Here is a 115343-nt window from a genome sequence, read left to right on the forward strand (position 1 = left end):
TACGCGCGCCAGCAGTGGTTTCATATACTAGTACAAAGGTGGAAAACTTAGGGAGAGAATAAGGATCATACGATATTCTATACCTGCAAAGTTCCTTTGAAACGAACATAGCGCTGAAAAGATTTGATTCTGACAGCGTTTACTGTGGTTTTGCTCACAAAAAATTTTGTTATAAAGGCTTATTCCTGACCGCTAGCATGGGTCTACTTACCTTTGCACGACTTTTTTCACTCTATCAATTTTCTTGTATTTATAATGAAAGACCTGCTGGCCCAATTTGAAAATAAGCGTCCCGAAATAGTTTTTGAATGGAAGGATGCCGAAACGGAGGCCGAAGGTTGGGTCGTCATTAACTCTCTGCGAGGCGGGGCAGCCGGTGGCGGCACCCGCATGCGCCAAGGCTTAGACAAGCGCGAGGTAGAGAGTTTGGCCAAGACCATGGAAGTAAAGTTCACGGTGTCGGGGCCAGCCATCGGGGGGGCAAAATCGGGCATCAACTTCAACCCGCATGACCCGCGCAAGCGCGGCGTGCTGGAACGCTGGTATAAAGCCGTTATCCCGCTACTCAAAAGTTATTACGGTACCGGCGGCGACCTGAACGTAGACGAAATTCACGATGTGATTCCTATTACCGAGGACTATGGCCTGTGGCACCCGCAGGAGGGCATTGTAAACGGTCATTACCGCGCCACTGAGCCGCAGAAGATTCAGAAGCTGGGGCAGTTGCGCCAAGGGGTAGTTAAGGTGATTGAAGATGCGACATTCACGCCCAGCCTGAGCCGCAAGTACACCGTGGCCGACCTTATCACTGGCTACGGCGTGGCGGAGGCCGTGCGCCACTACTATGAGCTTTGGGGTGGAGAACTAGTGGGTAAGCGCGCCCTCATTCAGGGCTGGGGTAATGTAGGCGCCGCCGCCGCCTACTACTTGGCAAGCCAGGGCGTGCGCATTACGGGCATCATCGACCGGGCCGGCGGCATGCTCAATGAAAATGGGTTTTCGCTGGAAGAAATTCGGCAGTTATTTCTTGACAGAAAAACTAACACGCTTATTGCCAGCGGCTTACTCTCGTTTGAGGAAATAAGCCAGCGCATTTGGTCCTCAGGGGCCGAAATATTTATTCCTGCCGCCTCGTCGCGCCTGGTTACGCGGGATCAGGTAGAGCAAATGCTGGCGGGTGGCCTGGAAGTGATTTCCTGCGGAGCCAATGTACCGTTTCAGGATCCGGAGATCTTCTTTGGACCAACCGGCGAGTATGCCGACCAACACACCTCCATCATTCCCGATTTTATTGCCAACTGCGGGATGGCTCGGGTATTCGCGTACTTGATGGAAACCAACGCCGAAATTACCGACCAAGCCATTTTCGGCGATACGTCACGCGTTATTCGTCGGGCTTTGGAGCGCACTCGCCTGCAGGGCGACGACCGTACGGGGCTGGCTCAGAAGTCGTTTGAGATGGCTCTGCGGGAGCTGGTATAGTTTGTTGATTGTTCTTTAAACAAGGCAATCATATTTTATAACACAATGACTGTCAACGAATTTCTTCAGTACCGCTTCTTTGGCAACAACGTCGGCACTTACCTCGTGTGCGGGGCTATTCTGCTGGTGGGGTATGCTTTCAAAACCTTACTATCGCGCTTTTTGTCGCACTTGCTATTTCGCATTCTGCGCAAGCAAACGGAGGGCGTTAGCGAGAAGCAATTTCAGGCTTTGCTCATCAAGCCTATTGCAGTGGTCGTATTTCTACTCACCGTTTTTCTGGCCTTCAAAGTGCTTGATTATCCGGTTCGCAACTCCGATCTGGATAAAAGTGAGCACTGGTTAGAGCTGATTGTTTTTCGGATATACCAGATTGGCTTCATCACAGCCATTTGCTGGGTCGTTCTGCGGCTCATCGACTTTTTCGTGCTGGTGTTCAGCCGCCGAGCCGAGCTTTTGCCTTCCCGGCTGAATAACCAGCTGATTCCTTTTGCCAAAGATCTGCTGAAGGTGTTTGTGATGATTATTGCCTTTCTGATTATCCTCGGCAAAGGCTTTGGCGTGAACGTGACGGCCCTAATCGGTGGTCTGGGCATTGGTGGCCTGGCAGTGGCTTTTGCGGCCAAGGAAAGCCTCGAAAACCTCATAGCATCTTTCACCATCTTCCTTGACCGGCCCTTCAACGTTGGCGACCTGGTGACGGTAGGTGGCGTAACCGGCACCGTCGAGAAGGTGGGTTTCCGCAGCACGCGGCTGCGCACGGTAGAGAAAAGCTACGTCACAGTTCCTAATAAGTCGATGATTGACAAGCCGTTGGATAACCTGTCTCTGCGCACCGCTCGGCGCGTCAATTTCACGCTCACCATCAGCCACGAAACGACTAGCGACCAGCTTCGCCGCATTATCGCCGATGCCACTGCCACCATCCGGGCGCACCCGCTCACGACCACCGAGGTGCAGTTGCAGTTTACGGCCCTCACTCCTACTGCTAAGGAAGCCGCCGTGCAGTACTTCGTCGAAACGAATAACTACGATGAGTTTCTGGCGGTGAAAGAGGAGTTGAACTACGCTATTGTGGAGGCCGTGGAGCGTCACGGTGGCAAGTTTGCTAATATGCTGGCCACCGCTCAATCGCCCATCGACCGGCTGCATGGCCTCGAATCAGTGGAGCAGCCCATTCTGGGCAAATAACCGTTTTTATTTTAAGACCACAAAAAAGCCCCCCAGAATTAGTCTAGGGGGCTTTTTGTGAAAATATATAACGTTGGCTCTAGCGACCACCGAGCAGGCCGCCGAGTAGGCCACCCATGCTGCCACCACCGCCGAGGAGGCTGCCAAGCCCGCCACCACCGGCGGAGCGCGGTGCTGAGTTAGGACGTCCGCCCAACCCGCCCAGGATAGACGTGAGTGAGCCTAAGCCGCCGCTGCCCACGTGTGAGCCCCGCTGAGGCAGCTGCTGACCGCCACCGCCCATCACGCTACCCAGTAAGCCGCCGCCGAGCAGACCGCCCAACAGGCCGCCCATGCCGCTTCCACCCATGCCGCCCATCAGGCCACCCATGGTGCTACCGCCCATCAGGCCGCCCATACCACCGCTACCCATCATGCCACCACGGTTGCCGCCACCCATTACGCGCGACAGTACCATCGGGGCCACTACGCCCAGCAGGCCACCCATCAGGGCGCCTTTGGGGATGCCGGCGCTTTCGAGCTTATCAGTAATGCCGCCGAAGAAGCTTTGCTTAGCGGGGTCATTAGCATCGTGGGGCACTTTTTCGGCTTGGTCAACTACTTGCTCCAGCGTGTGCTGCTGCTGCTGATTGATGCCGAGGTACGTGGAAATTTTGTTAACCATGGCCTCTTCGTCGTTGGAATAAGCTCCATCGGCGCGGGCAAAGCTGATCAGGTCGGTTACCAGAGAAAAGCGGAGCTCACTGCCTTTTAGTGCGTCCAGGTTCTGTTGCACGGTGCTATTATTAGCATCCTGAGCGGCGCTCACTACCTGCTGAGTGGCAGCGCCAGAAAGACCGGCAGCCTGAGAGAGCTGCTGCAAAAACTCGATTTCGGCGTCTGAAGCTTGGCGGTCAGCTGAGGCTAGGCTGGCGATTACGCTGAGGTAAGCGGTTTTTTCCTGTTCGGAATAGTTCTGTAATACTTGCGTGCTGTTGTCCATAGCGGTTGAGGTTGGGAGGAAAGGAAATACCGTTCTCCTTAACGCACACCACCCGGAAATGTTGATGCTCAACTGTTGCATAAGGCAAGACACTGTATTACAAGCGCTTTTACGGCCTTATGAAAAAGGCTCGAAACCTTAGAAATCGAAATACTCGTCTGGTTGCGGCTGCGCGGGCTTCTTGGGGGGCTTTTTTAGCTCGAATGGCTTGCGCGCCTCAGCAGGCAGCGCGGCCGGGTCGGGAGCAGCGGCCGGATTATTCAGTAAATCACCCAGAGTAGGCCGCGGACCACTGCTGGGGGGCGTTGCGGCGGCCCGGTTGGCCTGCGCCCGCGCCCGATCGTAGCTCACCTTGAAATCGTTCTCGTCTCCCTGAATAGCCAGCAGCAGGTTAGGGCCAGTGGTGCCACTCCCTCCCATCGAAGCCCGATGCAGCAGCCCCGGCAACACCGGAATGGAGAGATGATAATCCATCTGCTGGTCGAAGGTATGGGTACCCGTAACGCGAATAATGGAAGCCGTGCGCACATTGGAGCGAATTTCCATTTCCGGCATGTATACGGTCCGGCTCTGAATATAAAAGTTGTTGGTAAGCTCTGCGAAGCGCAAATGCCGCAGCTGTTCCCGACGCGCTATCATGGAAAGCTTCTGCAACGGCTCGAAGTTATTGAGCTCCCCATTGCGCACCGTTGCTCTTACTTCGGCTTCCATACGGTCGGTGAGGGGCGTAAGGCGGCGGTCGAAATACAGGTCCGACTCACCTGAGGCCGTGAGGCGCCCGCGCAGGTGGCGAGCCGTGATAAACTTCTGGCCAAAGTCCTCAAACACGTAAAATAAGCTGTCGAGGGGCAGCTGCGAGCAGGCCATGGTGGTGTGCACCTTCAGCAGATCGGGCTGGCGCGCATCGATGCTCCCCCTAATACTGGCTTGGCCCCCAGCGGCCGCTACACTCAGCGTGGGCGAGGAAATAACCTGGTCGCGCAGCCGTATCGTGCCATTCAAATTGCGCCCCCGAAACCGCCGAAACTGCACCCGGCTTACGCTAGCCTGCACATCCAACGCCAGATTGGGCGCTACATGAAACTCGTATTCTGACTGCCGGCCATGCTTTTTGCCCTTTGGGGGGCTTTTTTGCAGAGCAGCATCCGCTAATTGGGCACTCAGCAATTGGTCAAAATCCAGCAGCCGCGACTCCACATCAGCCTCCACTAGTAGCTGTTGGCGGGGCAGCAGCAGCCAGCCCAGCGCATTCTTGAACAGACCATTGATTTGAAAGTCAGAACGACCAATCCGGCCTTTAAAATCACTGACGGCCACATCGTTGCGACGTAGAATAAAGTTGCCGCTGAGCCCCGTAAACGGCTGCCCAAAATCGCGTAGACGCAAGCTCACCCCCCGCAGCGTCAGGTCGCCGCTGGATTGCACCGCCGCAGCGGCAGGCTGGGCCCGAAAGGCCCGCAGGTTGCCGTTGAAGCGCATTGCCAAACGCGCATCACCACTGGCCTGACGCACGGCCGCTACCGGATAGAAGCGCAGCGCACGGGCCACGTCAAGGTCCGCCCGCAGGTCGAGCTGAACCGTAGGATCATCGAAGTTATGATAGCGCAAATTGCCCCCCAGCGCCCGCCCGTGCAGCGTGCCGCGCACCTGCCGCAAAGCCAATGTAGAGGTGCGCAGTGAACGCTGGTTTCCATTATCAAAAGTGCCCGTCAGATAAACATGCTCCACGGTTTCGCGGTACTCCGGGTGATAGAAGGAAGCATCGCGGCAGCCAAACTGCACGTCTACTCGCGGATTGCTGTAAGCAGACATCGTTCCGCGCACCGTACCTCGAAAGTACACCTCCCCCCGACTGCGGTAACCGCTCAGGTTGCCCGCAAGGCGCGGCGGCAGCAGCGCCACTACCGATTGTATATCGGTCTGCCGACCTTCCAAGCGTAAATCTAGCTGCGTTTCGCCCCCATACCCTACCGTGCCCGACACACTATACGTAGCGGGCCCAATGTGCAAATCGGAGGGCTGAATGGTAACCCGCCGGCCAGGCCGGTCAATGGCTATCAGCGTTTTGAGGGTCAATTCCTTCTGCCGGAAGTATTTATCCTGACCCAGCTCTATGGCTTCGATGCGCGCCTTCCCGTCGGCTTGAACATCAATCAGCTCATCGGTCACTGAAAGGCCCGCCCGCAAGTCGTGGGCCCGAATAGTATGTCGTTGGCGCCGAGCTACATCGTCATATATTACCAGCACGCGGCGCAGCACGATCCGCTCCAGGTCAAAAGCGAAGGGCTTATCATCAGAAGCATCCGACGAGTCGGAGCGAAACACATCCCAATTCGGTTGACTCTGCGCGTCGTAGCGCACCTGAACCGTTGCGGAGTCCAAGGTCACGGCACGGACGCGGTAGCGGCCGGCTACAAGGTCCCAAATGTCAAACGCGCAGTACAAGCGACGGGCGCGGGCCAACGCCACGGTATCTTGAGGAAAAGAGCCCCCCACCACTACATTTTGCAGCGTTACGGACACTCGCGGGAACTGGTCGATTAACGAAAGGTCAATTTTACCTACTTGCACGGGCGTGCGCAAGTGCCGGTTTGCCTCCCGCACAAACAGCGCAATGATGCGCTCCTCCCCCAGCCAGATTCCCAAAATGCTCCCCAACAGCAGCAAAATGCCCCCCAGCAACGAGTACAGAAAAAACTTTTTTAAGCGAATCAACAACCGAAGTTTTCTGGTAGTGAAACAGTTGAGAGGTTTTCTGGTCTCCCTCACTGAAAATAATATCCCGAAGGTCGCGGTTTTTTTTGCGTATTCGAAAATGACCTGCCATATTTGCCATCCCAAACGGGAACAAAGGGAGATTAGCTCAGCTGGTTCAGAGCATCTGCCTTACAAGCAGAGGGTCACTGGTTCGAACCCAGTATCTCCCACCAAAAGGACAGTCGGTAACGGCTGTCCTTTTTTTGTTTTGCCTTTTTAAGGTCGGGGAGAGATGATCGATTAAACCCGCAAAAAATCAATATTTTTATTCGTTTTAGTGGGATCTTTATAATAAAGTAACCTACCGAGGCGTATAGCGTATTCAGCTTGTCTTTGCAGCTACTACATCGCAGTACAAGCAAAATCATCTCTCCTTACCGTTTTTGAATTATGAAACACTTACTCACCTTTAGCCTTTCCCTATTGTTGGCTGTCACTTTCACTGCTTGTAGCGAAGAGAATGAGCCAGAAGCAACAGATCCGAAGACTACTCTGTTGGTTAATAAAGACTGGCGGGCAACGGCCGATGTTAGTGTAACAACCACTAGTGCCGGCGCTACTACCACCGTTGACAATTATGCGGCATTACAAGCTTGTGGCAAGGATGATTTCATCCGCTTCAACGATAATGGCGAACTGGAGATAAATGAAGGCCCTAGCAAATGCGCTGCCGCTGATCCGCAGTCGGCAAAGGGCAGCTGGAGTTGGAACGCTGACCGCACGGTCATCACCTTTACTGAACCGTGCTTATGCCCTAATTTCCCCTCCACGCTCAGCGGTCCGGCTGATTTAACGTCCTCTACTATGACTGTTAAGCAAACATCGACCAGCAACGGCGCAACGACTGTTCGTACCGTTACTTATGGGTCTATTTAAGGCTACATAACGGTCACAAAAAAGCCCCCCAGAGAACATCTGGGGGGCTTTTTTGTGACCGTTATGTAGCCTTTCAAAAACAAGTGGCTTCATAACTCTTGCATGGTTAGCTATTAACTTGCGCCGCCACAGTAGTCCTGTTTATGCCCGATCTGTTTCGTTTCCGGTTCTTTACGTCGAGCAGCCAATGGATTGTGGGGGGCTTTTTTGCGATACTGCTTGGCCTGGGTCTTTGGCTGCATGATGATTACGGCGTATCGTGGGACGAGCCGAACAACCACCTGAACGGACTGGTGAGTGCCAAGTACCTGGCCCAGCTGGTGGCTCCCGAGTTGGTAGCCCGCCAACCCAGCAGCCACCTGATTCCTGATATCCAGAACTTTGCCGATGCAGATCATGGCGTGGCTTTCGAGCTGCCGTTGGCCCTGCTCAGCTTTGTTTTTACCCACGGCGATTCGCAAGCCTTCTATCGTCTTCGTCACGCTTGCGTCTTTCTCGTTTTCGTGCTTGGGATTTGGGCTCTGTATCAACTGGCGAAGCAACGATTTGAGAGTTGGCGCTGGGGATTGTTGGCTGCACTGCTCCTGGTACTCTCGCCCCGATTCTTTGCTGAAGCATTCTATAATGGCAAGGACATCGTGTATATGGCTCTGTTCACGCTGGCTGTTTATACACTCACGCGCCTGTTGCAGCGCCCTACTCTTGGCCGGGCAGTGGTGCATGGGCTCACTACGGCGCTGGCAGTGGATGTACGCGTGCAGGGCTTGCTGGTGGTGCTCGTTACACTATTAATGCTGAGCCTGGAAGCCCGCTACCGCCCGCGCGTTGAGCGCAGCCACCTGCTGCGGGTGGGCGGAATTTACAGTGTGGCCGCGTTGGTGTTTACGGTGCTCGGGTGGCCCTACTTGTGGGCATTGCCCTGGCAAGAACTTTTAGCGGCTACGCAGCGAATCAGCCAATATCCTTGGGAGGGGCGGGTGGTATACTTTGGGCAAGTATTGCGGGGTACGCAGCTTCCTTGGCATTATATCCCGGTATGGATAATCATCACAACGCCTTTGCCTTACATACTTACTGCCTTAGCCGGAGTGGGTGCCTGGATGTGGGAGATAAGTCAGCGGGGGCGAGCAAGTCTGAGCACGTTTGCCGGGCGCCTCGATCTGCTTTTCATTAGCTGGCTGCTGGTGCCCGTGCTGCTGGTTATCGGATTGCGCCCGGTAGTGTATGATGGCTGGCGGCACTTATACTTCATTTATCCGGCGCTGGTGCTACTAACAGTGCGTGGCGTACATACGCTCGCTACAGTGGCGCGGCAGCGGCCCCCATGGCGTCCGGTAGCTATAAGTGCTATTCTGCTTGTTGGGGGTGGAATGATACACGCGGCCTGGCGCATAGCCCGCGACCACCCGCACCAGCAGACGTATTTCAGTATTTTGCCCCCCAGCTTTGCCCAGCGCAACTTCGACCTCGACTACTGGGGCCTCTCCTACCGCCAAGGGCTTGAGTGGGTGCTTGCTCACGACCTGGCACCCACAATCAGCGTGTACTCGCCCTGGCCCAGTGGCCACCTGGTTTATACAAACTCGCTAATTTTGCCCCCCACCGACCGAGCCCGCTTACGCTTTACGAACCACCCAAACGCCGATTATATCCTCACTAATTACCGTTATCGGACGCAGCCCTTCCCCGACACTACCGGGCGGGAAGTGCATACTATTCGGGTTAATGGTGTGCGCATCCTGTCTGTTTTTCAACGCTCCGGCAAGTAAGCGGGGTGGTTGCGCTTCGGCGATTTAACCTTTCTATACTATACCGCTCGCCTGCTTGGTGTCGTTTCATAATTCGTGATGTCACTGCTTGAAGTTTCTACTGCCCGGCACCGGCGGCAATTCCTGGAGCTGCCTGCCCGTATCTACCGAAACCATCCCAACTGGATTTCGCCTATAGACAACGATATTGAGGCCGCATTCGACCCACGGCGCAATCCCAACTTTCAGCATGGCACCGCCACCCGCTGGGTTCTGACCGATGCGCAAGGCTCGGCTATTGGCCGCATCGCTGCCTTTGTGAATGAGCTTACCGCGCACGCCGACACTACCTTAGCAACCGGGGGAATCGGCTTTTTTGAGTGTATTAATGATCAGGCCGCAGCCAACCAGCTATTCAGCATTGCCCAGGAATGGCTGATGGCACGGGGAATGGAAGCGATGGATGGGCCGATTAACTTCGGGGAGCGCGACCGGTTTTGGGGCTTGCTGGTTTCGGGCTTCACGGAGCCCAACTATGGGATGTTTTATCATCCGCCTTACTATCAGCAGCTTTTTGAGCACTACGGCTTTCAGGTATATTTCAAGCAGTACACCTGCCATCGGGAAGTAGCTGAGCCTCTGCACCCAAGCTTTGCACGCACCGCCGAGCGCTACGCACAGGAAGAGCCGGACTACACATTTGCTCACTCCGCGGGCCGTTCCGCCGACCAGATGGCCAGGGATTTTCACCACGTGTACAACCTGGCGTGGGCCAATCATTCGGGCATCAACCCGATGACGCTGGACAAAGCACACCAGCTAGTGCGCCAAATGCGGCCTGTAATGGATACGCGCCTGCTTTGGTTTGCCTATCACGAGGGTGAGCCCGTGGCTTTTTTTGTGAGCCTGCCCGAGCTGAACCAGATTTTTAAGCACGTGGGGCCACGGCTAAATCTGGGGGGCAAAATTCGGTTTGTGTGGGAGAAGTGGCGCTACGAACGCCGGCAGCCGCGCAAGATGTTTGGGGTTATCTTTGGGGTTGTGCCTGCTCACCAAGGCAAGGGCGTCGAGTCGGCGATGCTGGTACATGCTCAGGAGGCACTTGTAGCGGCCGGGTACACCGAGATTGAGATGAACTGGATCGGCGACTTTAACCCCCGCATGTTGGCTCTTACCCGCGCCATTGGGGCCCGCATTTCCAAAACGCACGTTACGTACCGCAAGCTTTTCGACCCGACCCGGCGCTTCGAGCGCAGCGCGATAATCAGGTAGCAGAGCGCTAAGCCTGCTGTCGAAACAGCGTATCGAGCGCCAACACCTGCGGTATAAGCAGATGCTGATCATCATTATGCACGACGTAATCGGCGCGCTGCACCTTTTCTTCCTCGCTCATTTGCTTGCCGACAATAGCCAGAATATCCGCAGCCGTGCGGTGGGGGTCGCGGCGTAATACCCGGGCCTGCCGCACGGTCTGGGGGGCAAAAACCGTGATGATACGGTCGAGCTGCCGATACGCGCCCGACTCAAAAAGCAAGGCCGCTTCCTTCAGCGAGTATACGTGCCCCGCCTGCTGCTGCGCCGCGGCCCAGGTTTCAAAGTCGCGGCCCACGTGCGGATGCACTAGGGCGTTGAGCAGAGCTAGCTGTGTGGGGTCGGAGAAGGCGACGCGGGCCAGATAAGGCCTGTCCAGCTGGCCCGCGTCGCTAAACGTCTGGGGGCCAAATGTGGCTACTAGCTCTGCCCGCAGACTCAAGTCATTGGCCATGATCCATTTGGCCCGATAGTCGGAATCGTAAACCGGCGCGCCCAGCAGCTGAAATAACCGGCATACTATACTTTTCCCCGATCCAATACCACCAGTAATCCCAATCCGCAGCATACTCATTGAACCCGTGAAACCCGCACGGCGGGCGTTTTGATAAGGGTACCACGGGCTAATGCAGGGGCTTGTACAAGCATGGGTTCCAGGCTGGAATCGGGGGCAGTTAACTTGCGGTAGTTCAGCATTACACGCAGTTCCTGCAGGTTTAAGCGAGCAGTGTCTTCTGGGAAGCACTGCACTTCCACGGTTATGGTAGCGGGGGAAAACCCAAACTTCTCTCCCACCGGAAAATTGTTCAGCTCAGGCACCACCTGCACAGGCACCGTTAGCAGGGGGCGCGGCTGCAGCCGCACCTGAATTTCCTGCACATTCGTTTCAACTGAGGCTGGGCCACCGATGGGCACTATAATAGCGCCGTCGCTGCTACCGGCTGGCGCTTTGGGCAGGTGCACGGGGTAAGGGCTGGCCAGTCGATTTACGGTGCGGGCTGGGCCTCTGAATGCGATACTTTCGGGCACAAAGCGCGCGGCGTAGGGCAAAGCGGAGCCATCAATATCCGGGCTGAGTCCCAGCGGCAGGCGGCGCGTGATCAGCTGATCAAACTCGACCCAGAGCGTATCGGTCAGAATATAATTGAACTGCATTCCTTCCATCGCAGCCTGTAGCGCGGGCCGCAACGACCTGCCCGTAACAAAGCGAGTAGCCGTAGGCACACGGCTGATGGGCACCTCCGCCGGCTTCACGTCCAGCATGAGGCTTTTGCGCAACAGCTTCCACCCACGCCCCGTCACGTTTACAGCTACTTCGCTGGGCAGTGGTTGCACTGGTATGTAGCGCGTTGTGTCGTAGCGCCAGGTCAGGGGGTAAGTAATGCGGGTAGAATAGGTCTTGTTCAGCGCATTCAGCAGCCAAAACGTGGAAGCTGCCATAAAACAAACCGTAACTGCCCGCCAGTAGCTGCTCTCCTGCCCGTAAAACGGGCTGGTGAACCAGCGAACCAGACGGGCAGCACGAGTGAGCGGCAAAGCGGTATAGTTAAGGCAATTATGGCGTTGTTACGGGTGCCTTGGCGGCTGGAGTTACCTCCCGCGCAATAGCACTACGGTCAAACTTGAGGCGGGTGCCCCGGTCTACTTCTACAATTACCGACTCTTCGTGCACATCCACGACTTTGCCGTGCAGGCCCCCAATGGTAACTACCGTAGCGCCTTTGGTCAGCGACTCGCGGAATTTACGAGCCGTAGCGGCCCGCTTCTGCTGCGGCCGGATCATGAAGAAATAAACCACAGCAGCAATAGCCACCGGAAACAGAAACTGGGTAATGCCCCCCGCCGGGGCTTGCAATAAAAGCGTGAGGAACATTGGAGAGGTGTTGGGTTAAGGAGAAAACGCCGAAGCCACCAAGTAGCCGGCTGCGCACGAGTCAGCAAAAATAACAAGAGCGGCTTGTGGGCCGCCCTTGCTTACCGTTTTATTGAGCTAACGGACCGTTTTGGCCGTCAGGCAGGATGTTGGTACGAATTGCAATCTGGGTGATTGTGGGCTGCGTATTGGCCCGAATAGATACTTGCTTGTTCTGGAGGCCGGTTTTGCCCTGGCTATCAAACTGCACATCAATGGTGCCTTTGCCGCCGGGAGCAATAGGCTCCTTGGTCCAGTTGGGAGTGGTGCAACCGCAGGAAGCCGTTGCATTTTCAATTAGCAGGGGGCTTTTTCCAGTGTTGGTGAACGTAAAGGTGTGCTTTACTACCTCACCCGGCTTGATGTCGCCGAAGTTGTGTTCGGTTTCAGCGAAGGTCATCACCGGTGCATTCGGGTTGGGCGCTTCCGTTTCGCTGGCCACGTTGGGGTTGTCAACTACTGGGCTGGCCGTTACATCGGCAGCGGTGGCGGCGGCGTTCATACCAGCGGTGCCTACATCAGCGGACTTGTCATTGTTGCAAGCGCCCAGCAACACGGCAAAGGCGAATAAGGAAGGAATCAGGGTACGTTTCATGGAGATTGTTAGCAGACCGTCTTATTTGGACAGCCTAAGTTCTTCGTTTTCAATCAAAAAAACTAAAACAGGTGAATGCGGTGCTGGGTTCCGGCACTTAGCATCCAATTGATCCTGTTAAGGCGCGCAAAATTAGGCGCCGGGGGGCTTTTTTCTACTTCAAGTTATCAATTACCGCTTGGGCAAACTCACTGGTTGAGGCTTTGCCCCCCAGGTCGCCGGTGCATTTTTCCTTTTGTAGCAAAGTAGCATCCAGAGCGGCTTCGATGCGGTCGGCATTGGTGTGCTCGCCGAGGTGGTGAAGCATCATCAAAGCGGAGCGAAGCAGAGCCGTAGGGTTGGCTTTGCCCTGGCCAGCAATGTCTGGCGCGGAGCCGTGCACTGCTTCAAATATGGCCATATCGTCACCGATATTGGCACCAGCTACTACGCCCAGGCCACCTACAAGGCCAGCACAAAGGTCAGACAGGATATCACCGAAAAGATTGGTAGTCACGATAACATCAAACTGCTCCGGCTTATTAACCAGCTGCATGCACATGTTATCAATAATCTTGTCCTCAAACTGAATGTGCGGAAACTCCGCCGCTGCCTCTTTGCAGGCGTTGAGCATCAGCGTACCCGCCATCTTTATAATGTTGGCCTTGTGAGCCAGCGTCACCTTCTTGCGGTTGTGCTTGGCAGCATAAGCAAAAGCCGCACGGCAGATTTTGCGCGAACCCGCTACCGTGATGCGATTCGTAGAGTCGGCAATGCCCAGCCGCTCATCCCAGGTTTCCAGGCCCGAGTACAAGCCCTCGGTATTTTCACGAAACAGCACCAAGTCAATTCCTTCATAACGCGTCACGATCCCGGCGTTGGTCTTGGCAGGGCGCACATTCTGGTAGAGGTCGTACTTCTGGCGCAACGATACGTTGATGCTGCGGAAGCCTTTGCCTACGGGCGTAGTGATGGGGCCTTTCAAAGCCACGCGGTTTTTCTCCAATGAATTCAGCAACGCCTGAGGAATAAGCTCGCCCGACTGGTCGAAAGTCGTTTGGCCGGCGTTCTGCTCTTCCCACTGCACGGGCACCTGGGCAGCACTGAAAATATCCGTAACGGCCTTCGTGATTTCGGGCCCGATGCCGTCTCCGGGAATAAGGGTGATTGTGTGCATTAAAGCTGATTGATAAATGGTTAAATGGCTAAATGGCTAAATGACGGAAGGTTAAATGGCTGACCGTTCAATCATTACGAACGATCAGCCATTTAACCTTCCGTCATTTAGCCATTCCAAAATTAAACCGTCTTACGGGAATTGATTTGGTTGATGAGCTGGTCAACGTCACCGAGCAGCTGCTCGGCTTTGTCTTTGGCTTCGCGGATTACTTTCTGGCCTTCTGACTTGGCTGACGAAGGACCGGCATCTACCCGGCTCGTCACTAAGCTTTCGGTAAGATCAGCTAGCACCTCGCGGTACTTTTCGAGCTGATAACTAAGCCAGCTGCGGGTTTCGCGGCCTTTTTCAGGCGCGTACAGCAGACCCAAAACGGCTCCGGTAAGGGCACCGCCCGCGAAGCACACAAGGCCGGTAGTGGTTTTGCTACCCATATTTTTTAGAGAAGTGAGTACAAACAGATGTGAGATGAGATGCTAATTAGTAATGAGTACGCAAAGACGCAAAATGGGATATATAGTCCGGCCCGCGGGGGGCAAAATTCCGGCTTTCTATTCTTTCTACGCAGGTTTACTCCCTACTGATTGTCGAGCAAGCCGCGGCCCGACTTACGGATAGCACCGCTAGCCGTCAAATCCTGAGCCAGCTTGTCCAGAATACCATTGATGAACTGCTTGCTTTTGGGCGTGCTGTACATCTTGCTGATTTCGATGTATTCGTTGATGGTCACTTTCACCGGAATGCTGCGGAAAAGGTGCATTTCGCAGAGGGCCATTTTCAGCACAATCTTGTCGAGCTGCGCCACGCGCTCCACGTCCCAGTTCTGCACCGATTCGGCAATCAGCTTTTCGTAGCGCTCATCGTCGGCGAGCGTCTGCTGATACAGGCTTTGCGCAAACTCCTTGTCCTCGGCCCAGTTGGCTGAAAGCGCCATAAGCTCCAGGTTTTCGTCGGCGGCCTCGTCCAGCATTTTCACCGTTTTGACCACCAGGTTTTTGACCACCGAGCGGTTTTCCTCCCAATTCAGGTCAGCCTCATCCAGCTGGGTAGCCAGTGCGCCTTCCTTGAACACGAAGGTCTTATAGAAATGCTTCAGCGCTTCCTGGTCTTCGGCATAATTGCCCCCCGGCGCGGCCAGATACGCCTGAAAATCAGCATCCTGCTTTATTTCCTGGCGCCAAGCCGTGCGTAGCGCTTCCATTTCCTGCTCGCCGTTCCACTGCAGCTTGCGCCGAATGGTGAGGTCCTGCAGCTGCTTGTTGCCCACGAGCTTTTCCAGCACCTGGTTTTGCTCAAAGCGAGTAGTGTCGAGCAGGGCTTCCTTGGACGGTGTAAACCGCCGTGCTTCCCGGTCGCGCTCGTCTTCCATCACCCGCAGCAAAGCCGTGGGCAGGTTCAGCAGATGAATGTACTGGTCGTGAATGCTTTCCGCGGCGTGCAGCATTTGGCCCTCAAAGAAGGTTCCTTCTTTCTTCACCTGCTTTTCGTAGAAGCTGATGGCATCGGCTACGGCTTCATTCACAGCCGCATCTTCGGTTTTTTCCGGCGTTTCCTTGGTCTTGTGCCACTCTTTAAAAATAACCTCCGCCAGCTTGCGCTGGCCCTGCAGCACCTTGCGGTCCTGCGGTTCGGGGGAAGTGAGGTCGGGGGCAAATTCCTCGGCAATGCGGTCATTGGCCAGCAGAAAATCTGACCCTACTGCCTGATGGTAAGCGTATAGGGCCTGCATAACCTTGATGCGAAGCGAGCGACGATTGAGCATTCTGGTGTGGTGTCTGTTACGAGATGTGAGTTGCCTGTTTGCCGAGAAGCATTTCTGCTAGCTGTCAAAAGGCAACTCACAACGCGCAACACAATTAATAAGTTGATTTTACCTTGCCTAATGCAGCAATACGCTGCTCAGCTTGGCGAATGGCGGCTTTCTGGGGGTGAGTTCCCTCCTGTTCAGCCTTGTTAAGCACTTCCGTAGTGAAGTCGTAAATTTTTTCGGTTTGGCTGAGGGCCGACTTGCGGCTACCACCAATTACCTCGGAGTAAACGTTAATTAGCCCCCCAGCATTGATGAGGAAGTCGGGCGCGTAAATGATACCGCGCTCTACCAACGCTGGACCGTGCACGTTCTCGTCCTGCAGCTGATTGTTGGCGCAGCCCGCAATTACGCGGCACTTCAGGCGGTCAATCGTATCATTATTGATGGTCGCACCCAGCGCGCACGGCGAATAAATGTCAACCTCTTGGTCGTATATCTCATCGAGGCCTACGGCTACGGCATTGTACTTAGCGGCCATTTCCAGCTTGCGGTCCTCGTAGTAGTCGGTCAGCACAATTTTGGCGCCCTCCTTAATGAGGTGCTCCAATAAATAGCCCCCCACGTGGCCCACGCCTTGTACCGCGATGCGCTTGCCGGCCAGGCTATCAGAACCGAAGGCCTTCTTAGCAGCAGCTTTCATTCCCATATAGGTACCAAAAGCAGTCACGGGCGAGGGGTCGCCGGAGCCGCCCATGCTCTCGGGCAGGCCAGCTACGTGCTTGGTTTCCATGCGGATATACTGCATATCCTTAGTCGTCATCCCTACGTCTTCGGCCGTGATGTACTTGCCGTTGAGATTCTTCACGAAGCGACCAAACTTGCGCAGCAGGGCTTCGGTTTTTTGCGTTTTGGCGTCGCCGATAATGACTGCCTTGCCGCCGCCCAAGTTCAGGCCCGAAATGGCAGCTTTATAAGTCATACCGCGCGATAAGCGCAGCACGTCGTTTAGAGCATCGGCGTCGGAGGCGTACTCCCACATGCGGGTACCGCCCAGGGCGGGGCCCAGCACCGTGTTATGAATACCGATAATAGCCTTGAGGCCAGTTTCGTGGTCGTGGCAGAATACGACCTGTTCGTGTTGATGCTCGGCAATCTGACCGAAGACCGAGGTATCGGTCAACTCCTGGATTTCAACCATGCGGGACAAAAATTAAAAATGGGTGGGTGGGAAGGTAAAATGGGTGGAAAGCGGTTGTTGTATCTTTGAAGGCGAACGGAAGCTCCCGTGTAGTGAATCGTTGTGGTCGTAACTAACGTTAGACGTACGGCGAATTACTGAGCTGGCGCTTGGTATTAGCCCTCAATTTGGGGGCAAAAGTAACCCGTTTTTCTGATTTTGCCCCCCAGCCGTCGGGCTTACACCGCTGAGCGGCTCCCTTCGCTTACCCTTTCCAACCCCTCGACCTGTGCGCGCTCTTGCCTCTACCAATAAGTATTTATACCGCTATAAATGGCATTTCCTGGGCGGCGTTCTGTTCGTGGCGCTCTCCACGCTGCTGGCAATCTTCCCGGCCCAAATCGTGCGCTACGCCTTCGATCTGGTGAATGAAGGCATCGACTTATACCACCTGTTTGCCGGTACGCGGGCGCAAAGTGGCGTGTATGAGTTGTTTGGGCGCAACGTGCTGCTCTACGGTCTGCTCATTGTGATTATGGCCTTGCTGCGGGGCATTTTTCTGTTCTTCATGCGCCAGACGCTCATTGTGATGTCGCGGCGGGTGGAGAACGACCAGAAGAACGAGATTTTCCAGCATTATCAGTCGCTGCCGCTGAGCTTCTATCGGCGCCATAATACCGGCGACCTGATGTCGCGCATCTCCGAGGACGTGGGCCGTGTGCGCATGTACATTGGGCCGGCGCTTATGTACTTTATGCAGCTCGTGATTCTGTTTGTGCTCATCATCCCGCTGATGCTGATGGTGAACGTGAAGCTGACGATTTATACGCTCCTGCCGCTGCCCATTTTGTCGGTCAGCATTTTCTACGTCAACAATCTGATTGAGCGCAAGTCCGACGAGATTCAACGCTCGCTGTCCAGCATGACCACTTTTGTGCAGGAAGCTTTTTCGGGCATTCGGGTGCTGAAGTCGTTTGTACGCGAAGAAGACTCGCACCAGCAGTTTACGGTAGCCAGCGACAATTACCGCGAGAAAACGCTGAGTCTGAACTTCGTGAATTCCCTGTTTTTCCCGCTGATTCTTTTCCTGGTGGGCTTAAGCACGATTATCACGGTCTGGATTGGCGGCCAGGAAGTGATTCGGGGCACGATTACGACGGGCAGTATTGCTGAATTTCTGATTTATGTAAACCTGCTTACCTGGCCTGTTACGGCTCTGGGCTGGACCAGCAGCCTTGTGCAACGGGCCGAAGCGTCGCAGGCGCGCATCAACGAATTTATGAATCAGAAGACGGATATCATCTCCCGCCAGAACGTAGAGCGCGACATTCAGGGCGATATTGTATTTGACAACGTGTCGTTTACGTATCCCGATACTGGTATTCAGGCGCTTAAAAACGTGAGCTTCCGCATTCGGCCCGGCCAGACCTTGGCGGTTATCGGCAATACGGGCTCGGGCAAAAGCACCATAGCCGCCCTGCTCTGTCGCCTCTACGACGTCACCGACGGCAGCATTCTGGTAGATAACACCGACGTCCGCGACTACGCCCTCACCTCACTACGGGAGCAAATCGGTTACGTACCCCAGGATGTTTTTCTGTTCTCTGACTCCATCCGCAACAACATCAACTTCGGCCTCGAAAACCCGACGGAAGAAAAAATGCTGCAAGCGGCCAAAGACGCCAACGTGTACGAGAACATCGTGCAGTTTCCGCTGGGCTTCGATACGAAGCTCGGTGAGCGCGGGATTACGCTTTCTGGGGGGCAAAAACAGCGCGTCAGCATTGCCCGCGCCTTGGTGAAGGAGCCCAAAATCCTTATTCTGGACGATTCGCTTTCGGCCGTTGATACGAACACGGAGAACGCCATTCTGGGTAGCCTGCAACGCATTATGGCCAACCGTACCAGCCTGATTATCTCCCACCGGGTATCATCCGTGAAGCTGGCCGACGAGATTCTGGTGCTTGATGACGGCCAGATTGTGCAGCACGGCACGCACGCCGCCCTGATGGCAGACGCCAATGGCCTCTACCGCGCCCTCTACGAGCGGCAGTTGCAGACGGAAGAAGTGTAAGGCTGGCGCTACTAGACAAAAAAGCCCCCCAGACGACTCTGGGGGGCTTTTTTGTTGGCTGGTGCTATTACTGACCGAGCATTACCCTGCGCATGCCTTTTCGTTCGCCGGCGGTGCATTGCACAATGTAGTAGCCGGCGGGTAAGCGGCTGACGTCGAGGGCAGTGGGCTTATTACCTACCATCATATTGCGGGTCAGCACGGGGCGGCCTTCCCCGTCGTTTATTTCTACCCGGGTAGGGCCTGCGGCGTCAGTGCGCACTATCAGGCTCTTGGTCAGCGGGTTATTATCCAGGCTCACTTTAAGTGCTCCGGAAGTGGAAGCCGGGGCATCCATCTTATCAGATATCAGGGAGGGCGCACCAGCAGGCACGGCAGCATCAGCAGGCTTCTCAACGGCGGCCGACGCGGTTGGCGCAGGTGTAGCGGGCTTCGCAGCGGGTTTCGTTTGGGCTTGGGTGGGCAGCGTTAGCAAAAAGACCATTCCAAAGCCCAGCAATACAGTAAAGTTTTTCATATGCATTCGAAACGAAAGGGACAAAGCCAATATCCTGTAAAAGTATAATGCAGTTGGTATTCTTCTATTCTAATTTTCCTCTTTACAACTGCATTCTATTCAGCCTCAACTGATAAGTAGGCGCTAACCCATTTGCGGAGAAACGCCTTCTTCCTTTCATCAAACTTTTCGATTTGGGTTTGGGAAACGCTTGGGCATTTTATCAGTTTGGGCCACAAATTTTATCCTTCCGAAGATTGTGCCAAACCCAAATCGTCTCTTATCTTTGCGACTCGATTCCATCGGGGTGTAGCGTAGCCTGGTATCGCGCCAGCATGGGGTGCTGGAGGTCGTAGGTTCGAATCCTGCCACTCCGACAAAAACAGTTCACTGTTAAAAAAAAGCCTTCGAATTTCGATTCGGAGGCTTTTTTTGGGCCGTATAAGTAAGGTCCGGTGCCGCACGCGGTACCATTCTCGGGGTGTAGCGCAGCCCGGTAGCGCGCGTCGTTCGGGACGACGAGGCCGTAGGTTCGAATCCTGCCACCCCGACTTAATCGAAGACTATAAAAAAGCCCCCCAGAGACTATCTGGGGGGCTTTTTATGCATTATACTTTATTTCATATTCTCTATACAAAATGCAGCGTTGGTTGCGTTCTTTGCCAGCTTGGTATCCACTCACCTTATCCCTTTACTTCCTTTTCACTATCTGTATGAAGAAGAATCTTTTTCTGCCATTATTCTTATCTCTAGTTTTTTCAACAGCTCAGGCCCAAATCAGCAAGGGTACTACCCTAGTTGGGGGAAGCGTTGGATATAGCCAGTCTAATTCTGAAAACAAATATGTCGGATCTGCTACCTCTGCAGGGCAAAGCACTACAGAATTCACCTCCCGCAATCTGAATTTAAACCCAAACGTGGGTTACTTTTTAGCTGAGAACCTTGCCGTAGGTTTATCCTTTGGTTTTGGATCTGGTAAAGAAACCGGCCCTTATTACTCTCCGGCTCCCGACGAAGCAGTTAAGCGAACAACAAAAACGACTTCTTTTAGTGGCGCACCTTTTCTGCGCTATTATTATCTGCCAGCTGAGAATTTTGGATTCTATGGCCAACTCTCAGCTGGACTGTCTCGTCAAACAACGACTACCAAGTTTGATTTTCCGGGCTATTCTTCACCTAGAAATCAAACCAATGGAGCTTTTGTAAGCATTACTCCAGCATTCGTTTTCTTCCCCATTAATAAACTCGGTTTAGAATTGACTGCGGGTAGCCTTGGCTACACTCGCACTCATATTAAGCCTAAAGATTTGCAGACTGGTCAGAATGATACTGAGGCTAAAATTTCGGGCTTCGCCGCAAATTTTGGTTTGAGCAATCTCACACTGGGAGCTTCCTATTACATCGGCCGCCAGTAATCACGACTGCTTATCAAGCAAAAAGCCCCCCAGAGACTATCTGGGGGGCTTTTTATGTTACCTACTTCACAACCGCCAGCACTTCCGCAGGCCCGGTGTCTGGAAATTGCTCCACGTACACTTGGCGCAGCGGTATCTTGTGTTGCTTCGCGTATTCTTTAATGCCACTGTATAGCTTGCCGGGCGCCAGCATATAGCTGGCATCCAAGCGGGCCTGCACCACCCGCTGCCCGCCGCTGAAGGTGCTGTAGCGGTAGCCGGGGGGCAAATTCTGCGAAACCGTATCCGCCACGATAAGGCCAATAAAGGCTTTCACCGTGTCGCCGGCCGCTTCAGGGTCGTTGTAGTAGATATTGCCTAGTGTACCCTGGAGGTGATTTTTCTCCTTGTACTGCTGCGCCTGCCGAAACAAAGGCCCAAACTCGTCTCCCTGAACGGGGCCGTTGTAGTAGCGGCCAGCCAAAAAGATGGGTTTCGCAGTTGTTATAACCGCTACTTCCGGCTGACGAAAGCCCCCCAGATACGCATAAACGCCGCCCAGAATAAGTGCCAGAGCAAAACTGATAAGCCAGAACCAACGCATTATGGTGTGTTTAAAAGTGAGGACAACAAAGTACGGTATGAGTTAAGAAGTACGGGCGCTGCTCCCTATATCTGCTTTCTCATTGTTCAGCTCCATGCTCACGTCTTTGTACTGCATCTGATGGAGCTGCTGATAAAATCCACCGTGGCGCAGCAATTCTTCGTGCGTACCTGACTCCTTGATTTCACCCCGGTCGAGCACGATGATGCGGTCGGCTTTCTGAATAGTGCTGAGGCGGTGCGCAATTACGAGCGAGGTGCGGCCTTCCATGAGCTTGTCGATAGCTGCTTGAATCAGCTCCTCCGTTTCACTATCCACCGAAGAAGTAGCCTCATCCAGAATAATAATGCGCGGCTGATACACCATGGCCCGCACAAAGCTAATAAGCTGACGCTGACCTACGGAGAGCGTGGCGCCGCGCTCCATTACCGGGTAATGCAGGCCGCCCGGCAGGCGCTCAATAAAGCGGCGGGCCCCTACCAAATCGGCTGCTTCCCAAATCTGAGCTTCGGTAATATCCTTGTTTCCGAGCGTGATGTTGTCGGCGATGGTGCCCGCAAACAAGAACACATCCTGCAATACGACTCCAATGTGGCGGCGCAACTCCTTGAGGTCGAACTCGCGCAAATCGTGCCCATCAACGCGGATCGTGCCCTTGTTGATTTCGTAGAAGCGGCTGAGCAGGTTGATGATGGACGTTTTGCCGGCGCCCGTAGCGCCCACAAAAGCAATGGTCTGACCGGCTTTTACATCGAAGCTGATGTCGCGCAGCACGTACTCTTCGTCGTTGTAAGCAAACCAGACTTTCTCAAACGCCACGTCGCCGCGAATGGCGGCCGGCGCCAGCGTACCCGTGTCGGCAATGAGTTCCTTGCTATCCAGCAGCTTCAACAAACGGTCGGTGCTTACCAAGCCAAGCTGCAAGGTATTGAAGCGGTCAGCAATTTGCCGGATAGGTCTGAAGAAAAGGGCGTTATACAAGATAAAGGCAATGAGCGCGCCCTTTGAAATAGTGCCCTCGATCTGCCCCTGCGCGGCGTACCATACCAGCAAACCCACGCCGATAGCGGCCAGCACTTCGGCCACCGGAAAGTAGATGGAGTAATACAGCACCGACCTCACGTTGGCCCGCGTGTGCTCCTGATTGATGGCTTTGAACTTCCGGAACTCGCGCTCCTCGTTGTTAAATATCTGCACCACGTTCATGCCCGTCAGGTGCTCCTGCACGAAGGAATTCAGGTTAGCTACCGCTGTGCGCACCTCCTGAAACGACTGCTTCACCTTCTCCTTGAACACATAGGTGCTGATGATCAGTGGCGGAATAACCGACAGGCTTACCAGCGTCAGGCGCCAATCAATCCAGAACATGAAGCCCATGATGAACAGCAACTGAAGAATGTCGCCAATCATGGCCGCCAAGCCTTCACTAAACACATCCGACAGGGTTTCTACGTCGGAAATATTGCGGGTTACCAGCACCCCAATAGGCGTACGGTCAAAGAACTTAAGACGCAGATTCAGAATGTGTTGATACAAATCAACCCGGATATCGCGCACGATATACTGGCCCAGCCAGCCACCAAAGTAGGTTTGCAGATAGCTTACCAGGGTGTGACCCACCAGCAACACCAGCAGCAGCCCAAACATCTGGTTTACGCCCGTCAGGTCGCCTTGCTCGATGCTGCGGTCCACCATTTTCTGAATCAGAAAAGGGCGTAGAGTCCCCAGCGCGGCCGTGGCAACGGTCAGGAAAATCAGAAAATAAAATATCCGCCGGTACGGCCGCACATACTTCATTAGGCGGCTCAGAACCTGCCAATCGAAGATGTTGCCGGTTTTGGTGGCGGTAGTTGTTTGCTCCACAGAGGATTTTTTAATCAATACAGGGTACTAAGGAGAAGTAACCACACATAAGCCTCAGAGGTTGCAAAAACAGCATCGGCTTACATTCACTTTTGCCCCCCAAGCTCGTCATTCCCACGAAGGAAGAGCCTTAAGAATTCAGCACAAAGTACGGCATTCCGGTAGGCTCTTCCGCTCCAACCAATTCCACCGGGTACTCCACCCTGCTCAAGAACAAGCCTTTCGCCACCGCCGCGCCACTCGCGGCAATACGGCTTTGCGTATGCAGGATGTGGCCAAATTCCTCGGGGGTTAGCTTGCCCCGGCCCACACTCAGCAGCGTGCCTACCACCAAGCGCACCATGCCGCGCACAAACCGGTTGGCCCGAATTCGAAATACCAAACCGCCCGGAATAGGGTGCCAGCCGGCCTCATAACACACACAGATATAATGATTTTCGCCGCCTTTCACTTTCGAGAAACTGGTAAAATCGCGGGAACCAACGAGATAGGCAGCGGCGGCATTCATGGCGGCTACGTCCGGAGCCCGGTCCAAGTATAGGCTCTGATTAACACCAAAAGGATCAGGAATGAGGCGCACGAAGTACTCGTAGGTGCGGGCTTCGGCATCAAAGCGGGCGTGGGCTTTGTCGGGCACTGCGTGCAGGCGGCGCACGGCAATATCAGGCGGCAGCGCGCGGTTGAGACGATACAAAATTGTGGCCTCATCCAGGCTGGGGGGCAAATCGGCGTCGAAGTGCGCTACCTGGTGGCTTGCGTGCACCCCCGAATCGGTGCGGCCACTACCCAACGTGTAGATGGGCTGGCGCAATACCTGCGAGAGGCAGCGGTCCAGTTCCTGTTGTACCGTAAGCGTGTTGGGCTGCACCTGCCAGCCGTGAAAACGGGTGCCATCGTAGGCCAGATGAAGAAAATAGCGCATGTATAGTGTAAACAATTACGGCGCGGTACGGGGCCGTTTAATTCGTACACAAGCTGCTGCTTGCGCTATTTTACCATCGCAAACAGCAAAGAGTCCATAGTTTGGCCATCTTTCGTGATGCTCCTGTGCAAGCGTGCTTCCAGTTCATATCCAGCCTTTTGCAGTACGCGGGCGGAGGCAACGTTTGGGGCAAATACTACAGCATATAAGCGGCACAGATCAAAGTTGGCAAACGCGTATTCCGTCAGCGCTACTACCGCCGCCGTTGTGATGCCTCGCCCCCAGAACTGCTGACCTAGGAAGTACCCAATCTCCGCCGACCGCCGGTTGACGTCCTGCTTGAATAATATACTGATGCTGCCGGCCGCTTCACCATCTACCTCAATGCACAGGTGCACATCGGTCATGCCTTCCGGGCTGAGCACGAAGCGCAGATGGTGCTCCGCATCGGTAAGTGTATAGGGGTTCGGAAACCGGTCGCGCAGGTTCAGCCAGATGGCGCGGCTGTTGCCGTGCGTGCTTAATGATTGGGCGTCACTTAGTTGCCAAGGCCGCAGCCGCGCCCCATGCACGGGTAATTCCATCGTGGGGCGCAGCCGGGCAGCAGACATAAAGCTGGGGGGCAAATTAGACCTTCTCGTAAATCACTGCTGCGCCTTGTCCTACACCTACGCACATTGTAGCTAGTCCATAGCGCACGCCTTCGCGGCGCTGCATTTCGTGCAACAGCGTAGCCGTGATGCGCGAACCACTAGCGCCGAGCGGATGACCTATGGCAATAGAGCCGCCGTTGACGTTTACTTTTTCAGGATCCAGATTCAAATCGCGCATGCAGGCAATCGACTGAGCAGCAAATGCTTCGTTCAGCTCAATCAAATCCATATCATTCATGGTTAGGCCCGCACGCTGCAATACCTTTTGGCTGGCAGGCACTGGTCCGAGACCCATATAGGCCGGATCTACGCCGGCTACGGCAGCGGCTACCACCCGGGCCAGGGGCTTGAGGTTGTAGCGCCGTAAGGCTTCCTCGCTCACCACTATCACGCCGGCCGCGCCGTCGTTGATACCGGCTGAGTTGCCGGCCGTTACGGTTCCTTCCTGGGGTTGAAAGGCAGGCTTCAGGGTACCTAATTTCTCCAAGGTAGACAAACGTGGCGGCTCATCGGTGTCGAACAAAGCAGCGTCGCCCTTCGGATTGGGCACAAATACGGGCACGATTTCGCGGCGGAAACGGCCTTTCTCGTTAGCACGGTGATATCTGCGCTGGGAGTTAAAGGCGAACTCATCCTGCTCCAAACGCGTGATACCGTACTTGCGGGCCACGTTTTCAGCCGTTTCACCCATAGCATAGGGATGATGCAGCTTCGAGAGTTTCGGATTCACAAAACGCCAGCCCAAGGTCGTATCATGAGCCGTAAGCTCACGACCAAAGGCAGTTTCTGACTTGGCCATCACGAAAGGAGCGCGAGTCATGCTTTCGGCGCCACCGGCCAAGTACACATCGCCTTCGCCGCAGCGCACCGCCCGCGAAGCATCAATGATGCTTTGCAAGCCCGAAGCACACAGGCGGTTGACGGTATTGCCGGGCACGGTAGTGGGCAAGCCAGCCAGCAGACCAGCCATGCGGGCCACATTGCGGTTGTCTTCACCGGCCTGGTTGGCGGCACCAATAATAATGTCTTCTACGGCTGCCTTATCCAAGGTTGGATTGCGGCGCAATAGCTCGCGCAATACGTGTGCGGCGAGGTCATCGGGGCGGACGCTACTGAGCGCACCGCCAAACCGTCCGATAGGGGTGCGGACGGCATCTACTATATAAGCACTTAGCATTGGCTTGGAATGCGGTTATTACGGTCGTTGTTGGCTACTTTTGCCGGCCCGTAGGCTTCGGCTACGCGGCGCGAACCGTCAAACCACAAAGATGATACAAAGAATCCAAAGCGTGTTCCTTCTTTTGCTGGCTCTGGCCATGCTGAGTGTATTAGTGCTGCCCATCTGGAGCAAAACTGACCCGCTGACCGGGCAGGAAGTGGTACTATCGGCATATAAGCTGGCCTTTACGAACCCGCAACCGGGCTCACCAGCCCCTACGCCTGCCTATCTTATTGCTATTCTGGCGCTGGTTTCGGCGGCAGTAGCGGTGTACGAAATTTTCCAGTTCAAAAACCGTTTCCGCCAGCTTAAGATAGGCTTGCTCAACTTTCTGCTCATTGTGGCTACTATCGGGGCGGGCTTCTACTACTCCGGGGTAGGCGAGCAGCTGCTCAACATCAAAGTTCCCGGCGAGTTTGAGGCCGGCTTCTACCTCCCCACTTTAGCCCTGCTGCTCAATGTGTTGGCTAATCGCTTCATCCGCCGCGACGAGCAGCTTGTACGCAGCATGGATCGGCTTCGGTAATGCCTACCTAAGTATCAATGCATAAAAAAGCCCCCCACAGCTACTCTGGGGGCTTTTTTATGCATTGATACTTAGCTATCGACCTCGGTTGCGCACTACAAACTCTTCCAGCTCACGAGCACTGGCGCTAAAGCGAAACACATCGTAAACCCGGTAGAAATTTTGCCGGTCGGCGACGGCGGGATACGCATATTTGGCCAACTCCAGCTTGTCTTTATCGAAGTCGAACTGCGTGAGCAGGTGTCGCAAATCATCGGCCCGGATACCTGTTTCGCTTAAGGCTTGGCGCGCCACCAGCAGCTTATCGCTATCGAAGGAACGAGACGCTAGGGCATCCGCTAAGGCATCCACGTCCCGGGGTGTCATCACCTGATAAGCGCCGGGATAGGCCGTGCCCGGACCAGAATGATATGAGCCGTAAGGGTCAATGGGCGCGTTCGGCTCCCGGCGGTCATCCTCATAAATCACGTCGTCAGGATACGCCCGGCGACCAGGACCGCGCCCCAGGCCCAGCGGTACGGCCGCCACTTTCCGCAAGGCCGGGGCAAAGCCATTACGGGCAATAAGCACGTAGCTGGTCTCCAGGCCCGGATCAAGGAACACACGCGTACGGTAGTTAACAGCCCGACCATAAGGCGTCGGAATTCGGAACTCAGCCCAGTGGAAACCAGGAGTAAGCCGGTCGATAGACACTTGGCGCACGCCACCACGCGTCAGCGGCTGCCCATCAAACACCAGGTGAAACGGCACCCCGCGCTCGGAGGCAAAATTGACAATAACCGGCGCCGCCCGCAGCTGGGCCGATAACAGCATCAGCAAACTGAAGCTCAGAAGTAAGGCCTTTTTCATGTGTGAAGAATGTGAGAGCAACAGGGACGCTCCCGATAGCTTCTCTAAGCCAAGTATTATGCCATTTTGAATATAGTAAATCCTATTCGATTTCGCAGTAACAGTAGAGTTTTAAATATCAGACCTTTATGATTTAGGCCATTTCTAACTATCTCTACTGCTTACATTTATATGCTTGGCTAAAAACAATTCCTATAGAGATTGGTCACGCATCTAAACACAAAAAAGCCCCCTGTATGTATGCAGGGGGCTTTTTTTATACTACGAAATGTTACTCCTCGATGCGCGTCACTTTAAATTCGGTGCGGCGGTTGCGCTGGTGTTGCTCCTCGGTTTTAGCGTTGCGAACTACTGGTTGCGTTTCGCCATAGCCTTTGGCCGTAATGCGCTCTTTCGCAATGCCTTTGGAAATAATATAATCGACGGCCGACTGAGCGCGGCGCTGCGATAAGCTGGCGTTGTAGGCATCTTTACCGCGCGAGTCAGTGTGGGAGCTTAGCTCAATGGTAATTTTGGGATTGTCATTCAGCGTTTCAACCAGCTTGTCCAACTCGATTGCGGCATCGGGACGAATGTCGGCTTTGTTGTAATCGTAGAAGATATTCTCGACTACAATGGCCACATTCTTCACGATCTTATTGAGCGTGAGCGTCGCGGGCAGCCGAATATCATTCACTAGATCCGGCAGCTGATCCTGGGCAGGCATCTTGCCTACCGTCGTTACGGAAGTCCGGGCCGTAAAGTAGCCGGGGCGGTCAGCCACCAGTGCATAGGTCGTGGCCGAGTCGAGCTTGAAGCTAAATTTACCTTCAGCATCGGTGGTGACTTCCAGAAGTTTACGGTTGCCATTGGCAAATAGCTCCACGTTTTCGGAGGCGACGGGCTTCGTAGTGCCAGTTTTGGCGTCGCGCTCTAGCACAGTGCCATCAACGAAGAAGTTGACGAGCTTGGTGGTGTTGCGGCGGAAGCGGTACAAGTCGTCGCTGCCCTTGCCACCTGCCCGGTTCGAAGAGAATACACCCACGTTCTGCGCCGTGAAGTAGGGAGCAAAATCGTCGCCGCTGCTATTGAAGGGCGCGCCTAGATTGCGCACTTTGCCTTTATCGACTACAAACACATCCAGCTTACCAATGCCGGGGTGCCCGTCGGAGGAGAAAAACAGCGTGCCATCGGGAGCAACAGCAGGAAAGCTCTCATTGCCTGGCGTATTAATTTCAGGACCCAAGTTTTCGGCGGGCGCGAAACGGCCATTGGCGGCTATGGTCGCTTTGTAAAGATCGGTGCCGCCTTCGCCGCCTTTACGGCCGGAGGCGAAGTAGAGCGTTTCGCCATCGGGGGAGAAAACGGGCGAGAAGTCGTCGGTGGTGCGGTCGTTGATATTGATGAGCGCGGGCTCGGTCCAGGCACCGCTGCGGTAATAAGAAGCCCATAAGTCAACGCTTAGGTAACCCTTTTTCTTGCCGCTGTTGGAGCGCGCAAACACCACCATTTTGCCATCGGGGCTATATGTAGCGCTGGCTTCGTGCGTGCCTTCGGTGTTGAAGATGGGCTCTAGCTTGCGGACGGTGCCGCCGGTCATCTTCTCCGCATCTTCGAAGCGAATGGCGTACAAGTCGTTGAATCCTTCGCCATTGCCGAGGTACTTCTTTCCATCGCGGCCCGAGGCAAACACGATTTCCTTGGTATCCGGAATCATGGTGGCGCTAAAGTCGGCCGACTCGGAGTTTATTTGGTCAAGAGGCTGAATTTCATCGCGCGTTTTTAGCGCCAGCAGCTCTTTGCTCAACCGTGTGTTTTTGGCCTCTATTTCGGCCCGAGCCGCCAAGGCGCGGTTAGTGCCCAGCTTTACGTAGTCATCAAACTGGGCAATGGCCTCGTCGTACTTACCATTGGCTTTGAGCGCCAATCCATAATAAAAGCCAGCATCAGCGTTTTTCAGCCCCGCTCCCACGGCCATTTTATAATATAGCTCGGCCTGCTCGATGCGGTTGGACAAACGATACGACTCGCCTACCCGAAAATTGCTCTGGGGGGCATTTTTGCCGCGTTCTGCCTGCGCTTTGTATAAGGCAATAGCCGTTTCATATTCCCCACGCGCAAAGCGTTTATCAGCTTTCGTACCCGACTCAGAGGTCGCGCAGCCGCTGAGGCCCAGCGCAGCCACAGATCCGGCGGCAGCCCATACAATAATAGAATTCTTCATAGAAGGAAGGCGGTAGGAAGAGTAAGGCGCTTGGCGTAGGCCAGCAATGCTGTTATGCCTAGCAATAATACTAAGTTTCGGCAGGAATAGAGCCGTAAGGTTAACGCTGAGGAGAGGTTTGAAAGTATTTGGCCAGCCAAGTGTGGGCGGCAGGCGCAGGCCACGCGGCCGCTAGCTTGCCATGCTGGGCAATGGTATTGTCGAAGTAAGGCGTGTCGGGCTGAAGCTGGCCAGTAGCGACTGACTGGCGCAGCTCACGCCGGTCGAGTAGCTGCACTTGGCCGTCAACCAGAAAAGCCAAGTGCGACTTTTCCAGCAGGTTCAGGCCCAGTTGTTCCTCTAGGCTGCGCACAAAGCGAACGGAAGCGTCAATGGAGCAGCCACTTGCACCGGCAACCGCTTCATCGAGCCCCAATACCAAAAACTGCCCGTGCCGAAAGGCGGCCGAAGCGCGCAGCATCCGCCCATGACTGGTCCACTCCGCCGCAAACTGTGCCAGTGCAGGCTCCACGGCCGCCAGCTCAGTGTCCGTAAGCGGTCGGTCGGCCTGATAAATCCAAACGCGGGCACTGGGGGGCAATTCTTCGAACGGAACGAACATGGACGATAGCTTGAAAACTTAGAAATACACACTCTACTCCTACAAAGAAACAGCCTCGCCGGGAAGTTCCGACGAGGCTGTTTCGAATAAACAAAAATGCCTTCCGGCCCGGCGCTATGCGTTCAGACCTTCCGCACTAGCAATCAACTCTGCCAAATCGAAAACTTGCACATCCGACTCGCGCTCCTTGTTCTTCACGCCGTCGCTCATCATGGTCATGCAGAACGGGCACGATACGGCAATAATTGCCCCCCGCGTGTTGGCCCGTGGGCTGGGCGTAGCGCCAGCATTGCCATCTTCCACGCCACGCGTTTGGGCTAGCGCGGGAGCATTGCCGTCGAGGGTAAAGAGAGCCTCTTCAGTGCGCTCAATGTTCACTTCTTTGTTGCCAGGCTCGGCTTCTTTCCACATTTGGGCGCCGCCTGCCCCACAGCACAGGCCATTGGCGCGGCTCCGTTTCATCTCCACTAAGTCGGCGTCGAGGGTAGCCAGTACGTCGCGGGGAGCTTCGTAAATATTGTTGGCCCGACCCAGGTAGCACGAGTCATGGAACGTAATGCGCTGGCCTTTGAACTCGCCACCGCCAGCTACGCCCACCTTGCCTTCGTTGATAAGCTGCTGGAGAAAGGTGCTGTGGTGAATCACCTCATAATTGCCCCCCAGCGCCGGATATTCGTTCTTTATCGTGTTGAAGCAGTGCGGGCAGGCCGTTACTATCTTCTTAATCTGATAGCCATCCAGGGTGGTAATATTCTGCATCGCCTGCATCTGAAACAGGAACTCGTTGCCGGCACGCTTGGCGGGGTCGCCGGTGCAGGTTTCTTCCATGCCCAATACAGCGTACTTTATGCCTACGTGCTCCAGAATGCGCACAAAAGCCCGGGTTACGCGCTTGTAGCGGTCGTCGAAGGCGCCGGCACAACCCACCCAAAACAGAATTTCGGGCTGCTCGCCGCGGGCGGCCAAATCGGCCATAACGGGAACGGTAACTTGACGCTTGGTGATTTGCTCAGCCATTTAGTTGATTGTTGATATCGTTTGGCATGCGCAGCAATACGCGCATGACGCTTTGGTTTATGCTGTTACAGCTTGTTTGTCGGCCAAGTACAGGTCGTCAGCCCAATTGAAGCGGTCGGAAGGTGAGAAAGCCCACGGCGCCCCATTATTCTCAATATTAGAGAACATCACATTCAACGAATGCGGCGCAGCCGATTCTTCCAGCACCAAAAAGCGGCGCATCTCAATGATGGACTCCAGCGGATTAATATTCACTGGGCATGACTCCACGCAGGCGTTGCAGGTGGTACAAGCCCATAGCTCCTCCGGCGTCACTTTGCCACGAAGCAGCGTATTCTGGTCGACTTCTACTTTTACCCGCTCGGTTCCTTTGCTGGCATCACCGTACTGGTTAGGCTGAAAAATCAGCGGAGAGTTGTACTTCTCCTCCATCCGGTCGCGGGTATCCATGATAATCTTACGCGGCGACAGCAGCTTACCGGTGATATTGGCCGGGCAGGAAGCTGTGCAGCGTCCGCACTCGGTGCAGGAGTAGGCATTGAGCAGGTTGGTCCAGGCTAGGTCTTCCACGTCTTTGGCGCCAAAGGAAGTGGGCGCCAGCGCGGAGCCGTCGGGGCCTACGGGTGGGGCGGGCACCTCGTAGCTGGGGTCCATCATGGCCTTTACCTCATGGGTAATACTGTCCACGTTCGAGAACTGCCCCTGCGGCACCAGCCGCGAGTAGTATACATTCGGGAAGGCCATGATAATGTGGAAGTGCTTGCTGCTGGGCAGGTAGTTCAGGAAAATCAAGATACCTACAATGTGCGCCCACCAACCCGCACGCTCCAAGAAGTGCAGCAGGTTCAAATCAGTAGGAAAAATGCCCAATAGCAGCGAACTGACCGGAAATGAGCCCGGCATCTCCAGATTTTGCAGACGATGCCACTTCAAATCGGAAGTGTTCATCACGAACAGCGCCACCATCAGCACTAATTCGATATAGAGAATCATGTCGGCGTCGATGCGGGGCCAGGCGCGCATTTCAGGCCCCGAGAAGCGCCGAACTTTCTTCACGTTGCGACGCCACCAGAAGGCAATAACCGCCAGAATTACCAGCGCCCCCAGAATTTCGTTGGTGGCCATCAGTACATCGTACACTGGCCCCAGAAACTGCAACACACGATGCGTACCAAACACACCATCAATCACAATTTCGATCACTTCGATGTTTATCACCAAGAATCCCACGTACACTACTAAGTGCAGCAGGGCTGGAGTGATGCGCTTGAACATTTTCTGCTGCCCAAAAGCTACCAGCAATGTTTTTTGCAGCCGGTCTCCGATATTGCCCGACATATCCCGGTCGCGGCCGACAAGGATATTGGCGCGAATCTTTTGCGCTTGCCAGGCAAACAAGCCGAAGCCCGCAATGGCTATCAGCAGGAAAATAATGTTTTCGATAGTCACAGGAAAGCAGTTGGGTGGTGGGTTCGACCGAAAAGTACTCGTTATGCCTAACAAATTTAAGGTTTTAGGCAAAAACTTTTTTAAGGTAAGTGTTGCAGCTTGCTTTTGGTTTACTACTTTTGCCACTCCTAAGCCGTAAAAGGCAAAGGAAAGTTGGTAACGTAGCTCAGTCGGTAGAGCACAGCACTGAAAATGCTGGTGTCGTTGGTTCGATTCCAACCGTTACCACTAAAAACCCTCTTCGCATACAGCGGAGAGGGTTTTTTATTTCTAAAGAAATTATACCTGATATTTTCTGTAGTGAGTAACAACGGTATCGCTAAGTAGCTGCATAGCAATAATTTAACGCGCTTGCTCATCAGTAAAAGAGTATTAGTTTGAAGGTGAATAAAGGCATAAAATGAAACAAAAGATGCCTTGTCAAAATCGGTAATTTTATATTTTTCCTGTAAATAATTAACTTGCGGCTAGAAATCCACTAGCTTTTCACCTATACAATGAGAACTGGGGTGAACACTAATTGTACGGTTTTTAGCGTATAAGCATTATGGGGGCTAAGATTTCATCTACAGACACGAAAGCTCGATTGGAGCGTATACCCAACGTTCCTCCTATAATTGCAGCTGTTCCTAGACACGTTCAACGGCCACTATGGTCGGTAATGATACCCACCTATAACTGTCTGCAATTCTTACAAGAAACTCTTGAGAGTGTGCTCACCCAAGATCCAGGGCCCGAGTTCATGCAAATAGCTGTTGTTGACGACTGCAGTACAGACGGTGATGTCAGGGCACTTGTAGAAAAGGTAGGCAAGAATCGTGTTGAATATTTTCAACAGACTAGAAATCTTGGAAGCTTACGTAATCTTGAAAGCTGTCTAAATCTCTCCATAGGACAACGAGTACATATACTACATGGTGATGATAAGGTGGCACTTGGGTTTTATGAGGAAATCGACACGTTGTTTTCTGCCTACCCCGAAGCCGGTGCCGCTTTCACTCACATAAGATATATTACGGAGCAAGGCACTTTCACTAACCCTCCACTATCAACGGAAACTGGAGTGGTAAAGGACTTTTTACTAAAAATGGCCACTAGTATTAGAGTTCAACCTCCTGCTATAGTAGTAAAAAGGAAAGTATATGAACAGTTAGGAGGATTTTTTGCTGTTCATTACGGTGAAGATTGGGAAATGTGGACTCGAATAGCAGCGCATTTTCCTGTTGCTTACTCACCTAAACCTTTAGCAGATTACAGATATCTTACTAATAATAGTATAACCCAGCAGTCTATAAAAACAGGGCAGAATATGCGGGATATTACAACAGTAATCAATATCATTCAGAAATACTTACCACTAAATAAGCGCAAGGAATTAAAGCGCATAGCGCTCACAGACTACGCTTTATACTGCGCTAAATTAGCAAACACACTCTACTTTAGCGATTTGTCATCCGCTTTAACACAAGCAAAGGGGGCTCTAAAAATGAGCAAGAACATCAGAGTACTCTATTCAATCTCCAGATTCTATATAAAGTATTTAATTGGTTATAACTTCATTAAAAATCTGACAAACAAAATTAATAGTTATTTTTTTTCAATTAAAGCTATTGCATAACCCAATTTATTTCATGCCTTAAAAATTAGATAATGTTTAATATTTTTTATTTAACCATCAATTTCATAATTACACTGAATTATAGGTTATAAATTTTACTGGCTTTTCATTCGTCCCTATGACCTCACATAGTGCCTCCACCGAACGAATTCCCACCACCGTTTACCCGGATTCAGAACAGGCTTCCGTAGCCGTGGCCCAAGACATAGCCGGGCTGATTCGGCAAAGGGCGGCAGAGGGCCGAAGCTGTATACTTGGATTAGCCACAGGCTCCACTCCTACCCGCCTTTATGAGGAGCTGGTGCGATTGCATCAACAGGAAGGGCTGAGTTTTCAGAATGTTATCACGTTCAACCTGGACGAGTACTTTCCGATGGCGCCGGACTCCTTACAAAGCTATGTTCGGTTCATGCACGAGTACTTGTTTGACCACGTGGATATTCCGGTGGCCAATGTGCATATTCCAGATGGCACAGTGCCGGTAGAAGAAGTAGCAGGATTTTGCCGGCGCTACGAGGAGCAGATTCGGGAGGCAGGAGGTATTGATTTGCAGATTTTGGGTATTGGGCGCACAGGACATATTGGGTTCAATGAGCCCGGTTCGGGCGCAGCCTCCCGTACTCGCCTCATCACGCTCGACCATATTACCCGAACAGATGCGGCCAGCGACTTTTACGGAGAAGAAAACGTACCGCGGCGTGCTATAACTATGGGGGTAGGCACTATTCTGGAAGCCCATGAAATAGTATTGCTAGCTTGGGGGGAGGGAAAAGCCGCCGTGATTAAGCGAATGGTAGAAGGCGACATGACGGACTCGGTGCCAGCTACTTACTTACAGAAGCACCCCAACGTGCGCGTTGTTCTGGATGAGGCTGCCGGAGCTGAGCTGACCGCCCGGAAAACGCCGTGGTTAGCCGATCTGCCCTGTAACTGGCAGGATGCGGCCTTCGTGCGCAAGGCCGTGACGTGGCTAGCCCGCCAGCTGCAAAAGCCGATTCTCAAGCTCACGGACCAGGATTATAACGAGAACGGGCTTTCGGGCTTGCTGGCCGAATCGGGGCAGGCGTATAGTATTAATATTAAGGTGTTTAATGAGCTGCAGCACACCATTACGGGTTGGCCGGGGGGCAAACCTAACGCCGATGACTCGCACCGCCCCGAGCGAGCGGAGCCGTTTCCGAAGCGGGTGCTCATTTTTAGCCCCCACCCTGATGATGATGTAATATCGATGGGCGGCACCTTGCTGCGCTTGGTTGACCAGGGCCACGAGGTGCACGTAGCCTACCAGACGTCGGGCAACATTGCGGTATTTGACGAAGAAGCTATTCGTTTTGCCGAGTTTGTGGCCGATTATGATGAGGCTTTTCGGCTCGATGAGCAGCCTGCCGAGAATTTATACAGGCGCGTGGTCGACTTCCTGCAAAATAAGGCTCCCGGTCAGGTCGACTCAAGTGAGGTACAGCAGATTAAGGGATTGATTCGGCGCGGTGAGGCGAAGTCGGCGTGCCGGTATGCTGGCGTGCCCGACGAGAACGCGCACTTCATGGATTTGCCGTTTTATGAAACCGGACGGGTGCGCAAAAAGCCTTTGGGCGAAGAGGACATTCAGCTTACTATTGATTTGCTGAATAAAATCAGGCCCCAGCAGATTTATGCCGCCGGCGACTTATCCGATCCGCACGGCACGCACCGCGTTTGCCTGTCGGCTATTTTCCAGGCCGTGCAGCGCCTCAAAGCGGAAGGTGCGGAATGGCTACAGGATTGTTGGGTGTGGCTTTACCGCGGTGCCTGGCAGGAATGGGACATTGATCAGATTGAAATGGCAGTACCCATCAGTCCGGAGGAGCTGACGCGTAAGCGGCGAGCCATTTTCAAGCATCAGTCGCAGAAGGACCGGCCGCTGTTTCCTGGTGCTGATCAGCGCGAGTTCTGGCAGCGGGCCGAGGAGCGCAACCGCACCACCGCCCAGATTTACGACCGTCTAGGTCTGCCTGAGTATGAGGCCATTGAAGCTTTTGTGCGTTGGCATTATTGATTAGCAGATCTTACTGGAAACGAATACCACATATCCGATTAACCTATAAAGCGCTTCGACAAAGGTTAAACCAGCCCAAAAAGCCCCCAATCTATTATCAGATAGCTGGGGGGCTTTTTTGGGCTGGTTTTTTATTGACAGGTTTGTTTTTGGGCTGTATTAGCGAAACCATAGCCTAAGCGTACCGCCTGCGTGAATGCCGCGCATGCTTCCACAAGTTGGCCTTGGCGCTGGGCTACGCGCCCCAACAGATAGTGAATCTGGCCATTATTGGGGTTTGCTTTAGCTACCACCTGATAATCCTGTTGAGCGCGGGTGTAGTCGCCGAGGCGGTAGTAGGCTAGGCCCCGCAGGGTGAGCGCATAAAGCGTGGGGGCCTTGCCCGCCACGGTACGCTGCCGCAGACCAGTGCTCAGGTCGCGGACCGCAAGATCAAACTGTCGCTGGGTGAGCAGTCGTATTTCGCCCCGCAGTATCCAGGCACCGGCGCGCGTGGAGTCCAGCGTCACTGCCTGGGTCAGTAGCCGGTCGGCTTGGGCGGGCTGCTGCTGGCGCGCTTCGTAACGGCCTAAGCGGTGCAGAATAAAGGCGCGGTCGGCGGGGTGATTTGTGTGGGGCAGGGCTGCTCGGTAATCATTTTGTGCAATGGCCGGCTGATGATAAATCAGCTCCGTGATTTCGGCGCGACGACGCAATGCCTCCGTATAGTCGGGCTTGAAGTGCAAGGCCTCCGAAAAAAAGCTGTGAGCGGTGCTCCATTCCCCCTCGGCGTAGGCACGCAGGCCATCATCATAATTTCCCACAGCCGTTACGTGATCCATGGTCACTTTCACCGAAAATATAAACAGCACAAATAGACCGATGAACCCGGCTGTTAGCAGATAGTCGCGGCGCGTGAACTTCCGGCGCTTCGGGATAGTACGGTAGTGGCGCTCCGCCGACCCGGCCGGGGGGCGCGTGCGCATCGGGGCCGGCGGGGGGGGCATTGGCACGCCATATACGCGCTGGCCCTGCTGACGGTAGGCTTGCTGCTGGCGCTGCGCCTCCTGCGCCTGAGCGGCGCGGCGCAGTTGGTGGTCGTAGACGGCCCTGCGCCCTGCATCAGAAAGTACTCGATAAGCGGCGTTTACGGCTTTAAAATGCTCCTCGTATCGGGTGCTACCGCCGTGCTTATCGGGATGGTACTGAATGGCTAGGCGCTTGTAGGCCGCTTTAATGTCGCGGACCGACGCCGTGGCTCCCACACCTAAAACTTGATAATGATTCTGACTCAAAACACGGCAGTATAGGGTAAAAGTAATTCAATTTTCAGACACAAACCCGCCTTTTTCGTATGTGCAATTGGCTCGAAAAACCTGCTATCAGGTGCTTTTTCCGGCCTCCGACCTACTAACAACTTTTCTTTCCATTCTATTCTTCCGCCGTATGGCTTTCGACGACGACTCTAAAACGCCCCCCAATGACAGCCTGATAGGCAACCTCAAAGGCTACCTTGATACGCGCCTCGATCTGGTGCGCCTCGAAGCGCAGGAGAAGGCAAAAACAGCTTTCGTGGCTACTGCGCACGGTGTCACGATGGCGGTAATTGGCCTATTCTTCTTCATTTTTCTCAATGTGTTTCTCGGCTTGCTCCTCAATGAGGTGCTCGACAGCCCTTATTGGGGTTTCGGAATAATAGCTGGCTTTTACTTGGTGCTGCTGATCATCTTTGTGGTTGGGGTCGATAAAAAGCTGTTCCAGGGACTGGCCGACAAGACATTGGACAACACGATTTATAAATCTGATAAGCGTAACTAACTCATGGCAGAGCTACACAACCCGTTATTCGAGGACGAAAAGGAATTTCTGGAGCGCCAGAAGCTCGAATACGAGCGTGCCCTGCTGGGCGACGTTGACCACATCAAGGAGAAGACGCAGGAAGTGGGCAAATATGCCGCCATTGGAGCAGGTATCCTGGGAGGCATTTGGCTGATTTCTAAAGCGCTAGGCAGCCGCAACGACTCGGACGATGACGACGATGAAGGCTACGAAGAGTTTGAGGACGACCGTTTAGCCCGCAAGGCACAGAAGAAGCGCGAAAAGCTGGAAAGGAAGCAAAATAAAAACGCTCATCGGGCGTCTTATGTTTCCAATCCGGCAGTGCACGAGGCTAGTCGCCAGAGCGTTGGCGACGACTATGGCTTCGGTGGCGGACATCAGTTTGACCGCGGCCAACAACACGCGGCCGCCGGTCGGGCCGATCTGGCGCCTGATGTATATCACGCCTCCGCCGAAACTGACCCCTTCCCGCCGCTCGCTTATGATGACGCCCGCCGCTTACCGGTTTCTATGTTCGACGCCAATCAGCAGTTTGCCAACAAACAGCCCAACATGATAGCTTCCGTGCTGCACAGCTTTTTGCAGTCGGATACGGGCAAGATGCTGACGGCCCAGGTAACAGCTGTTTTGATGGCCTATGTGGCCAAAAAAGTCGGTGAATATTTGCCAGTGAACAAAAATTCCGACCTTGCAGACAATCCGACGGTAACGCACATGGAACCGGAAACAAAGGACATCGACTTTACTTATCACCACGACGACGCGGATGCGCAACAGTCTCTATGAAACGCTTAACAACCGCCGCCAGCGCGGCCAGAAATCTCTGGCTGTGCTCCTCGATCCTGATCAACTGGATGAGGCCGGCTGTCGGCATTTGCTAGCGCTGAGCGAGACTCATCCTATTGATTACTTTTTTGTGGGCGGCAGCCTGGTGATGAATACTCACCAGGCGTCGCTCATTTTTTTTATAAAGAGGAACAGCCCGGTGCCCGTGCTGCTATTTCCGAGTCATAGCCTGCACCTGGATACTCAAGCCGATGGCATCTTGCTATTGTCGCTTATATCGGGCCGCAACCCCGATTTCCTGATTGGGCAGCACGTTGTAGCGGCTCCTTTGCTGAGGGCCAGTAGTCTCGAGATTTTGCCCACTGGCTACATGCTCGTCGATACTGGCCGCCAGACCACCGCCAGCTACATGAGCGGCACCACGCCCCTGCCTCACGATAAGCCCAGCATTGCGGCTTGCACGGCTATGGCAGGCGAGCAGCTAGGGTTGCGCCTGATGTATCTGGATGGAGGCAGTGGCGCTATGTATCCGGTTGCACCCGCGATGATTCGGGCGGTGCGGGAGGCGGTGGAGGTGCCCGTAATCGTCGGCGGCGGCATCAACACCACGGAGAAAGCCCAGGCAGCTTTAGAAGCCGGTGCCGACGTTATTGTGGTTGGTAATCAGATTGAAAAAGCCCCCCAGTTCTTGGCTGAGATGTCTGGAGTAATTCAAAGCTTTAATGCGGTCCTGGATCCCGTCTAAGCCAAGGCTCTAGAAATTCGGTCCTTTTCAGTATCAAAAAAGCCCCCCAGACTAGTCTGGGGGGCTTTTTTGATACTGAAAACAGTAAATTAGATATTCATAGCTGATTCGCGGCGGCGCATCTTACCAGCTGGAATACCAAACATCATCTTGAAACGACGGCAGAAATAAGCCGTGTCCTTGTAGCCCACTTCCTTACCAATGTCGCGGATGCTCTTCTTGGTAGTGCGGAGCAAGAACACAGCACGCTCCATACGCTGATACTCGATGTAGTCTTGCGGATTGATGCCGGTCAACATCTTGAAGTACTGACCCACATAGTCTTCCGACACATTGGCTACGCTCGAAAGCACCTTGTTCGACAAGTCGCCACCGATGTTCTCCTTGATGTAGTTGAACAGGTCGATCAGGCGTGGATCCTTGAAGTAGGTGCTGTTGGTAGCAAGCTGCTCCACAAACATCTTGTTTTTCAAGATGTAGCGCACAATTTCCACCACAATGTTCTCGGTGTAGATCGTGATGAGACGCTCACGACCAGGCAGCTCCTGCAAGCTTTCCTCCACCACCTTGATGACGAGGTTAGCCAGCTTGGAGTTATTCGTGATCAGGAAGGCTGGCACATCCAGCGAGGCAAAGAAGTTGACCGAGTCAAATACTTTCGCCTCGAAGCTTACGTGGCTGTGGCTCTCCTCCGCATCGCCGATGAGGTCGAGGTCAGAGTTGGAGTGGAAAAACTTGTCCTTATTGCTGATCAGGTCGTCGTTGGTAATCAATTTGCCCCCTGAGCCACCGTAGTTCACTTTGGTAGCGCGGCCGCCCGGAATGAACAGCATTTCGCCTTCTTCCACTGCTTGCTCCTCGTCGCCGAAAGCAATGTGGCCTTTGTGCAGCAATATCAGATTATTACCAACATCATAATAATTGCGCACCGTAAACGGCTGCTGCAATACCAGGTTCTTCGCCTTGATGTAACGTACACCAAGCGATTCAATCACTTTATTGTAATCTTCCATATTCGGGGATGTTTTGGGTAGGGATATCTAGGGGGCCGCACAGTTGTCTACAGGTAGACAATGCAAAACAACATATAAAAATTCACAAAAACGAAAAACCCAGCCATTTTCTGACTGGGTTTAATGCAAATAATCTAAATTTTAATCTATGAACTTCTTATTTTAATAATTCCCGCGAGATTACAATTTTCTGAATCTCGGATGTTCCTTCGTAAATCTGAGTGATTTTGGCGTCGCGCATGAAGCGCTCAACGTGGAATTCTTTTACAAAACCATAGCCACCGTGCACCTGTACGGCTTCTACAGTGGTTTCCATGGCCACTTTGGAAGCGAACAGCTTAGCCATAGCTCCTGACTTAGCATAGTCAACATGGTTATCCTTATCCTGCGCAGCTTGCAGGCAAAGCAGACGAGCCGCGTCGATGTTGGTAGCCATGTCAGCTAGCTTGAACTGAATAGCCTGATGCTTAGAGATTTCAACGCCAAAGGCTTTGCGCTCTTTTGAATATTTCAGCGCCAGTTCAAAAGCCCCAGAGGCAATACCTAGTGCTTGGGCAGCAATACCAATACGCCCCCCAGCCAGCACATGCATAGCGAACTTGAAGCCGAATCCATCCTCGCCAATGCGGTTTTCCTTGGGCACTTTCACGTCCGTGAACATGAGGGAGTGCGTATCGGAGCCCCGAATACCAAGCTTATTCTCCTTAAGGCCAACTACAAACCCGGGCGTATCTTTCTCCACAATGAGAGCGTTGATGCCGCGGTGCTTTAGCTCAGGGTTGGTCTGGGCAATAACCAGATACACGGAAGCCGTTGAGCCATTGGTTATCCAGTTCTTGGTCCCGTTGAGCAGGTAATGGTCGCCCATGTCCTCGGCGGTGGTGCGCTGCATGGTGGCGTCGGAACCCGCTTCCGGCTCAGAGAGGCAAAAGGCGCCAATGATCTCGCCGCTAGTCAGGCGGGGCAGGTATTTCTGCTTTTGCTCCTCCGTGCCGTACTTTTCTAAGCCCCAGCATACCAGCGAGTTGTTCACCGACATAATAACTGAGCAGGAAGCATCTACTTTCGAAATTTCTTCCATTGCCAGCACATACGATACCGTATCCATGCCGCCGCCGCCGTACTCCGGGCTGACCATCATGCCCATGAAGCCTAGCTCGCCCATCTTCTTGATTTGCTCAGCAGGAAACTTTTGGTGTTCGTCGCGCTCAATAACGCCGGCCCAAAGTTCGGATTGGGCAAAGTCGCGGGCAGCCGCTTGTACGGCCAGTTGTTCTTCGGTGAACTGAAAATCCATTCGTAAAAAGCTTGGGTGGGAAACTAGGGTGGAAAGTTAATCACTAACTCGGCAGCGGCAGGCAAGTTACGCTCATTCGAGCTTCACTTCGCTACATTGATAACCGATCTACTGGCACAAATGTCTAGCTTAAAAAATAAAAAAGCCCCCCGGTCGTTCTGGGGGGCTTTTTTGCTATCTGAATCTGATGAAGCTCACAATTCATCAAGGTTAGTCGCGACTGCGGCCACCCATAAAGATGCTGACGTAGTAAAGCAAAGTGGCCAGTGAGCTAAGCGCGGCTACAACGTATGTCATGGCAGCCCACCATAAGGCATCTTTAGCCATTGCATGCTCCGTAGTCGTCACGATGCCACGCTTATCAATCCAGGCCAAGGCCCGCTTGGAGGCATCAAACTCAACTGGCAGGGTAACAAACGAAAACAGTGTGGTAAGAGCGAATAAGGCAATGCCAATACCCAGCGGAATCATGGAGGTATTGATCATGAATACCCCAGCAATGAGAATAAAGGGCATAAACTTCGACACGGCGCTCAAGGCGGGCACCATAGCGGAGCGGAACTGCAACATGCTATAGGCCGTAGCGTGCTGAACCGCGTGGCCGCACTCATGGGCCGCAACAGCCGCCGCCGCCGCCGAACGCTCTTCATACACGGCCTCGCTCAGGTTTACAGTCTTATCGGCGGGGTTGTAATGATCAGTAAGACGACCTTCGGTAGAAATAACGCGCACATCGGTAATGCCGTGGTCAGCCAGCATAAGCTCGGCTATTTGCTTACCGGACAAGCCTGATTGCAGACCTATTTTGGCGTATTCAGAGAACTTGCTGCGCAAGCGCCACTGAATGAGCCAGCTTACAACCATCGCCAGAATGAGGAATAGATACATGGGCTTGGAGAGAAAAATGAATGATTAAGAAGGAAGCTGACGTATACGCTCCACGATCCGCGTGGTACTGTAGCCAGCTACGAGTGGTACGGTAAGTACCTGCCCGCCACTATTCAACACCAATTCGTGGCCGACAATTCCACTAATTGCGTAGTCATCACCCTTCACCAGAATGTCGGGTTTAATCAACTCAATCAGGGAAAGCGGAGTGGGCTCATCGAACAGTACTACGGCATCCACAAACAAAAGGGACGCCAGGATGCGCGCCCGTGACATTTCGTCCTGTAGAGGCCTTCCCGGCTTCAAACAGCTGACAGAAGCGTCAGTATTCAGGCCCACCACCAGTGCCCCACCCAAGTGCCGCGCCTTCTCCAAGTAATCGACGTGTCCGAGATGCAGCAAGTCGAAGCAGCCATTGGTGAAAACCACCGGGCGGCCTTCCGCGCGCCACTGCTCCAGCAATGGCGTTAAGTCATTACGGTCAACGATCTTATCCTTGCTCCACATCGGCAGTTGTAGCTACGGCCAAAGATGCAGCCTTGCGGCGAGCTATCCGGCCTGATTTTACCATGCTCAGTATGAAGCTAATTCCGCCCATCAATACTACCAGCAGAGTTTGAGACCCATGTACTACCAACGCGTAGGCAATACCGGCTTCCTTTGAAACACCATACACCAGCAGCGTAGCTTGCACCATTATGTGGAATGTTCCAATACCGCCTGATACCGGGGCCGCCATCCCAAATGCCCCGAAGGTGAGCACTGCCAAGGCAGCCATCATGCTTAGGTTATAGGTTTCGGGGAAGGCAAAAAAGGCCAGGTAGTCCATGAGATAATAAACCAACCAAGTAAAGAGTGTATGCAGCAAAAAAACGCCCTTATTTTCGAGCTTCAGCACACTAAATACGCCTGACAGCAGTCCTCTTGCCAGCCCAACAATACGGTTGAAAAACGCATTCTGACGCAGCCTTTCCAGGTTTCTAAAAAGGGCATAGACACCCATCAACAGCAATATCAAGGAAATGGCAGCAATGGCCAGCAATGTGGTTTGGTAGGCAGCAAATGACTCGTAGTTATCAGTCAGTAAGCCCATTACAAACGACCAGAATTTATCAAATTCCAGTAGAAGTGTCGTTCCCAGCAGCCCCAGAAGCACAAGCACATCAATGACGCGCTCCGCAATGACGGTACCCAACGACACTTGCACAGGCACACCACTACTACGACGCAGCACTGAACAGCGAATCACCTCTCCCATGCGTGGCAGCACCATATTAGCCAAATAGCCCACCATCATGGCATGATATACATCCCAGTAAGAAGCTTTGTAGCCGGTGGGGTCTATCTGCATTTTCCATCGATAAGCGCGACTCAGATAGCCCAGCACAGACAAAGCCATAGTAACGAACAGCCAGAAATAGTTGGCCTCCCGCACATACTCGCCGATACGGCTCAGATCCTGCCCGCGCACGGCATACCACATCAGCAGTCCCGATAAGGATACTAACAGCGCGTACTTAAGTATAGTGATCAGTTGCTTCATAATAACCTGAATGGGCAGATGGCAGATGGCAGATGGGTAGCGAATTAACGTGCTACCCATCTGCCATCTTCAGCTTACACTAACCGATTGTGCTGATCGGGAAAGACCAATGTGGGCTTGTGAGCGCGTGCTTCCGCGAAGTCGATGAGAGCGTATGAAAATATGATGACGATATCGCCCACGGCTACGCGCCGGGCGGCTGGACCGTTGAGGCACAACATACCCGAGCCACGCTCTCCGCGAATGGTATAGGTTTCAAAACGCTCGCCGTTGTTCACATTTACTATCGTCACTTTCTCGTTTTCTACCATGTTGGCAGCGTCGAGCAAGTCCTCGTCGATGGTGACGCTACCAACATAATGCAGTTCGGCCTGTGTGACCTTGGCGCGGTGAATTTTAGACTTCAGAACCTCGATATGCATAGAAGAAAATGCGGTTGAAATAAGGGCGGCAAAGATAGGGGTTCGAGCCTGAATGCGTGGTCTTGCCTCGAGGAAAGAACTCGTCGCCTATGTTGGTGCGCAAAAAAGCCCCCCAGCGGGCCGGTAGCACTACCGACTCGTTGGGGGGCTTTTTTAATCGCCCTAACGAAACCCGACCTATTTGGCCTGGGCGAAGCTGCCGCTGGTTACGGCGCGTAAGGCGTTCACACGGCCATGACCGTAGTTATCATCACGACCGGGGATACCTAAGTCATCGGCCGAAGCCCGCATGATAGCCTCTACCCGCTCAGGAGCCATTGGGCCACCATTTTTACTGATGATCAAGGCGGCTACGCCCGCTGCGTGTGGGCTGGCCATGCTTGTGCCCTGCGCCCAGTTATAGCCGGTGGGGCTTCCGCTGCTATACACCATGTCCCACGCATAAACAGGCGCGGATCCTATTTTATAGAACACGCTTGTCGCACTAGGATGCGCAGCACTACCTCCGGGAGCAGCGAGGTCAATAGCCGGCGAACCGTAGTTGGAATATGGAGCAACCTGGTCTAGGTTGGTGTTAGGATTCAGTGCCAAACCATAAGGAGCGGTAGCCGAAATAGAAATCACGTGCTTCGAGTCGGCGGGTACAAAAGTCGCGTTCTGGTCTTTAGCATCAATCCCGTCGTTGCCAGCCGCAGCTATAAGGGTCACGCCTTTTCTGGCTGCGTAAGTCGTGACTTTGTTAATGGCCTCCACCAGTTCAGCGACTTCTTTTTGAACCTCGCTATCCTTCACCAAAAAGTCATCCGATGGATCACTTGGTGTGCCATTGTTGTCCATGTATTTACCATTGCGGGGCAGCTGAGCACCCAAGCTCATGTTGATCACATCAACCTGCTCATCAGCAGCGTACTTGATGCCTGCAATTATCCAAGAGAAAGCCCCGGAGCCAGCGTCACCTAACACCTTTACCAGAACTAGTTTAGCTTTTGGTGCTACGCCAACTCCGCCATTAGTATTATCCACAGCCGCAACAGTGCCTGCTACGTGCGAACCGTGACTAAAAGTACTTCTGTTTCTGGCGAGCTCGCGATTAAACTGAGCCGGTTGGCCAGGCACGAAAGATATACTTTTCTCAATATTGTCTACCAAATCGGGGTGCCCCAGATAGAATCCTCCGTCCAGCACGGCTACACGCACGTTCTGGCCACGAGCTCCGGTGAGCCAAGCCTCTGGCGCCTGAATAGCAGTATGGCCCCACTGTATAGGGAAAACAGGATCGTTGTCGGCACTGGTGGGGGGATTGGTGTTCGCTGCCTCCACGTTCTGCTCCTGTGGGTCGTAGCCCTGATAAGTAAAATCGTGAATAACCGAGCGGACTCCACTGATTTTGCTAGCCTTGGCAATGAAGTTCGGGTCGTCGGAAGTAGCAGTAGCAATACCTACACCGCTGAGCAGCTTAGTTACTTTGCCATTAGCTCCTTTGGTTTTGCCCTCAATGTCCGCTGGCAGAGCATCGGTAGCCGAAATAATAATGTACTGATTGCCCTCGCGCACGACAGAAGTCGAAACAGACGCGTCAATAGCGCTATTGGCAGAGCGCTGATTGAGGCTTTCATTTGGTGTCAGATCTTCTTTGCTGCACCCAAAGGTGAAAAGAAGACCAAGGCCTAAACAAGAAAGGAATTTTGGAGTAAACTGTTTCTTCTGCATACTTAAGTTTATGTGATTAATCAGTACACTAATATAACTCAATTAGGAATTCATATCGTTCATTTGACAAGGAAAAAATTGAATCTTTTTTATTTTTTATACTATATATAGATTGCATATTTTATATAACTGCAATATTTACAGTCACTTAACCTCAAATAAAAGGTTGTCAATTAATCTAACGTCTGCCAACCAAGCAGCTATGCATAACGCCACCTCTTGCCTTGGGACCAATATTTCTATGGGCTGGAGTGTCTGTGTGTCGACAATCTCAAAGTATTCCACCTGAATTGCTTTATCAGCTGTTAGTAAGGAGTGTACTTTATCCTTTATAGCAGCTACTAATTGTTTTTGCATTACTAGTTTTTGACCTAACAGTAATGCTGCATAAAGCTGGGGGGCAATTTGTCGAGCGTCTGCTGATAATCGCCTATTGCGTGAGGACATAGCCAAGCCATCGGCCTCGCGCACTGTTGGGAAAGTGATAAGCTCCAGATCAAATGATAAGTCAGCCACTAGCTGGCGAATGATAGCGACCTGCTGCAAGTCTTTCTGGCCAAAGTAGGCCTGATGAGGACGGCTCAGGTGGAACAGCTTGCTTACCACCGTCGCTACTCCATTAAAATGACCGGGACGGTGGGCTCCTTCCATTACTTGCTCCAAGGAGCCAAAATCAAAACGCAGCTTGCTGGGTTGAGGGTACATTTCCTCTACCGATGGCAAAAACAACGCAGTGCAGCCAGCCGGCTCAAGCAAAGCAGCATCGGCTTCGGGCAGGCGCGGATAAAGCCGAAAGTCGTCGGGATTATTGAACTGTGTCGGATTGACAAAAATACTGACTACTACTACGTCGTTTTCAGCGGCGGCAGCTTGTACCAGCCGCAGGTGGCCATCGTGTAAGGCACCCATAGTAGGCACTAAACCAATGCGTTGACCATCGCGACGCCATTTTTCAGTTTGGGCTTGCAACGCGGCGGCCGATTGCAGTATCTCCATAAGGTAGAAGGCCTGGGGGAAGGACCCGCAGGTGGGTTTTATTGAATTTCCGCTTAAAAATGTTTAATTTTGTGCATCCAAAACTATTGCCTCTTACTTAATCACCTCTACTAACCCGATATGTCCAAGTTGAGAATACTCTATGCTGCTACGGAAATCAACCCGTTTTTGCAGACGACCAAGGTAGCGGAGTTTCTGCGGATGTTGCCGCAAGGCATGCAGGAAATGGGGATGGAGATCCGCATTTTCGTTCCTCGTTTCGGAATTATCAACGAGCGTAAGAACCGGTTGCACGAGGTAGTTCGCTTATCGGGCATCAACATCGCCGTAGGCGAAGAAGAGAAGCCGTTGATTATCAAGGTAGCATCTATTCCGAATGCTAAGCTTCAGGTTTATTTCATCGATAACGAGGATTATTTCCACCGTAAGTCCGTGTTGGTGGATAAAAACGATAAGTTTCACGCCGACAATGACGAGCGCGCCATCTTCTTTTGCAAAGGTGTGCTTGAAACCGTGAAGAAACTAGGTTGGGCTCCCGACATCGTTCATTGCAACGACTGGATGACCGGCCTGATCCCGATGTACCTGAAAACGACGTACAAGAAAGACCCGATTTTCAAGGACGCCAAGTCGGTGTTCACCATCTACAACAACGAGTTCGACCACAAATTCAGCGGCGACATCATTGAGAAGGCCAAGATGCTGGACATTGATGACAAAATGCTGGCTGCGCTGAAATCAGCCGACTACGAGGGCTTCATCAAAGTTGGGATGGACTATGCTGACTCAGTAGTAAAATCTGACGAGGATTTCAGCGACAACATGAACGCTATGTTCACTGAGTATGCCCAGAATACCCAGAAGAAGTGCATCGGTCAGGTGGGCGCCGACGAGAACCTGTTGACTTCATACTACGCGCTTTATAATGAATTGGCCAGCTAGCGCCTTCCGCCTCACCGCGACCCTCTGCTTTTCCGCCGCTTTCCTGCTTACTACCAGCTGCGACGATCCGAATGACATTCGGGTAGAGTTGCCGGATCCGACTTCTCTCACCACTGACTACAGCGAGTTCAAAGCGCCCGTAGCCACTATTTTGCAAGACTCGCTCGAGACACTGAAAGCCGACAACTTTTTGGTTGGCCGAATCAGTGACGCAGCTTTAGGAACTACTACGGCCCGTTCATTTCTGAATTTGCAGGTGAACATGCCTGCTGACTCACTGCCTGCCAAGTTCAGCGGCACCGTACTGGACTCGACGGTCATGATCATGAGCTTTAATCAGGTCTATGGTAGCGCTACGCAAGCTGTGCGCTTCGATGTGTCTGCCCTGCAACAGAAGTTAGACGACAGAAGCTCTTACAACGCCAATACCTCTGTGCCGGTAGGTCAGGTGATTGGCGCCAACCTTGCGGGTTCGCTCAACCGGACGCGGCGCCAGCGCCAACGTATTGCCTCTACCGTTACTACTGACACTGCTACTGCCGTGGTGACAGTGCAAGATCGGACAGTAAGGCTTGCGCTTTCGCGCCCAGGTCAAATATCTGGTTTTGTGGGGAGCATTTTTTCTGCTTTGCAAGCCGAGACTTTTTCTCAGGCTCAACTGGATGCACTATGGAAAGGAATAGCTGTTGCACCAACTGATAACTTTACTGGTACTGTTGTTGGTTTTAATCGTTCTAACGACTTACGAGTAATTTTCTATTTCCGCGGCGCGACTGCAACTACACCCACTAAGCGGCGAACGTACTCAATTTACTTTGGCAGCCCGCCTCGTGGGGCTAGCGAAGCCGCGACAAGCATCAACCTGAATGCGCCGCGCTACTTCACCCAGATCACCAGCGATTTATCGACGGCTGGCCCGTTTGCTCGTCTCACAAACGGACAGGCAGCGGTAACGTCTTCTGAAGTCGGCGGTATCACCTATGTACAGGAAGGTGTCGGTTTTGGCACTCGGCTGGATATTCCGGCTGGTCTTAAGGCGCTGAAGGATCGGAAGGACATTGCCATCAACCGGGCGGAGCTGATTATACCGGTGAAGCCATTTGCTAATGCCCTGTTTCCATTGCCACGGCGGCTTTATTTGTATGAAGCCAACGCCAATAATCAGGTGTTAAAGAGCTTAACCAATAATTTCCGGACCGACCGGGTAATACTAGGCGATAGTATTGGCGGACAAGGTCAACGCGTAGAAGCGCAAGCTCGTCTTTACGACTTAGGGAATAACAACAACTATTATAGCGTTCTGATTACGAATTACGTACAGAACTACATTTACACCCAGACGGACGCCACCCGCCCGGCCACCCTCATTCTTTCTCCCACACTTCGGACTTTACCCACCCTCACCCTTAACCGAGCTGTGCTCGACGCTGACAATATCACGCTCCGCGTCTATTATTCTAAATTGCGCTAGCAATTTGCCCCCCAGGCGGCCTCAGCACGTCGGCACGACCTTTGTGCCGGAGGCGGGCCGCCTTCCTTTTTTCAAAACTATAATTTCCTGACGCGCTATGTGCGGAATCGTTGCTTACATCGGCTATCGTGAAGCCTGCCCCATTATTATCAAAGGCTTACGCCGCCTAGAATATCGCGGTTATGACTCGGCCGGCGTGGCCCTGCTCAATGATACTCTGAACGTATACAAAAAGAAAGGCAAGGTTCAGGAGCTGGTTGATTTCATTGAAGAGAAGGATACCCACGCTCAAATCGGAATGGGTCATACGCGCTGGGCAACGCATGGCGAGCCCAACGATGCCAATGCTCACCCGCACTATTCTACCTCCGAGCGTATTGCCATCATTCATAATGGCATTATTGAGAACTATGCTGCACTGAAAACCCACTTGCAGCAGCAAGGCCACGTATTTCATTCAGATACCGATACCGAAGTATTCGTTAACCTGATTGAGGAAATCAAGAAGCAGAATAACTGTTCTCTGGAAGAAGCGGTTCGCCTGGCTTTGCACGAAGTGGTGGGCGCTTACGCTATTGTAGTGTTAAGTAAGGACAACCCAAACCAGCTAATCGCGGCCCGCAAAGGCTCGCCTTTGGTTATTGGCGTTGGCAAAGACGAGTTCTTCCTCGCTTCCGACGCGACACCCATCATCGAGTACACCAACGAGGTAGTGTATGTGAATGACTATGAGCTAGTGGTTATTCGGGATGGCAAGCTGGAAATCCGCTCGAAAGAGGACGTTAGCCAAACGCCGTATATTCAGAAGCTGGAGCTGGAGCTCGAAAGCATCGAGAAAGGTGGTTACGAGCACTTTATGCTCAAGGAAATCTTTGAGCAGCCTCGTTCTATTCTCGATTCCATGCGTGGTCGTCTGGAGTTGGAAGCCGGCCACTTGAACATGGGCGGTGTGCGGGCCTACGAGCAGAAGTTTGTAAACGCCCAGCGCATTATCATCGTGGCTTGCGGTACATCGTGGCACGCGGGCTTGGTAGCCGAATACCTGCTCGAAGACTTGGCGCGCATTCCGGTAGAAGTAGAATACGCTTCGGAATTCCGCTACCGCAATCCGGTTATTTCGGAGCGTGATATTGTTATTGCCATTTCCCAGTCGGGCGAAACCGCTGATACACTGGCTGCTATTGAGCTGGCGAAGAGCAAGGGGGCAACCATTTTCGGAATCTGCAATGTAGTGGGCAGCAGCATCGCCCGCGCTACTGATGCCGGTGCGTATACCCATGCTGGCCCCGAAATCGGCGTAGCGTCCACGAAGGCATTTACGGCGCAGGTAACGGTGCTTACGCTGTTGGCCATGATTGTGGGCCACAAGCGCGGCACCTTATCCGACGTGAAGCTGCGGGAGTTGATGGTGGAGCTGAGCAATATTCCTTCGAAAGTAGAGCAGGCCTTGCTCCTTGATACTGAGATTAAGCAGATTGCCGAAATCTTCAAAGACGTTCCAAACTTCCTGTACCTGGGCCGGGGCTACAACTTCCCTGTAGCATTGGAGGGCGCACTTAAGCTAAAGGAAATCAGCTATATACACGCTGAAGGCTACCCTGCCGCCGAGATGAAGCACGGCCCCATCGCCCTGATTGACGAGAACATGCCGGTGGTGGTTATTGCGACCAAAGACAGCTCTTACGAGAAAGTTGTTTCCAACATTCAGGAAGTGAAAGCCCGCAAGGGCCGCATTATTGCCGTAGTAACCGAGGGTGACCAGGTGATTCCGGCAATGGCCGAGTTCGTCATCGAAGTGCCTGCTACCAGTGAGGTGCTGATGCCGCTTGTGTCAGTGGTGCCGTTGCAGCTACTCTCCTACCACATTGCCGTGCTGCGCGGCTGCAACGTCGATCAGCCCCGTAACCTGGCCAAGTCGGTGACAGTGGAGTAAGACGTCTATTATATAAAAAAGCCCCTCAGAATATTTCTGGGGGGCTTTTTTATGAACTATGAACTTCAGCAGCCCTCCTTTCGGAATTTAATGAGAAAAGCTTTATCCAATACTTACTATAGCAAGACCTTTAGTGCTGTAGCCATAGCTTTGATTGTCGCACTTAGCCTGCTGCCATTCATTGCCCTGTGTTGGTACGCTCATCCTTCGGGAGATGACTTTCTCACTGGCAATGACGTTCGAAAGCATGGACACTGGGGCTATATCGGGTTCACCTACCTGCAATGGTCGGGCAGATACACTTCTCTCGCATTTCAGTCATTGCTTAATCCAGTAGCTTATGGCAATACCACAGAGGGCTATGGGCTCGTCTGCCTATTGGTTTTGCTGCTTTTATTAGGTGCATGCTATTTGCTATTTCGCGCCCTCCTGGGTGAGCAGTTTCAGCAAAAGTACCTGTGGCTGAGTAGTGGCGTGTTTGTAGCCCTGTTTCTACTTCAAATGCCGAGTCCGGCCGAAGGGATCTACTGGATTACCAGCGCTTACAATTACCTGCTGCCAGCTTCCTTAACCTTGATTCTGCTGGCTGCATTAGTGAGCCACGCTAGCGCGCCAACTCGGGCAGCTAGGCGCAAATGTCTACTGATAAGTGCTTTGCTGACGGTGCTTTTAGTAGGCAGCAACGAAACAAACTCGTTACCGCTGCTAATCGGGCTGCTTGGCTTTACGGCGCTTCGTTATATACAGCACCGCCGCCTCGACTGGGATTATCTATTCCTGTGCGCTGTACTGTTAGGTGCTTGTATAGTGGCGTTTGCAGCTCCTGGCAACTACGTACGACTCAACCAGGCTACTCGCTATATCAGGCTGCTCGATTGCGTGCACCACGCCGCTTCGGCCGCTTATCGTTGCTTGATTGACTGGACGGGTAATGGCGTGCTGCCAGCCATTACGCTGCTCCTTCTGCCCCTTGGCCACCGACTAAGCCGCATACCAGACCTGCCACTGAATCGGGTGGCGCAAAACCCCTTTTTTATTGGGCTCTTCATGGTGGTTACGATGGTGGCTGTCTTAACAATGGGCTACTCGATCAGCAACCACTTGATGCCACCCCGGTCGCTTAATGTACTGTATCTATTCTTTATAGGAGGCTGGTTTCTGCATGCCTATGCCTGGGCCCGGTTGGTGTGGCAGCGCTTCCATTGGCTGCCAAATTCGCTACCTACTCTTGTTCGCTGGGTGCTCTTTGGGTGGTTATTTTTTGGGTTTTTTATGACCTCCCATTTTCAAATGCGCGTTAATCGGCAACAAAACAATGTAGTTGCCGCCTACCAGGACTGGCTGGGGGGTGCCGGCGCACGCTATGATGCTCAGCTAACCGCTCGTTATACATATCTGCGCGCCTCAACGCGCCGAAAGGAGATAGTAGAACCATTGCAGAATCCGCCCAGGACTATACTCTTTCTTGACCTTGGTAGTAACCCTAATAGCTGGACAAATCTGGCTTACGCAGAGTTTTTTGGTAAAAGCAGTATTCAAACCAGCTCCAAGTAGATACCGCTTTACTCTGCAAGCCGAAAAGACTCGCCGCGCAAATGCATGGTTTTCAGCAGCGGACACACCTTGTAGCGCTCCTCATGCGTATCCTGCCACAGCGACTCCAGCACATCGTATACCCGACCAACCCCTATCAGATTGGCCCACTCAAATGGCCCGCGCGGGTAGCTGGTGCCCAGCTTCATACTCTTGTCAATGTCCTGAATGCTGGCTGTGCCTTCCTGCAACGTATAGCACGCCTCGTTAATTAGCATGCACACTACCCGCGGCGTAACCAGGCCTACGCGGTCCTGCACCACGCGGTAATCAGTCCCTAGTGCGGCACAGATTTCAGCAAGCTGGGGGGCATTTTCGGGGTCGTTTAGACTGACTTCCAGCAGCGGACGGTTCAGAAGCGTTGGCAGGCCGCAGAAGCCGAAAGTGAGGGGCGCTTCCTTTCCTAAATCGGCGACACTTTGAGATGAGGTTTCAAAAAACACTACATGCTTAGCTGTTTTCTCAAAACCAAAGTAACCATCGGATCTATAGAAGAAAAGTGCAGTAGCAGTCCGGAGTGCTAATTCAAATGCCGCCATATACTCGTCGTAAACAAGCTTATGATCTTTGTCCGGTTGGATGTCATCGAAGAGCAAGGACAGGAATGTATACTCATGCTCCGAGCCGAACTTCTGGCGAAATTCAGCTTCCATATGATTTGCTCCAATAATCAGCAGGTGCATATTTTCTCGTAAGTTTCGGCTTAAAGATACCTTCCTTCCTCACAACCCTACCAAAATGCCCCCCACCATCATTTATTCCCCCGACGCGCCGGCTCCCATCGGCCCCTATAGCCAAGGTATTCAGGCAGGCAACACGGTTTATATTTCGGGTCAAATTGCCCTGGATGCGCACACGGGCCAGCTTGTTGGCAACGGCGACGTGACGGCCGAAACGCATCAGGTAATGCGTAATCTGCAAGCCGTGCTTCAGGCTGCTGGCCTCACTCTGCGCGATGTGGTAAAGTGCAGCATCTTCGTAAAAGACCTTGGTAATTTTGGTCTTATCAACGACATCTACGGCAGCTACTTTGAGGCTGATTACGCGCCTGCTCGCGAAACCGTAGAAGTTAGCCGACTGCCCAAAGACGTACAGGTTGAAATTTCCTGCGTAGCCGTTCGAGCCTGATAAGATCAGGCGCATCTTCGTTGTTATCACCCAACGACAAACCCGCCCGAGCCAGCCGGCAACGGGCGGTTTTGTCGTACCTTCGCGCCGCGTTTTTTTAGTCTGAGCGCGAATTTTTGTTTGTATGGAAAGAGAAGTTCGGGTGCGATTTGCGCCCAGCCCTACGGGGCCGCTGCACATTGGCGGCGTGCGCACCGCGCTGTATAATTACCTACTGGCCCGCAAGCTGGGGGGCAAAATGCTGCTTCGCATTGAGGATACCGATCAGAACCGCTTCGTGCCCGGCGCCGAAAAGTACATCATGGAAGCCCTGCATTGGGCCGGCATCCAGATTGACGAAGGCCCGGAGCAAGGCGGCCCGCATGCGCCCTATCGTCAGAGTGAGCGCAAGCCCATGTACCGGCAATACGCTCAGCAGCTCATCGACAGTGGCCACGCTTACTACGCCTTCGATACGCCTGAGGACCTGGACGCCATGCGCGCCCGCCTTACGGCTGCCAAGGTGCCTAATCCGCAGTACAACGCCATCACGCGCAACCAGATGCGCAACTCCCTTACCTTGCCCGAAGATGAGGTAAAAGAGCTATTGGCCAGCGATACGCCCTACGTTATCCGCTTGAAAGTGCCCCGCAAAGAAGAGGTACGCTTCCAGGATTTGATACGAGGCTGGGTAGTAGTGCATTCTTCGGCCATTGATGATAAGGTCCTGATGAAGTCGGATGGAATGCCGACGTACCATTTGGCCAACATCGTGGACGATCATCTGATGGAGATTACCCACGTGATTCGGGGCGAAGAGTGGCTGCCCTCGGCGCCGCTGCACGTGCTGCTGTATCGCTATCTGGGCTGGGAAGGTACCATGCCACAGTTTGCCCACTTGCCGCTGCTGCTTAAGCCCGATGGCACTGGCAAGCTTAGCAAGCGCGACGGCGATAAGCTCGGCTTCCCTGTTTTCCCGCTCGAATGGCACGGCATAGACGCCGAAACTGGTGAACCGACTGTCAGCAGTGGCTACCGTGAAAGCGGCTATCTGCCCGAGGCTTTTATCAACTTCTTGGCGTTTTTGGGCTGGAATCCCGGTTCGCAGCAGGAGCTGTTTACGATGGACGAGCTGATCGAGTCTTTCTCGATTGAGCGCGTGAGCAAGTCGCCGGCCCGCTTCGACCAGAACAAGGTGCGCTGGTACAACGAGCAGTACCTGCGAGCCAAGCCCGACACTGAGCTGGCGCAGTACCTGCTGGCCGCTTTGCGCGAGCACAACATCGAGTGCTCGGAGGAAAAAGCCGTACTGATTGCCAGCGTGATGAAGGAGCGCGTAACGTTCCCTCAGGATTTCTGGCGGGAAGCGCAGTATTTCTTTCAGGCCCCAACCACCTACGATGAGCAGGTGATAGCCAAGAAGTGGAACGCGCCTACGGCCGCCGCGCTAACCGAATTTGCCCGTGAGTTGCCTAACTCTTCCGATACTTCACCCGATGGCATTAGAGCGCTGCTTACCCAGGTACTTGAGCGCCAGGGCATCAAGATTGGGCAGGTGCTACAAGCACTGCGCGTGGTGGTAACGGGCGTAAGCGCCGGCCCCGACCTGATGGCTACGATGAGCATTATCGGGCCCGCTGAAACGGCTCAGCGCATCGAAACAGCCGTGCAGAAATTGCCACAATAACTCTGATGTAGGGGCATCATTTCGTGCTGCTGCTACTTTCTGCATCCACTACAGGGGCCGCGCCGTATTGCTACGGGGCGGCCTTTGCGTTTTGGAGCAGGGTGCTGTGACCTAACACACCGAAAAAGGACGACGATATGGCTAAGAAACCCGTCAAAAAGAAGAAAAACGACCCGGAAAAGAAGGCTAGGGTACACAAAGACCTGGAAGGCTTTGAGATAAAAATCAATCCGCTGGGCGAAATCACCTCCACCTATACCATCGAAGAGGTCAACCAGTTTCTGAACCGCCACGTGCGTGACAAGAAGCTGGTGAACCGCGATGGGCAGTTCGGCGAGAAAATCGAAGAAGACGAAGAGTTTCCGCTGGAAGAGGGCACGCCCGAGCCAGAAGAAACGGAAGAGGAATTTATGCGCCGCACGAGCCGCGAGGCCAAGAAGCCCAAGAAATCACCACGCGGCGCGGCCGATGATTCTGATGAGGAAGAGATGATTCCAACCACCGAATCGCCCGAATAGCGCCGCATCTACTCTACTAAAAAAGCCCCCCAACAACCATTGGGGGGCTTTTTTAGTAAGTGTCAACTACCTAGCCTGAGCACTGACATAGTAGAAAATCATAAGTCAGCGGTCAATCTTCCATGCAATCATAGCATTTCACTATACTTGAGAAACTTTTGCTTTTCTCTCTTTCGCTATGCAATCCCACGACGTAGACTACCGCATTCTGGGCAACGATATTCAGGTGCTCGAGGTAGAGCTCGACCCGAACGAAACCGTCATTGCCGAAGCCGGCGCGATGGTGTATATGGATGAGGCTATTGCTTTCGAAACGAAGATGGGCGATGGGTCGGAGCCTGATCAGGGACTGATGGGCAAGATTTTCTCGGCGGGGTCGCGCCTGCTCACGGGCGAGTCGTTGTTTATGACGCATTTTACGCATCGTGGCGGCTATGGCAAAAGCCGGGTGGCGTTTTCGGCACCGTATCCGGGCACCATTCTTCCGCTTGATTTGCGCACGCTGCCGCAAGGACTGATTGTGCAGAAAGACGGGTTTCTGGCGGCGGCGCGCGGCACGAAAGTCGCAATTCACTTTAACCGCCGCCTGGGTGCGGGCTTTTTCGGGGGCGAAGGCTTTATCCTCCAGAAGCTCACGGGCGATGGCAAAGCCTTTATTCACGCCGGCGGCACCGTCATTGAGAGGCAGCTGAATAATGAATTGCTGCGCGTGGATACCGGCTGCGTAGTTGCCTTCGAGCCCAGCATCGACTTCGACATTGTGCGCGCTGGGGGGCTAAAATCAATGATTTTCGGCGGCGAAGGGTTGATGCTGGCTACCTTGCGCGGCACCGGTAGAGTATGGGTCCAATCGATGCCCGTCAAGAAACTAATTCAGGCGCTCATGCCCAATGGCGGCAATGCCAAAAAGGAAAGCGGCGGTATACTGAGCAGCTTCCTAGAGGAGTAAGACCACACATGTAAGCTCGCGTCATCGCTACGGAGCACATTCTTGACTCTATGTTATTGCGCGGGCTTATCAACCGTTGCTAAAGCTGCGTGGCTATGAAGCCAATGCTAACGACTAATGTGCAAACTAAGGCGCAGATAAACCCCATAGTCAGGATGGCACTCAGCGAAGAAAGCTCGCCCTCTTTAGAAGTAGAGTTGCGGCGGGAAACATAGGAGCGGGAGCGGGTAGTAGGGGCGGGCACAGTGTGAAGTCTAATCGTTTGAGATTTGCACAAAGTCAATACCCCCGTAATATATCAACAATAATGCCGTCTAAAATAGTTATATATCATCTTTATTTTCGCGCATTTAATAACCACCTAAAGTGCTAAGCCTTAAGTCCTGTTTCAGCAGCAATGCACTTAGAGCTTCCTCACCGATTGCAGCTTGCCCGTATGGTACGTTTCTACTTTCTCGGCCTGCCCGCTGGGTGAGTACGAAATCCAGTCGCCCAGCCAGTAAAAGTGCGCGTCGGTAGCGTCGGTCTCGAATTGTGCTTGCCCGCGTTTTGCCACCCGGCCATTGGGGTGATAATAAGTAATAAGCTGCCGACCAGCCGGCCGGCGCAAATAAACCTCCTGCCGCTCTAGTACGCCTGACAGACCATAGTAGCGCCAGCGCCCGACTGGCTGGCCATGTTTGAAACGCCCTTTAGTACCTATTTTCTGGTACTGCTCATCATAATAGGCGTTCCATCGGCCGTGTCGCTCGCCGGTGCGGTCGTACTCATTAAGTGACCAAAATCCGATGGGTAGCCGGTTGCGTGAGGTAGCGGTAGAAGCTGAGCTAGCACAGGACGAGAGCCACAGCCCCAGGGCTACAATCCAAAGTTTCTGACGCATACGGGTGCTGGTTGAAGTTAAAGCGGAGTAACAACAACGCGCGGCACGCCGCTGGTAGTTTCAACTAAAGAACCGCTTTTTTCAAACCTCATATTCGGGTTTAATTAGCTGGTCATGAGTCTATAAAATGCGCAGAATTTCGTCTAGCAGTTCTCGCGAGTTGCTTAAGCGAGGCACTTTATGCTGCCCGCCAAGCTTGCCTTTGCTGGCCAGCCAACGCTCAAATGTGCCCGCCGGAGCTACCGTAAGCTGGGGCGGAGCCAGCGCCATGTCACGGTGCCGCTTGGCGTCGTAGTCGGAATTGAGCTGGCGCAGCGTGTGGTCCAGCACGGCAACGAACTGGTCGGGGCTGGGGGGCATTTTTGTGAACTCGATAAGCCACTGATGGCCGCCGCGGGAACCAGCCGACGCATCGAAGTAGATGGGCGCGGCCGTGTAGTCGCGCACGGTGGTACCAGTAGCCTGGCAGGCGGCAGCAATAGCGGCGTCGGCATTTTCAATCACGACTTCCTCGCCGAAAGCATTCAGAAAATGCTTGGTGCGCCCAGTGATGCGGATACGATAAGGCGCCAGACAGGTAAAACGCACCGTATCGCCGATTTTGTAGCGCCATAGTCCGGCATTGGTACTGATTACCAAGGCATAGCTGCGCCCAAGCTCTACTTCATCCAGCTGAAGGGTGCGCGGATTCTCTGCCTCAAACTGATCAGCAGGGATAAACTCGTAGAAAATGCCGTGGTCGAGCAGGAGCAGCAGATCTTCCGAGTCAGGCTCGTCCTGCACCGCGATGTAGCCTTCCGAGGCATTATAAATCTCCAGGTAGCGCATGCGCTCGTGCGGAATCAGCTCCTTGAACAGCGCCCGATAAGGCCCAAAGGCTACCGCGCCGTGCAGAAAAAGGCGCAGGTTGGGCCAAACCTCCGTGATATAATCGGCGCCGGCTAAGGCCGTTACGCGGCGCAGCAACAGCATCATCCAGGTAGGCACCCCCGCCAGCGTAGTCACATCGACGTGCTGTACGTGGCGGGCAATGCGCTCAATTTTCTCTTCCCACTCATCCAGCAAGGCCAACTCCAGCGGAGGAGTGCGCAGGAACTCAGCCCACCGGGGCAAATTCTGCATGATGACCGCCGACACATCGCCGACGCGGGAGCTGGAGTCGTCGGGGCGAAAAGGGTTGGGGCCGTGCGTGCCGCCCAGAGACAAGGTTTTGCCCCCCAGAATCCGCTCCGACGGATACAGCGCCGTAGCCAGCGCCACCATGTCGCGGCCGGCGCGGTAATGGCCCGCATCCAACGATTCGCGGGTGACGGGAATGTACTTGCTCCGCGCGTTGGTCGTGCCGCTGGATTTGGCAAACCACGTCACCTGGCCCGGCCACAGTACGTTGGGCTCGCCCTTCAATACTCGCTCAATGGCAGGGTACAAGTCTTCGTAGCTGCTAACGGGCAGACGCTGGGCCAGCTCGCGGCCGTCGAAGGCGTCGGCGAAGCCGTAGCGCTGTCCCCATTCCGTAGCCTGTGCCGTGTGGAGCAGCCCCCGTAACAGTTCGCGCTGCACCTCGTGCGGGTGGCTCCGAAAGTGGTTGATAGCAGTCAATCGCCGCTGCACGGCCCAGGTAATAATTGAGTCAATCATTGTTGCCTAAGCAATGGGGTTGTACTCTCGTGACCGTCATGCAGAGCATTCTGCGCATGAAGCAGAGATGAAACATCTCGCGTGTTTACCAAGATTACTAATCAGACGTGAGCACGCGAGATGTTTCGTCCCTGGCTTGATGCGCCATATGCTCTGCATGACGGCCATTTACGGCGCTAGATCTTGCGCTTATACTCGAAATGCTTGCCTAAGTATACACGGCGCACGGTTTCATCGGCGGCCAGCTCTTCGGCGGTGCCGGCTTTGAGCAGCTTGCCTTCGAACAGCAGATACGCCCGATCGACGATGCTGAGCGTTTCGTTCACGTTGTGGTCGGTGATGAGGATGCCGATATTCTTGTGCTTGAGCTTGGCCACGATTCCCTGAATCTCCTCCACGGCGATGGGGTCAACGCCGGCAAAGGGCTCGTCGAGGAGAACGAATTTGGGGTCGACGGCCAGAGCGCGGGCAATTTCGGTGCGGCGCCGCTCCCCGCCGGAAAGCACCCGACCCAGGTTTTTGCGCACATGGGTGAGGCTGAACTCATTGAGCAATTCCTCTACCTTATCACGCTGAGCTTGCTTTGGCAGATCCGTCATCTCCAGCACCGCCAAGATATTTTCCTCCACCGTCAAGTCGCGAAAAACGGACGCTTCCTGCGCCAGATAACCTACTCCGCGCTGAGCCCGCCGAAACATGGGCAGCTTCGTAATATCTTCATTGTCGAGGTGTATGGAGCCTGAGTTCGGCTTCACCATGCCCACAATCATGTAAAAGCAGGTGGTTTTGCCAGCCCCATTCGGCCCCAGCAAACCCACAATTTCGCCCTGCTCCACAGTTACGCTCATGTCGTTGACCACGGTGCGGGCCTTGTAGGTTTTGATCAGGTGGTCGGCGCGTAAAATCATGGGGTAAAGGTAGGACGGTTGGCGGGTTTTAAACTTAGCGGTCATGCAGAGGCGACGCCGAAGCATCTCGCGTGTTTAGCGGGATTATTAATCTCACTTCAGCGCGCGAGATGCTTCGGCTCCGCCTCTGCATAACCGCCTTTATTACGCTTAAATTTAATTACGCCTTAGGAGACAGCAGCTGCATACGCAAAGCTTGCTGAGCGGGCGTGGGGGCCGGACTGGCCTCTACCACGTTGGTCAGCTCTACCTCAAACTCCTGGGGTGTTGCCTGGCGCTCCTGGGGGGCTTTTTGGTCTTTGGATTGAAAGCGCACTTTCACGGGCGCGGCCGTGGTTGGCTCTACCAACGGGCGCAGGAGCTTTTCGGCATTCGACATATCCAGCTTGGTGCCATTCACAGCCAGAATCACATCGTCGTCTTGCAGGCCGAAAGCGTTCTGATCGGGCGCGGTGGAAGCTACTTTGAACTGTTGCTTTTCGGTATCATAGCCAAAGCCTAAACGGCCAAAGGCCAGTACTTTACTTTGCTCCGTGGGAGCGTAGCGCCAGCCTATTTTGGCGAAATACTCGGCGTAAGGCAAAGGCTGATTGCCAATAACATACTGATCGAAGAACTGCTGAATCTGCGGATTCGTGAGGGCCACAATTTCCGGGATAAGCTTATCGTCCTCGAAGGAGCGCGTGGGGCCGTACTTCTGGCGCAAGGTCAGGAGCACATCGCGCAGGCTCTGGCGGCCCTGGCTCAGCTCCTGAATGCGGATATCGAGCAAGAGGCCAATCAGGGCGCCTTTATCGTACACGTTCTGGTACATATCCTTGTAGGGCGGCACCAGAATATTGCGGCTCATCTCCGTAAACGACACATCCTTGAACTTGGAGGCGTTGTCGATTTTCTCCTTCATCTTTTCCCGGAAGGCATCGGGCGTTACCAGGCCGCCACGCACCTGCACGAGCTGAGCGAAGTACTCGGTTACGCCCTCGTACAGCCACAAGTGCTGCGACATTTTGGGGTCGCGAAAGTCGAACTCACCTATCTCGCGGCTATGGATGTTCAGCGGCGCCAGCATGTGCAAGAACTCGTGGGAGGCTACCTCCTGCACCATGCTGCGCAGGCGCGCTGAGTCGGGGAACTCGGGCAGGAAATACACCGAGGAATACGAGTGCTCCATGGCGCCAAAACCGCCGTCTTTGCTGATCAGCGGGGAGCCTAAAGCCGGGAAATACATCAGGAAATGGTATTTCGGCACGGGCATTTGCCCGAAAAACTGGGTCAGGGCTTCGGCCATGGGGCGCATGATTTCGCGCACGTCGGCGGCCTTTATCTGGCCCGTTTCCGATACCACCGATACGCCAATGCGGGCGCCGCCGGTAGCGAAGCTGGTTGTGTCGGGGCGGCTGTAAAGGATCGGGCCGTCGGCCAGATCGACGTAGTTAGGCGCCGTAAATACATCCTGAGTGGGCGTGGGGGCCTTTTTTTCCAGGGAAGTAGCGCCGTAGAGGTCGGCGGGCTTGGCTACCGTTACCTGGTAAGGCGCCATTTTGTAGCCCTCCAGGTAGCCGTACAGCCCGTAGTGGTTGAGCACGTAGTTGTTGCCCGCTTCGAAGTTGGTGCCGCCGGGCTGGAAGATAAAATCGTCGCCCTGCTTGGCGTCCCAGGTATCATCCACTAAGTACTCAAGGCGCGTCAGGTTTTTGGCCTTGCTGATAACAAACAGGTTAGGATTAGGCTGCGTGACTTTCAGGGCTCTGCCTTTTTTGTCGAAAGCCTTGAAGCTGGTAACGAAGCGGCCGTAGTCCTTTTTGGAGTAAGAGCCCGGCACCACCGAAGGCATCACATACGATACCTGCGACTCTTTCACGGGGGGCGTATTCACGACCACGCGCACCTGATCATTAGTCACATTCTGCAAATCGACGGCAATCTGATAGCCTGCGGAAGCTGGCTTCTGCGCCTGAGCCGCTACGGCGGCCCCTAATCCAAGCCCGAGGGCAAGACCAAGAATTTTCATGCAATAAGAGTATCAGGGAAGGGAAGGAGCGGTTAAAACGAGCGCACAAGGTAACCATTGCTCTCCGCGAATTCTTTTCAACGCAGAATAGCCGAGCCGGATTCCCTATACTGCAGTTCGACGCCAGATACGCCCTTATTTTGCCCCCCAGCATGACTCGTTCTACTACTGTTAGTCGCTATGCACTTGGCCTGCTGCTCGTGGTGGCCGGAGTGCTGCATTTTGTAGCGCCGGCGCCGTATCTGCGCATTATGCCGCCGTATCTGCCAGCTCCGCTCCTGCTGGTATACCTGAGTGGCCTGTGCGAAATCGGGCTGGGACTGGGGCTTTTTTTCCGACAAACCAGGCGTTGGGCGGCCTGGGGTACGGTGGCCTTATTTATAGCCGTACTGCCCGCAAACATGTATATGGCTCAGGCCAATGACACCTTATTTCATTTGCCTGAGTGGCTGGTGTGGGGCCGGCTGCCGTTGCAGCTGGTGCTCATTGCCTGGGCATGGCGACATACAAAACCGGACTAACTCAGAACCTTAGCTTATAGGTTAGCTCGTACTTTTGCCCCCCAGCTTTCCGTGTTATATGCCAACCACTACTCTACCGTCTTCTTCTACTCGCTGGCAGCGGCTGGTGAACCACCCCGCCAGTTTGCCGGCCGTCTATGTCCTGCTGACGGTGGCCGCTACGGTGGTGCAGTTTCTAAAGAGCAGCAATCTGCCTTATACCAACTACAATAACTACATCATCTTCCGCAACGCGTTTTACCACCTGTTGCAGGGCCAGGATATGTACATTCTGCACCTGGTGGAGCAGTACGATTTGTATAAGTACAGTCCCACGTTTGCCCTGCTCATGGGCCCGTTTGCGGTATTGCCCAATTTTATAGGCCTGCTGGGCTGGAATGCGCTGAACGCCGCTGCGCTCTACTGGGCCGTGCAACAACTGCCCACCATTGATACCAGAGCCCGCCGCGTGGTACTGTGGCTGTCGGCCATTGAGCTGCTGACTTCTATGCAAAATGCCCAGAGCAACGGGCTGGTGGCAGGTTTGATTATTGGGGCGGCAGTGGCGCTGGAGCGTGCCCGGCCGGGAAGAGCGGCCCTGTGGCTGTTGCTGAGCGTGTTCGTGAAGCTGTTCGGACTGGTGGCTTTCGTGCTGTTCTGGCTGTATCCGCGGCAGCGGGTGCGTTTCGTGCTGTGGTCGGTGGGGCTGGGAATCGTGCTGGCGCTGCTGCCGCTGGTAGTCGTATCGCCCGCTGAGTTACTGGCCCAATATCAGAGCTGGGTCGTTATGCTCAAGGCTGACCATTCGGCTTCCTTCGGGCTCTCAGTGATGGGCTGGCTGGAAACATGGTTCGGATTTTTGCCCCCCAAGACGGCCGTGGTACTGGTAGGAGCAGCGCTGTTCTGCCTGCCGCTGCTGCGATTTCAGCAATACCAGCACGCAGCGTTTCGGACGGGCATGCTGGCGGCGGTGCTGCTGTGGGTAGTCGTGTTCAATCATAAGGCCGAGTCGCCTACGTTCGTTATTGCGGTGGCCGGCGTGGGGCTGTGGTGGAGCTTGCAGCCCAGCCGGCGCTGGCCCGATCTGGTGCTTTTGTGCAGCGTCGTTCTGTTCACGGTGCTCTCCCCCACCGATCTGTTTCCGCGCTTCCTGCGTAAGGCCTACGTGGTGCCTTACGTGCTCAAAGCCGTGCCCTGCATCTTTGTGTGGGCGCGCCTGACGGTGGAGCTGCTAACCCGCGATTTTGCCCCCCAGCCTGCCTCAGCCTCCAAAATACCCGCTACGGCGGCGCCTGCCGCTTCTCTTTCCGTCTAGCTTCTCCCCTGCTTTATGCCCCCCGAATACGCTCAATTATTGATGAAGCTGGTCAAGTATGGCGTGGTGGGAGGCTTTGGGGTAGCAGTCGATTTCAGCCTAACATATCTGGCCAAAGAGAAGCTACGGCTGAATCCGTATGTAGCCAATGCTATTGGCTTCAGCGTGGCTACCTGCGTCAATTTCTTCCTGAACCGCATCTGGACTTTTCGAAGCCACGACCCTGCTATTCTGGGTCAGTTCGGATATTTCGCGCTGGCCGCAATTATCGGATTAGGCCTGAACACCTTGCTCCTGCGCTGGCTGTATCAGCGCTGGAAAGTGCCGTTTTACGTCGCTAAGCTGATTTCTACCGGCGTAGTCGTGATCTGGAATTTCGTGATTAACGCTTTTTATACGTTTGCTTAATTCGGAAGCGGGATTTACTCTTCCCAGCGAATGTCCTTCAGGCGCAGCTGAAGTTTTTTTGCGCCCCGGAACTCATTCATTTCCACCGTGTAGCACACACTGAAGGGGCTTCCCTGCATAATGCGGTCGAGGTATTCACCTAGTCCAAAACCGATGGCATCTACCGTGTGGTGACCATCCTGGGTGAGCACGAGCTTGAGGTGAGAGTTGCCAACAATACGCGCCGAATGGGGTACGATATATACGTTTTGCGACTCAAATACCGGGTTGGAGTTGCCTGGCCCGAATGGCTCCATTTGCCGCAGCAGGTTAAAGAAGCCCGGCGTTATATCCTTCAGCTTGAGTACGCCGTCAATTTCAACGGGCGGAATCATCTGTTCGGGCAGGATGCGGCTGGCCACGATGCGCTCAAACTTTTCGCGGAAAGCCGGCACGTTTTCGACGGGCAGCGTGAGGCCGGCCGCGTACATATGCCCCCCAAACTGGTCGAGCAGGTCGGCACACTCCCCGATGGCCTCGTGCACATCGAAGCCCACCACGGAGCGTGCCGAGCCAGTGGCTTTGCCGTCGTTGCTGGCCGTGAGGATAATGGTGGGGCGGTAGTATTTGTCGAGGCAGCGCGAGGCTACAATGCCCACCACGCCCTTGTGCCAATCCTGCTTGAAGAGCACCGTGGAGCTAGCCGTGCGCAGCACCGCGTCGTCCTCAATCATTTGCAGCGCCTCCTTCGTGGTACTGGTGTCGAAGCCGCGCCGCTCCTGATTGGTTTTGTCCACGACGCCGGCTTTCTCCTTAGCTTCCTCCTTGGACTGCGCCAGCAGCATTGCTACCGAGCGTTTGGCATCGCCCATGCGACCAGCGGCATTGATACGCGGGGAAAATCCGAAAACCAGGCTCGTGATATTCAGCTCATTTACGCCTAAGCCAGCCAACTCGCGCAGGGCATCGAGGCCGGGGCGCTGGGAGCGCTGGGGGTCATTGAGCAAGCGAAGCCCATGATACGCCAAAATGCGGTTTTCGCCGGTAATGGGCACGATATCGGCCGCAATACTAACAGCCAGCAAATCAAGCAGCTCATGAAGCGGCTCTTCGTCCAGACCCAGGTGCTCGCCCAGGGCCTGCATAAGCTTGAAGCCTACACCACAGCCCGACAACTCCTTATATGGGTACTCACAGTCGGTGCGCTTGGGGTCGAGCACGGCCACGGCGGGGGGCAATTCCTGACCAGGCAAGTGATGGTCGCAGATGATAAAATCGACGCCACGGGTGTTGGCATAGGTTACTTTATCTACTGATTTCACGCCGCAGTCCAGCGCAATAATCAGCGCGTAGCCATGCTGAGCGGCGTAGTCAATGCCGGCTTCCGAAACCCCGTAACCCTCCTGGTAGCGGTCGGGAATGTAGTAGTCGATGCGCTTGGGGCCAAAAAGCGGGAGCAAATACGAGTACACCACGGCCACTGAAGTAGTGCCGTCCACGTCATAGTCGCCGAATACGAGCACCCGCTCGCCCTCATGCAGGGCGCGCACGAGGCGCTCCACGGCACGGTCCATGTCGCGCATGCGCAAGGGGTTGGGAAGCTCCTGGAGCACGGGCCGGAAGTACGCGCGCGCTTCCTCAAAAGAACTCACCTCTCGCTGACAGAGTAAGCTAATAATGGCCTCGTTTACGCGTAGTGCATCGGCCAGTTGCCGCACGGTGGCGGGCTCAGGCACGGGCTTACGAATCCATCTCTTTTCCATACTATTCGGCGGGGGTCGCCGAGAGCCGGCGGCGACTTCAAAAGTAAGCAGAAAAACCGCGCGCCGCCCACGAATCCGTATTTTTGCCCCCCAGCCTTCGGTCCCAGCGTTTTATGAAAAAGCTCCGCGCGTTTTACCAGCAATACCGGCAATACATCCTCACCGATGGCCTGATGTACCTGGTTTTCATCCTGTTTATTGCGCTGCTGTTCGTTTTCTTCTCGTAGCGCGGACGGGAGGATTTGACGTTGCTTTTCTTCCCCTACGAATTATCCCCGCGCAGCTTGCGGAACCGCTTGCGGGCCTCGGCTACATAAATACTCCCCGGATACTTCACCAGCACCTGATTGTAGAGCTCCTGGGCCTTGGCCTGATCTTTCACGTCTTCTTCCATAATAGTGGCCGTCAGGAAGAGGGCATCGTCGCTGAGCACGTCGTATTTGGGATTGCCGGTGATGCGGCTGAGCGTCGAAATTGCCCCTTGATAGTCGCCGGTTCGGCGCTGAAGCTGGCCTTTCAGATACCAGGCGTCGTCGGTGAGGGCGTGGCCGGGATATTTCTGCAAGAGGTTATCGAGGCCCTTCAACGCTTCTGTCAACTTGTTCTGGAATACCAGCTGCTCTACGGCCGCATACTCACGCAGGGCCACGCCAGACGTATCCTGGGCGGTATTATCAGTAATGAGCAGGCTGAGCTGCATGGCATCGTTGGCGATTTCGCGGCTGGTGGCCTGCTTTAGAATATCGAGGTGGCTCTGGGCCAGCTTGAAGTTGCCGGCGTAGTAGTTCAGGCGGGCGTTGCGCAGCTTGGCGTCGTAGCCCACGGGCGAATCCTTGTGCGACTTTTCCACTTGCGAATACAGCAGCGTGGCCTCCCAGGGCTCATTGCGCAGCAGATAGATATCAGCCAGATTGAGCTTGGCGTCGTCTACCACCGTCAGGCTCGCGCGGGGCATATCAATTACCTGTTGCAAAAGGGCCATGGCTTTGGGCTTATCGGCGAGCTGAAAAGCGTAGAGCGTAGCCATATTGCGCAGCACCGGAGCGGTTTCGGGCGTGCGGCCCAATTCGGTTAGCACCTGCTCATACTCGGTAATGAGGCTGCGGATTTTGGCCACATCCACGGGAAAGGTATTGCGCACCTGCTCCTCGCGGGTTTGCACCAGGCGCTGCCGGGCCACCGGGTAAAATGGTCCCTGCTTATGCTCCCGAATCACGTACTCATAGCCGGCAATGGCACTTTCATAGTCTTTGTTGCGCTGGGCAATAGCGGCGAGGTCGAGCACGCGGCCACCCTCGGCGCGGGCGCGGCGGTCGAGGGCCTTGGCCTGCACGAGGGCGCCGGTGAAGTCGCGGCGCTGCACCTGCAGCCACAGCAGCAGTTCGCTGTACACTACCTGATCGGGGTTCTGCTGCACGTTGGTGAGCAGGATTTTCTCCAGCGCCTCGAAGTCCTTTTCCTCGCGCAGGCTGTTCTGAAGCATGTTGCGCACGAAGGGCAATTGCCGGTCGTCGTCGCGGATGAGGCGCAGGGTTTCGGCCATCAGGGGGGCATTTTGCCCGCTCTGGGTGTAAAGCTGAATAAGCTGGGGGGCAAATTCGGTTTCGTTGCCGGCCAGCTGGCGTCCGCGCAGATAGGTTTTCTCAGCCCACTCCGGCAGCTTACGCTTCATAAACTCCGTCGCTACGGGTACCACCTGCTCGGCCGCGAGCTGGCTTACTACCTTCTCATATTGCTTGTTGGCTGCCGACTGGTCGCCGCTGGCGGTATAAATGCCCCCCAGCAGCACGCCGTAGCTTATTTCCTTGGGCTGCTGCCGAATGGCTTTCTTCACCAGCTTCTCCGCGTCTTTGTGGCGCTTCAGATTTTGCAAAGCGCCCACGTAATCGGGCAGCACGTTGGGGGCCAATTGCTCGTCGGCGCGCAGGCGGTTGAAGAGGAAAGCCGCTTTCTCGAACTCGCCTTTACGGACGTACTCGCGGGCCAGGGCAATGTCGCCGCCCTCCTGCTGAGCATGCAGTGGCACGGCCAGCGCCACACTTAGCAGGATTAAAAGAGCGAAACGAAGCTGACGAAGATCAGGGAACAGCATAGCAGCGGATTAGTGACGTGTGCAAATAACTGGTTACGGGCCAGTTTCATTTCACCACCGAGAAGAAAGTAACGCAATGACCAAGTAAAAGATCGTAATAATCTACTTAGTAAAACTGCACACTTTGGTTAATAGTGTGTGAGGTACAACGGATACTGCCGGTATATATACTCAACAAAAAAGGGTCGCTCTTGCGACCCTTTTTCACTTACCTAGTAACACTCGATTTAAAAGAACTTCGTGCGCTCGTCTTTGATGTTGGCGTTAGCTTTTACCGCTTCGTAGGTGGCGCCATCGGTGCGGGCGGTACGCTGCGAAGCAAGCTGTTGGCGAACGGCTTTCAGATCGGCAGGGGCAGCAGCGGGCGTGATACTTACAGGCTCCACGATTACTACGCCCTGCTCACCCTGGATGGGGGCTGACTTCTGGCCGGGCTTCAACCCGAATACCTTGCCTACAGCTACTGGCTCAGCGCCCAAGCCCTGAATAATACCAGAGCTGGCAACTACGTCGTTAGCCGTTTTCACCTGAGCTTGTGAGCCGTAGCCAGCAGCAATCTGCTCCAGCGTTCCGGTCTTGCCTTTCAGCTTCTCCATGATCTGCTGGGCCTTCAGGTCATTGCGAACCGCGGCAGTCAGTTCAGGCCGAATGCTGGATATGTCAGCAGTGCCTTTGGTGCGCTCGCCGGTAAGGGCAGCAATCACGTATTGGTCACCAATTTCAAAAACCTCCGATACATCACCGATTTTGGTTTCTGGTCCGCCTTGGTTTGCACCATACGCCCAGCGCACGATTGCCCGAGCACCTTGCAGGTTGTTCACAGCCTGGTCACCGCGGCCAAGGCCTTTCACCTCCAGCTTTTGCAGCGACTTATCAGCAGCTACTGCTTTGCGGAAAGTCTCCAGGTTGGTGGCGGCACCTTTCAGCTCCTGCGCTTTCTGGTAAGCAGTCTCACGGGTAGCTTCGCTCGGCACAAGGTTCTTCTGCACAGCGGCTATCTGATACGTTTGGGTGGTTTTAGGAGCCGTAACCTTAATGATATGATAGCCGAATGAGGTTTCAACCGGGTTAGGCAGCAAGCCAACAGCAGTAGCACCAAAAATAGCTTTCTCAAACTCCGGCACCATGCGGCCCTGCGTGAACCAGCCTAAGTCGCCGCCGGTAGCGGTAGTACCATCAGTACCGTACTGACGGGCCATAGCGGCGAAATCAGCACCTTCTTTAATTTGGGCCAATACGTCTTTGGCCTTCGCCAGCGCGGCAGCTTTGGCTTCTGGTGTCGTGTTTTCGGGCTTGATAAGTATGTGGCTGGCGCGGGCGGCTGGCTGAGTGCCGGCTTTTTGGCCCGTCACTTTGAAGATGGAGTACACACCATTCTCGGCGTAAGGGCCATACACCTGGCCTACCTGCAACGGCAGCTGCTCGCGGAGCTTCTCGGGCAAATCGGCGGGCGAAACGTAGGCACCGCTGTAAGGCTGGTCGGAGTTGAGCTTGGCGAACAGCGAGTCATTAGGAGCCGTACGGAACTGAGCCGTCAGCTGATCAACGGAAGCACGTACGGCGGCGCTGTCTTCTTTTGAAGCCGTTACCGGGATGGTCACGTACTCGATGTCACGACCGTCTTCCACCTTATAGCGGCCTTTATTTTTGTCCAGATAAGCCTGCAATTGAGCGTCCGTTACTTTCACCGCCGAATCCGAAATAGAGAAGTACGGTACGATGAGGTAGCGAATATTGGCGCGGGTGTTCTGAGCTTCATGGAAGCGCTTAGCCTCGGCCGAGGTTACGTAGGTGCTCAGCTTAAGCAAGTTATTGTACTTTGTAGCCAAGCGGTCGGGAGTCAGGCCGGCCTCAAAATTCCGCCACTGATCCTGCGCCTGGGGGGGCAATTTGTCGAGGTTCTTCAGGTACTCAACCACCTTATTGCGGTCGAACTGGCCGGTTTGCGGATCGGAGAAGGCCTGGCGAATGCTAGGGTGCACGTTGCGGCCCTGCACCATGTCGTAGAGTTCATCGTCGCTTACCGCTAAGCCCAGCGCCTCAAATTGCTCCTTGAAAGCAATGCGATAAATGGTCTGATTCCAGGCCTGATCGCGAAGGTAGCCGAGGGTGTTTTCGTCGGGCTGGCGGCCCTGCTGAGCGATAAAAGCCTGCTTGGCTTGCTCAAGGGTATTGTTGAAGTCATTGAGCTCCACTTTCTCACCGGATATCTCCCCTACCGTCGTATCGTTGCGATTGAAGAGTCGGTTCTGGCCCGAAATCAGGTCGCCGCCGATAATGAAGAGCAGTAGGCCAAAAACGATGGCGCCGACGGCCCAGCCCGATTTTTCTCGAATCGTGTTAATTAATGCCATGTACTTGAAAAAAAGCGCAGTATAGAAAAGTGGAAAGAGTCGCAAAATAACCAGAATCCGCCGGACATTCAAAGCGCATTGCCAGAATGCCCCCAGCAGACGATTGCCTAGCGGCGGCCTTTCTTGCGGGGAGCAAGGTTGCGCGACTGTGATTTGGTGGGTGCAGACTTGGCTGGCGCAGCCGGACCGGGCGTATCGGCTTTGGTCTGGCCCAGGTAGCGGTACCACATCATGCAGGCAAACGACACCATAAACAGCCAGTAATTGCGCGAAATGGCGTCCAGACTATTCGACAGAATGGTTTCATAGACGCCAATAACCAGGGCTACTACCGCCACGGAAAACAGCACGGTGCGCCCCAGCGCTCTATCAAATTTAAAATCCATGCGGTTGCTATGGTATAAACCAACGGATTGCGTTGGCTAGTTTATTTAGTCGCTTAAAAAGCTCCCAGCCACGTAGGAAGTAATGCACCAGCATGGCTGAGGGGCTTTTTCGTTACTCTTCTACCGGCGTTTCGACGGTGAAGACGCCAGCGGGTTTGAGAATTTTGTAGCGCGAGAAATTCTGGTTGGCGGTCAGGCCGGTGCCTGTCAGAATTTCGGTAGGCGTTTCGACGCGCACAAACTTTTCGGTGTAGATGATGGCTTTCTGCTTGTCGTAATACAGCTCTTCGGAGTTCATCTTCTGCTTCTTCTCCTCATTGCTCACCCGCACATCACTGCGCACGAGGTAAAGGTCTTTGGCTTTGTCGTACCGGCCGTACTTGCCCTGCAGCGTATTCACGATGCCGCCATCCTTTGAGTAGAAGGTCACCTTCATGCCCTTCGGGTATACTTGGTCGCCGCTTTCGAATTGCTGCGACACAGGAGCCGTCAGCTTGATCTGGAGTTTGGCCGAGTCGCTGACCAGCATGGTCACGTTGGTGGCTTCCAGTAGTGGCCCATTGTACACTACTTTCTTTTTGACCTCGGCGTCATTTTTCTGGCAACCCGTACTTAAACCGGCCACCATTAAAATGCCCCCCAGGAGCCTCATCCAACTACGACTAAGCGTTTGCACGAGCGTACCTTGGTTACTCAATGCGCCGCTTGATAAACCAGCGGTTGTTGAGCGTTAGGCCCAGTTGCACCCGTACATAGTCTTCGCGCACGTTGCCATTGGGGTTATCCACGTTGGGGTCGGTGTTGCCGCGCTGCCCGTAGGTGAAGGCCAGGTTCATGCTGGCGGCTTCCAAAGGCGTAGCCGATGGTACAGGAAGGCTGAAACCCCAGCTTACAGCGCGGTCGTAGAGCGTTTGGCCAGCCGGACGGTATGGCAGCTGCGCGGCACTAATGCCAGCACGGTAAGTCACTCGCTTGAAGTAGTTATCCACGGAGGTCGGATCGGGGGTATATTCGCCCCCCAGCCCTACGCGCACCGTATTATCCAGAGGAGTGCCGATGCCGGCCCCACCAGTTATACCAAAGGAGCGGAACTTCGACCATTGCTGGTGAGCTACATCGAGGTTGGCGCTGAAGTTTTTGTTGTTGTCGATGCTGATGCCGAATTGAGCCATGGCGGGCACGCGGGCCTCACCTTTCTGACTGTCTTCCAGCTGAATACGCTCCAGCTGATTGCCGGCAACGTCTTCGCGGTCCAGGGAAGTATTGCGCACGCCGTCTATGCTTGAGCGGAAGGTATAAACGCCCCCCAGACTATAGTTGAGCTTGCTGTTGATTGCGCCCCGGTAGTGCACCGCGCCCCGGAAGGTAAAATCAGAGTAGCGCACGTGTTCCAGCAATACTACACTGGCCAGCTGCGAAGGGTCGGTAACGCCTGCGGGTGCTACCTGCGTAGCTACGCGCTGGTCGATGCTGCCGAATACGTATGCGGCCGTACCGCCCACCGTCAGGCCTTTAGCCAATCGGTAGGCCTGCCCTATGTAAGCCTCCGACAGGCCACCCTCGCCCTGATAGCGCTTGAGTACTTGCGTGCCAGCAGGTCCGGCAGCTACGGTTTCGATTACATTGCTCTCATAATCGACGGCGCTGTAGGGCTTCAGGCCAACAGCGCCAGCCCAACTCTTAGACAGCGGCACGGCCAGGGCCAGATAGCCCAGCGTACCGCTTCCATCGCGCTGAGAATTAGTTTGGTTACGAAGCGTTTTGATTTGCCCATTCACAGCCATTTCGTAGGTAGTTCGAGCTGTGTAATAAAGCAGAGCCGGGTTCAGCTCGTTTATATGAACGCTGTTAGGCGCGGCCAAACCGACACCGCCCATTCCTTGCTGACGCGCCCCGCCAGTATTGAGGTTGAAATCGCCCAGGCCCAAGCGCGAGTACGGCGAGTTGCCGAGCCCTTGTCCTTGGCTTTGCGGCGCTGTTGCCAAACCCATCAACCCTACACCGACCAGGCCGGCTAATTTATTCTTCCACATAGTCAATGGTATGCACCAGTATTCGGTGAAGCCCGAGCAGCACGAGTTCGGGAATTACAAAGATAGGGCCTTTGAGCCGCGATTGAAAAAAGGCCGCGTCGCCGCCCGCCAGGAGTACTCCCAACGCGGGCCGCTGAGCGCGGTACTGATCAAGGAGTCCATTCACTTCCGCCACGGCCCCATTGAGCACGCCGCTTCGGATAGCCGATTCTGTGTCATCACCGGTCAGCGGAATATCGGTCAGCAGGTTGGGGGGCATTTCCAGTAACGGCAGCCGGCCCGTAAACGTGTGTAGCGCCTGAAAGCGCAGCCGCAGCCCCGGTGCAATGCTACCGCCCCGAAACGTATGCCCGCCTTCCACCCAGTCGCACTTGATGGCCGTACCCGCGTCAATTATCAGTGTGTCGCGGCCCGGCCGGAGCCACGCCGCGCCCACTGCCGCCGCTAGCCGATCAGCGCCGAGAGTCTGAGGAGTTGCATATCCATTACGGATAGGCAGAGGCGTAGATGCCGGTTTAAACTCCACTATCCGCCCCGGCACTTGCGCGCACAGATCAGCAGCCCACGTATCTGTCGGCCCCGCCACCGACGCCAGAATCACGTGCGTTGGCTTCCACCTTTGCACCACCTCGCCAACTTGCTCTTTGGTCTGAGCAATGGCGGTTTCGCGCAGTACATCGTCCTCGAAGCAACCGTATTTCACGGTGGTGTTGCCAATGTCGAGGGTGAGGGTGCGCATGAAAACAGAGCTTATGAAAGGCACTAGCTAAGTCAGTTCTTCCCGGAAAGAAGTAACCGATCATAACGGCCACCAAAGCAGTCGGGATGAATGAAATACAGAAGCTAAAAGCGGCGGGAAGGGTCAAAAGCAAAGGACGCCTTACCGACTTTAATCATGAGTCGGTAAAGCGTCCGTAGGTTGCTTTTTACAAGAAATACTTCAGGCGGATAACTTCCTTCTCGTTCAGATAGCGCCACTTACCGCGGGGCAAGTCTTTTTTGGTAAGCCCTGCATACTGAACCCGGTCCAGGGAAACTACCTCATAGCCCAAGTGCTCGAAGATGCGGCGCACAATACGGTTACGACCAATATGCAGCTCTACGCCCACAAAGTGCGCATTGCCGGCCACCACGGCCACATCATCCACCTCCGCTTTGCCATCTTCCAGTTCAACGCCTTCGGCAATCTGACGCAGATGGTCTTCGGTGAGCGGCGTATTCAGCTCTACCTGGTAAATCTTCTTGTTCTTGTGCGACGGATGAGTAAGCTTCTGGGCCACCTCACCATCATTGGTGAAGAGCAGCAGACCAGTCGTGTTGCGGTCTAGGCGGCCAACTGGGAAGATACGCTCCTTCGAGGCAGTGGCCACCAGATCCATTACCGTTTTGCGGCCTTCAGGGTCGTCGGTGGTAGTGATAAAGTCTTTCGGCTTATTGAGCAGCACATATACCTCTTTCTCACGCTTGAGGTTGGTTTTGCCATACTGCACTGTATCCGTGGGCTGCACCTGGTAGCCCATTTCGGTAACGACCTCGCCATTCACGCGAATTTCACCGGCGGCAATAAGCGCATCCGCCTCACGCCGTGAGCAAACACCCGCGTTGGCGATATAACGATTCAAGCGCAGCGTGTCGCCGGCCGAATCGTCTTCCTCGCGCCGACGCTTGTTGCCGCGGGTTTTATCTTCTTCGTAAAACTTCAGGTTCTTATAAGCAGGCGCCTCGCCGGGTACTTCATCGCGCTTGGGCTTATCTGCCCGGTTGCTGCCGGCATCACGCGTCGGCCGACCCTCAGGTCGCGCCGGACGCTCCCCAAATGGGCGGGCGTCGCGGGGAGCAGAGGGGCCGAAGTCGCGGCCACCGGCGTTGCTCCGGTCGCCGTAGCTACCGCGCTCACCGGAACTGCGGGGGGCAAAATTACCGCGCCTGTCATCCGTGTTGCGGTTGCCAAATCCACCTTCGCGGCGTTGGTCGCCACGGGGGGCAAATTTACCTCGCTCATCATCACGGCGCGGGCCACCGAAGCTGCCTTCGTTTCGGTCGCGCCGTTCGTAGCTGCCTTCCCGACGCTGGTCGTCGCGGACAGTGTCTCTGTCTTGGGGGGCATTTTTGAAATCGAAAGGACGCGCCGGGCGTATCGGCCGGTCCGGACCCGATTCGTCGGTCCGTGAGTCGCGACGCGTATCGGGCTCGTATGGAGCTTTAGCCGGCGTCGGTTTATCAGTTTCAAAAGGATTGACCTTATTAAACTTCCGGTTGCGCTCACCTGCCCCACCGCGTGGAACGGCTGGCTTGCCTTCCTGCCGATACGGCTGGCCGGGCCAGTTAGCCTTTGGCTGATAAGGTTGCGCTGGCCGCTCATCGGCGCGGTCACGGTCACGACCGAAGCCACTGTCGCGGCGGTCGTCGAAGCGACGGGGAGCATCGCGGTCAAATGAGCGTGCGGGGCGCTCGTTATTGTTTCGGTTGAATGGAGGACGGCTGTCGTCATCGCGCCGGGGGGCAAAGTTGCCGCGTTGTCCGCGCTCTTCACCTCGGTTGAAGTCTCCACCAGTTGGCCGGCTGTTTCTATCGCCAAATTTGCCCCCCGCGTTGCCTCCACCAAAGCGACCACCGCCGCCGGTACTACCGCCAGTGTTAGGCCGACCAAAAGCAGGGCGCGAAGGAAAGTCGCTGCCCCGGCGAGAGTCGTTGCCATCCCGATTAGCGGGTCGGTCCGAAAACTTACGGAAACCCTCAGAGCCGCCCGTATTACCGGATGGGCGAGAGTCGTTGCGGCTGTTGCGGCCGGCGTTAAAATCAGGTTTGTGCTTTTTGCCCATGGTCGGGGAATTAAGTGCCGTATCGCTACGGTACGGTTAAGAAGTAAATATCGTCAAATAAGACGAGGTGATGCTAACGTACTAGTCAACAAAACAGTGCCCGAACCTGCGCCGCAACCCTGCTGTGGGTAGCCGGTCGCAAGTCCGGGCAATTCTGTAGGTAGCAGGAAAGCTGTTAGTCGCGGCGCGCCATCTTAGCCTCGATGGAGTGCTGAGTGTGCGGTACAGCCCGCAGACGCTCCTTCGGAATCAGCTTGCCGGTGCCGATGCACACACCGTACGTACCGTTCTTGATGCGCACCAGCGCATTCTCCAGTTGCTGAATGAACTTCATCTGGCGCGAAGCCAGCTGGTTCATGCTTTCCTTTTCGGCCGTATCAGCGCCATCTTCCAATACTTTGGAAGAAGAAGCAGTATTGTCGGTACCCGAATCGTTGCGGCGGCTCAGTGTTTCTTTGATAAATGACACCTCCTTACGGGCGGCCGTAAGCTTGTCTTGGATGATTTCTTCGAACTCCGCTAGATCTTCTCTGGAGTAGCGTATGGTTTCTTCACTCATGTTAGCTAAGGAAAGTAAACTATTGAATGTGAATTAATTAGCCAACCTTTTTCAGAACCAAGATCAGCTTTGTACCCCTTCTAACACTGGTATAAGCAGTTTAGTTGTTAGAAGATAAAATGGCTTTAGGGAGTTACGGAGTTGGTATTCTTACGGATTCCTATGGTGCATTTGGCCGCAAAGCTACGCTTTTGTGCGCTAATTGACCACAATACCTTCATCTTAACAAAACCCTAATCTTGTGCTTATTAGAAGCCTAGCATCTGAATAGCCGCTACCGCCGCTTCCACTCCTTTGTTGCCGTGTTTGCCCCCCGCCCGATCCCAGGCTTGCTCCAACGTATTGGTTGTTACTAAGCCGAAGATGATGGGCTTGTTGTACTTCAATCCTACATTGGTAATACCATTGGCTACGGCATGGCAGATGTAATCGTCGTGCTTTGTATCGCCTTTAATTACCACGCCCAAGCAGATGACAGCATCAATTTCCTCATGCTGGGCCAACAGCTGAGCGCCTAAGGTTAGCTCAAAGCTGCCCGGTACCGTATTGCGAAAAATATTGTCGGCTTGGGCACCATGCTTGAGCAGGGTCTCGTAGGCGCCGGTGCTGAGTATATCCGTTATTTCGCGGTTCCACTCGGCTACCACCAGGCCGAAGCGCTTATCGGTAACATCAACAAAGTGGTCGGAATTGTAATCGCTAAGATTTTTAAGAGCGGTTGCCATGGATCAGAGATTTGCAGAACGGTCGGTCTTGCGAAGGTTAGGAAAGCTTAAGGCTGCCTATTCTTTGAAGTAATATGAATAAACTCACCATCAATAAAAGGAAAAGGACGGTAAGAAACCGTCCTTTTCCTTTTATTGAGCCGCAGAATCTACGGCTTGGAATGACTATTTACCAGCCAAAGCTTGAACGCGAGCCAGATACTGTTTAGCTTCTGTTACTTCAGCAGCATTCTGATACTCATCAACGATTCTTGTATAAGCCTTAATGGCTCCTTCATAGTCTTTGGCAAGCTCACGGGCCGTAGCTTCCTTCATCAGGTAGCTGGGCGAGAAGTACTCATTGGACTTGTAGTTGGCAGCCTTCTCATATTGATCAGCTGCTTCTTTAAACTTATTCAGTTCCAGGTAAGCGTCACCGATCAGGGAGTAAGCACGGGCCTGCACCAGCAAATCATCGGAAGTGAAGTCTTCCAGATAGTCAATGGCGTTTTGGTGTTTACCTTCTTTCAGAGCAGCTACACCGGCATAAAAGTTAGCCAGATTAGCTGCCTGCGTACCATTGTACTCAGAAGTGATGGTAGCCAAACCATCGTATTGCCCATCACCCTTGAGCGCTTTGTTCAGCGAATCAGCTTCCCAATAGTTCACCGCCTGATACATGGCAGCCTGCCCCTTTTCGTTCTGGGTATTACGCCATGTGTAGAAAGCAAAGCCGCCAACGACGGCCAGCACTACCACCGCAAGCAAGCTTAGCAAGGCCGTCTTGTTGCGCCGAACAAAGTCCTCGGACTCTACCAGCCGAAGAGCCAGCGCGTCGGGGTCTTCCATCAACGGATGCTCGGTCACACCGTCCGTGATAGGTTGGTTTGGATCTGCGGGCACCTCGGTTCGCTGGCGGGCGTTAGGGGTATTGCGCGTGTAGGGAATCTTCGACATTGCGGGGGGCAAAAAGGCAGCCTCGCGGCTGGGGAAATTCGACAGTTAGTCGCGGATATAAGGATAGTCCTGCTGCACGTACACGTCCTTGTAGAGCTCGTCGGCAGTGGGATATGGAGAAGTTTCAGCAAACTCTACGGACTCGTTTACGGCCGCTTTGATTTGCTCGTCAATAGCATTCAGATCGTCCTCGGTGGCCATGTTGTTCGTCAGGATGGTATGACGAACAGCCTCGATGGAATCGCGTGAGCGATAGTCTTCCAATTCTTCTTTTGTCCGATACTTCGCTGGGTCGCTCATGGAGTGGCCCTTGTAGCGGTAAGTTTTAAACTCGAGCAGCGTAGGTCCCTCGCCGGCGCGGGCGCGCTCAGCCGCTTGAGCTACGGCCTCGTGCACGTCTTCCACGTTCATGGCATTCACCGGGAATGATGGCATGTCGTAGCTTTCGCCCAGCGTGTATAGCTCCGTCACGTTAGAGCTGCGTTGTACCGCTGTGCCCATCGCGTAGCCGTTGTTTTCGATAACGAAAATAACCGGCAGCTTCCAGAGCATGGCCATGTTGAAGGCCTCATGCAAGGCACCTTGACGTACGGCACCATCGCCCATATAGCAGATGCAGAGGTTGCCGGTCTTGTTATACTTTTCTGAAAAAGCAATACCAGCACCCAGCGGAACCTGACCACCTACGATGCCGTGTCCACCCATGAAATTCACTTCTTTATCGAAGATGTGCATGGAGCCACCTTTGCCTTTGGAGCAACCGGTAGCTTTCGCAAACAGCTCGGCCATGATGGCGTTAGGCGAAGTACCGAGTGCCAGCGGATGAGCATGGTCGCGGTAAGCCGTGATCCACTTATCATCTTTAGTTAAGGCTGATACCGCACCGGCTACGCAAGCCTCCTGACCGATGTACAGGTGGCAGAAGCCTTTAATTTTTTGCTGACCATAAAGCTGCCCGGCCTTCTCCTCAAACTTGCGCATGAGCTGCATTTGCTCATACCACTGCAAGTAAGTCTCCTTAGGAAACTTTGGATTGGCGGGCACAGTAGCCTTGGGCGCACCAGTCGCTTCTTTCGCTTCCTCGTTAGAGGGTGGCATACCCGAGTCAGGCTGGTTCACCGTTTTGGTAACCGACGCCGCGTCGTTACCGTTGGAAGTGCCTTTCGGGCTTGCCGCTTTTTTTGCCGACTTAGTCGCTTTTGAGTCAGCCTTTACTTTCGTCTCCGCCATCGTGCTTTCGGTTGTTCGCGTTTGGGATGCGAAAGTACGCAAAAGGATTGCAATTTCGAACCGGATGATTCTGGAAAGCCTACACCTGTTGTTCTTTAAAAACTACGACGAAGCCACATTGGCTTTCTCGCCCCACATCAATTGCTTTGTCGGTGACAACGGAAGTGGCAAGACGAATCTGCTCGATGCCATCCATTATTTGTCGCTTACTCGCAGCGCCTTTGCTACCGCCGATGCTCAGAGCATTAAGCAAGGTGCCGAGTTCTTTGTAGTGAAGGGCCGCTTCCAAACGCCCCTCAGCGACACCGATACTATTCAGTGCAGCCTCCGGGTGGGGCAAAAGAAGCTGGTCACTCGCAACAAGCAAGCGTATGAGCGCATCGCGGACCATATTGGACGCTACCCCGTTGTGCTTATCTCGCCCTACGATACCGACCTGATTCGGGAGGGCAGCGAGGAGCGGCGCAAGTACTTCGACAGCCTGATCTCTCAGCTGGATCATGACTATCTGGAGCTTCTTATCACCTACTCCAATTTGCTGCGTCAACGCAATGCTTTACTCAAGCTTGCCGCCGACGGCCGCGGCTATGACCGCGATTATCTGCTGGTGCTAGATGAACAGCTAGTGCCCGCTGGGGGGCAAATTGTGGAGCGTCGCCAACAATTTCTGACAGAGTTCACTCCTCTTTTTCAACGCCACTACCAGCAGCTGGCTGATGGCCGCGAGCAGGTAACGCTTGCATATAAGAGCCAACTTCCCGGCGCCGACTTTGCCCATTTGCTCCGCACCAATGAGCGGCGCGATATCACCTTGCAGCGCACCACTGTTGGACCTCACAAAGACGACTTCACTTTTCTAATGGATGAGTTGCCGGTTAAGGGTTACGGCTCGCAAGGCCAGCAGAAGTCGTATGCTATTGCACTGAAGCTTGCTCAGTTCGAGATCTTTGCCAGCCGTAAGCAACACAAGCCTCTACTCCTGCTTGATGACATCTTCGACCGGCTCGACGAGAAGCGCATCACGCGCCTGATGCAGTTAGTAGCGGAGCATACCTTTGGCCAGGTATTCCTTACGGATACACACCTGGAGCGCACCGACCGAATTCTTGCTACTATCTCGGAGCAAGTAGCTCGCTTCGCGGTGCACAACGGAACCGTTACGGCCCTTTAGCGGAGCTTGAATCACGTACCTTTGTAATCATTCAATTTTGCCTCCCAACGGCTATTCCGCTACTTGGCTCGCGCATTATTGTATTGTATTCACTTGAAAAAACCAAGCAACTCCGACAACTCGCGTCAGGCTGATATTGTCCCTTTGAAGGACGGTATCAAGGCACTGCTTAAAGCGTATCGCTTACAGGGAAAGCTGAACGAGGTGTTTGTCGTGTCGAGTTGGGAACGCATCATGGGGAAGGCTGTAGCCCTCAAGACCCAGGAGATTTATATAAGCAATGGCAAGCTCTTCGTGCGCCTGAACTCGGCTCCTCTCAAGCACGAACTCGTTATGGCCAAGACGCGCGTCATGGAGCTTATTAATGATGAGGTAGGCGAAACCGTTATTAAAGAGGTGATTTTCCTCTAGTAAGCTACTCCTCATTCCTATATCATCCTTCGCGGCTCGAAGCATAATGCTTTCTGGCACTTCCTGTATTTTATGTGAGCCGGGACTTATCGCGGCTTCAATAAGAAGGTATGCCAGGCTTATCGTCATCATTAAGTCGGCCATTCATTTCGTTTCGGTTCCGACTCTCCTGCTCTCATCATTCTATTCTTGTTCACCAACGGCTGCGCCAAGGCTATATGGTGAGCTGTATATCTTCACGTCAGTCAGCTGGCGTTGCTTCATGTTAAACACCCCCTGATTCTACCGGCACCCTTTTCCTCATGGGCCATGGCCTTCTGCATTTAGGTCTCTACATCTTGTCCTGAACTTTCATTTTATGTCATCCTCCCTCCGACCCGACTTCCGATTAGTATCCCATTCACGGGTAACTCTCACCGAGCTTATGATACCATCCTATGCCAATCTGGGGGGCAAAATTCATGGTGGGATTCTGCTATCGCTTATGGATAAGGTGGCTTACGCTGCTGCCGCAAAGCACGCCGGCACATACTGCGTGACGGTAAGTGTAGATGGCGTAAACTTCCTCCAGCCAGTGGAAGTGGGAGAGCTAGTATCACTGCTTGCTTCCGTCAATTACGTCGGTCGCACCTCGCTTGTAATCGGTATCAAAGTCATAGCCGAAGACGTGCGAACCGGCACCGTGAAGCATACTAACACCTGCTATTTTACTATGGTTGCCAAGGATGACAATGGTCGCCCAACTCCGGTGCCGGGCCTCCTACTAGAGACTCCAGATGACACGCGGCGCTTCATGGAAGCTATCAAACGCAAGGAGCTCAAAACGCAATACAGCGTCGAGTTTGACAACGCCCGCTCTAGGCTGGCCGTAGCTCAGCAGGCCGATCTGTTACGCAACGAGAACTGCCAATTGGGCTACTAAAACCTGTTGCTTTTAGTAGCAAAAGCACGGCTTAAAAGACTATCCCTAATACACGCCCGTAACGGCCACATGTTTCACGTGGAACATATTTGTTACTTAGGGCTGTACACTTTCAGCAAGAGCTCATTATAGTCCTCTAATAGGGCTATATACTTAGCCTGAAGAGCCATAAGCTGCTTAACAGGATCATTGTCATTAGATTGTAACGGTGCCGAGCGCTGCGATACACCACTTGTAACAGGTACACTGGGTGTAACAGACACAAAAGGTAACACTGCCTGCTGTAACGATGTAAAGTCATGCGAAAAATCATGTGTAATGATCTCGCCAACCTGCTTTACAAAACCGTAATCAAGTGTTTCCTCCTTGAATTTGCGATAGATAGTTGGACGCGTAATACCCAGCTCCTCCACGATGCGCGTGATGGAAATACCACTGTTTTTGATGGCATCTTGAAGGATTTTGCCCTGGTGCGGCATAAGTAAGCGTTATGTATTAGTGGGGCTGTAAAGGTGTTTAATTTGTTTCATATGTACAAATATGTTCGTAAAAACGGACAGTTACATCGTGAACAGATACAATACACTGATACAACCTGTAACGCGTAACGTTGTACACTTTACAAGTACATTGTAACAATACATATCGTTACAATTAGTGTTACATATGTATAACAATATGATAAACCCGCCTTATAAGGCTGGAAAAGCACTTTTTAGGCTATAGACCTTGTAGCATCCTACAGTACACCTGAGATAAACCTGCCAGTATAAGGACTCAGTTAATTTTTACCCCGAAGGCGGCGCGATACGCCACACTGAACAGAGCTACACTTCTGCTTTTTGCTATCGCACTAGTGAACTCACCAGGAGGTCGGGATAGTCAGTGGTGATACCGTCGACGCCAAGCGCGATGAGGCGGTGCATATCGGCTAGTTCATTTACCGTCCAGGGAATAATTCGCATGCCAAGAGTATGAACTTCGGCTACGAGCTTCTTATCAACGAGGCAGTGCTCTGGGCCATAGACGGCGGGCACAAAACCCAGCTCCTTCAGGTGCTCAGCAAGCGGCTGTGCATCTTCGACTAATAGGCATAAGGGCAGTGATGGAACTTGGGTCCGGGCGGCTTGCAAGACCCGTTTATCGAAGCTCAGGACGGTGGTTCTTTTAGCTACACCAGCAGCATGCACAACTGCCGAGACCAACTCGACGAAGCGTGCTGGGGAAGGATGAAATATGCCGTCGCCAGCCGAACTGCTTTTTATCTCGATGCTGAGAAATGGCAACGGTCGGCCGAGGTATTGAGCATACTTATCTGCCTCCGCAATGACCTCCTGAAGCAGGGGTTTGTAAGCGGTATTAAGCAGTTGATGAGGGAAGCGAGGGTTTCGAACAGAGCCGCAATCACAGTGGCGGATGACAGCGTATGGCATCAAAAAAAGATTGTGCAGACGCTCACTAGCGGGGTCGATGCGCTCGCCGGCCGCATCCCGACAGATAGCGGCTGAAAGCCAGGGCTCGTGCGATACAACTACCTGCTCATCGGCTGAGATGACGACATCTAATTCCAGGGCATCTACCCCCAACTCTAAGGCATGAAGGAAGCCCGCAAGCGTATTCTCAGGACGCAAGCCACGGCAACCGCGATGGCCATGTACTTCAGGAATTGTAAAAGGCTTGGGGGGCATTTTTTAGCGTACTACGAGATCCTGAATACGCATGCCCAGCTTGCTTGGCTGGGTTTAGTTGGGAAAAAGCCCCCCAGAATACCTTACATGATATTTGAGCAGAGAATGCTTCAGGCAGTTATTCGAACCCGATGCCAGCTATGAAATGCGGTACTTTGGCCCTTCTTTAAAGCGAAATCATTTCCTTTTATTACCACACTCTATGAAGAAAGTATTGTTGCTCGCCCTGTTGATAATTATCGGAGTAGGTGGCTATTGGTACTATCGTACGGTAGTAACGGCAAGTCCGCAGTACTCGCTGGCGCAGGCCGCCAATGCTGTGCGTACCCACGATGTTACCACCTTCGAGCGCTATGTTGACGTTAATAGGGTAGCGCGCAACTTAGTAGATCAGGTGTCGGATGAAAGCTCCGCGCTGGAAGGACTGAATGTAAACGGAGCGATTATTCAAAGCGCCCTACGACTACTGAAGCCGCAACTGGCACAATCTGCGACGCAAGAAGTAAGACTTTATATCGAATCAGGCTCGGCGGAAGCAGCAGCAGCAGGACAAAATATTGGTGGAATGAACGTGTCGGTGCTGGGATTGGCTGGCCGGGTGATTGGGCCAAACCCCCAATTCAAAGGCATCAAATACGTTAATCAGAAGGATGATCAAACTTTGGTTGGCTTAGAAATAACGCAGCCACAGTATGACACTACTCTGGTTCTGGAATTAAAAATGCTCGACCAAGGTGACTACTGGCGCGTAACGGAAATTGCCAATATGGGCACACTGATTAAGCATACAGCTCGATTGGAAAAGCAACGCTTACTGAAAAACAGATAGCTAACCGAGTCATTTTAACTAACTATTCAGAACTCTGAGACCTGCATTAATAAACACGAAAAGGCCCCAGCGCAAGAGAGCGCCGGGGCCTTTCCGTTGAATCAAGCAGGAGTTATTTGCGTCCTGAGAACAGGAAGTAGATGATGGAGCCCAGGAAAGGGAAGAACCATATCACCAGACCCCAGATGATCTTTTTGCCGATAGACCAGTCCTGCTTGATCAGGCTGACAACGGCCAGCACAGCCAGCAAAAGATAGATAATACCGGCAATGGTGATGTTACCGTTGGAACTGCGGCCCGAGCAACCGCCAAGCAGAGGAGCCAAAGCCAGAGTGAAAAGCATGGCTACTGCGGGCAGTCGATTGGTAAGAGAAAGAAGCTTGTTCATAGCAGGTGTCGTTGGAGAGAAAAGTATGATATGATGCCCTTTACGCACCTGCTGAGATATTAGATATTATTTTGCTTATGTTTGTTATATAAGCTCTTAACAATCAATTAGTTAAATAAATAAGATTGGATTTCCTTCCAGAAAATTGATCCTGAGATCGGGACGAGTAGCAGCGTCAGGATAATACCGTAGATAGCCCCATAGAAGTGAGCATCATGGTTGATATTATCGCCCTGCCGACGACCCTGATAGTAGGAATAAGCCAGGTAAAGGATACCAAAAAGGACACCTGGAATGGCAAAAGGAATTGGGAAGATGTAGATGCCGCCCTCAATGGGCCGGAACAGGATACTTGCAAAAATGACGGAGGCTACCCCACCCGACGCACCCAGACTGTGATAGTTGGGGTCGTTGCGGTGGCGCAGGTAAGTAGGAATATCCGACACAATAATGCCCCCCAGATACAGCAGCAGGAAGCACCAGATGCCGCCCATGACGCCGAACACCTGCACGAAGACGTCCTGAATCAAGCCGCCGAAGGAGTAAAAGGCCAGCATGTTGAAGATAAGGTGCATCCAGTCGGCGTGCAGGAAGCCGGATGTGAGGAAGCGGTACCACTCATTTCGACGCCGCACCAGGAAGGGCGTCATGATCCAGCTTTCCCGCAAGGTGGGGTTTGACCAAGCGTATAAGGAAATGCCCCCCGTGAGGATAACGAGCACAAGCACCACATTCAGATTAAGCATCAGAAGACAAGTAAGAAGTAATAAGAAAGAAGCCGCCTATACGGCTTCCCGGCGCTTTCGGCGGCTTTGGTGGGCGGGAAAGTGCGCTGGGGGGCAAAATGCGCGCAGAGAGCCTAAATTAAGCCAAAAACCAGGCTTAGCTTTCGCGGGCCATCAGTTCCAGAGCCCACTGCCGCAGGATAGCCTTACGTTCAGCCGGCGCAACCACGCGCTCTAGGTGCTGAAGGGCATCCTGAAAATAGTCGTTGATAAGCGCTTCGGTTTGGGCGCGAATGCCGAGCTGGTCATATACTTCTGTGATGGCCTGCACCTTGGCCGCGGCATCGGTGATGGGCTGACCGAGGTACTGCGCCAGTACGGCTTGCTGGGGGGCATTTGCCTGAGCCTGGGCTGTAAGCAGCAGGAAGGTTTTCTTATCCGATACGATATCGCCGCCCACACGCTTGCCGAAGGTGGCCGCGTCGCCGTACACGTCGAGCAGGTCGTCGCGGAGCTGGAAGGCAATGCCTACGTCGGTGCCGAACTGGCGCAGGTGGTCGGCATCCTCTATGGAAGCGCCGCCGAGCAGAGCGCCCAGCTCCAGACAGAAGCCCAGCAGCACGGCCGTTTTCAGCCGGATCATATCCAGGTATTGCTCGATGGTGACCTGCTCATTCGTCTCAAAATCCATGTCCCATTGCTGGCCTTCACAGACTTCGGCAGCCGTCTGGCTGAACTTGCGCAGCACCGTAGGCAATAGCACCGGTGGTACATCCAGGAACAACTCGTAGGCCCGCACCAGCATCACGTCGCCGCTCAGAATAGCTACGTTGGCGTTCCACTTCTCATGCACCGTCGGCTGGCCCCGGCGCAAAGGAGCCTGATCCATGATGTCGTCGTGGAGCAGGGTGAAGTTGTGAAAAACCTCCGTGGCCAGGGCCGGCCGCAGCACGGGCTCCAACTCGTCGGTGAAGAGGTGGGCGCCCATGAGCGTAAGCAACGGGCGTATGCGTTTGCCCCCCAGCGCCATGATGTAGCGGATGGGCTCGTAGAGGGCAACTGGCTGCTGACCGTACTCAAGGCTAGCCAGGGCGGCGGTTATTTTCTGCGTGAAATCAGTGGGGCTCACAGGGGGCAAATTGTGTTGGGCAGGCAAGGTACGGAGGAACGGTTTGGAGTGGCTTAGAGGCGGTACTGGGGGGCAAATTTGTATCACAGAAAAAGCCTGACGTCCGCACACCGTGCAGCCGTCAGGCTTTCATAACTCAGGAGGCATTACTTAGCGCCGATGCTTACCACCGCCACCTGGGCCACCACTGCTTTTGCCGCCACGCTCGCGCTCAGGTCCTCGCTCCGACCGACGGCCACGGCCGCTCTCTTCACGGCGGGGAGCATCGTTGCGGCGCTGCGACATAGGGCGCTCATCTACCAGTTCGAAGTCGATAGTGCGGTCGAGTAGGTTGGCCGCTTTCACAATAACTTGCAGCTCGTCGCCGAACTGAATGATGCGTTTGCTACGCTGACCAACGAGGCGGTAGTTGTCCTTGTCTAGCTCGAAGAAGTCGCCGGGAATGTCGCTGATGCGGATCATGCCTTCGCACTTATTCTCCTCAACTTCCACGTACATGCCCCACTCCGTGAGGCCCGATACTACGCCTTTAAACTGCTCACCGACGCGGGCAGCCATGTACTCCACTTGCTTGTACTTGATGCTGGCGCGCTCGGCATTGGCGGCTAGCTTCTCGCGCTCGGAGGAGTGCTTGCACTCTTCTTCCACGGGCTCGGCTTCCACGTTTTTGCCCCCCTGCAGGTAGTGTTCCAACAGGCGGTGCGCCATCATATCGGGGTAGCGACGGATGGGCGAAGTAAAGTGCGAATAGTGGTCGAAGGCCAAGCCGAAGTGACCCAACGGCTCCGTTGTGTACTTGGCCTTGGCCATGGTACGGATAGCCAAGGTCTGAATCACGTTCTGCTCAGGCTTACCAACCACGTTTTCCGATAGGCTGTTCAGTTCGTTGCTGAGCTTCTTGGGGTTCTCCAAGTTCAGGTCGTGGCCAAACTTTTTGGCGAACAAAGCGAAGTTCTGCAGACGGTCGGCATCGGGCGCATCGTGGGTACGATACACCATGGTGAAGCGCGGCTTGGTCTTCTTTTTCTGGAACACAAAGTCGGCCACCTTGCGGTTAGCCAGCAGCATAAACTCTTCGATGAGCTTATGCGCATCCTGACGTTCCTTCACGTACACGCCTACCGGCTTACCGTTCTCGTCTAGCTGGAATTTTACCTCCTGCGTCTCGAAACCAATGGCGCCTTTCTTGAAGCGCTGAGCCTGGAGCTTTTTGGCAATGTTGTTCAGCGTATTTACCTCTTCAACAAAGTCGCCCTCTCCCGTTTCAATGCGTTCCTGCGCTTCACCGTAAGCAAAGCGGCGGTCGGAGTGGATGATGGTTTTGCCAAACCACGAGTCGTAAAGCTTACCGTTGTCGTCCAGCTCAAACACGGCCGAGAAGGTCAGCTTGTCTTCATTAGGCCGCAACGAGCACAGGCCGTTCGACAGGCGCTCGGGCAGCATCGGAATCACGCGGTCTACAAGGTAAACCGAAGTCGCGCGGTGACGGGCTTCGCGCTCCAGCATTGATTCGGGCCGCACATAGTGGGTCACGTCGGCAATGTGAACACCGATTTCCCAGTTGCCATTTTCCAGCTTTTGGATGGATAGCGCGTCATCAAAGTCCTTGGCGTCGGCGGGGTCAATGGTGAAGGTGGTGATGTCGCGGAAGTCGCGGCGGCGGGCAATTTCGTCTTCCTGAATGCGGTCCGAAATTTCCTCCGACTCTTCTTCTACATCCTGGGGAAACTCGAACGGCAACCCGAACTCCGCCATGATGGCGTTGATCTCGGCTTCGTTCTCTCCAGCCTGCCCAAAGGAACGCACGATTTCGCCCACTGGCTGACGTCCGGGGTCCTCGGGCCACTCCGTAATGCGCACGAGTACCTTCTCGCCGCTACGGGCTTCTTTGAGGCCTTCGTTGGGCACAAATACATCGAAGTACAGCTTGCGATGGTCGGGCGACACAAAGCCGAAGCCGGCGTTTTGCACCGTCAGTTGGCCTACTATTTCTTCGCGCTCCCGCTTCACCACTTCCAGCACGTCGCCCACCGGGCGGCCGTCGCGCTCACCGCGCAGACGTACGCGCACCGTGTCGCCGTTCATAGCAAACTTCAGGCGGTCGGTGAAGACGCGGATGTCGTTTTCGCTTTCCTCGCTTACTACAAAAGCGTACTTGTTGGTAGCCAAGGCTACGGTTCCCATAATAATGTCGCCCCCCGAGCTAGGCCGCTCGCGGAAGCGCTGACGGTCGTCGCCGGGAAAGTCGAAGCCAGCATCGCGGCGGCGATGCACGAGCGGGTCCTGCCCAAACTGAGCTTCTATAGCGGCACCATCCGGACGAGATTTGCCCCCCCGACTGCGGCCACGCTCAGGGCGTTGGCCAGCATCAGGCTGCACACGTAGCGCGGCAGGATCCGTGAGGCGGTAGTCGTCGTTTTGGAGGTGGGTAAGCTGATTCGATTTGCGCAGGGCTTTGAGGTGATCGAACACTTCATCGCGCTGCTCTTTGGTGGTCACGCCGAGGCGGCGTGAGAGTTGACGATAGGAAAATACTTTGCCGGGGTTTTCGGCAAATACCCGGAACACTTGCGTTTTGGTAACCGGGGCAATGGCGGCTTTTTCGCCGCGGGCAGCTTTCGCGCGAGGGGCGCGGGGAGCTGAAGATTCATCTTGTTTCTTCATTCGAAAAGAAGGTGCCGCCCAGTGGTTGTCGTTTTCGCAGGCGGCCGAGTATAGGTAGGTTGGAGTATACGCAAGCGCGTTTCTCCGGGGTTAAGCAAAAATTAGAAGTCGCCGGAAAGGCGGTTAAAAGGGAGCGAAAGCAAGGGCTTTTTGCTCTAAAGTAGATACTACGGAATATTAGGGATAATAACTATTTACTAAGGATAATGATGGGTTATGTAATTGTTGCTGTTTTTAGCAATCAGTAAAAAAGCCCCCTAGTAGGATGCGAGTTAGTGTATGGAAAATGATAAGGAAATCGGCGGTCATGCTCAATCTGGTGTCCGCCTTTTTTGATCGAAGTTACCATTGCGACGAAGCACGCGAGATGCTTCGTCGCTGCTTCATGCGCAGAAAGCTCTGCATGACCGCCTATCTGCTTATCACCTATCCAAAGACTCGCTGAGCAGGAGCCTAGCCCTACGCTACTTCTGTCGCCCTCCGAGCTTGGGCCGCCCGAATATCAGATGGCTCATCTTTCGGGATGGCACTGAGCAGCGTGCGGGTGTACTCGTGCTGGGGCTTAGCATAGACCGCAGCCGCAGGTCCGCTCTCTACAATCTGCCCTTTGTTCATCACCAGCAGCCGATCCGACATGAATCGAGCCACCGACAAGTCGTGGGTGATGAAGAGATAGGTGATGCCAAAGTCCCGCTTAAGCTGGTTGAGCAAATTCAGTACCTGGGCCTGCACCGACACGTCCAGCGCCGACACCGACTCATCACAGATGATGCACTTGGGCTGCAAGGCCAGAGCCCGCGCAATACAAATGCGCTGGCGCTGCCCACCCGAGAACTCGTGCGGGTAACGCAAGTAATGTTCCTCGCGCAGCCCTACGGTGCGCAGCAGCTCCATCACCTTAGCCTTTTGCTGCTGTTTGGTGCCGCCCACGCCGTGCACCTGCATGGGCTCGATGATGGCCTCTCCTACCGTCATCATTGGGTTAAGCGCCGCGTAGGGGTCCTGAAACACCATCTGGAACTCGCGCCGCCGCCGCCGCAACTCGCCCGCTGGCAGGGTAGCCAGGTCAGTGCCTTCGAACAGAATGCGACCCGCCGTTGGTTCCACTAAGCGCAACAAGGCTCGGCCCAGCGTCGTCTTGCCGCAGCCTGACTCACCCACTAGCCCCACTGTCTCGCCAGGGTAAATGTCGAAGCTCACGCCATCCACGGCTCGTACGTATTCTTTAGTCCGATTGAACAAGCCTTTGCGGATGGGAAAGTGCACGTTTAGGCCTTCTACCCGTAGCAGGACAGGCCCAGTCTTTTCGGCTGGTTTGGAGCCGTTTCCAGCAGTCAAATGGACCCCCGGTGTAGGCTCTGAAATAGCGGATTCTGAAGTCGATTTTAAGCCAGAAACAGGCGTAAAATGTTCCCCGTGGAACATTTTGGGGATTTCGACTGGCATGTTTTCGGTCAGCACCGGGGCTCTATCTAACTCAACGCTAGGAGCTTCGGGCTGAGAAGCGCTTATTTCGGTTAGTTGGCCGGAAGCGTCTTCAGTCATAAAATCGGCTACAACGGGCAAACGCTGCTTACCCACAGAGAGCTTGGGTCGACAGGCCAAAAGGCCCTTTGTGTAGGGGTGCTGAGGGTTGGTGAAAATATCGAGCACAAGGCCCTGCTCTACCACCTTTCCCCGATACATAACCAGGATGCGGTCAGCAATCTCAGCAACTACTCCTAAGTCGTGAGTAATGAAGAGAACTGCTGTGTTATTCTGGCGCCGCAGGTCGTCGATGAGCTGGAGCATGCGGGCCTGCACCGTTACGTCGAGAGCAGTGGTGGGCTCGTCGGCGATGAGGATAGCGGGGTTGCAGGCCATAGCCATGGCAATCATCACCCGCTGTTTTTGCCCCCCAGAGATTTCGTGCGGATAGGCTTTGAAGATTTTCTCCGGCCGTGGCAGCTGCGCGGTAGCAAAGAGCTCGATGGTTCGGGCTTCGGCTTCTTTAGAGGACAGCGATGTATGCAAGCGCAATGCTTCCACCACTTGGGCCCCGCAGGTATGCACGGGGTTGAGCGAGGTCATCGGCTCCTGAAAAATCATCGAAATCTCGTTGCCCCGCACCCGCCGCAACTGCTCATCAGATAGCTTCAGCAAGTCCACTTCACCCAACTCCTCTGACTGAAACCGCGTCTGGCCAGTAGTGACGCGGCCGGGGGGCATTTGTATCAGCCCCATCAGCGCCAGAGATGTCACCGACTTTCCCGAGCCCGATTCACCCACAATAGCCAGCGTCTCGCCCCGGCGCAACTCAAACGACACGTCATTCACCGCCCGCACATCGCCGCGGTGAGAGGTGAAGTCAATGGTAAGATTGGAGACGGTGAGGAGAGGCTGCACGGAGTGGATAAGCTAGATAAGGTGTTTGTTGGGGAAGCGATTGGCTCTCACCAAAGCTACTTAAAAACGGTTGTCAATGATAAAACCGCTTGTCATCCTGACGCAGGAAGGACCTTATCGGGCCAAAGAGAGTCGTTGTAACGATCATCTTTCTGGCTTAGATAAGGTCCTTCCTGCGTCAGGATGACAACTACTTTTAAAGCGACAGTTAGCTTTTAGGAGGATAAACTAAGCGCTACAGCTGAACGTGCTCAGTCGAAGTAGGCTCGGTGTCGCGGTGGGGTACTACGGTTTTCGTCGGCGAGTCTTCGTGCTGGAAGAACTTGCTTTGATTGAGCAGAATGAGGGCCACACCGATAAAAATAGCTGAGTCGGCGATGTTGAAAATGGGCCACAGTGAGAGGTGAGAACCACCAATCAGCGGCCAGCTCATCGGCAAAAAGCCTTCGTACAGGTCCAGATAAATCATGTCGATTACCTGCCCATGCAGCCAGGGTGTGGGAGCTTCAAAAGGCGCGTTGTTGTAGATCACGCCGTAGAACATGGAGTCGATCAGGTTACCGATGGCGCCGCCCAAAATAAGCCCCCCACAGGCCAGCAGGCCGGGATGTGTATGCCGAAAACTGTGTTTGCGAATGAGATAGGCAATAAACGTGACGGCTACCAGTCGAAAAGTCGTCAGGATGATCTTGCCGTAAGGGGCGGGCAGCTCAACCCCGAAGGCCATGCCCGGATTCAGGGTGTAATGGAGCTTAAACCAGTCGCCCAGCAGCGGAATCTCGCCCGGCATTCCTGGCTCCATGTACGCGTGCACCGCCCATTTCGAGACCTGATCGATGAGGATAACTAGTAAGGCCAGCAAGTAATATTTCCAGTACTTCATTCTTGTGCTAATAACGCTTGAGTACAAGCTCCAGAGGGCTTTTTGTGCCGTTTTGGGCCTGATTTACGGGTTTTTGAACGACTTTAAACGCACCCTACAATGCTTTGTGCGAGGTTATACCAACCGAGCTTTTTACGGCTCGGTTGGCTATTCAGTATCAAGCAGTTACCACCTCAAGCTGAGCCGGCACGCTGTAGTCATCAAACTCCAGCGTCACGCCGCCCGTCAGCTCCGGATTGAAGGTGAGCGAAAGTGCCTGGGTTTCGGTGCGGATATAGTCGCCGAAGAACTGCACGGCGGCCGCCAGATCGGGCTGCTCGCCGCCTAGCGTGATGCGGATTTTGTCCTGTACTTCGAGGCCGCTGTCCTTGCGCAGGTTTTGCAGACGATTAACCAATTCACGGGCTACACCTTCGCGGCGCAGCTCGTCAGTCAGGGTCACATCGAGGGCCACGGTAAGCGGACCGTCGGTGGCTACGAGCCAGCCGGGCAGGTCGTCGGTGCGGATTTCTACGTCATCGGGGGCCAAATTCAGCTGCTCCCCTCCTATTTCTACAACCAGTGTTCCTGTTGATTCCAGCGTACTGATTTCCTCGGGCGTCATCTGCTGAATGCGGGCCGCCACGACTTTCAACTTCGGGCCATATTGCTGACCCAAACGCTTGAAGTTAGGCTTCACCGATTTCACCAACACGCCGCTCGTGTCATCCAAAAACTCCACGTGCTTCACGTTTACCTCGGCGCAAATCAGGTCTTCCACCATGCCTACCTGGTCGCGAGTTGTGTCATTCAGCACTGGCACCAATATGCGCTGCAAAGGCTGACGAACTTTCAGCACCGACTTTTTACGTAGCGAGTGCGTGAGCGAACTGATACGCTGGGCCAACTCCATGCGCTCCTCCAGCGCCGTGTCAATCCGACTAGTATTAGCTTCTACGAGCAGCGTGAGGTGCACTGATTCGGGAGCCAGCGGAGTGTTGTTCGCCAAAGCTTCCTGACGCATGCCGTCAGTCATGTTTTTGTAGAGCCACTCGCCGAAGAAGGGTGCGATAGGCGCCATCAGCTGCGCAACGACCACTAGACATTCCTGCAAGGTCTCGAAAGCGGCCTTTTTATCCGTGGTCAGCTCGCCCTTCCAGAAACGGCGACGCGAGAGACGCACGTACCAGTTGGAGAGCTGATCGGTGACAAAATCCTGGATGGCGCGGGCCGCTTTAGTGGGGTCGTAGCTGTCATAATGCCCCCTAACTTCCAGAATCAAGGACTGCAATTTCGACAGCACCCAGCGGTCCAGCTCACTCAAATCTGTGAGCGGAATACGGTCGAACTCGCGGGTGCGGAAGTCGTCGAGGTTGGCGTAGAGCGCGAAGAAAGAGTATGTGTTAAACAGCGTCCCGAAGAAGCGGCGCTGCACCTCCGTCACGCCGGCTGGGTCAAACTTGAGGTTATCCCACGGTGGCGCGTTGGCGATGAGATACCAGCGGGTAGCATCGGGGCCAAACTGCTGGATGGTGGCAAACGGATCGACCGCGTTACCGAGGCGCTTGCTCATCTTCTGCCCGTCTTTGGCTAGTACTAAACCATTGGCAATCACGTTCTTAAACGCCACTGAGTCTTCCAGCATCACGCCCAGAGCGTGCAAGGTGAAGAACCAACCACGAGTTTGGTCTACGCCTTCGGCGATGAAATCGGCGGGGAAATTCTTTTGAAACTTCGCTTCGTTTTCGAGCGGGTAGTGCCACTGCGCGTAAGGCATAGCGCCGCTGTCGAACCACACGTCGATGAGGTCCGTTTCGCGGTACATGGCCTGGCCGGTGGGCGACACGAGGAAAATATCGTCCACGTAGGGCCGGTGCAGATCAATTTGCCCCCCAGCCGTCAGCGGGTTGTGGGTCATGATTTCGGCGGCCACGGCTTTGTCGATTTCAGCGCTGAGCTGAGCAATGGAACCAATGCAGATCTCCTCCGAGCCATCCTGACTGCGCCAGATAGGCAGCGGCGTGCCCCAGTAGCGCGAGCGACTTAGGTTCCAGTCTACCAGGTTTTCAAGCCAGTTGCCGAAGCGGCCGGAGCCGGTGCTTTCGGGCTTCCAGTTGATGGTTTTGTTGAGCTCGATGAGCCGGTCTTTGACAGCCGTCGTCTTGATGAACCAGGAGTCGAGCGGGTAGTAGAGTACGGGCTTATCGGTGCGCCAGCAGTGCGGGTAAGTATGCTCGTACTTCTCCACTTTGAAGGCGGTGCCGTCCCCTTTCATCCGGATGGCGATGCTCTCATCCAGGGTTTTGTAGTCGGTGCCCGTCTCGTCGTGGCCGTCGTAGTTTTTCACTAAACGCCCCCCAAACTCGCCCATCTGCGGCACATAGCGGCCCGTCCGGTCTACGATAGGCGTGGGCTTGCCTTCGGCATCCGTCACCAGCAGGGCCGGGATGTCATTAAGCTGCGCTACGCGGAAGTCGTCTGCCCCGAAAGTGGGCGAAATGTGTACAATGCCGGTACCGTCTTCGGTCGTTACAAAGTCGCCGGCAACAACGCGGAAGCCTTTTTCCTCGCCTTCAAAAGCTGGAAAACCTTTGCTTTGTCCGAACAGACGTTCGTAGTTGATGCCGACAAGGTCAGCACCGGTGAATTCAGCCTCGATTTCCCAGGGAATTTGCTTTGTTTCACTTCCCCAATCTGAATACGTTGACGGGATAGATTTGCCTATTTCAGTGAATTCAGAGAAGTAGCTCTTTACCCGTGCTTTCGCTAAAACAACTCGGATATATTCCTTCGTGTAGGGATTAATAGTGCGAACAACAACATATGAGATATTCTTACCTACCGCTAATCCCGTATTAGCAGCCAAAGTCCAAGGAGTTGTTGTCCAAGCTAGGATGAATACATCCGTTTGGGAATCGGTGCCTTGTCTTTCCCAGACAGGAGCCGCAAACAGCTTCTCTGAAGTCTCGTCCCGCTTCACCTTAAACTGAGCCACGATGGTCGTGTCCTTCACGTCGCGGTAGGTGCCGGGCTGGTTTAGCTCGTGCGAGGAAAGGCCAGTGCCGGCGGCAGGTGAATAAGGCTGAATGGTGTAGCCTTTATACAGTAAACCCTTGTCGTAGAGCTTCTTGAGTAGCGCCCAGCAGCTTTCGATGTACTCCGGCTCGAAGGTGATATAAGGGTCATCGAGGTCAACCCAATAGCCCATTTTCTGGGTTAGGTCGTCCCACTGCGCTTTGAAGCGCATCACGGTTTCGCGGCAACGCTGGTTGTATTCGGCAATCGAAATCTTCTTGCCGATGTCTTCCTTCGTGATGCCCAGTTCCTTTTCTACCTGTAACTCAATGGGCAGGCCGTGGGTATCCCAGCCACCCTTGCGCGACACCTGCTTACCCAGCAAAGTCTGGTAGCGGCAGAAGATATCCTTCACCGTCCGGGCCATCACGTGGTGAATGCCGGGCGCACCATTAGCCGATGGCGGACCTTCGTAAAACACGAACGTAGGCTGGCCCTCGCGGGTGCTCACGCTCTTCTCAAAAATGCCGTTTTCCTGCCACCAGTTGAGGATGTCGGTCCCGACATCGGCGTAGTTGAGCGGCTGTTTGTATTCGGAATATTTCATATACGGGTATTGTCGTTCTGGCGGGCCTCATCCCCTAGCCCCTTCTCCTAAGGGAGAAGAGGAACTAGTTTTTCTAAAAAGCTAATTAATCCTAGAAGGCTAGTTTTTAGAACTAGTTCCTCTTCTCCCTTAGGAGAAGGGGCTAGGGGATAAGGCATTCATTGAGGAAAACTAACCTTCGGTACCTAACCGCTTCACTGTCATACGGCTAAGGTTAAGTTCGTAGTCGTCGTCTTCCTGGTGATAATCGTCGTCGTAGTGTTGGAGTAATGATTGGTCAATCGTTTCATCCTTGCCGTGCTCAAACGTCACGAGTAGGCAGGGCAACAGAATCAGGTTGGAGAAGTTGGTAATGAGCAAGCTCGCCGACATCAGCAGACCCAAGGCTTTGGTGCCGCCAAACTCGCTGAAAGCAAACACACTAAAGCCCAAGAACAATGTAATGCTGGTATAAATCATACTAGTTCCCGCTTCCCGCAAGGTAGTGCTGATAGCGGCCTTTACCCGGCGACCGTTCACAGCTAGTTCCTGTCGGAACTTGGCTATCAGGTGAATGGAGTTGTCACCATCAATACCCAAAGCAATACTGAAAATCAGGGCCGTACTGGGTTTAAGCGGAATACCGAAATAGCCCATTAGCCCCCCAGTCAAAATCAGGGTAACCAGGTTGGGCAGTAGCGTGAAGAACACCGCCCGTACCGACCGAAACAGAATCAGCACCACTAATCCTACCAGAGCGAAGGCAATTAGAATACTCTCTTTCAGGGTGTTAATCAGGTATTCGTTGCCTTTGGTGAAGAGAATAGTCGTACCAGTGAGCTTCACCGTCATACCCGAACCGTTGAAGATTTCCTGAATCTGGGGCTGAATTCGACGGGTGATCAGGGTGTCGAGGTTGCGGGAGCCGATGTCGGCAATCTTGAGGGAGATGCGCGCCCGTTGGCCCGTAGAGTCGGTGAAGGAACGCAACAGCTTGTCGCTCATGGGGCCGTTGGCCGATTTTTGCCCCCTAGAGCTGGCTAGATACCGCAGAATGAAGTTTTTCTCCGAGTTATCGGGCAGGCGGTAATACTCGGGGTTGTCGTTGTAGAAAGCTTGAGTAGAGGCTTTAAGGAAAGTAACGATGCTGACCGGCGACGAGAGCACGGGCTGGGTGCGCAGGAATTTCTCCAGTCGGTCTATCTTCTCTAGGTTCTTAATTTTGAGAATGCCCTGCTTCTTACCCGTGTCAACCACGATTTCCAACGGCATAATGCCGTTGAAATGCTGCTCAAAGAACTTTAAATCACTATTTACGGAGCTTTCACTAGGCAAATCATCTACCATATAAGAGACGGATTTGATCTTCGTGATACCCAACAATGAGATGGCCACCAAGCCCGCTCCTATCAGATAGACTGTGGGGCGGCGCTCTAATACTAGGTGCTCGAAGAATTCCAACAGCTTTGTTAACGGCTTGGCATCCAAGTGCTCCAGCTGTTTGGGCGTGGGCGGTGGCAGATAAGTGAATACCGCCGGAATAAGAATGAAGGAGACTAGAAAAGCCACGAAAATATTGATTGTGGCAATCAGCCCGAACTGATAGAGGATGGCAATATCGGTGAAGCAGAACACGAAAAAGCCGATGGCGGTGGTCGTGTTATTCATCAAGGTCACCAACCCGATTTTGCGCACCACGCGCGTCATGGCCAAGATCTGATTACCGGATTTGCGGTAATCATAGTGGTAGCGCGAGAGCAGGTAGGTACAGTTGGGAATCCCGATAACAATCAGAATACTGGGAATCAGGCCGGTAAGCAGGTTGATTTTGTATCCAAAGAGCACCATGGTGCCCACGCACCATACCACCACCACCAACACCACTAGGATGGGGAAAATAACGGCGGCCCAGGTTCGGAAGAACATGAACAGGGTAGCGGCCATCATAAGCACCGTGAGCAGCACGAAAAACTTCATTTCGGCGGCCACTTTCGTGGTCATGGTGGAGCGCACGTAGGGCAGGCCCGCGTAGTGCAGTCGGATGCCCGTCTTCTTGCTGAAAGACTCCGCGTGGCCCAGAATCTCGTTCATCACGGCCTGGCGGCGCGATGAATTCAGATACTTGGGGTCCATGGTGAGGGCCAGCAGCGTAGCGCCTGTGGTGGGCGAGATGAGCTGGCCTTTATAGAACTCCACCCGATTCACTTCCCGCATTAAGCTGTCTAGCTCACGTTGGGTCTCGGGGGCTTTCGCAAAGATGGGAACGGCCTTAAACTGCTGGGTGGCTGTGTCTTTGCGCAGGGCAAAGACTTTTGTGACCGACAACACGCCGTTGACGCCTTCTACGGCAGTCAGGGTATCGGTGAGGTTGCGCAGTTCGGTGAAGTTGCCCAGCTTATACACGCTGCTGTCCTGCAAGCCCAGTACGAGCACGTTGCCGTCCTCCCCGAAGGTTTGCTTGAACTGCTGGAAGTAAACCACATCCGGGTCATTCGGACTTACGACCTGGGCAAAGTCGTAGGTCATTTCCACGTCTTTGGCTTTCCAGGCCATAACTACAGTCATCACGGCTATGAGCAGGATAAGAATCCGCCGCTGCTTGATGACGAAAAGCGCAAGAGAGCTCCACATAGGCCGTTAAAATGCAGCAAAGGTACGCAAAGCCGAGTAGGTAGTAAGCCTACAAGTTTTCCAGATTACCACAAGCCCGGGCAACTGAACAGTAAGAAGTTGAATCTTTCAAGTTAAATTTTTGTAAACGAAGGCAACTTGATCTGCGTATTGGTCCGTCTACTGCAATTTTTGCCCCCCAATGCCGTTTTGAAGCTTGGTTCGCCAGCTTCCCGCTTCCATGATTTTGTACCAAACGCCTACTGTGTCCCTCGCTTATCATGCGGCTACTGCTACCATGCAGCTGCAGTATGCGGCGGCCTCGTTGGCGGAAACCTTTGAGAAAGTATACGAGCTGGCGCTCGAAGCTATGCACAATCTGGGTGTGGATAAGTTGCTCCTGGATTTGAAGCGCAACGCCCCGCCCACCGACGAAGACGAGGAGTTTCTGCTGGCGCCTATCATGCGCCACTTGCCGGCGCACTCATCTCGGCCGCTGTTTATTGCGGCTCTGCTTTCCGAAAGTCAGTACCAACACCAGATGGGCTGCTACTCCCCTTCCTTCGACCGCGCATTTGCCCCCCAGCAGGTTGAGTTCAACTACTTCACCTCCCGCAGCGAAGCCACCGACTGGCTCAGTGATAATTAAAATACAACTCAACAAAAAAGCCCCCCGGACTTACTCCGGGGGGCTTTTTTGTTGAGTTAAAGACTAAGTCTAAAGCTTCTCAAAAATCCGCTTGAAGCTGACGGCCTCGCTAATGTAGTTGCGCAGCTCGCTGATCGGCATGCGGGTTTGCTCGCGCGAGTCGCGGTGACGTACCGTTACGGTGTTGTCCTCCAAGGTTTGGTGGTCGACGGCAATGCAGAAGGGCGTACCGATGAGGTCCTGGCGGGTGTAGCGCTTCCCGATGGCGTCGCGCTCTTCGTATACAAGGCGGAAATCGTGGCGCAGCTCGTCGAAGATTTCGGTGGCTTTCTCGGGCAAACCGTCCTTGCGTACCAACGGGAAAATAGCGGCTTTCACCGGCGCCAATGCTGGGTGCAGGCGCAGCACGGTGCGGGTTTTGGTTTGCTGCTGCTCGCCCTCCCCTTCCGTAATGGTTTCCTCAGTATAGGCCTGGCACAGCGTGGCCAGGAACAGCCGGTCGGCACCTACGGAGGTTTCCACTACAAAAGGCACATAGTTGCCGTAAGCCTTGCCGTTCTCGTCGAGGTCGTTGTCGAAGAACTGCTGCTTTTTGCGGCTCAGCGTTTGGTGCTGGGTCAGGTCGAAGTCGGTGCGGGAGTGAATGCCTTCGATTTCCTTGAAGCCGAAAGGGAATTCAAACTCGATGTCCACGGCCGCGTTGGCGTAGTGAGCCAGCTTGTCGTGGTCGTGAAAGCGCAGCTTTTCAGCGGGCAGACCTAGAGCCTCGTGCCAGCGCTTGCGGGTTTCTTTCCACTGCTGGTACCACTCCATCTCGGTGCCGGGACGCACGAAGAATTGCATCTCCATTTGCTCAAACTCCCGCATGCGGAAAATGAACTGGCGAGCCACAATCTCGTTGCGGAAAGCCTTGCCAATCTGGGCAATACCAAACGGAATCTTCATCCGCGCCGACTTCTGTACATTCAGGAAGTTGACAAAAATGCCCTGCGCCGTTTCGGGCCGCAGGTATATTAAGCTGGAATCATCGGCCACCGAACCCACCTGCGTGGAGAACATCAGGTTGAACTGGCGTACCTCGGTCCAGTTAGCGGTGCCGGACACGGGGCAGGTTATTTTCTCATCAATGATAAGCTGACGCACGCCGGTCAGGTCCTCGGCCGTGAGCAGACGGCCCATGTCGGCCAGCAGCATGTCGGCGCGTATTTTGTCGCCGGCATTTTCGTACTGAGCGGCTTTTTCTTCCAGCAATACGTCAGCCCGGTAGCGCTTCTTCGAGTCCAGATTATCAATCATGGGGTCGGAGAAGCCGTCGACGTGGCCGCTGGCTTTCCAAGTGAGCGGGTGCATAAAAATGGCCGCGTCGATGCCCACCACGTTCTGGTTGAGCTGGGTCATGGCCCGCCACCAGAGCTGCTTGAGGTTATTTTTCAGCTCTACGCCGTTGGGGCCGTAGTCGTACACGGCTTGCAGGCCATCGTAGATTTCGGACGAAGGAAATACGAAGCCGTATTCCTTGGCGTGGGCCACAATGTCCTTTAGCTGGGTATTTTCGAGAGAGGGTTTCTGCGTCGCGTTGCTCATAGCAGCAAAGATAGGCGCTGATTTAACTGAGTAGAGCGAAAAAACAGATTCGTAGCTTACGGCGCTATTCAGGCCGACGAGGCCGTAAGCCATTTGCCCCCCAGTCATGGCCCAAATCTTTTTTATAGCTCAGTTGTCCGCTCATCGGGTCACTTGCGTATCGGGGCCTTTACGACTGGTATGTTGACTGCAAATTTCTGCTGATGGCACAACAAATAAGTCTGGCGCATCATGTCAGGTAACAATTTGATAATCTTGCCCCGTTTTTGGTAACATTACCTTTGGGTGCCCGTTTTTTTGTACCTATTTCCCCTCCTATGTTTGGCTTAGAGCCTCAAGTGCTGTTTTTGCTGCTACTCTGTTTGGTAGCAGCCTGCGCTTTCGAATTCGTCAATGGCTTTCACGACACGGCTAACGCCGTTGCGACGGTCATTTATACTAATACACTGCGCCCTTGGGTGGCCGTTATCTGGTCGGCTTTCTGGAATTTCATTGGCGTGTTTGCCGGTGGTATTGCCGTGGCCATGGGTATCGTGTACCTGCTGCCCGTCGAGAGCCTCGTAGATCAGAATGTGTACCACGGCATTGCCATGGTGGGTGCGCTTATCCTGTCGGCTATTCTCTGGAACGTGGGTACTTGGTACTATGGTATTCCTGCTTCCAGTTCTCACGCGCTTATCGGATCTATCCTCGGCGTGGGTATTGCGTTTTCCCTGTTGCCAGAGGCCAGCGGAGCCGCTGTTAACTGGAGTAAGGCTGGCGAAACTGGTGTGGCGCTGCTCGTGGGGCCACTGTTTGGCTTCACGCTGACTATTCTGCTCATGTTCATCTTGCGCCGCTTCGTGCGCAACAAGGCCATCTTCCGGGAGCCCCACAAGCGCAAGCCCCCGCCCCTCTGGATTCGCTTGGTCTTGATTGTGACCTGTACGCTGGTGAGCTTTTTTCACGGCTCCAACGATGGTCAAAAAGGCGTAGGCCTGATTATGCTGATTCTTATCGGCATCGTGCCCACCTTTTTTGCCCTCAACGATGACCTCAACCCCTTGGACATGCGCGATACTTTGGCTCGCGTAGAACAGGTAGTAAATAAAGTGGATCCGGCCGCGCTGAGCGCCGATGACCGCCAAACCCTAGCGGAGATTAAAGTTCAGACCAACGCTCTCGACAGCGTATTTGTGGGCAAAACCAGTGTGCGCGAGCTGCCCCAGAACGCGCGCTTCGAGATTCGGAAGGCCATTCTGCTGCTTGATAACCGCACCAAAAAGCTCCTGGGCAGCGAGCGGCTTTCCCTAAGCTCAGCCGATCAGGCCACCTACAAAGCCGGCATCACGGACCTGCGCACCTACACCGATTATGCCCCGTGGTGGGTGCTGCTCATGGTGTCTACCTCCCTGGGCATCGGCACGATGGTAGGCTGGCAGCGCATCGTGAAAACTATTGGCGAGCGTATTGGCAAGGAGCACCTGACCTACGCGCAGGGTGCTTCTTCGGAGCTGGTAGCCGCCAGCATGATTGGGGTTTCTACGGCTATTGGTTTGCCTAGCTCTACTACCCACGTGCTGTCGTCGGCTATTGCCGGCTCTATGGTAGCCAACCGCGGGGTGAAGAATCTGAACCCCCAGATGGTGCGCAACATTGCATTAGCCTGGGTACTCACCCTGCCTGTCACGATGGTACTGTCGGGGGCGCTGTTCCTGTTCTTCCGGGCTATTCTGTAGGGCTGAGCTCATCTTGAATAGAGCCAAAAAAGCCACCCTCTTGGAGGGTGGCTTTTTTCGTTTTGAAGCTTGCTGTTAACAACCGTGGAAAAACCGCTGGGGGGCATTTTCCACTGATTTAGTTGTGCAAAGTATCGAGTTAACAGGCACTTATCCACTTTTCCACATACAAAATCATTTGTTTTGTGGATAACTAGCGACTAGCTCGGCCACTGTACTTCCAGATCGTCAGATATAAACACGCCGAAGTTGACAAACTGTAGCTCATCCTCATCGAAGTATAAGTCAATCATCTCCTTCTCGTAGGATAAGCGAACTTCGCCGGTTTCCATCCGCTCGGTTTCGGAGTTGTTGTATCCGTGCTGACGCATCAGCTCCTCGATAGCGGCCTGGCTCTTGCCATGAATTGGCTCACCGAAAAGGCGCAAGCCAGGGTGGTCGGTTTCAATGCAGCTGAGGCGATAGTCGTCTTCACGATCGAAGTAAAGCGAGTAGCCTTCCTCCAAGTAGTTCCAGGCTTGATGCTCGAACTCGTCGTCATCCTCCGACTCTTCAATTTCTTCGGGCTCTCCCATCAGGGCGCGCACCTCGTCCATGGAGGCTCCAAACTTCAGAGGCCCCATGCCGGTGCCCAAAGTGATTTCGTTTTCTTCCATGCTGGTTGGTTGGTCAGGCTTTTTCATAGCCATGGGGTGAGGTCTAAGTTTAGCTAAAGGTAGGAATCTGTAACTCACTTGCCGTAGCGAGCCTGAAAATCGGCCCGCTGCCGTTCGTATTCGGGGTAGTGCTGGGCCTGGTCCCATTTCTGTTTGAAGATGGCAGCAGCGGCAGCTTTCTCGGGGTCTTCGGGGGCGCGGGGCAGCTCGGCACGACCGTGGGCCCCGCTCTGTCCTTTTTTGTCGTCGGGCACCGGGCCATCATACTTTTTTCCGCCCTTATGGTTGGCGTAGCGCCGGGCTCGGGTAAAGCCCATTTGCAGGAATTTGCGCGCCATATCAGCCCCCACAAAGTCATTGGCTTTAAGATAGCCCAGAAACAGCTCATAGATCCGCTCCGACGACTCCTGCGCTATTTCGGGCGTGCGAAAGCGCCAGTGCGGTAGTATCTCCGATTTATAGGGCTCTACCAACAGCACGCCCTGCTCGCCTTTGCCCACGCGATACAATTCGGGCTGCTGCCGAAAATCAACTTTTTTGAAATTGAGCGAATAATTAAAGGGCATGGCGGCCGGCTGAAGCTGAGCTGCTGTATACGCGAGAAGCCGCGAATTGTGTTGGGGGGCTTTTTTGGGAAACGCCTGATTTATCCACAGGGTTAATAACTTTTTAAAAGAGATTTTAAGAAATGTTTTTTTAATCCCCCACCATTAGGGCTGTGCATAAGTTGATAAGATTTCAGAGTTATAAACAGTGCTGAAAACTTGTGTACAAGCTCGGGCTTATGCACCAGCTATCAACAGGGTGTGTGGATTATAAATCGCTGACTCATAATAAATTATTTACTTTATTCACAATCCACGACGTTATCCACGAATCCACAATTCACACGAATCAGGCAGTGTGGATTAGGTCTTTTTCGGGGGAGAGTTGTCCACCCTTATCCACAGCCCAACAGTGCTGTGTTAGCTTTCAGACCTGCAAAAAAACTTGTCCGCAATTTCTCCACGAGTTATCCCCATGTTACGCCCGTATTATCCACAGATTACCTGCGTATTTATAACCCCGTGGATAAACTCGTGTATAGCCTGTGGAAAACCACAAAAAAGCCCCCCAGTATATCTGGGGGGCAATTCACACAGTGTGGATAGCTTGCTGATAGGTTGAAACAGGCATTAACATGCCTGAAGAAAAAAGATATGAAGCAGCTATTCTGGTTGCGGCAGCACCATCACGTCAAACCCACATATTGCCGAAAGGAAAGCGACTACGGTGCGCGGGAGGCACTTCGCTAGAAGGCAATATTCTCCTCCTGCTCCCAGTTAGCGCGCACGTCCAGCTTCTTGGGGAAAATATAAACCGGCTCGGCAGGCAGCCGAAACTGTGGGTCGCCGCCGTACCAGGTACCGTTGGCATCAGCATCGATCAGAACACGAATCTGATACGATCCGGGTGCGATATTGGTGAATATGTAGCGGTTTTTGGGGCTATCGAGCACGGCTACGGGCTGAAAGGTGTCATTGATCAGCTGAATCTGATAGCGCGTAAACTTGGTTTGAATAGCCCCAGATAGGGTGCCGGAAGGCGACTGCTCAGAGATGCGCAGCCGCAGCGGCCGCAGCCCCAACGACTGACCCGTGACGCTGGTAATAGCGGTGCTATCGAGAATAATGGTGGCTGTTTTGCGGGCCTTGAAATTTGGTTTCACCGTCAGACGGACGCGGTCGGGGCTGAGCGTACCATCCTGGGGGAGGCGAAGCGGGCGGCGGGCAGTCGAATCTTCTACCAGCGTACCAAATGGCTTGTTGGGGGGCAAAATAACAGGCTCAGTAAACACAAATTGAACCTGCCCCTGATAATAAACTTCCTGCGGACTGCCCTCTACGGTGTAGGCTGGCCCACGCCGCGCCGGCGCATTGCCCTGAAAGCGTACGTTAATAGTATCGCGGCCTACGTTGCCTACGCTGTCGGTGGCCGATAGCAGATAGCGCCCTTCCGCAACGGCTTTGGTTTTGTAAAGCACCACCGATTTGCCCTGATCAGCTACCTGCAAGGCACTATTTAGCTGCGCCACAGCCTCCGGCGAAGTTGCTCCGCCACCAGGTAATGGCGCCAGCACAGCCTGACGGACGCCTTCGTTGTAGCTTACCTTAAACTGCGTAGGCGTGCCCTGTCGGCCGGTGGCTAACGGACGGCGAGCATCGGGCCGTACCAGCACCAGCGCTATCGAGTCGAGGCCGGGCGCCACCGTAATCAGCTCCGGTAAGTAGGCTATCCTCTCCCCTTCTTCGTAGCGGCGGGTGTTATTCTTGTCTTGTAAAGCAAAAAGGCGGTAACGACCTTCCCGCAGATTCTGGAAAGAGTACTGTCCATTCTTAGTTGTGCGGGCAAGGTAATAAGGCCTTCCCCGACGAATATTTGCGGTGTCGGCTTCGGGGTAAAGTATAACCGAAATATCCTCAGCCGTTCGCTTGGTGAGCAGGTCCGTCACGCGCCCGAACACCCGGCCTGAATCCAGATCAGCGCCGGTGCTGAAGCTCAGCATGACGTTAGGGGCCTCATTGTTTTCGGTAATATCCGTGATGGCCTTGCCGAAGTTGAACGAGTAGGTCGTGTTTTTATCGAGGGGCTGCTCGAAGGTAAGCGTGACGCCACCTTTATCCTCACGCACCTGGTACTTGTTCTCTTCCGAAATAACGGGCGCGATAATGAGGTTCTTCTGCAAGTCCTTCAGCTGCACCGTTTCCGAAAACTCCAGCCGAATACTGCGCTGGGTAACGTTGCGGGCGCCCTGCTCCGGCGACGTACGCACCAGCTTCGGAGGCGTCAAATCCTTGGGTCCACCCTCCGGTGAGCTAACGGCCGCGCAGCCACTCATTCCTATTCCAATTCCCAGTAAAAACAGCAAATGAGCGCGTACAGACATGAAAAAGCGAAAGGTGAAAGGTGAAAAGTAGAAAGTCATGCAGAATGCAGTGAAGCATCTCGCGCGCTGACACAGGAGCAGTAATCAGACGTCAGCACGCGAGATGCTTCACTGCGTTCTGCATGACGTTCTGGTTCCTGCTCGTACTTCTACCGCTTAGCAGCTACGTAAATTAAGCTTGAATATTGCCCTTCATGCTCCGCCGCGTACTGATTGGACTTATAACCGGCTTTGAGGACGCTCAATAAACCCCCGTTACGCTCGGCGCGGTGCTTTTCGCTGAGCATACTCACATAGTAAGCATCCAAGGGCAGCGGCAGCGTTTCGCGAACCATGAGCTTGTGCTTTTTGAGCAGCTGGGTCATGGTTTTGGGGCTGAAATGATACAGGTGGCGCGGCACGTCGTAGGCAGCCCAATCCTGGCGGTAGTGCTGGGCGTCGAAGCTCTCCACGTTGGGCACCGCAATTATCAACACGCCATCTGGCTTCAGCAGACTGATGAGGTGCTTCAAAGTACCAGCCAGCTCATGTACGTGTTCGAGCACATGCCAGAGCGTAATGGCATCGAACGACTCGGCAGAAAAGCCCCCCAGATCCTCAGCGCCGATGGGCTGACCTACGCGGCGCGCGGCTTCTTCCCGGGCCCGCGCATTCGGCTCCACTCCGGCCACCTGCCAGCCATTCGACTTGCAGGCCGCAAGAAAATGCCCCGTACCGCAGCCGTAATCCAAGACTTTTCCTTTGCGGGGGGCTTTTTTATTCAGCAACGCCACTTTGCGGCGCATGGTAAAAAACCGCGCGACTTTGTAGGCTTGATTGATAACTCCCTGCGCCCCGCTGTTGTGCGACACGTACTCGTCCGACTCGTAGTAGCGCCCGATATCGGCCGGGCCGGGCCGCGGGTTCGTGAACTGAAAGCCGCAGCTTTTGCACTGCACGATGGCAAAGCTCTCTTTGCTTACCGACTTATCTTCAACTACCAGCTTGTTGCGAAACTCGCTTTTGCCGCACACCGGGCAGGCTGACAGACGTTCGTAGGACACAGGTATTCAATTAACAATTAACATTGAGCAATTAACAATAAGCGATGAGCAGGTGGACTTTATCCTTCATTGTTAATTGCTCAATGTTAATTGTTAATTGAATTTACCGGCCAAGATAGACCATCAACACCGAAATATCGGCCGGCGAGACGCCGCTAATGCGCGCGGCCTGGCCGATGGTTTCGGGCTGCACGCGCAGCAGCTTCTCGCGGGCCTCGTGCGACAGGGCTGGCATCTGCTTGTAATCGAGGCGGCCCTGAATCACGAAGTTTTCCAGCTCACCCACGCGGGCAGCCTGCAAGTGCTCCTTCTGAATGTAGGATTCGTACTTGATGGTAATGATGGCTTGTTCCAAACTATCGGGCTGGTATTGACCCAGCTCCAATGCCAGCCTGGGCAGGTGGCGCGTGAGGTGCTCCAGCTCCACATTAGGGCGGCGTAGCAAGTTTACCGCCCGGGTTTTCTCGCTGATAGTAGCCGAGCCTAGCTCCGTCAGCAGCCCGTTAATCTCTGCCGGCTCGATGGATTTCTTTTGCAGATACTCAATTACCGCCGCCGTTTCGCGTTGCTTTTGCTCTACGCGCTGCATACGCTCCTCCGACGCCAGACCCAGCGCGTAGCCCATAGGCGTGAGGCGCAGGTCGGCGTTATCCTGGCGCAGCACAATGCGGTGCTCGGCGCGCGAGGTAAACATGCGGTAAGGCTCGTCCGTGCCTTTGTTCACAAGGTCGTCGATGAGTACACCGATGTAGGCCTCACTCCTTTTCAGCACGAAAGGCTGCTTATCGTGTACGCGGTTGTGGGCGTTGATACCAGCCATCAGACCCTGGCAGGCAGCCTCCTCATAGCCCGTGGTGCCGTTGATCTGGCCCGCGAAGTAGAGGTTGCGCACGCGCTTGGTTTCCAGCGTTAGGTTGAGCTGAGTAGGTGGGAAAAAGTCGTACTCGATGGCGTAGCCGGGCCGGAACATCTTGGCATTCTCGAAGCCCGCAATCTTGCGCAAAGCCCGGTACTGTACATCCTCTGGCAAAGAGCTGCTGAAGCCGTTGATGTACATTTCAACGGTGCTGCTGCCCTCCGGCTCCACAAATATCTGGTGGCGGTCCTTGTCAGCGAAGCGGTTGATTTTGTCCTCCACCGACGGGCAATAGCGTGGCCCCAAACCCTTGATGCGACCCTGAAACATCGGCGACTTCTCGAAGCCCGTGCGCAGAATTTCGTGCACCTCCGGGTTCGTATAAGTGATATAGCACGGGCGCTGCTTAACCAGCGTCGGCGTGTCGAGGTAAGAGAAGCGGCCGGGTATTTCGTCGCCGGGCTGCTCTTCCATTTTAGAGTAATCAAGCGAGCGGCCATCAACGCGGGGCGGCGTACCGGTTTTCATGCGACCGGCTTCAAAGCCCAGCTCAATGAGCTGCTCAGTAATACCGGAACTGGCTTTTTCAGCTGCCCGACCACCGCCAAACTGCTTCTCGCCAATATGAATCAGGCCATTGAGGAAAGTCCCGTTGGTAAGCACCACAGCTTTGCCGCGAAACTCCACGCCCAGCGCCGTGCGCACGCCTGCTACCGTCTCATTTTCTATTAGCAGACCCGTTACAGCTTCCTGCCAGAAGTCTATGTTTAATGTTTGCTCCAAAGTCAGGCGCCATTCTTCGGCGAAGCGCATCCGGTCGCTTTGGGCGCGCGGGCTCCACATAGCCGGGCCTTTCGACCGATTCAGCATCCTGAACTGAATCATGGTCTTATCAGTCACGATGCCACTTTGCCCCCCAAGGGCGTCTACCTCGCGTAGAATCTGCCCCTTGGCCACCCCGCCCATGGCCGGATTGCACGACATCTGGGCGATGGTATTCATGTTCATCGTCACGAGCAGCACCTTGGAGCCAAGGTTTGCGGCAGCCGCGGCAGCTTCGCAACCAGCGTGGCCGGCTCCTACTACAATAACATCGTACTCTTCTTGCTGAAACATGGCTGGGGGGCTTTTTTAGCTGTAAGGATAAACAGCAAAGAGCTTATAAACAGAGGCAGAAGACAGCGTATTTATCGTTGCTGCCTGACCCGATAAGTTGGATTGCACAACGACAAAGACGCCGTAGTACGTTCCTGAAAACCAAAAAACCGCCGCCGTTCAAAACGGCCTGCGGTTTTCTGATAATTACTTAGAAAAGAGAAAAGGCAACGTGCTCAGAACGTGCGCAAAGATAGGCAGTAATCCTCTTTTTTGCGCATGGCCGTCTGGCTCAGCAGGTCTTTGTCTTGGTAGCCCAGCAAATGCAGCATACCATGAATCATCACGCGGTGCAGTTCGTCGCAGAAGGGTACGCCCAGTTGCTCAGCGTTTTCGCGTACTCGCTCCACGCTGATAAAAATATCGCCCTCAATAATGTCCGACGTGTCCGCATTATCAAAGGTGATAACGTCGGTGTACGTGTCGTGGTCGAGGTACTCTACGTTTACGCGGTGCAGGTATTCGTCGGAACAGAAAATGTAGGTAAGCTGCACGATTTCGTGCTCGTGCACTTCCGCAATACGCTCAACCCAAGCCGTCAGAGCTTCAGCCTCTGCTAGCTCAAAATCCACATCCTCTACAATAAACTCAATGCCGTGTACCTCGTGCGACTGCTCGGGCAGGCCGTTGTTCATTTCGTCCTCGGTACCAGGCGGGTGTTGGTTCATGCCGCGTTATGATCGGAAGATAAAGAATCGGAGCCCGAGGTTTCCAGATCGGAAGTAGGAGCTAACAGGAACGTAAGCTGAACGTTGCGGCCATCTTTCTGAAATTCTACCTCGTCGGCGAGGTGGCGAATCAGAAAAATACCGCGGCCTCCCGGGTTTTCCAGGTTTTCAGGAGCTGTAGGATCAATCAAATTCGTGTAATCGAAGCCGTCACCCTGATCCTCTACCTCAAATTTGATACGGTCGGTAGCTACATGCAGCGACAAGTACACGTTTTTATCCTTATCGAATTTGTTACCGTGACGAATGGCATTATTGACGGCTTCCGTAACTGCCACCATGATATTGCCATAGATATCATCTTCAATATCAAAGGTATCCTTCGAATTGTCGATGAAGCTTTCTACCACGCGAATATTCTCAACGAGCGACGGAATCTGAATTTTAACCTGCTTCATAGTAAAAGTAAGAGGGGGGCAGCAGCAGTAAAAGTAGCGAGGTACTACTTCATTTTCTGAAAATATTCACTTACCTCACGCTGATAGTAAGGGGTGAGGGCAGGTGGTACAGTGCGGAGTAGCTCAGTTTGCCGTTCTTTTTGCCGCTTATATTGATCAAAGGCGGGTGGAAAAACAGGTGGCTTCGCTTGGGCTGTCTGCGCTTCACGCTTGTCATCGAGGTCCCGCTCCCGGGCCGATTTCTCGGCTTCCAGCAAGCGAGTCAGGATTTGACGCTGGCGCATAACAGTTTCCTCCGTCAGCCGCTTGTTTACGAGGTCGGTTTCGGTTTGTTCCATTAATTTTTTCAGATCGCCGGTACCGCCCTGGCCTTCCTGGCCTTTGCCTTTTTGCCCCCCAGATTGCTGCTGCATTTTATCCAGCTCCTTGAGCGCCTCGCGCAGCATTTGCTGCTGCCCGGCCAGCTTCGCCAGCTCCTCCGATAACTCCCGACCCTGCTTGCCGCTCTGCTGCAATTGCTGAATCTGTTGGTTGAGCTGCTGCTGCATACGACCCATCTGACCTTCGCCAGCCGCCTGACCTTTCTTCTTTTTCTTGCCCGGCTTGCCGTCGCCCTGCTGGTTTTGCTGACTCTGGCGCTGTTGCTCCTGCATTTGCTGCAAAGCATCGTTGAGCATTAGGGCGAGGTTATTCATGCTGGTCATGGCTAGCTGCTGGCTGCTGGTAGCCCGGCCCACGTTGCGCTGCCGAATCTGGTTCAGCGACTCATCCATTTGGTTGTTCATCTCCCCTACTTCGCGAGTCACAAAGCTCTGAATCTGAAATACCTTCTTGGCCAACGCATACAGCGAATCCTGCACAATGGCCGCATCATCCTTGAGCTTGCGCTGGGTCTGGCCAAGCTGCACAAAGCGTGGGTCAGTCTGGTCTACCTGGCGAAATTCTTTCATCAGGCCTTCCTGGTCGAAGCTGATTTTGAGCAGATTTTCGAGGATGTCGCGCAGGCTGTCGATGTTTTCCTGCTGCTTATCGCCTTCCTCCTCTTCTTGCTGCTCCCGCATCTGCTGCGCCATTTTCTGCATTTTTTGGCCGGCTTGCTGCTGGCTCTGACTGGCTTTCTGGTTCTGGTTTTTGCCGAGCTGCTCCTGGCTTTCCTGCATTTCCTCGTCTACCTGCTGCTGCTCGTCTTTCATCTCGTCAGCGCCATTCTCGCCATCGAGCTGCTCGTCCAGCTTTTTCAGATCTTGCAAGTCCTGCTTTACCTCATTGAATTCCTGCTGCTTTTCGGCTTGCTGCTTCTGTAGCTCCTGCTGCTTTTGTTGCTGCTGGGGGCCTTTTTGCTGCGACTTGTCATTCTGCTGGGTTTGCTCGGCCAGCTGCTGTTGCTCTTTAGCTAACTCTTCCAGCTTATTGATGGCGTTTTCCTGCTTTTGCTCAAACTGAAGCTGCTTGAACATTTCCAGGGCACGCTCCAGCTCCTTTTGCAAGGTGTTTTCCTTGTTCTCGAGCTGTTGCAGCAGTTTCTGCATCTCGGGCTGAGTCTGGTCCTGCTGCTGCTCCAGCAGTTTCTGTAGCTCCTCGTACAGCTTCTTGGTTTCGGGGTCGAGCAGCGTTTCCATCAGCTTTTCCAATTCCTTGGCTTTCTCGGCCAGCTCTTGGCTTTTGGGATCAAGCTGGTCCTGGCGCTGGTTCATCTCCTCGAACATCTTCTTCATGTCGGCCAGCTGCTGATCCATCTGCTGTTTTTGTTCCAGCATATCCTGCAATTGCTTGCGGTCCTGGAAGTTCAGCTCGCGCTTGGTCTTGAGCTTATCTTCCGTTTTGGCCAACTCGCGCTCCAGCTTTTTTGACTGCTCCGCCGACTTGCTCATCTGGTTCTGCACCGACTGCGACTGGGCATTCAGCTGCTCGCGTAGCTCCTTGCGGGCCGGCAGCCGAAACTCGGCGCTGCGCGTACGGGCACTCTTGGGGCCGTTCACGCCGTCGTTGTCCCATACCTGCACGAAGTACTCAAGCCGGTCGCCGGGCTTCATGTTGAGGCCGCTCAAATCCCACTGATAAGCGTACGCCTGCGACGGACCACTTTCCAGCGGCAGCGCCCGCGTTTTATAGCCGGCGTTTGACTTAGGCCCCGAAGTAACCCGATAATTTAGCTGTAAGCGCGTAAAGCCGTAGTCATCGAGCAAATTGCCCCCCAGCGCCAAGTAGCGCAGCGAGGTGGTATCGGAGAAAGCTTCCAGGGTTATTTCCGGAGTCTGGTCGGGAATAGCCGTGATTTGGTACTGAATAGGGTCGCGGTTGAGGCTGGCGGCGTTGCGCAGGCGGACGGTATATTCCTGGCTGCGCAGCACGCGGCGCGAGGCCTGAAACTGGTCGTTAGCCGCGGTAGCCGTTACGGTTTCATCCGGGTTTTTGAAGAGCAGTTGCAGCTCATCAGTGGCCGTGGTGGCAAATTCCCAGCGCACGGTGCTGCCTTCCGGCACCGTCAGGTTGCCGCTGTTGCGAATGGTTTCGGCAGGTTTGCGCAAGTAAGTTGGGTAAGAAACATGCACCGCAAAATCGCGCAGATCGGGGCGGGCACGTACCGTCAGGTCATACTCGTCGGAGGTAAAGCCAGCGCCGGCCAGCTGAAACTCCGTGTTATTCTGGAGCTGCCGAAAATCATAGCTGTAGCGGTTGCCAGTGCCGGGCTCTTTGGTGAGGCGCCGCTCGCGGCCGTTGTAGCGGATGTTAATTTCATTGGGCAGCGCTTTGCCCTCTATCCGTACCTGTAGTTTAAAGTCCTCATTGCGAAAGGCTTGCAGCTTCTTGTTTTCAATAATGAACTCAAATGGCGCGGGGGGCGAATACGCGCGTCGGTAATGCAAAATACGTCCAGTTCCCTGCACAAACAGGCTCGGATACACCAGAAGCACCCCTAGTACAATGGCAGCCGGCACGGCCACATATTTCCACAGCGGCCGGGTTTGCTCTTTTATCTTGATGCCTTCACTAAACTCCAAGCCTGTGAACTGCGCTGCCCGCTGCTCCAAGCTTGCCGCAATCAGGGCATTCTCGCGGGCCTGACCTTGCAGCTGCAAAGCGTTCAGGAGTTTATCCTGTACCTGAGGAAACAGTTCGCCCACGCGCTGGGCTGCTTGCTCATCAGAAAGCAGGCGGCGCAGGTTGGTGAGAGCCGCCAAGGGCTTCCAAATCCAGTGCAGGAAGGTGTACACCACCAAGCCCAAAAAGCCGAAAAGCAGACCGCCCCGCACCCAGGTAGGCAGGTAAAGGAAGTATTCCAGCAGGCTCAAAACCAAAAATAACGTCAGCAAAAGCCCCCCAGCCACCAGCGCACCGCGCACGAGCAGGTTGAGGTAAAACTTACGCTTAAACGCATCCAGCTGCCCGAGCACCTGTTGCAGGGCCGGCAAGCGAGTAGGTGTAGTTGCGTTGAATTCGGACACGGATTCTTTCTTCACAAGGTGTTAAAAACGCCTTTCCGGGCTGAGGAAAGATACGCATTAAAGCCGCGCGTGACTTGCGACACCATTCTATTTCGGAACGACAACCGCTGGGGGGCAATTGTTCCAAGATAACGATGTGCCTGGCGTAAGCTCAGCGCTACAGTAGCTCCACGATGGCCGGGCAATGATCGGAGTGCACTACATCAGGCAAAAGACCGGCACTGGCCAGGCGCGGTTGCAGGGTGTCATCTACCAGCAGATGATCGAGGCGCCAGCCCACATTGCGGGCGCGGGCGCCGGCCCGATACGTCCACCACGAATAATGCCCCCCAGCGTCGCCGTGGTGGTGGCGAAACGAATCGGTGAAGCCATCGGCGAG

General features: G+C 54.0%; 98 protein-coding genes and 4 tRNA genes (2 of these 102 cut by a window edge). 34 read left to right on the plus strand and 68 right to left on the minus strand.

All coding sequences use genetic code 11. The features are described from left to right. Positions 1-24, minus strand: partial view of an ArsR/SmtB family transcription factor gene (locus IEW06_RS04870; RefSeq protein ID WP_084443403.1) — the beginning only. Its footprint begins 285 nt before the window's first position; the window shows 24 of its 309 coding nt (coding positions 1-24); it begins with the start codon at positions 22-24; its stop codon lies beyond the left edge, outside the window. Between the two features lie 231 nt (positions 25-255). Between IEW06_RS04870 and IEW06_RS04875 the strand changes: the two genes are divergently transcribed. Both IEW06_RS04875 and IEW06_RS04880 read left to right on the plus strand, forming a co-directional pair. After that, the gene (locus IEW06_RS04875; RefSeq protein ID WP_188547580.1) at positions 256-1482 is read left to right on the plus strand and encodes a Glu/Leu/Phe/Val dehydrogenase dimerization domain-containing protein; all 1227 of its coding nucleotides are present in this window, start codon (positions 256-258) and stop codon (positions 1480-1482) included. Between the two features lie 45 nt (positions 1483-1527). Next, positions 1528-2673: a mechanosensitive ion channel family protein gene (locus tag IEW06_RS04880; protein ID WP_187733644.1), complete on the plus strand. Its 1146-nt coding sequence runs from the start codon at positions 1528-1530 to the stop codon at positions 2671-2673. A gap of 79 nt (positions 2674-2752) precedes the next feature. On the opposite strand, the gene IEW06_RS04885 is transcribed toward IEW06_RS04880, so the two are convergent. After that, positions 2753-3655 carry a TerB family tellurite resistance protein gene (locus IEW06_RS04885; RefSeq protein WP_187733643.1) on the minus strand — a complete coding sequence of 301 codons (903 nt, stop codon included), beginning with the start codon at positions 3653-3655 and terminating at the stop codon, positions 2753-2755. Positions 3656-3793: 138 nt separating this feature from the next. Further along, positions 3794-6370: an AsmA-like C-terminal region-containing protein gene (locus IEW06_RS04890; RefSeq protein WP_188547582.1), complete on the minus strand. Its 2577-nt coding sequence runs from the start codon at positions 6368-6370 to the stop codon at positions 3794-3796. A gap of 137 nt (positions 6371-6507) precedes the next feature. Between IEW06_RS04890 and IEW06_RS04895 the strand changes: the two genes are divergently transcribed. The 4 genes from IEW06_RS04895 to IEW06_RS04910 all read left to right on the plus strand — a co-directional run bounded on the left by IEW06_RS04895 (position 6508) and on the right by IEW06_RS04910 (position 10308). After that, positions 6508-6585 (plus strand) — tRNA-Val (locus tag IEW06_RS04895). A gap of 217 nt (positions 6586-6802) precedes the next feature. Further along, complete coding sequence (locus IEW06_RS04900) at positions 6803-7288, plus strand: hypothetical protein (protein WP_187733640.1); 486 nt, start codon at positions 6803-6805, stop codon at positions 7286-7288. Between the two features lie 143 nt (positions 7289-7431). Then, complete coding sequence (locus IEW06_RS04905; RefSeq protein WP_188547584.1) at positions 7432-9057, plus strand: glycosyltransferase family 39 protein; 1626 nt, start codon at positions 7432-7434, stop codon at positions 9055-9057. Positions 9058-9135: 78 nt separating this feature from the next. Then, positions 9136-10308, plus strand: coding sequence for a GNAT family N-acetyltransferase (locus tag IEW06_RS04910; protein WP_187733637.1), 1173 nt, complete (start codon positions 9136-9138; stop codon positions 10306-10308). A gap of 7 nt (positions 10309-10315) precedes the next feature. Here the strand turns inward: IEW06_RS04910 and coaE are convergent, their stop codons facing one another. The 8 genes from coaE to IEW06_RS04950 form a co-directional block, all read right to left on the minus strand. Next, positions 10316-10921, minus strand: coding sequence for a dephospho-CoA kinase (gene coaE / locus IEW06_RS04915; protein ID WP_308421989.1), 606 nt, complete (start codon positions 10919-10921; stop codon positions 10316-10318). After that, a complete protein-coding gene (locus IEW06_RS04920; RefSeq protein WP_187733635.1) occupies positions 10918-11883 on the minus strand; it encodes a YbbR-like domain-containing protein in 966 nt (321 codons plus the stop codon). Before IEW06_RS04920 ends, coaE begins: the two co-directional genes overlap by 4 nt. Positions 11884-11902: 19 nt before the next feature. After that, complete coding sequence (gene yajC / locus IEW06_RS04925; RefSeq protein WP_187733634.1) at positions 11903-12220, minus strand: preprotein translocase subunit YajC; 318 nt, start codon at positions 12218-12220, stop codon at positions 11903-11905. A gap of 109 nt (positions 12221-12329) precedes the next feature. Next, on the minus strand, positions 12330-12854 hold the full coding sequence (locus IEW06_RS04930) for a DUF1573 domain-containing protein (protein ID WP_187733633.1): 525 nt from the start codon (positions 12852-12854) through the stop codon (positions 12330-12332). Positions 12855-13008: 154 nt separating this feature from the next. Continuing rightward, entirely contained in the window at positions 13009-14010 is a 1002-nt protein-coding gene (locus tag IEW06_RS04935; RefSeq protein ID WP_187733632.1) for an isocitrate/isopropylmalate dehydrogenase family protein, read from the minus strand. A gap of 122 nt (positions 14011-14132) precedes the next feature. Next, positions 14133-14444, minus strand: coding sequence for a YtxH domain-containing protein (locus tag IEW06_RS04940; RefSeq protein WP_187733631.1), 312 nt, complete (start codon positions 14442-14444; stop codon positions 14133-14135). 143 nt (positions 14445-14587) lie between these two features. Next, positions 14588-15772: a transcription antitermination factor NusB gene (gene nusB, locus IEW06_RS04945; protein ID WP_187733630.1), complete on the minus strand. Its 1185-nt coding sequence runs from the start codon at positions 15770-15772 to the stop codon at positions 14588-14590. Between the two features lie 94 nt (positions 15773-15866). Beyond that, positions 15867-16958, minus strand: coding sequence for a Glu/Leu/Phe/Val dehydrogenase dimerization domain-containing protein (locus IEW06_RS04950; RefSeq protein ID WP_188547586.1), 1092 nt, complete (start codon positions 16956-16958; stop codon positions 15867-15869). Between the two features lie 268 nt (positions 16959-17226). On the opposite strand from IEW06_RS04950, the gene IEW06_RS04955 reads away from it, so the two are divergent. Beyond that, positions 17227-19011 (plus strand): ABC transporter ATP-binding protein, encoded by a 1785-nt coding sequence (locus tag IEW06_RS04955; protein WP_187733629.1) that lies wholly within the window; start codon positions 17227-17229, stop codon positions 19009-19011. A gap of 67 nt (positions 19012-19078) precedes the next feature. Here IEW06_RS04955 and IEW06_RS04960 read toward each other — a convergent pair whose 3' ends face one another. Then, the gene (locus tag IEW06_RS04960; protein WP_187733628.1) at positions 19079-19528 is read right to left on the minus strand and encodes a T9SS type A sorting domain-containing protein; all 450 of its coding nucleotides are present in this window, start codon (positions 19526-19528) and stop codon (positions 19079-19081) included. A 282-nt stretch (positions 19529-19810) separates the two neighbouring features. On the opposite strand from IEW06_RS04960, the gene IEW06_RS04965 reads away from it, so the two are divergent. The 3 genes from IEW06_RS04965 (at position 19811) to IEW06_RS04975 (ending at position 20922) form a co-directional block, all read left to right on the plus strand. Continuing rightward, positions 19811-19884 (plus strand) — tRNA-Pro (locus IEW06_RS04965). Between the two features lie 100 nt (positions 19885-19984). Continuing rightward, positions 19985-20058: transfer RNA gene (locus tag IEW06_RS04970), tRNA-Pro, on the plus strand. Positions 20059-20220: 162 nt separating this feature from the next. Then, positions 20221-20922, plus strand: a complete 702-nt coding sequence (locus IEW06_RS04975; protein WP_187733627.1) for a porin family protein — start codon at positions 20221-20223, stop codon at positions 20920-20922. Between the two features lie 61 nt (positions 20923-20983). Here the strand turns inward: IEW06_RS04975 and IEW06_RS04980 are convergent, their stop codons facing one another. The 5 genes from IEW06_RS04980 to IEW06_RS05000 all read right to left on the minus strand — a co-directional run bounded on the left by IEW06_RS04980 (position 20984) and on the right by IEW06_RS05000 (position 26120). Then, positions 20984-21505 (minus strand): hypothetical protein, encoded by a 522-nt coding sequence (locus IEW06_RS04980; RefSeq protein ID WP_187733626.1) that lies wholly within the window; start codon positions 21503-21505, stop codon positions 20984-20986. A gap of 42 nt (positions 21506-21547) precedes the next feature. Beyond that, a complete protein-coding gene (locus IEW06_RS04985; RefSeq protein ID WP_187734216.1) occupies positions 21548-23302 on the minus strand; it encodes an ABC transporter ATP-binding protein in 1755 nt (584 codons plus the stop codon). 196 nt (positions 23303-23498) lie between these two features. Next, positions 23499-24290, minus strand: coding sequence for a tRNA pseudouridine(38-40) synthase TruA (gene truA / locus IEW06_RS04990; RefSeq protein WP_187733625.1), 792 nt, complete (start codon positions 24288-24290; stop codon positions 23499-23501). Between the two features lie 65 nt (positions 24291-24355). Further along, positions 24356-24901, minus strand: a complete 546-nt coding sequence (locus tag IEW06_RS04995; RefSeq protein WP_229743042.1) for a GNAT family N-acetyltransferase — start codon at positions 24899-24901, stop codon at positions 24356-24358. Between the two features lie 16 nt (positions 24902-24917). Beyond that, complete coding sequence (locus IEW06_RS05000) at positions 24918-26120, minus strand: thiolase family protein (RefSeq protein WP_187733624.1); 1203 nt, start codon at positions 26118-26120, stop codon at positions 24918-24920. 91 nt (positions 26121-26211) lie between these two features. On the opposite strand from IEW06_RS05000, the gene IEW06_RS05005 reads away from it, so the two are divergent. Then, entirely contained in the window at positions 26212-26688 is a 477-nt protein-coding gene (locus tag IEW06_RS05005; protein ID WP_187733623.1) for a DUF4293 domain-containing protein, read from the plus strand. Between the two features lie 75 nt (positions 26689-26763). Here IEW06_RS05005 and IEW06_RS05010 read toward each other — a convergent pair whose 3' ends face one another. The 5 genes from IEW06_RS05010 to IEW06_RS05030 all read right to left on the minus strand — a co-directional run bounded on the left by IEW06_RS05010 (position 26764) and on the right by IEW06_RS05030 (position 32807). Beyond that, positions 26764-27537: a proline and serine-rich protein 1 family protein gene (locus tag IEW06_RS05010; protein WP_187733622.1), complete on the minus strand. Its 774-nt coding sequence runs from the start codon at positions 27535-27537 to the stop codon at positions 26764-26766. Between the two features lie 271 nt (positions 27538-27808). Continuing rightward, positions 27809-29740 (minus strand): CHU_0125 family OmpA-like outer membrane integrity protein, encoded by a 1932-nt coding sequence (locus tag IEW06_RS05015; protein WP_187733621.1) that lies wholly within the window; start codon positions 29738-29740, stop codon positions 27809-27811. A gap of 100 nt (positions 29741-29840) precedes the next feature. Next, positions 29841-30341, minus strand: coding sequence for a hypothetical protein (locus tag IEW06_RS05020; protein WP_187733620.1), 501 nt, complete (start codon positions 30339-30341; stop codon positions 29841-29843). A gap of 114 nt (positions 30342-30455) precedes the next feature. After that, positions 30456-31316: a (Fe-S)-binding protein gene (locus tag IEW06_RS05025; RefSeq protein ID WP_188547953.1), complete on the minus strand. Its 861-nt coding sequence runs from the start codon at positions 31314-31316 to the stop codon at positions 30456-30458. Between the two features lie 99 nt (positions 31317-31415). Continuing rightward, complete coding sequence (locus IEW06_RS05030) at positions 31416-32807, minus strand: 4Fe-4S dicluster domain-containing protein (RefSeq protein ID WP_187733619.1); 1392 nt, start codon at positions 32805-32807, stop codon at positions 31416-31418. A 155-nt stretch (positions 32808-32962) separates the two neighbouring features. Here IEW06_RS05030 and IEW06_RS05035 point away from each other — a divergent pair. The 3 genes from IEW06_RS05035 (at position 32963) to nagB (ending at position 36460) form a co-directional block, all read left to right on the plus strand. After that, a tRNA-Phe gene (locus IEW06_RS05035) sits at positions 32963-33035 on the plus strand. Between the two features lie 433 nt (positions 33036-33468). Continuing rightward, positions 33469-34425 carry a glycosyltransferase gene (locus IEW06_RS05040; protein ID WP_229743043.1) on the plus strand — a complete coding sequence of 319 codons (957 nt, stop codon included), beginning with the start codon at positions 33469-33471 and terminating at the stop codon, positions 34423-34425. Positions 34426-34543: 118 nt separating this feature from the next. Further along, positions 34544-36460, plus strand: a complete 1917-nt coding sequence (gene nagB, locus IEW06_RS05045; RefSeq protein ID WP_188547590.1) for a glucosamine-6-phosphate deaminase — start codon at positions 34544-34546, stop codon at positions 36458-36460. A 131-nt stretch (positions 36461-36591) separates the two neighbouring features. Here the strand turns inward: nagB and IEW06_RS05050 are convergent, their stop codons facing one another. Next, entirely contained in the window at positions 36592-37734 is a 1143-nt protein-coding gene (locus IEW06_RS05050) for a J domain-containing protein (protein WP_188547592.1), read from the minus strand. Positions 37735-37885: 151 nt separating this feature from the next. Between IEW06_RS05050 and IEW06_RS05055 the strand changes: the two genes are divergently transcribed. Genes IEW06_RS05055 through IEW06_RS05065 form a run of 3 tightly spaced genes read left to right on the plus strand, consistent with a single transcriptional unit; the run spans position 37886 to position 39809 of the window. Beyond that, positions 37886-38257: a phage holin family protein gene (locus IEW06_RS05055; RefSeq protein ID WP_187734214.1), complete on the plus strand. Its 372-nt coding sequence runs from the start codon at positions 37886-37888 to the stop codon at positions 38255-38257. Between the two features lie 3 nt (positions 38258-38260). Further along, positions 38261-39064, plus strand: coding sequence for a hypothetical protein (locus IEW06_RS05060; RefSeq protein WP_187733616.1), 804 nt, complete (start codon positions 38261-38263; stop codon positions 39062-39064). Then, positions 39045-39809, plus strand: coding sequence for a geranylgeranylglyceryl/heptaprenylglyceryl phosphate synthase (locus IEW06_RS05065; RefSeq protein WP_187733615.1), 765 nt, complete (start codon positions 39045-39047; stop codon positions 39807-39809). The genes IEW06_RS05060 and IEW06_RS05065 overlap by 20 nt, the downstream gene beginning before the upstream one ends. Positions 39810-39898: 89 nt before the next feature. Here the strand turns inward: IEW06_RS05065 and IEW06_RS05070 are convergent, their stop codons facing one another. The 8 genes from IEW06_RS05070 to panC all read right to left on the minus strand — a co-directional run bounded on the left by IEW06_RS05070 (position 39899) and on the right by panC (position 47678). Next, positions 39899-40822, minus strand: a complete 924-nt coding sequence (locus IEW06_RS05070) for a helix-turn-helix domain-containing protein (RefSeq protein WP_084443435.1) — start codon at positions 40820-40822, stop codon at positions 39899-39901. Between the two features lie 157 nt (positions 40823-40979). Next, positions 40980-42119, minus strand: a complete 1140-nt coding sequence (locus IEW06_RS05075; protein ID WP_187733614.1) for an acyl-CoA dehydrogenase — start codon at positions 42117-42119, stop codon at positions 40980-40982. Positions 42120-42329: 210 nt separating this feature from the next. After that, positions 42330-43007 carry a zinc metallopeptidase gene (locus IEW06_RS05080; RefSeq protein ID WP_187733613.1) on the minus strand — a complete coding sequence of 226 codons (678 nt, stop codon included), beginning with the start codon at positions 43005-43007 and terminating at the stop codon, positions 42330-42332. 24 nt (positions 43008-43031) lie between these two features. Beyond that, positions 43032-43514, minus strand: a complete 483-nt coding sequence (rfaE2, locus tag IEW06_RS05085; RefSeq protein WP_187733612.1) for a D-glycero-beta-D-manno-heptose 1-phosphate adenylyltransferase — start codon at positions 43512-43514, stop codon at positions 43032-43034. Then, positions 43498-44550 carry a lysylphosphatidylglycerol synthase transmembrane domain-containing protein gene (locus IEW06_RS05090; protein ID WP_187733611.1) on the minus strand — a complete coding sequence of 351 codons (1053 nt, stop codon included), beginning with the start codon at positions 44548-44550 and terminating at the stop codon, positions 43498-43500. The genes rfaE2 and IEW06_RS05090 overlap by 17 nt, the downstream gene beginning before the upstream one ends. Before the next feature lie 74 nt (positions 44551-44624). Continuing rightward, positions 44625-44972, minus strand: a complete 348-nt coding sequence (gene panD, locus IEW06_RS05095; RefSeq protein ID WP_187733610.1) for an aspartate 1-decarboxylase — start codon at positions 44970-44972, stop codon at positions 44625-44627. Positions 44973-45149: 177 nt separating this feature from the next. Next, complete coding sequence (locus IEW06_RS05100; protein WP_223284799.1) at positions 45150-46682, minus strand: S8 family peptidase; 1533 nt, start codon at positions 46680-46682, stop codon at positions 45150-45152. A gap of 144 nt (positions 46683-46826) precedes the next feature. Then, positions 46827-47678 carry a pantoate--beta-alanine ligase gene (panC, locus tag IEW06_RS05105; RefSeq protein WP_187733609.1) on the minus strand — a complete coding sequence of 284 codons (852 nt, stop codon included), beginning with the start codon at positions 47676-47678 and terminating at the stop codon, positions 46827-46829. A 120-nt stretch (positions 47679-47798) separates the two neighbouring features. Between panC and IEW06_RS05110 the strand changes: the two genes are divergently transcribed. The 4 genes from IEW06_RS05110 (at position 47799) to IEW06_RS05125 (ending at position 53578) form a co-directional block, all read left to right on the plus strand. Continuing rightward, positions 47799-48620, plus strand: a complete 822-nt coding sequence (locus IEW06_RS05110) for a glycogen/starch synthase (RefSeq protein ID WP_133271191.1) — start codon at positions 47799-47801, stop codon at positions 48618-48620. Then, positions 48604-50091, plus strand: coding sequence for a DUF4270 family protein (locus IEW06_RS05115; RefSeq protein ID WP_187733608.1), 1488 nt, complete (start codon positions 48604-48606; stop codon positions 50089-50091). The genes IEW06_RS05110 and IEW06_RS05115 overlap by 17 nt, the downstream gene beginning before the upstream one ends. Positions 50092-50188: 97 nt before the next feature. Continuing rightward, on the plus strand, positions 50189-52024 hold the full coding sequence (gene glmS / locus IEW06_RS05120) for a glutamine--fructose-6-phosphate transaminase (isomerizing) (RefSeq protein WP_188547594.1): 1836 nt from the start codon (positions 50189-50191) through the stop codon (positions 52022-52024). A 90-nt stretch (positions 52025-52114) separates the two neighbouring features. Then, entirely contained in the window at positions 52115-53578 is a 1464-nt protein-coding gene (locus IEW06_RS05125; RefSeq protein ID WP_229743044.1) for a DUF6056 family protein, read from the plus strand. Between the two features lie 8 nt (positions 53579-53586). Here the strand turns inward: IEW06_RS05125 and IEW06_RS05130 are convergent, their stop codons facing one another. After that, a complete protein-coding gene (locus tag IEW06_RS05130; RefSeq protein ID WP_229743045.1) occupies positions 53587-54270 on the minus strand; it encodes a 3-hydroxyacyl-CoA dehydrogenase family protein in 684 nt (227 codons plus the stop codon). Positions 54271-54355: 85 nt separating this feature from the next. Between IEW06_RS05130 and IEW06_RS05135 the strand changes: the two genes are divergently transcribed. The 4 genes from IEW06_RS05135 to IEW06_RS05150 all read left to right on the plus strand — a co-directional run bounded on the left by IEW06_RS05135 (position 54356) and on the right by IEW06_RS05150 (position 57878). Next, positions 54356-54745, plus strand: coding sequence for a RidA family protein (locus IEW06_RS05135; RefSeq protein WP_188547598.1), 390 nt, complete (start codon positions 54356-54358; stop codon positions 54743-54745). 124 nt (positions 54746-54869) lie between these two features. After that, entirely contained in the window at positions 54870-56411 is a 1542-nt protein-coding gene (gene gltX, locus IEW06_RS05140; protein ID WP_187733605.1) for a glutamate--tRNA ligase, read from the plus strand. Between the two features lie 137 nt (positions 56412-56548). Next, complete coding sequence (locus IEW06_RS05145; protein ID WP_187733604.1) at positions 56549-56929, plus strand: hypothetical protein; 381 nt, start codon at positions 56549-56551, stop codon at positions 56927-56929. Positions 56930-57107: 178 nt separating this feature from the next. Continuing rightward, positions 57108-57878: a TIGR00266 family protein gene (locus IEW06_RS05150; RefSeq protein ID WP_188547600.1), complete on the plus strand. Its 771-nt coding sequence runs from the start codon at positions 57108-57110 to the stop codon at positions 57876-57878. Positions 57879-58281: 403 nt separating this feature from the next. On the opposite strand, the gene IEW06_RS05155 is transcribed toward IEW06_RS05150, so the two are convergent. From IEW06_RS05155 to IEW06_RS05170, 4 genes are all read right to left on the minus strand, one after another. After that, complete coding sequence (locus IEW06_RS05155; protein WP_187733603.1) at positions 58282-58761, minus strand: toxin-antitoxin system YwqK family antitoxin; 480 nt, start codon at positions 58759-58761, stop codon at positions 58282-58284. Positions 58762-58881: 120 nt separating this feature from the next. Next, positions 58882-60399: a GH3 auxin-responsive promoter family protein gene (locus IEW06_RS05160; protein WP_188547603.1), complete on the minus strand. Its 1518-nt coding sequence runs from the start codon at positions 60397-60399 to the stop codon at positions 58882-58884. A 176-nt stretch (positions 60400-60575) separates the two neighbouring features. Then, positions 60576-61307, minus strand: coding sequence for an LPS export ABC transporter ATP-binding protein (gene lptB / locus IEW06_RS05165; protein ID WP_187734211.1), 732 nt, complete (start codon positions 61305-61307; stop codon positions 60576-60578). Between the two features lie 160 nt (positions 61308-61467). Then, positions 61468-63318, minus strand: coding sequence for a M61 family metallopeptidase (locus IEW06_RS05170; protein ID WP_188547604.1), 1851 nt, complete (start codon positions 63316-63318; stop codon positions 61468-61470). 152 nt (positions 63319-63470) lie between these two features. Between IEW06_RS05170 and IEW06_RS05175 the strand changes: the two genes are divergently transcribed. From IEW06_RS05175 to IEW06_RS05185, 3 genes are read left to right on the plus strand one after another with little or no spacing between them, the layout of a single operon-like run. Then, positions 63471-63839 carry a DoxX family protein gene (locus IEW06_RS05175; RefSeq protein WP_187733601.1) on the plus strand — a complete coding sequence of 123 codons (369 nt, stop codon included), beginning with the start codon at positions 63471-63473 and terminating at the stop codon, positions 63837-63839. A gap of 58 nt (positions 63840-63897) precedes the next feature. Then, the gene (locus IEW06_RS05180; protein ID WP_187733600.1) at positions 63898-65133 is read left to right on the plus strand and encodes a glycosyltransferase family 87 protein; all 1236 of its coding nucleotides are present in this window, start codon (positions 63898-63900) and stop codon (positions 65131-65133) included. 15 nt (positions 65134-65148) lie between these two features. Next, positions 65149-65541 (plus strand): GtrA family protein, encoded by a 393-nt coding sequence (locus IEW06_RS05185; RefSeq protein ID WP_188547605.1) that lies wholly within the window; start codon positions 65149-65151, stop codon positions 65539-65541. Positions 65542-65555: 14 nt separating this feature from the next. Here the strand turns inward: IEW06_RS05185 and recJ are convergent, their stop codons facing one another. The 12 genes from recJ to pdhA form a co-directional block, all read right to left on the minus strand. Next, positions 65556-67283 carry a single-stranded-DNA-specific exonuclease RecJ gene (gene recJ / locus IEW06_RS05190; protein WP_188547606.1) on the minus strand — a complete coding sequence of 576 codons (1728 nt, stop codon included), beginning with the start codon at positions 67281-67283 and terminating at the stop codon, positions 65556-65558. A gap of 262 nt (positions 67284-67545) precedes the next feature. Further along, on the minus strand, positions 67546-69375 hold the full coding sequence (locus IEW06_RS05195) for a tetratricopeptide repeat protein (RefSeq protein WP_187733598.1): 1830 nt from the start codon (positions 69373-69375) through the stop codon (positions 67546-67548). Between the two features lie 227 nt (positions 69376-69602). Continuing rightward, entirely contained in the window at positions 69603-71729 is a 2127-nt protein-coding gene (locus tag IEW06_RS05200; protein ID WP_188547607.1) for a peptidylprolyl isomerase, read from the minus strand. A gap of 107 nt (positions 71730-71836) precedes the next feature. Continuing rightward, positions 71837-72115: a hypothetical protein gene (locus IEW06_RS21080; protein ID WP_229743046.1), complete on the minus strand. Its 279-nt coding sequence runs from the start codon at positions 72113-72115 to the stop codon at positions 71837-71839. 112 nt (positions 72116-72227) lie between these two features. Then, complete coding sequence (lptC, locus tag IEW06_RS05210; protein WP_188547608.1) at positions 72228-72812, minus strand: LPS export ABC transporter periplasmic protein LptC; 585 nt, start codon at positions 72810-72812, stop codon at positions 72228-72230. Beyond that, positions 72805-74148, minus strand: coding sequence for a BamG family beta-barrel-assembly machinery protein (bamG, locus tag IEW06_RS05215; protein WP_188547609.1), 1344 nt, complete (start codon positions 74146-74148; stop codon positions 72805-72807). The genes lptC and bamG overlap by 8 nt, the downstream gene beginning before the upstream one ends. Continuing rightward, on the minus strand, positions 74135-74887 hold the full coding sequence (locus tag IEW06_RS05220) for a type III pantothenate kinase (protein WP_188547610.1): 753 nt from the start codon (positions 74885-74887) through the stop codon (positions 74135-74137). The genes bamG and IEW06_RS05220 overlap by 14 nt, the downstream gene beginning before the upstream one ends. 187 nt (positions 74888-75074) lie before the next feature. After that, on the minus strand, positions 75075-76970 hold the full coding sequence (locus IEW06_RS05225; RefSeq protein ID WP_188547612.1) for a pseudouridine synthase: 1896 nt from the start codon (positions 76968-76970) through the stop codon (positions 75075-75077). 175 nt (positions 76971-77145) lie between these two features. After that, entirely contained in the window at positions 77146-77529 is a 384-nt protein-coding gene (locus IEW06_RS05230) for a TraR/DksA family transcriptional regulator (protein WP_084443474.1), read from the minus strand. A gap of 248 nt (positions 77530-77777) precedes the next feature. Beyond that, on the minus strand, positions 77778-78254 hold the full coding sequence (gene ribH / locus IEW06_RS05235) for a 6,7-dimethyl-8-ribityllumazine synthase (protein ID WP_187733590.1): 477 nt from the start codon (positions 78252-78254) through the stop codon (positions 77778-77780). Between the two features lie 165 nt (positions 78255-78419). Then, entirely contained in the window at positions 78420-79190 is a 771-nt protein-coding gene (locus IEW06_RS05240) for a tetratricopeptide repeat protein (protein ID WP_187733589.1), read from the minus strand. Between the two features lie 45 nt (positions 79191-79235). After that, positions 79236-80288 carry a pyruvate dehydrogenase (acetyl-transferring) E1 component subunit alpha gene (gene pdhA / locus IEW06_RS05245; RefSeq protein WP_187311980.1) on the minus strand — a complete coding sequence of 351 codons (1053 nt, stop codon included), beginning with the start codon at positions 80286-80288 and terminating at the stop codon, positions 79236-79238. Positions 80289-80346: 58 nt separating this feature from the next. On the opposite strand from pdhA, the gene recF reads away from it, so the two are divergent. The 3 genes from recF to IEW06_RS05260 all read left to right on the plus strand — a co-directional run bounded on the left by recF (position 80347) and on the right by IEW06_RS05260 (position 82924). Beyond that, positions 80347-81591, plus strand: coding sequence for a DNA replication/repair protein RecF (recF, locus tag IEW06_RS05250; protein WP_308421990.1), 1245 nt, complete (start codon positions 80347-80349; stop codon positions 81589-81591). A gap of 93 nt (positions 81592-81684) precedes the next feature. Then, positions 81685-82002: a DciA family protein gene (locus IEW06_RS05255; RefSeq protein ID WP_223284793.1), complete on the plus strand. Its 318-nt coding sequence runs from the start codon at positions 81685-81687 to the stop codon at positions 82000-82002. 424 nt (positions 82003-82426) lie between these two features. Further along, on the plus strand, positions 82427-82924 hold the full coding sequence (locus IEW06_RS05260; RefSeq protein WP_223284792.1) for an acyl-CoA thioesterase: 498 nt from the start codon (positions 82427-82429) through the stop codon (positions 82922-82924). A gap of 92 nt (positions 82925-83016) precedes the next feature. Here IEW06_RS05260 and IEW06_RS05265 read toward each other — a convergent pair whose 3' ends face one another. Together IEW06_RS05265 and IEW06_RS05270 are read right to left on the minus strand one after the other, a co-directional pair. Next, positions 83017-83403: a helix-turn-helix domain-containing protein gene (locus IEW06_RS05265; protein ID WP_187733586.1), complete on the minus strand. Its 387-nt coding sequence runs from the start codon at positions 83401-83403 to the stop codon at positions 83017-83019. Positions 83404-83769: 366 nt separating this feature from the next. Next, on the minus strand, positions 83770-84612 hold the full coding sequence (locus tag IEW06_RS05270; protein ID WP_187733585.1) for a glycerophosphodiester phosphodiesterase family protein: 843 nt from the start codon (positions 84610-84612) through the stop codon (positions 83770-83772). Positions 84613-84814: 202 nt separating this feature from the next. On the opposite strand from IEW06_RS05270, the gene IEW06_RS05275 reads away from it, so the two are divergent. After that, entirely contained in the window at positions 84815-85441 is a 627-nt protein-coding gene (locus tag IEW06_RS05275; protein WP_187733584.1) for a DUF2939 domain-containing protein, read from the plus strand. A 112-nt stretch (positions 85442-85553) separates the two neighbouring features. Here the strand turns inward: IEW06_RS05275 and IEW06_RS05280 are convergent, their stop codons facing one another. From IEW06_RS05280 to IEW06_RS05315, 8 genes are all read right to left on the minus strand, one after another. Continuing rightward, entirely contained in the window at positions 85554-85829 is a 276-nt protein-coding gene (locus IEW06_RS05280; RefSeq protein WP_187733583.1) for a PLD nuclease N-terminal domain-containing protein, read from the minus strand. A gap of 107 nt (positions 85830-85936) precedes the next feature. After that, positions 85937-86575, minus strand: coding sequence for a rhomboid family intramembrane serine protease (locus IEW06_RS05285; RefSeq protein WP_308421991.1), 639 nt, complete (start codon positions 86573-86575; stop codon positions 85937-85939). A gap of 136 nt (positions 86576-86711) precedes the next feature. After that, on the minus strand, positions 86712-87683 hold the full coding sequence (locus IEW06_RS05290) for a polyprenyl synthetase family protein (protein WP_188547615.1): 972 nt from the start codon (positions 87681-87683) through the stop codon (positions 86712-86714). Between the two features lie 150 nt (positions 87684-87833). Further along, complete coding sequence (gene rnr / locus IEW06_RS05295) at positions 87834-90347, minus strand: ribonuclease R (protein ID WP_188547617.1); 2514 nt, start codon at positions 90345-90347, stop codon at positions 87834-87836. A 459-nt stretch (positions 90348-90806) separates the two neighbouring features. Next, positions 90807-92732 (minus strand): ABC transporter ATP-binding protein, encoded by a 1926-nt coding sequence (locus tag IEW06_RS05300; RefSeq protein WP_187733581.1) that lies wholly within the window; start codon positions 92730-92732, stop codon positions 90807-90809. A 235-nt stretch (positions 92733-92967) separates the two neighbouring features. Continuing rightward, positions 92968-93615, minus strand: coding sequence for a lipoprotein signal peptidase (locus IEW06_RS05305; protein ID WP_188547619.1), 648 nt, complete (start codon positions 93613-93615; stop codon positions 92968-92970). Between the two features lie 157 nt (positions 93616-93772). Then, positions 93773-97216, minus strand: a complete 3444-nt coding sequence (gene ileS / locus IEW06_RS05310) for an isoleucine--tRNA ligase (RefSeq protein WP_187733580.1) — start codon at positions 97214-97216, stop codon at positions 93773-93775. 171 nt (positions 97217-97387) lie between these two features. Beyond that, positions 97388-99826, minus strand: coding sequence for an efflux RND transporter permease subunit (locus IEW06_RS05315; RefSeq protein WP_187733579.1), 2439 nt, complete (start codon positions 99824-99826; stop codon positions 97388-97390). A gap of 220 nt (positions 99827-100046) precedes the next feature. Between IEW06_RS05315 and IEW06_RS05320 the strand changes: the two genes are divergently transcribed. Then, entirely contained in the window at positions 100047-100454 is a 408-nt protein-coding gene (locus IEW06_RS05320) for a hypothetical protein (protein WP_188547621.1), read from the plus strand. 69 nt (positions 100455-100523) lie between these two features. On the opposite strand, the gene IEW06_RS05325 is transcribed toward IEW06_RS05320, so the two are convergent. Continuing rightward, the gene (locus IEW06_RS05325; protein WP_187734208.1) at positions 100524-102038 is read right to left on the minus strand and encodes a glycine--tRNA ligase; all 1515 of its coding nucleotides are present in this window, start codon (positions 102036-102038) and stop codon (positions 100524-100526) included. Between the two features lie 317 nt (positions 102039-102355). Here IEW06_RS05325 and IEW06_RS05330 point away from each other — a divergent pair, with 317 nt between their 5' ends. Beyond that, complete coding sequence (locus IEW06_RS05330) at positions 102356-103756, plus strand: inorganic phosphate transporter (RefSeq protein WP_187733577.1); 1401 nt, start codon at positions 102356-102358, stop codon at positions 103754-103756. Positions 103757-103956: 200 nt separating this feature from the next. Here IEW06_RS05330 and IEW06_RS05335 read toward each other — a convergent pair whose 3' ends face one another. The 9 genes from IEW06_RS05335 to IEW06_RS05375 all read right to left on the minus strand — a co-directional run. After that, the gene (locus tag IEW06_RS05335; RefSeq protein WP_223284789.1) at positions 103957-104439 is read right to left on the minus strand and encodes a hypothetical protein; all 483 of its coding nucleotides are present in this window, start codon (positions 104437-104439) and stop codon (positions 103957-103959) included. 47 nt (positions 104440-104486) lie between these two features. Next, positions 104487-104978, minus strand: coding sequence for a DUF4385 domain-containing protein (locus tag IEW06_RS05340; RefSeq protein ID WP_187733576.1), 492 nt, complete (start codon positions 104976-104978; stop codon positions 104487-104489). Positions 104979-105703: 725 nt separating this feature from the next. Beyond that, a complete protein-coding gene (locus IEW06_RS05345; RefSeq protein WP_187733575.1) occupies positions 105704-107338 on the minus strand; it encodes an Ig-like domain-containing domain in 1635 nt (544 codons plus the stop codon). Positions 107339-107487: 149 nt separating this feature from the next. Further along, entirely contained in the window at positions 107488-108381 is an 894-nt protein-coding gene (locus tag IEW06_RS05350; protein WP_188547623.1) for a methyltransferase domain-containing protein, read from the minus strand. Positions 108382-108484: 103 nt separating this feature from the next. Beyond that, positions 108485-110353 carry a tRNA uridine-5-carboxymethylaminomethyl(34) synthesis enzyme MnmG gene (mnmG, locus tag IEW06_RS05355; RefSeq protein ID WP_188547625.1) on the minus strand — a complete coding sequence of 623 codons (1869 nt, stop codon included), beginning with the start codon at positions 110351-110353 and terminating at the stop codon, positions 108485-108487. A gap of 215 nt (positions 110354-110568) precedes the next feature. Then, positions 110569-111060 (minus strand): rRNA maturation RNase YbeY, encoded by a 492-nt coding sequence (gene ybeY / locus IEW06_RS05360; protein ID WP_187733574.1) that lies wholly within the window; start codon positions 111058-111060, stop codon positions 110569-110571. Continuing rightward, positions 111057-111518 (minus strand): ATP-binding protein, encoded by a 462-nt coding sequence (locus tag IEW06_RS05365; protein WP_187733573.1) that lies wholly within the window; start codon positions 111516-111518, stop codon positions 111057-111059. Before IEW06_RS05365 ends, ybeY begins: the two co-directional genes overlap by 4 nt. Positions 111519-111562: 44 nt before the next feature. Further along, the gene (locus IEW06_RS05370; RefSeq protein ID WP_229743048.1) at positions 111563-114979 is read right to left on the minus strand and encodes a DUF4175 family protein; all 3417 of its coding nucleotides are present in this window, start codon (positions 114977-114979) and stop codon (positions 111563-111565) included. A gap of 142 nt (positions 114980-115121) precedes the next feature. Beyond that, positions 115122-115343: the final stretch of an exodeoxyribonuclease III gene (locus IEW06_RS05375; RefSeq protein WP_308421993.1), read on the minus strand. The gene runs 621 nt beyond the window's last position; 222 of the gene's 843 nt are visible here — the last part of the coding sequence; the start codon falls outside the window, past its right edge; it ends in the stop codon at positions 115122-115124.

This window comes from Hymenobacter qilianensis (assembly GCF_014638675.1).
GTDB classification, from domain to species: Bacteria; Bacteroidota; Bacteroidia; order Cytophagales; family Hymenobacteraceae; genus Hymenobacter; species Hymenobacter qilianensis.

What these genes read in the sequence shown, in the direction of transcription:
- IEW06_RS05315 (WP_187733579.1), bottom strand. Translation starts at nt 99,826, where the DNA reads ATGTGGAGCTCTCTTGCGCTTTTCGTCATCAAGCAGCGGCGGATTCTT.
- IEW06_RS05145 (WP_187733604.1), top strand. Translation starts at nt 56,549, where the DNA reads ATGGCTAAGAAACCCGTCAAAAAGAAGAAAAACGACCCGGAAAAGAAG.
- IEW06_RS05220 (WP_188547610.1), bottom strand. Translation starts at nt 74,887, where the DNA reads ATGCGCACCCTCACCCTCGACATTGGCAACACCACCGTGAAATACGGT.
- IEW06_RS04960 (WP_187733628.1), bottom strand. Translation starts at nt 19,528, where the DNA reads ATGAAAAACTTTACTGTATTGCTGGGCTTTGGAATGGTCTTTTTGCTA.
- IEW06_RS05075 (WP_187733614.1), bottom strand. Translation starts at nt 42,119, where the DNA reads ATGGATTTTCAGTTCACCGAAGAACAACTGGCCGTACAAGCGGCTGCC.
- IEW06_RS05230 (WP_084443474.1), bottom strand. Translation starts at nt 77,529, where the DNA reads ATGAGTGAAGAAACCATACGCTACTCCAGAGAAGATCTAGCGGAGTTC.
- IEW06_RS05020 (WP_187733620.1), bottom strand. Translation starts at nt 30,341, where the DNA reads ATGTTCGTTCCGTTCGAAGAATTGCCCCCCAGTGCCCGCGTTTGGATT.
- rnr (WP_188547617.1), bottom strand. Translation starts at nt 90,347, where the DNA reads ATGAAGAAACAAGATGAATCTTCAGCTCCCCGCGCCCCTCGCGCGAAA.
- IEW06_RS05000 (WP_187733624.1), bottom strand. Translation starts at nt 26,120, where the DNA reads ATGCTAAGTGCTTATATAGTAGATGCCGTCCGCACCCCTATCGGACGG.
- bamG (WP_188547609.1), bottom strand. Translation starts at nt 74,148, where the DNA reads ATGTGGAAGAATAAATTAGCCGGCCTGGTCGGTGTAGGGTTGATGGGT.
- IEW06_RS04940 (WP_187733631.1), bottom strand. Translation starts at nt 14,444, where the DNA reads ATGGGTAGCAAAACCACTACCGGCCTTGTGTGCTTCGCGGGCGGTGCC.
- mnmG (WP_188547625.1), bottom strand. Translation starts at nt 110,353, where the DNA reads ATGTTTCAGCAAGAAGAGTACGATGTTATTGTAGTAGGAGCCGGCCAC.
- IEW06_RS05225 (WP_188547612.1), bottom strand. Translation starts at nt 76,970, where the DNA reads ATGGGCAAAAAGCACAAACCTGATTTTAACGCCGGCCGCAACAGCCGC.
- IEW06_RS05345 (WP_187733575.1), bottom strand. Translation starts at nt 107,338, where the DNA reads ATGTCTGTACGCGCTCATTTGCTGTTTTTACTGGGAATTGGAATAGGA.
- IEW06_RS05055 (WP_187734214.1), top strand. Translation starts at nt 37,886, where the DNA reads ATGGCTTTCGACGACGACTCTAAAACGCCCCCCAATGACAGCCTGATA.
- IEW06_RS04950 (WP_188547586.1), bottom strand. Translation starts at nt 16,958, where the DNA reads ATGGTTGAAATCCAGGAGTTGACCGATACCTCGGTCTTCGGTCAGATT.
- IEW06_RS05185 (WP_188547605.1), top strand. Translation starts at nt 65,149, where the DNA reads ATGCCCCCCGAATACGCTCAATTATTGATGAAGCTGGTCAAGTATGGC.
- lptB (WP_187734211.1), bottom strand. Translation starts at nt 61,307, where the DNA reads ATGATTTTACGCGCCGACCACCTGATCAAAACCTACAAGGCCCGCACC.
- ileS (WP_187733580.1), bottom strand. Translation starts at nt 97,216, where the DNA reads ATGAAATATTCCGAATACAAACAGCCGCTCAACTACGCCGATGTCGGG.
- IEW06_RS05195 (WP_187733598.1), bottom strand. Translation starts at nt 69,375, where the DNA reads ATGCTGTTCCCTGATCTTCGTCAGCTTCGTTTCGCTCTTTTAATCCTG.
- IEW06_RS05015 (WP_187733621.1), bottom strand. Translation starts at nt 29,740, where the DNA reads ATGAAGAATTCTATTATTGTATGGGCTGCCGCCGGATCTGTGGCTGCG.
- IEW06_RS05325 (WP_187734208.1), bottom strand. Translation starts at nt 102,038, where the DNA reads ATGAGCAACGCGACGCAGAAACCCTCTCTCGAAAATACCCAGCTAAAG.
- IEW06_RS05065 (WP_187733615.1), top strand. Translation starts at nt 39,045, where the DNA reads ATGCGCAACAGTCTCTATGAAACGCTTAACAACCGCCGCCAGCGCGGC.
- IEW06_RS05285 (WP_308421991.1), bottom strand. Translation starts at nt 86,575, where the DNA reads ATGCTTAATCTGAATGTGGTGCTTGTGCTCGTTATCCTCACGGGGGGC.
- IEW06_RS04875 (WP_188547580.1), top strand. Translation starts at nt 256, where the DNA reads ATGAAAGACCTGCTGGCCCAATTTGAAAATAAGCGTCCCGAAATAGTT.
- IEW06_RS05010 (WP_187733622.1), bottom strand. Translation starts at nt 27,537, where the DNA reads ATGAAAAAGGCCTTACTTCTGAGCTTCAGTTTGCTGATGCTGTTATCG.
- nagB (WP_188547590.1), top strand. Translation starts at nt 34,544, where the DNA reads ATGACCTCACATAGTGCCTCCACCGAACGAATTCCCACCACCGTTTAC.
- IEW06_RS05060 (WP_187733616.1), top strand. Translation starts at nt 38,261, where the DNA reads ATGGCAGAGCTACACAACCCGTTATTCGAGGACGAAAAGGAATTTCTG.
- IEW06_RS05365 (WP_187733573.1), bottom strand. Translation starts at nt 111,518, where the DNA reads ATGAAGCAGGTTAAAATTCAGATTCCGTCGCTCGTTGAGAATATTCGC.
- IEW06_RS05275 (WP_187733584.1), top strand. Translation starts at nt 84,815, where the DNA reads ATGAAGAAAGTATTGTTGCTCGCCCTGTTGATAATTATCGGAGTAGGT.
- IEW06_RS05155 (WP_187733603.1), bottom strand. Translation starts at nt 58,761, where the DNA reads ATGCGTCAGAAACTTTGGATTGTAGCCCTGGGGCTGTGGCTCTCGTCC.
- IEW06_RS05115 (WP_187733608.1), top strand. Translation starts at nt 48,604, where the DNA reads ATGAATTGGCCAGCTAGCGCCTTCCGCCTCACCGCGACCCTCTGCTTT.
- rfaE2 (WP_187733612.1), bottom strand. Translation starts at nt 43,514, where the DNA reads ATGTGGAGCAAGGATAAGATCGTTGACCGTAATGACTTAACGCCATTG.
- IEW06_RS05090 (WP_187733611.1), bottom strand. Translation starts at nt 44,550, where the DNA reads ATGAAGCAACTGATCACTATACTTAAGTACGCGCTGTTAGTATCCTTA.
- IEW06_RS04930 (WP_187733633.1), bottom strand. Translation starts at nt 12,854, where the DNA reads ATGAAACGTACCCTGATTCCTTCCTTATTCGCCTTTGCCGTGTTGCTG.
- ribH (WP_187733590.1), bottom strand. Translation starts at nt 78,254, where the DNA reads ATGGCAACCGCTCTTAAAAATCTTAGCGATTACAATTCCGACCACTTT.
- IEW06_RS05340 (WP_187733576.1), bottom strand. Translation starts at nt 104,978, where the DNA reads ATGCCCTTTAATTATTCGCTCAATTTCAAAAAAGTTGATTTTCGGCAG.
- IEW06_RS05110 (WP_133271191.1), top strand. Translation starts at nt 47,799, where the DNA reads ATGTCCAAGTTGAGAATACTCTATGCTGCTACGGAAATCAACCCGTTT.
- IEW06_RS04985 (WP_187734216.1), bottom strand. Translation starts at nt 23,302, where the DNA reads ATGAAGTATGTGCGGCCGTACCGGCGGATATTTTATTTTCTGATTTTC.
- nusB (WP_187733630.1), bottom strand. Translation starts at nt 15,772, where the DNA reads ATGCTCAATCGTCGCTCGCTTCGCATCAAGGTTATGCAGGCCCTATAC.
- IEW06_RS05125 (WP_229743044.1), top strand. Translation starts at nt 52,115, where the DNA reads ATGAGAAAAGCTTTATCCAATACTTACTATAGCAAGACCTTTAGTGCT.
- IEW06_RS05070 (WP_084443435.1), bottom strand. Translation starts at nt 40,822, where the DNA reads ATGGAAGATTACAATAAAGTGATTGAATCGCTTGGTGTACGTTACATC.
- IEW06_RS04910 (WP_187733637.1), top strand. Translation starts at nt 9,136, where the DNA reads ATGTCACTGCTTGAAGTTTCTACTGCCCGGCACCGGCGGCAATTCCTG.
- IEW06_RS05260 (WP_223284792.1), top strand. Translation starts at nt 82,427, where the DNA reads ATGATACCATCCTATGCCAATCTGGGGGGCAAAATTCATGGTGGGATT.
- truA (WP_187733625.1), bottom strand. Translation starts at nt 24,290, where the DNA reads ATGCGCTATTTTCTTCATCTGGCCTACGATGGCACCCGTTTTCACGGC.
- IEW06_RS05330 (WP_187733577.1), top strand. Translation starts at nt 102,356, where the DNA reads ATGTTTGGCTTAGAGCCTCAAGTGCTGTTTTTGCTGCTACTCTGTTTG.
- panD (WP_187733610.1), bottom strand. Translation starts at nt 44,972, where the DNA reads ATGCATATCGAGGTTCTGAAGTCTAAAATTCACCGCGCCAAGGTCACA.
- IEW06_RS05100 (WP_223284799.1), bottom strand. Translation starts at nt 46,682, where the DNA reads ATGCAGAAGAAACAGTTTACTCCAAAATTCCTTTCTTGTTTAGGCCTT.
- IEW06_RS05150 (WP_188547600.1), top strand. Translation starts at nt 57,108, where the DNA reads ATGCAATCCCACGACGTAGACTACCGCATTCTGGGCAACGATATTCAG.
- ybeY (WP_187733574.1), bottom strand. Translation starts at nt 111,060, where the DNA reads ATGAACCAACACCCGCCTGGTACCGAGGACGAAATGAACAACGGCCTG.
- pdhA (WP_187311980.1), bottom strand. Translation starts at nt 80,288, where the DNA reads ATGCCACCCTCTAACGAGGAAGCGAAAGAAGCGACTGGTGCGCCCAAG.
- panC (WP_187733609.1), bottom strand. Translation starts at nt 47,678, where the DNA reads ATGGAGATACTGCAATCGGCCGCCGCGTTGCAAGCCCAAACTGAAAAA.
- IEW06_RS04885 (WP_187733643.1), bottom strand. Translation starts at nt 3,655, where the DNA reads ATGGACAACAGCACGCAAGTATTACAGAACTATTCCGAACAGGAAAAA.
- IEW06_RS05200 (WP_188547607.1), bottom strand. Translation starts at nt 71,729, where the DNA reads ATGGCATTAATTAACACGATTCGAGAAAAATCGGGCTGGGCCGTCGGC.
- IEW06_RS05270 (WP_187733585.1), bottom strand. Translation starts at nt 84,612, where the DNA reads ATGCCCCCCAAGCCTTTTACAATTCCTGAAGTACATGGCCATCGCGGT.
- IEW06_RS04995 (WP_229743042.1), bottom strand. Translation starts at nt 24,901, where the DNA reads ATGTCTGCTGCCCGGCTGCGCCCCACGATGGAATTACCCGTGCATGGG.
- IEW06_RS05025 (WP_188547953.1), bottom strand. Translation starts at nt 31,316, where the DNA reads ATGGCCGATTTGGCCGCCCGCGGCGAGCAGCCCGAAATTCTGTTTTGG.
- IEW06_RS05170 (WP_188547604.1), bottom strand. Translation starts at nt 63,318, where the DNA reads ATGAAAATTCTTGGTCTTGCCCTCGGGCTTGGATTAGGGGCCGCCGTA.
- IEW06_RS05040 (WP_229743043.1), top strand. Translation starts at nt 33,469, where the DNA reads ATGATACCCACCTATAACTGTCTGCAATTCTTACAAGAAACTCTTGAG.
- IEW06_RS05080 (WP_187733613.1), bottom strand. Translation starts at nt 43,007, where the DNA reads ATGTATCTATTCCTCATTCTGGCGATGGTTGTAAGCTGGCTCATTCAG.
- IEW06_RS05335 (WP_223284789.1), bottom strand. Translation starts at nt 104,439, where the DNA reads ATGAAAAAGCCTGACCAACCAACCAGCATGGAAGAAAACGAAATCACT.
- IEW06_RS05180 (WP_187733600.1), top strand. Translation starts at nt 63,898, where the DNA reads ATGCCAACCACTACTCTACCGTCTTCTTCTACTCGCTGGCAGCGGCTG.
- IEW06_RS05305 (WP_188547619.1), bottom strand. Translation starts at nt 93,615, where the DNA reads ATGAAGTACTGGAAATATTACTTGCTGGCCTTACTAGTTATCCTCATC.
- IEW06_RS04935 (WP_187733632.1), bottom strand. Translation starts at nt 14,010, where the DNA reads ATGCACACAATCACCCTTATTCCCGGAGACGGCATCGGGCCCGAAATC.
- IEW06_RS05240 (WP_187733589.1), bottom strand. Translation starts at nt 79,190, where the DNA reads ATGTCGAAGATTCCCTACACGCGCAATACCCCTAACGCCCGCCAGCGA.
- IEW06_RS05320 (WP_188547621.1), top strand. Translation starts at nt 100,047, where the DNA reads ATGATTTTGTACCAAACGCCTACTGTGTCCCTCGCTTATCATGCGGCT.
- IEW06_RS05005 (WP_187733623.1), top strand. Translation starts at nt 26,212, where the DNA reads ATGATACAAAGAATCCAAAGCGTGTTCCTTCTTTTGCTGGCTCTGGCC.
- IEW06_RS04975 (WP_187733627.1), top strand. Translation starts at nt 20,221, where the DNA reads ATGAAGAAGAATCTTTTTCTGCCATTATTCTTATCTCTAGTTTTTTCA.
- glmS (WP_188547594.1), top strand. Translation starts at nt 50,189, where the DNA reads ATGTGCGGAATCGTTGCTTACATCGGCTATCGTGAAGCCTGCCCCATT.
- coaE (WP_308421989.1), bottom strand. Translation starts at nt 10,921, where the DNA reads ATGAGTATGCTGCGGATTGGGATTACTGGTGGTATTGGATCGGGGAAA.
- IEW06_RS05130 (WP_229743045.1), bottom strand. Translation starts at nt 54,270, where the DNA reads ATGGAAGCTGAATTTCGCCAGAAGTTCGGCTCGGAGCATGAGTATACA.
- IEW06_RS04980 (WP_187733626.1), bottom strand. Translation starts at nt 21,505, where the DNA reads ATGCGTTGGTTCTGGCTTATCAGTTTTGCTCTGGCACTTATTCTGGGC.
- IEW06_RS05160 (WP_188547603.1), bottom strand. Translation starts at nt 60,399, where the DNA reads ATGATTGACTCAATTATTACCTGGGCCGTGCAGCGGCGATTGACTGCT.
- IEW06_RS05175 (WP_187733601.1), top strand. Translation starts at nt 63,471, where the DNA reads ATGACTCGTTCTACTACTGTTAGTCGCTATGCACTTGGCCTGCTGCTC.
- gltX (WP_187733605.1), top strand. Translation starts at nt 54,870, where the DNA reads ATGGAAAGAGAAGTTCGGGTGCGATTTGCGCCCAGCCCTACGGGGCCG.
- IEW06_RS21080 (WP_229743046.1), bottom strand. Translation starts at nt 72,115, where the DNA reads ATGGATTTTAAATTTGATAGAGCGCTGGGGCGCACCGTGCTGTTTTCC.
- IEW06_RS05135 (WP_188547598.1), top strand. Translation starts at nt 54,356, where the DNA reads ATGCCCCCCACCATCATTTATTCCCCCGACGCGCCGGCTCCCATCGGC.
- IEW06_RS05280 (WP_187733583.1), bottom strand. Translation starts at nt 85,829, where the DNA reads ATGAACAAGCTTCTTTCTCTTACCAATCGACTGCCCGCAGTAGCCATG.
- IEW06_RS04880 (WP_187733644.1), top strand. Translation starts at nt 1,528, where the DNA reads ATGACTGTCAACGAATTTCTTCAGTACCGCTTCTTTGGCAACAACGTC.
- IEW06_RS05265 (WP_187733586.1), bottom strand. Translation starts at nt 83,403, where the DNA reads ATGCCGCACCAGGGCAAAATCCTTCAAGATGCCATCAAAAACAGTGGT.
- yajC (WP_187733634.1), bottom strand. Translation starts at nt 12,220, where the DNA reads ATGTTCCTCACGCTTTTATTGCAAGCCCCGGCGGGGGGCATTACCCAG.
- IEW06_RS04900 (WP_187733640.1), top strand. Translation starts at nt 6,803, where the DNA reads ATGAAACACTTACTCACCTTTAGCCTTTCCCTATTGTTGGCTGTCACT.
- IEW06_RS04905 (WP_188547584.1), top strand. Translation starts at nt 7,432, where the DNA reads ATGCCCGATCTGTTTCGTTTCCGGTTCTTTACGTCGAGCAGCCAATGG.
- recJ (WP_188547606.1), bottom strand. Translation starts at nt 67,283, where the DNA reads ATGGAAAAGAGATGGATTCGTAAGCCCGTGCCTGAGCCCGCCACCGTG.